This is a genomic window from Corynebacterium sanguinis, from assembly GCF_007641235.1.
In the GTDB taxonomy this organism is placed as follows: Bacteria; Actinomycetota; Actinomycetes; order Mycobacteriales; family Mycobacteriaceae; genus Corynebacterium; species Corynebacterium sanguinis.
In genome coordinates this window covers 457274-569461 of the sequence record NZ_CP038157.1, presented here as the reverse complement: position 1 = coordinate 569461, position 112188 = coordinate 457274, and the positions used below count along the sequence as shown (strand labels likewise).

Genomic DNA, 112188 nt, shown 5'->3' with positions numbered 1-112188 from the left:
GAGCTTCTCTCGCGAGCCCAGAAAGAAAACCCGGGCGCCGAACAGCCGCGCCGGCGCCGCCGCCGCAGCCTCGACGAAGGCGGCGTGTCGGTTGCTGAGCTCACTGGCTCCCTGCGCAAGGTCGAGGCGCGCCCTGTGGAGTCGAAGCACTCCAGCGTGCCCATCGACCCGGTTGAGCCGGAACCGGTCAAGCCCATCGAAGCAGTTGAGCCGGAACCCGTGGACGCGTCCGAGACCACCGTTATCAAGAAGGTGGAGGTGGAGCCGAAACCCGCGGCCGCTGCGACTACTACCACCACATGGTCGAAGTTCGAGCGCTCGGCGCAGGAGCCCGCCGAGGTCACCGGCGAGATCACGGTCGTCGCGGATGCCCCCGCCCCCGCACCTGCGCCCGTTTACGACGAGTCCGTCTACGCTGAGCAGCCCGAGTTCCTCCCGGAGGCGGAGGCTGAGGCCGAGGCCGCGGTCAACCCGATCATGCTCGTTCTGTTCGTCTTTTTGGGCCTGATCGCGGGCGTGCTCGGTTTCATCGCCTTCCAGTGGGTGTGGGCGAACCTGCCGCTGGCGGTCGCCCTCATCCTGGCGCTGGTGGTCACCGCGGCCGTGGTGTTTGGTGTGCGCGCGATGCGCACCGGCAAGGACGGGCTGACGATGACGCTGGCTGGCCTGGCTGCGCTCGTCGTCACGCTCGGCCCTGGGTTGATCAGCGGCCTGTAACCGCGGCTGCGGGCGCCCACGGGGTTGTGGCATCGTGGGTGCCGTGGATACAGCAAAGAACGCACACGACACTTCCGCCCACGCCCAGGTAGAGCAGCTGGGCAAGATCGCCGTCATCGGCGGCGGCAACATCGGGGAGGCGCTCATCGCCGGGCTTGTCGTCGCCGGGGTGGAGCCCACGTCAATCTTCGCGACCAACCGCTCGCCGGAGCGCTCTGCGCAGCTCGCTGAGCGCTACGGAATCATCACGGGCAGTGACAACTCCGAGGCCGTGACGGACGCCAGCATCTGCTTTTTGTGCGTCAAGCCGGGCCAGATCCTCGAGGTGCTCGAGGAGATTAGCGACACGATCGCCCGCCACGACGAATCCACCGCGGTGGTGTCGATGGCCGCGGGCATCACGCTCGCCTCGATGGAAAGCGCCGTCTCCGCCGCCGGCACCCCCTTGGTGCGCGTCATGCCGAACACCCCCATGCTGGTGGGTAAAGGCGTTCACGTCGCGGCGAGCGGGCGCTACGTCGACGAGGATAAGCGCGCCCAAGTACTCGAGGCGCTGGCTGTGACCGGGCACGTCGTCGAGGTGCCGGAGAAGCTTATCGACGCCGCTACGGCCGTCTCGGGCTCCGGGCCGGCCTACTTCTACTACTTCACCGAGGCATTGATCGACGCCGGGGTGTCGCTGGGGTTGCCGCGCGATGTCGCCCGGGAGCTCGCCGTGGCCACCGCCTCGGGCGCCGGCGAGATGCTGCTGGGCGGAAAGACCCCGGCGCAGTTGCGTTACGACGTCTCCTCACCGGCGGGCACGACGGCTATGGCGATCCGCGAGTTGGAGGAATCGGGGGTGCGTGGTGCGCTGTACCGCGCCACGGAAGCAGCGGCGAAGCGCTCGGCTGAACTGGGCCAATAGCCTTCTAGCCCCAGGAATCACAACCGTGTCTTTGGATTAACTACGAAAACTTGGGAACATTCTGTGCGCTTAAGTCGCACCTTGCCCTCGGTTCACGCTAGTCTAGTTAGAGCACGTGCGTGATCGTCCTGTGGGAGGGGAAGCCTACAGCGCGACCGTGCTGAAGGGTAAATAAATTATGGCTAACGAAGAAAAGGGTAAGTTCCTCACTGTTGCTGAGGTTGCCGACATCATGCGTGTCTCCAAGATGACGGTGTACCGCCTGGTACACGCTGGCGACCTGCCCGCTGTGCGGGTGGGACGCTCATTCCGCGTCAACGAGAACGCTGTTACCGAGTATCTCGACTCCTCGGTCTATAACGTCGGTTAACGGCCCTACCACCCCCCGCTTCGGCACCCTCCTCGCACCTGTGCGGGTGGGTGCCGAAGCCTTTTTGGTGGCATAAGCGCCCGGCTGTATGCTGGTAGGCATTCGTGCCAGCGTGCGCGTGGGTTCATGTTGGCCCTTTACGAGAGTGCACCTCGTGAAAAGGGCCCCGCGTGTGATCAACACCCCATTCGCTGCGACCTACGCCCGCCGGCAGGTATGTACATACAACTAGGAAACGAGGAAACCACATGGGTTCAGTTATCAAGAAGCGCCGCAAGCGCATGTCGAAGAAGAAGCACCGCAAGATGCTGCGCCGCACGCGCGTTCAGCGTCGTAAGCTCGGCAAGTAAACATGCCGCTTTAGGCCCACAGCCCTTACCCAAGGGCCGTGGGCCTTATTTCGTGCGCCACAGCGCCCACGCCCCCGCGGCAGCAAAGACCACGGCCACCGTCGCCGGAACCGCCGCCTTGCGCACGGAGCGGTAGTCGCGGATCTCCCACCCCTTGTCCTGGGCGTGTTTGCGCAGCGCGCGATCGGGGTTGACCGCCACGGGCGTGCCCACCATCGACAACATGGGGATGTCGTTGATGCTGTCCGAGTACGCGGTGCACTGCTTTAAGTCGAGCTGCTGCAGCGCCGCGAGCGCGGCCACTGCGTGGCGCTTTCCGGGCCCGTGCAGGATGTCGCCGACCAGCCGCCCGGTAAACACGCCGTCTTCCGCCTCCGCGACGGTGCCCAGCGCGCCCGTGAACCCGAGGCGCGCGGCGAGCGCCTGGCCGATCTGCACCGGGGTGGCCGAGACGAGCCACACCTGCTGGCCAGCGGCGAGGTGCATGTGGGCCAACTGCAACGTCGGGTCGAACGCCCGGCCAAGGATTTGGTGGTCGACTATGTCGTCGGCTAGCTCGAGCAAATCGCTGACCTTCTTGCCGCGGGCCAGGCCCAGTGCGTGGGCGCGGCCGCTGGCGATGTCGGAGGTTTTCTCCGAGCCGAAGACGCGGTAGCGCAACTGCTTGGTCAGTCCGGGCAGCAGCTCGCGCAACGTGATCATGCGTTTCTTCGCCAGCCCCCGGCCGAGCAGCACGAGCGACGAGCCCTGGATCAGGGTGTTGTCGATATCGAAAAACGCTGCCGCCTCGGCGTCCTGCGGCACGTCGGGGTCCGGCTGGGTGACCCTCGCCGCGCCGGCGGTGGCGAATGCGCCGCCAACGGTGTCGACCCCAAGGGTGAACTCGTCGATGCTGAGCCCAAACGTTTCTTCAATGGCGGCGGCAGCTGCGGCTTCGCCGGCGGCGCGCTGTGAGGCGTCGTCAAGCGGCGGCACAGCGAGCTCTTCCAAGAAGCGGCGGACGTTGCCATGCGACGCCGACCACTGCGCGAGGAATTCCCTGCCTGGGCGGTGTGCGGAGTCCGCGCTCATAGTCGTCTACAGCCTTTCGTCGGGGACGGAGTAGCGTAAACAACCGTACCGTGACCAAGGCCCGTTAAGGAGCACTGTGAAAAACGTCGAGCTGATGGTTCGCGCCACATGCGGTTCCTGCGACCGCGTCGCGCGCCAGATCGCCCCGATCGTCGAGGCGGCGGGCGCGACGCTGACGCTTGTCTACGTCGACACGGACGCCGAGATCGCTGCCGAATACGGCGACCGCGTGCCCGTGGTCGTGATCGACGGCGAGGAGTTCGCCTGCTGGGAAGTAGACAACGCCGACCTCGCCGCCGAGCTCGCAAGCTAGCTGGGCTATCCTTTAGTTTGATCTCGAGAAAGTATTTTCCGGAGGAGTTTGTGTGAGTGTTCTCGTCGTAGGGATGTCGCATCGCTCGGCACCCGTCGCGTTACTTGAGCGCCTCAGCATGGACGACACCGTGCAGACGGAGACGACAACCGCGTTGGTCAGCCAGCCCTCGCTGTCCGAGGCGATGATTATCTCGACCTGCAACCGCCTCGAAGTGTATGCGGTAACCAACTCCTTCCACTCCGGCGTCGAGGACGTGCTCAGCGTGCTCGCGGACAAGTCTGGGGTGGAGGAAGGGGAGCTGCGCTCCTACCTGTATGTCCGCTACGCCGACGCGGCGGCCGAGCACATGATGACGGTCGCCTCCGGCCTGGACTCGATGGTGGTGGGAGAGCAGCAGATCATCGGCCAGGTCCGCTCCAGCTACCAAGATGCCACCGTGCGCGGCACAGTCGGCCCCGGCCTGCACTCGCTGGCGCAATCCGCGCTCTATACCGGCAAGCGCGTGCACACGGAAACGGAGATCGACGACGCCGGCGCCTCCATGGTCACCCTCGCACTGGAGGAGGCGATGAAGATTATGGGCGTGGAGGATTTCACGGGCAAGACCGCCTTAGTCCTCGGCGCCGGGGCCATGGCCTCGCTGGCGGCGACGCACCTGGGCAAACGCGGGATTAACAACCTGATCATCGCTAACCGCACCCGCTCGCGCGCCGAACGCCTCGCCGAGCACTCCCGCGAGGCGGGCGTGCCGGCGGAGGTCGTGGACTTCAACTCCCGCGCCGGGGCGCTGGCCCGGGTCGACATCGCCGTCTCCGCGACCGCGAGCGATGAGTTCACCATCACGGCGGAAGACATCTCCGGGCCCGTTATGCTCGCTGACTTGTCGCTGCCGCGCGACATCGAGGACGCCGTCACCGAGCGCGACGGCGTGCACCTGGTCAACATCGAATACCTGCACCAGCGCATGCGCGAGAGCGACGCCAAGGATTCCCGCTCGCGCGCCGCCGCCGAGGCGATCGTCGCCGAGGAGGTCAGCAACTTCAGCTCCCGCCAGCGCGTGCGCGAGGTCGGGCCCGCCGTGGCGCAGCTGCGCAAGGCGGCCAGCGAGGTTACCGACGGGGAGCTCGCCCGGCTGCGCGCGCGGGTGCCGGACCTAAGCGAGGAGGACTTCGACCAGGTCTCCCGCACGGTTCGGCGGGTCGTCGACAAGATCTTGCACACGCCGACGGTGAAGATCAAGGAGCTCGCGGCGACCTCGGATACGGTGAGCGTGGAAACGGCCATCGAGGAGCTTTTCGGCTTAGGCCGCAGCTCCGTGGCGATCGACGCGCAGCGCCTGCCCAAGCTCAGTGAGATCACGGAATAAGCTTTTAACAGGGGAGAAAAGGACACCTTATGCTGCACATTGGAACCCGAGGCTCGCACCTGGCCACGACGCAGGCCGGCCACGTCCGCGACGAGATCATCGCCGCCGGCCACGACGCCGAGCTGACCATCGTGACCACGCCCGGTGACCTGTCGCAGGCCCCGGTCGAGCGTATCGGCGTAGGCGTGTTCACCTCCGCCCTGCGCGACGCGCTGTTCCGCGGCGAGGTCGAGATCGCGGTCCACTCGTTCAAGGACCTGCCCACGGCCGACGAGCCCCGCGCCCACATTGTGGTCCCGACCCGCGAGGACAACCGCGAGGCGCTGATTGCCCGCGACAACATGCAGCTTGCCGACCTCCCGCAGGGTGCGCGCGTGGGCACCTCCGCACCGCGGCGCATCTCCCAGCTCAAGGCGATGCGCCCCGACTTGGACATCCGCCCGCTGCGCGGCAACATCGAATCCCGCATGGGGCGAGTCACCAGCGGCGAGCTCGACGCCATCGTGCTCGCCTACGCGGGCCTGTCGCGCGCCGGCTACGGTGATCGCGCCACGCAGCTTTTCGACGCCACCACGTTCCTGCCCGCCCCTGCCCAGGGAGCTCTCGCCGTGGAGTGCCGCAGTGACGACGCCGCAACGCGCGCGGTGCTCGACCCGCTGATGGACACCACCGCCGCGCTGCAGATCTCCGCGGAGCGCCACGTGTTGGCCACCCTCGAGGCCGGGTGCACGGCGCCGGTCGCCGCGCACGCCGCGTACGACGACGGTGTGCTGACGCTGCGCGCCGGGGTGTTCGCCCTCGACGGCTCGCGCCAGCTGGTGGAAACGGGCTCGGTCCGCCTCCCGGATGTGCTTGACCGCGAGGCGGCGCGGGGGCTCGGGCGAGAGCTCGCCTCGACGCTCCTTGAGTCGGGCGCGGCCGAGCTCATGACGTAGCGCCACGGGGAGGGTAAACGGCCGGGTTTTTGATTCCCGGCGGATTCACTTTAAGGTGTAACTACCATACGTCGAGAAATCCCGGAGCATGCGGGGTCCGTTTAGTCGGCCCCGGCTGCCGGGGTTACGCTTACGCCTTTTTTAAAGAAAAGAACCTTTTTATGACTCTGCCCTCCACCACGCCCCAGCCGGGGAAGATCATCTTCGTTGGCGCAGGCCCGGGCAACCCAGATCTGCTGACGATCCGCGCCCGCGAGGTGATGGAGTCTAACTCTATCGCCGTCGTTGACCCCGATGTCCTTCAGGGGGTGCGTGACGTTATCGCCTCCAAGCTGCCGGTGCCGCAGGCGAAGCTCAAGGAAGCCAATGAGCGTTATGAGCAGATGTGCGCCGAGGCCCGCGAAGCCGGCGCGCGCCGCAAGCCGCCGCGCCCGGCCGACCCGACCGCCGCGGAGATCCAGGAGGTGGGCAACCCGGGCGCGGGCATCGTCGAGATCTTAAAGGACGGGCTGGAGCGCGCGGGCGCCGCGATTGAGCGCGGTGAGGCCGGCGACGGCGACGTGATCCGCCTGGTCAGCGGCAACCCGCTGACCCGCGACGCTGTGAAAGAGGAGATCTCGGCCGTGGCGTCGGCCGGGTTAGAGTTCCAGGTCGTGCCCGGCATGTCTCTGCCGTCGACGGTGCCCTCGTTTGCTGGCATCGCTCTCGGTTCGACGTACACCGAGGCGGACCTGTCGAATGAGCCCGTCGACTGGGAGGGCCTGGCCCACGCCCCGCAGCCCCTGGTGCTGCAGGCGGTGGCGGAGCAGTTGCCGCTCATCTCCGCAGAGCTCATCGAGCGCGGTTTCTCCCCCTCGACGTCGCTGACGGTGACCACGAACGGCACGACGCGCCTGCAGCGCACCTTCGACGCGACGCTGGAGACGATCGGCAAGATCGACGCCGACTTGGAGGGCAACCTGGTTGTCACCATCGGCACGGCGGTCGATGACCGCTCCAAGTACTCGTGGTGGGAAAACCGCCCCCTGTACGGCTGGCGGGTGCTGGTCCCGCGCGCGAAGGAGCAGGCAGGGCCGATGAACGCGCGGCTGTCCACCTACGGCGCGATCCCGCAGTCGGTGCCGACGATTTCCATGGAGCCGCCGCGCAACCCGGCGCAGATGGACCGCGCGATCAAGGGCATTGTTGAGGGCCGCTACCAGTGGATCGTGTTCACCTCGACGAATGCGGTGGACGCGGTGTGGGACAAGTTCGAGGAGCTCGGCCTCGACGCCCGCTCGTTCGCCGGCGTTCACCTCGCCGCCGTGGGGCAGAAGACCGGCGACGCGCTGCGCGCCCGTGGCATGCTGCCGGAGCTCATCCCGCACCGCACGAAGCAGAACGCCCACGGCCTGGTGGAGATTTTCCCCGAGTACGTCGAGGACATCGACCCCGTTTCGCGGGTGCTCTTGCCGCGCGCTGACCTCGGCACGGACGTGCTCGTCGACGGCCTGGTCGACCTCGGCTGGGAAGTCGACGATGTGGTCGCCTACCGGACCGTGCGCGCGGCGCCGCCGCCGCTCGAGGTGCGTGACATGATCAAGTCGGGAGGCTTCGACGCGGTGTGCTTCACCTCGGCCTCCACGGTGAAGAACCTCGTCGGCATCGCCGGCAAGCCCCACCAGCGCACGATCATCGCCGCGATCGGCCCGATGGCGGCCGCCGAGGCGCGCGAGCAGGGCCTGCGTGTCGACGTCGTGCCCGAGGTCGCCGACGTGCCTTCGCTTGTCAACGCCCTCGCTGAGCACGTCGCCGGCCTGCGCGCCACCGGCCAGCTGCCGCCTCCCCGCAAAAAGCGCCGCGTGCGTCGGAAGGCGGCCGGCGAGTAGTGTCCGCCCAAGGGCCTAGACTGGGTTCCGTGTCTTTTGCTAACGAGATCCGCCGCCGCCCACGCCGCCTGCGCACTACCCCCGCCATGCGGGAGCTTGTCGCCGAGACGCGGGTGGGCGCCAGCGATCTGATTTACCCGATGTTCTACGCCGACGGCCTGGACTCCGAGCGCGAGATTTCGTCCATGCCGGGCCAATACCAGCACACGCTGGACTCCCTCAAGGCCACCGCGTACGAGGCTCTCGAAGCGGGGGTGCGCTGTATCGACCTGTTTGGCGTGCCGCTCGATTCCGACAAGGACGCCACCGGCTCGGTCGGCTGGGCCGAGGACGGGGTGCTCAACCGCGGCATCCGAGCCCTGCGCGAGGAGTTCGGCGACGACCTCGTGATCATGGCCGATACCTGCCTTGACGAGTTCACTGACCACGGCCACTGCGGGATTGTCGACGAAAAGCGCCAGGTCGTGCTTAACGACGCCACCCTCGACTGCTATGCGCGCATGGCCGTGGCCCAGGCGCGCGCCGGTGCGCACGTGGTCAGCCCCTCAGGCATGATGGACGGCCAGGTGAGCATGATCCGCAGCGCGCTCGACGCCGAGGGCTTCACCGACGTTGCGATCATGGCCTACTCCGCGAAGTACGCTTCTGCCTTCTTTGGGCCGTTTCGTGAGGCCGTGGGGTCGTCGTTACACGGCGATCGCCGCACCTACCAGCAAGATCCCGCGAACGCGCGCGAGTCCTTGCTGGAGGCGCAGCTCGATATCGATGAGGGCGCGGACTTCGTCATGGTCAAACCGGCGATGGCGTACCTCGACGTTCTGGCCCGCATCGCCGAGTTCTCCCCCGTGCCGGTGGCGGCGTACCAGGTCTCCGGCGAGTACGCGATGATTCAGGCCGCGGGCCGTAACGGCTGGGTCGATCTGGAGGCGACGATGCTGGAGTCGCTGACCTCGATCAAGCGCGCCGGCGCGGACCAGATCCTGACCTACTTCGCCGTCGACGCCGCGAGGATCCTGCGATGACCTCGATCCCGCCGCTGAAGCCGCAGAACCCGGACAGCCCGAGCCATATCAGTGGCGTCGGGAAGAAGCCGCGCGGCGCGGACACGATGCGCTACCTGCTGGGGAGCTGGTCGGTGATGGTGTTCGGCGAGCTCGTGCACCAGCTGACCAACTCCGTCGGCCTGATCCTCGACCCCTCGGCGCTGCGCCAGGCGGCCGCCGACGCCGCCCGCAACCGCGGCCAGGAGGTCTCGGACATGATGCTGACGATGAGCACGTATACCTCGATCGCCATCATGACGCTGTTTCAGCTGCTCATCATGGTCCTGCTGGCGTTCGCCCTGCGCGCGGTGGCGCGTGGCCAGAAATGGGCCGATGCGGCGCGCCGCCTCTTGACGGTGTTTTCCATCTTCTTTGTCATCCGCACCCTGCTGGTGGTCATCGCCCCGGCGGCGGTGGCGGGGGCGACGCAGCTTCCCGTGGGCTTTACGGCGGTTCTCGGCGTTGTCCAAATCATCATCGGTGTGGCGGCGGCGTGCGGGCTGATCTACGCTTCCCGGAAGGAAATCCACGAGGCGTTGTCCCACGACACCAAGAAGGACGGGTAGGGCAGTGGCAGGCATGTTCCCCACAATGGTGGGAGGTACCAACGACCCCAACCGCCGTCCCGCGCGCCCGTACACGGGCGAGGAGTGGCCGCCCGCCCTACGCACCTCCTACTGGCTCATCATCGCGGCAGCGGTGTTGATGCTGGTCACGGGAATGGTCCTGTTGACCGCGGGCTTCCCGGAGGCCGGTGATGAGCAGTTCCGCGAGGCGTTTATGCGCAACACGCGCGTCACCGCGCTGGGCAACATCGTGCTGGCGTTGTGCATGGTCGTTGCCGCGGCACAGTTTCCCAAGGGGCTCAAGGGGGCCCGCGGGTGGGCGTGCGGGTTTATCGCGCTGGCGATCTTCATCAACCTCGCCGCGTTTGTCATCCAGGTCACCTCGTGGGCGTCGTTTGCCATCGTGGTCGCGCTGACCTTCGCGGTGTTTTTCATGTTCCGCCCCGCCGCTAACCAGTTCGTGGAGCGGCCGTGAGGGAGGCACTCGAACGCTCGATCGCGGAGGCTCGCCAGGCCGCGATTGTGGCAGGGTTCGACCCGGACACCCCGCACGAGGTGGGCGATGAGGCGGGGACTTTCCCACGCACTTCCTACGCTTTCGAGCTCACCGGCCTCGAGGACGCCCCGCAGCTGTGCGATATCGAAGAAGCGCTAGAGCGTATCGACGGCGTCTCGGCACGTCTCGTCTACCCCTCAGCGACGGCGTGGATCACCGCCCCCGAGGGCATGGACCCGGCACGTATCACCGCGGTCATCGCGGAGTTCGGCGTGCAGGCGCGGATGACGGACTCGACGCTGCGCCGCCGCGCCGTGGGCAGGCGCGCAACCGACCACCCGATGCCACGCCGCGGCACCCGCGGCATGACGGGCAAGATGCGCCGACTGCGCCGCTTCGAAGAGTTGTCCTTGAGCGAGAAGCGGGCGGCGGGATTCATGCGCGGCGACTTCGAACGCTCGCCGCGCTCCCAAACCGACCTGCTGTTTACCGCCCGCGACCTGGTCACCCCGCTGCGCATGTGGGTCGCGGTCCTGCTCACCATCCCCGTGCTGGTGATGAGCTACGTGCCCCAGGCGCAGTTTGCCGGCTGGCAGTGGGTGTGCCTGGCGCTTGCCACCCCGGTGGCGCTGTGGTGCGCTTGGCCGTTCCACCGCGCGATGGCCGGAGGCGTGCGCCGCGGCATTTCCGCGCTCGACGGGGCGAGCTCGATCGCGGTGATCGCCTCGTTCCTGTGGGCCCTGTGCGCGCTGCTGTTTACACGCGCGGGAGACATCGGCTGGCAATCCAGCGGCGAATGGCTGCCCACCCGCCGCGGCGACGGCATCGAGCTCTTCCTCGACGTCGCTTGCGGTGTCACAGCCCTGTTGCTGGTGGGCCGCTACAACTCAATCCGCGTGCGCTCTTACCTGCTTGAGGACATGGAGCGGCGCCGGCCCGACCCGAACCGCGAGTTCACGGTCATCCGGCGCGGCCGCACCTCCGGCAAGGTGGTCAAGGAGCAGCTTCCTGCCTCCGAGCTCAACCGCGGCGACGACGTGGTCCTGGGCCCCGGCGACATCATTCCCGTCGACGGCGACATCGTCGGCGGCTCGTGCATGCTGCGCTCGCCGCTGATCAACACGCGCGAATTGCTTGAAGCCAAAGTCGGTTCGCGCATCTACTCCGGTGAGCTGATCAAGTCCGGCACGGTGAAGGTGCGCGTCGCGCGTACTGGCCACGCCACACGGTGGGCCGTCGTGCACAAGTGGGTCGAGGATGCCTCGAAGCGCGAGAACGTTGCCACCATGCTCTCGACGCGCTCGGCCAGCCTGCTCATCCCCGCGGCCTACTTCATTGCCGGGGCGGATTTCCTGATCTGGTTGCTGATCACGGGCGACTTCAACAAGGCCTTTTCCACCGCGCTGGCCATCCTCGCGGTGGTCGCCCCGGTCGCGCTGGCGATCTCGCCGGCGCTGGCGCTGCGCCTCGGCATTGAATCGGCCGCCCGGAACGGCATTTTGCTTCGCGACGGCCACACGTTCCGCGTGCTGGAGACGACGGACACGGCGGTGTTCAACCGGGTGGGCACCCTGGCCACGCCGGAGATGCAGGTGGAAACGGTGACCGCGGAGCGCGGTGAGGACCCCGACATTGTGCTGCGCGTCGCGTCCGTGCTGGCGGTAGAGTCGGACAACCCGATGGCGAAGGCGCTGGTCAAATCCGCCCGCGAATCCCGGGACACGCGCTCGAAGGACGCGTCGCTGCCGACGTGGATCGAGCTGAGCAACGAGGTCGACAGCGCCGACGGGGAGTTCGCTGGCCGGCTCACGCTCACGTTTGAGGAAGACGACGGCGAGGAGCGCACGGAGGTCATCGAGGCCTCGCTGTGGCGCCCGACGGACCTGTCGCGTCTGCGCGGCCGCTTGGCCGTCGCCGCGACCAGCGGCGGCACCCCCATCGTGGTGCGCTACAGGGGCAAGGACCGCGGCGTGATCACCTTCTACGACCCGGTGAAGCCCGACGCCATCGACGCCGTTGAGCGCCTCGAGGACATGGGCGTGGAAACGGTGATGCTCACCCGCGACACCTACCCGGTGGCGCGGCGCTTCGCCGACTTCCTCGGGGTGTCCAACGTGCTTGCGGGCGTGCGCGCCGCCGACAAGCCGGGCGCGGTGCGCGCTCTGCACACCCAGGGTGCGACGGTGGCGATGGTGGGCGACCACACGGTCATGGGCGTGCTACGCGTTGCCGACGTGGGCATCCTCTACGCCAGCGACAAGGCCATCGACAGCCGCCTGAGCAAGGTCGCCGAAAACGCCGAGGTCGTGCTCTTGCGTGACGACGTCATGGCGGTGCCTCAGCTCATCGCCTTGGCGCGCCGGGTGTGCGGCATCATCGACTCGAACATGCTGTTCGCGTGGATTTACAACATCGCCGCCATCGCGCTGGCGGTCGCCGGCGTGCTGCCCCCGATGGGCGCGACGCTGGTGATGCTGGGCTGCACGCTCATCATTGAGGCACGCTCGGCTCGGGCGCGTCGCTTCCCGCTGTAGACTCCACCTATATGACTAGTCGTGAGTTGACACACGCCCCGATCATCGACGCAGCCTACGGGCGTACCCCGACGCGGACCCCGGTGTGGTTCATGCGCCAGGCGGGCCGCTCGCTGCCCGAGTACCGGCAGGTGCGCGAAGGAATCGCTATGCTGGACTCCTGCTTCATACCGGAGCTGCTCGCAGAGATCACCCTCCAGCCGGTGCGCCGCCACGACGTTGACGCCGCGATTTTGTTCTCCGACATCGTGGTGCCGCTCAAGGCCGCCGGCGTGGATGTGGAGATTGTCCCCGGCCGCGGTCCCGTGATGGGGCAGGCGGTGCGCAGTCGGGAGGACGTCGATAAGCTGCCCGTGCTCGAGGGCGACGTCGAGGAGGTCGCGCGCGGCATCCGCATCATCCTCGACGAGCTCACCGACGCCCAGGCGCTGATCGGGTTCGTCGGCGCGCCGTTTACACTGGCCAGCTACCTCGTTGAGGGCGGGCCGTCGAAGAACCACGAGAAGACCAAGGCGATGATGCACGGCGAGCCTGAGACGTGGCACGCGCTGATGGAGAAGCTGGTGCCCACGATCGTGGCGTTCTTGCGTACGCAGGTCACCGCGGGCATCGACGCGATGCAGCTGTTCGATTCCTGGGCCGGGTTCCTCACCGAGCGCGACTACCGCGAGCACGTCCTGCCCTACTCCGTGGAGATTCTGCGCTCCGTCGAGGGCGAGATCCCGCGCATTCACTTCGGCGTGGCCACCGGCGAGCTGCTCGGCGCGATGAGCGAGGCGGGCAGCGAGGTCATGGGTGTCGATTGGCGCGTGCCGCTGGACGTGGCCGCGCGGCGTTTCGCCACACCACGGGTGCTGCAGGGCAACCTGGATCCCGCGATCCTCTTCGCCGGGCCCGAGGTGGTGCGCGGCGAGGTGCGCCGCATCAAGGAGGAGGCGGCGCGCGCGATCGAGCGTGGCGACGCCACCGGCCACATCTTCAACCTCGGCCACGGGGTGCTGCCGACGACGGACGCGGATGCGATTACCGAGGCCGTCGCGATGATCCACGAGGAGGCATAGGGTGCGTATCGCGATCGTCGGGGCGGGGCTGGCCGGGCTGACCGCGGCCTACGAGCTGCGCGAGCACGACGTCGACGTCTACGAGGCCACCGACCGCATCGGCGGCAAGCTGCACACCGTCGCCTTCGAGGCGGGCCCGACCGACATGGGCGCGGAGGCGTTTCTGGCGCGCCGAGCCGACATGGTCGACTTCGTCGCTGAGCTCGGTCTGACCGGCTCGCTGGTGGAGCCCTCGGGGCTCGGCTCGCTCGTCTACACCGGCGGCAGCGCCAAACCGCTGCCGCGCGGCGGCGTGATGGGCATCCCGTCGTCTGGGCAGGCGGTCGCGCACCTAGTTTCCGCCGAGACCGCCTCGCGTATCGACGCCGAATCCACCGCCCCGGGCTTCACCTGGGACACAGAGGGCGACCGCAGCGTCGGCGAGCTCGTGCGGGCCCGTTACGGCGACGAAGTCGCGGACCGGGTTGTCTCCGCGCTGCTGGGCGGCGTGTACTCCTGCAGCGCCGACGACCTCGGCGTGCGCGCGACCGTGCCGCAGCTCGCCGCCGAGCTCGACCGGCTGGCCACCGGCGGCGCCCCGGTGCACCTGTCGACGGCGGTGAAGAACCTGGAGGAGTCCCGCGCCCAGCTCGCTGGTACCCAGGGGGCGGTGTTCAACTCCTTCCGCGACGGCTACCAGGAGCTTTACGAGGCACTCGCGGAGCAATCCGGTGCGGACATCTACGTCGACTCGTTCATCTCCGGCATCACCCGCGAGGGCGAGGGCTACCGGCTCACCGGCGGTGAGGACGCGGTCTACGACACCGTCATCCTCGCCGTGCCGGCCCCCACCGCCGGGATGCTGCTGCGCGCCGCGGCGCCGGAGGCCGCGTCCGAGCTGGCCGGGATCAAGCTGGCGAACTCCGTGGTCGTGGGCATGCGCTTCGCCACCGAGGAGGGCCTGCCGCACAACTCGGGCGTGCTGATCGCCGCCGACGAGGAGGGCCTTACGGCCAAGGCGTTCACGCTGTCCTCGAGGAAGTGGCCGCACCTGGCTGCGCGCGGCGGCGCGCTCGTGCGCGCGAGCTTCGGCCGCTTCGGCGACGACATCGCGCTGCGCGCCGACGAGGACACGCTTGTCGACGCCGCCCTGGACGACCTGCACAAAGTCACCGGCTTCGACGGCCGCGCCGCGGGCCTGGAGGAGATCTACGTGCAGCGCTGGCTCGGGGGCCTGCCGCGTTTCGACGCCACCCACCTCTCCACCGTCGCCCGCGTGCGCGCGCGCCTCGCAGCGGTCCCCGGTATCGACGTCGTTGGCGCATGGGTGAGCGGAGTGGGCGTGCCGGACGTCGTCGCGCACGCGCGCCGGGTGGCGGCAGACATTGCCGGAGCCTAAACCCGTGTAAGTTCATAGCGCGTGAGCACACAAGATCCAGCCGACGCCCCAGAAGCCGCACCCGAAAAGGAGTGGTGGGAGGACGAATCCCTGCCGTGGAACGGCAAGCCCACCCGCGAGGACTACTGGTGCCTGGGCTGGTTTGCCTTCGTCGGGGTGTTCGGCATGGCGATGATCCCGCTGCGCGCGTGGCTGCTCGGCCTAGATCCGCCGGTGATGTTGGCGCTGACGGGGTCACGTATCGGGGCGGCGTCGACAGGCGCGCTGGCCTCGGTGGGCGAGGCGGGCAACTGGCTGTTTTTCCTGCTCATTGGCTCTGTTATGGCGATTAAGTTCGACTGGATCTACTGGTGGGCCGGCAAGCTGTGGGGCCGGGGCATCCTCGATGTCCAGGCCAGCCAGTCGAAGCGCGCCGCGCGCAACATCGCCCGGGTGGAGCGCTGGGCGCTCAAGCTCGGCTGGTTGGGGATTTTCCTCGCGTATCTGCCGATTCCTCTGCCGATCGCGTTTGTCGTGTTCGTCCTGGCGGGGATGACGGGCATGCCGCTGTGGAAGTTCATGGTGATGAACTTCATCGCGAAGACGCTGTGGTCGTTTATCTACTTCGGGCTCGGCTGGGAGATCGGCGAGCCGGTGGTGTTTGTCCTCAACCAGTACGCGCGGGTGGCCAACTGGATCGCCATCGCTTTGTTGGTTGTCATCATGTTCACTGCCTTCCGCAATCAGGGCAAGAAACGGGTGGCCTAGACTGGTCATCATGACTGTGCATAATCCCGCTACCGCCCGCTCGTCCGAACTGTTCGCCCGCGCACTCAAAGTCACGCCGGGTGGCGTGAACTCGCCGGTGCGCGCGTTCGGCTCGGTGGGCGGCCAGGCTCGCTTCATCGAGCGAGCTAGCGGGGCGAAGCTTATCGACGTCGACGGCAACGAGTACGTCGATCTGGTCAACTCCTGGGGCCCGATGCTGTGCGGCAACGCGCGCCCCGAAATTCTCGAGGCGGTTGAAAAGGCTCTGGTGGGCGGGCTGTCCTTCGGTGCGCCGACCGAGGCCGAGGTGGAGATCGCCGAGATGATCGTCGAGCGCACCTCCGTGGAGAAGGTGCGCATGGTCAACTCGGGCACCGAGGCGACGATGTCCGCCGTGCGCCTAGCGCGCGGGTTCACGGGCCGGCCGAAGATCATCAAGTTCGACGGCTGCTACCACGGCCACGTCGACGCGCTGCTGGCCTCGGCGGGCTCGGGCTTGGCGACGTTCTCCCTGCCGGATTCGCCCGGCGTCACCGGCGCCCAGGCCGCCGACACGATCGTCGTCGCCTACAACGACCTCGAGGCGGTGAAGAACGCGTTCGCGGAGAACCCGGGCGAGATCGCCGCGGTGATCACGGAGGCCGCGGCGGGCAACATGGGCACTGTCGCCCCGTCGGAGGGCTTCAACGCGGCGCTCAAAGAGATCGCCCACGACAACGGCGCGCTGCTCATCATCGACGAGGTGATGACGGGGTTCCGCACATCGTATTCGGGCTGGTACGGCGTCGATGGCGTGGCGGGCGACCTGACCACCTTCGGCAAGGTGGTTTCCGGCGGGCTGCCGGCCGCCGCGTTCGGCGGGCGCGCGGACATTATGGACAAGCTCGCCCCGCTCGGGCCCGTCTACCAGGCAGGAACGCTCAGTGGTAACCCGGTGGCGATGGCGGCCGGGATGGCGTCGTTACGCCTCGCGAGCGAGGACATCTACCCGGTGCTGCTGCGCAACGCGGACACCCTGGAGGAGTTGATCCACACCGCGCTGGACCGCGAGGGCGTGGCGCACCACGTGCAGCGGGCGTCGGCAATGCTCTCGATCCGCTTCGCCGAGGGGCCGGGATCGAACTTCGAGGAGATGAAGGCCGCGGACACTTTCCGCTACCCGGTGTTCTTCCACGCGCTGCTGGAAGGCGGCGTTTACGCCCCGCCGAGCGCGTTCGAGACGTGGTTCGTCTCCACGGCGCTGACCGCAGACGACATGGCGCGCATCGAGCGCGCCCTGGCGACGGCAGCCAAGGCCGCTGCTGAGGCTCGCGCATGACCCGCACGATCGTCCACCTCGTGCGCCACGGCGAGGTCTATAACCCAATGAAGCTGCTCTACGGGCGCATGCCCGGGTTCCACCTGAGCGCACGCGGTCGCTCCATGGCGGCGGTGACGGCCCAGTTCTTCGCCGACCGGGACGTGACCTACCTCGCGTCGAGCCCGCTGCAGCGCGCCCAAGAGACGGCGGCGCCGATCGCGGAGGTCACCGGCTGCGAGGTGGACACGCTTGACGACGTCATCGAGTCCCTCAACACCTTCGAGGGCCTGCGCACCAAGGGGTGGCGCTCCCAGCTGTGGTACCCGCCGCGCTGGCGGCACATGGTTAACCCGCTTGAGCCCAGCTGGGGGGAGCCCTACGAGGAGATCCTGGAGCGCATGCTGCGCGGCGTTGAGCACGCGCGCGCCGAAGCAGAAGGCCACGAGGCCGTTGTGGTCAGCCACCAGCTGCCCATCGTCACGGTGCAGCGCCACGTGCAGGGCAAACGATTGCCGCACCTGAGCCGCGAATGCGACTTGGCGAGCGTGACCTCGCTTGTGTTTGAGGGCGCAGATGTTGTTGACTGGTCGTACAACCGACCAGCGAAGGACGTCTAGATGCTGAAGCGACTCGCCGCGCCGTGTGCTGCGGTACTGCTCGTGGCTGGCTGCGCGGCCCCCGATAACGGCGCGACCTTTTCCTTCCACTCGCCAGGTGGGCAGGTGGAGATCTTCTACGACGAGGCCGAACGTGCCCCGTTGAGCAACGTCGGCGGTGAATCGCTCATGGAGCCCGGCGAGCAGATCAACTTGAGCGATTACGAGGGTAAGATCGTCGTGCTCAACGCCTGGGGCCAGTGGTGCGCGCCGTGTCGTGCGGAGGTAGACGACCTCCAAGCGGTTCACGAGGCGCTAGGGGATCAGGGCACGGTGCTGGGCATCAACGTGCGCGACTACAACCCGGACATCGCCCGCGACTTCGTCATCGACAACGGCGTGACCTACCCGTCGATCTACGACCCGCCGTTCAAAACGGCCGCCAGCCTGGGCGGAGTGCCCAGCTCCGTGATCCCGACGACGGTGGTGCTGGACAAACAGCACCGCCCCGCCGCGGTGTTTTTGCGCGAGGTGACCGCCGACGACGTGCTGGCCGTGACGGACAAGCTCGAGGGGGAGTAGGTGGGCGAGTTCTTCTCTGAGCTCGTGCTCACGGGCCCGCTGCTGCTCGGGCTGCTCGCAGCCACCCTCGCCGGGCTGGTCTCGTTCGCCTCCCCGTGCGTGATCCCGCTGGTGCCGGGCTACCTGAGCTACCTCACCGGAGTTGTCGGCGGCGAGATGGAGTACGGGGACAAAGGCCCGCGCGTCGCATCACGCAAGTGGGCCGTGACGGGTGCCGCCGGGCTGTTTGTCGCCGGGTTCACCGTCGTGTTCCTGCTGGCCACCGTCTCGGTGTTCGGCGCGATTAGTCTGATCACGCTCAACGCGGATGTGCTCATGCGCGCCGGGGGAGTGGTCACTATCCTGATGGGCCTGGTCTTTATCGGCGCGGTTCCGCTGCTGCAGCGCGACACGCGCGTTGCGCCGCGCAAGTGGACCACCATCTTCGGCGCGCCCCTGCTCGGCGGGGTGTTCGCGCTCGGGTGGACGCCGTGCCTCGGGCCCACGCTGGCGGCGATCATTTCGGTGTCGGTAGGCACCGAGGGGGTCGGCGCTGCGCGCGGCGTCGCGCTCGTGGTCGCCTACTGCCTGGGCCTCGGCCTGCCCTTTCTGCTGCTGGCGCTCGGCTCGGCGAGGGCCGTGGCGGGCGTGGACTTCCTGCGCCGCCACTCGCGCACGATCCAGCTCATCGGTGGGATCCTCATGATCATCGTCGGGCTGCTGCTTGTCACCGGAGCGTGGAATCACTTCATCTCCTGGTCGCGCCAGCTCGTCGTCGGATACGGAGCGACCTTTATCTAATGAAGACTGTTAATCGTTGGGCGCGCGCGACCTGGCACTGGCTGACCAGCATGCGCACCGCGCTCGTGCTGCTGTTCATGCTCGCGCTCGCCGCCATCCCGGGCGCGCTGTTGCCCCAGCGCTCGGTCAGCGCCACGCTTGTCGACGACTTCCTCGCCGCCAACCCCACCATGGGCCCCATCTACGACCGGCTGCAGCTCTTCAACGTATTCGGCTCGACGTGGTTCATCGCGATTGTCACGCTGCTGATGGTGTCGTTGGTCGGCTGCATCATCCCGCGCACGATCGAGCACTGGCGCGCGTTCCGCGCGACCCCGGCGCGTGCCCCGAAGTTTTTGCGGCGCATGCCGATGCACGCTCAGGGGGTCGTCGATAAGCCAATGGCGGACGTCGAGCGCGACGTCAAGGCCGTGCTCAAGCGCTGGAACATGGCCACGTACACGCCCGAGGAGGACCGCGCCGGGGTGTACTCCATCTCTGCCGAGCGCGGGTACACGCGCGAGCTGATGAACCTGCTGTTCCACATCGGGCTCGTCGGCATGATCCTCGCCTTCACCGCTGGCCGCATGGTGTTTTACGAGGGCCAGGTCATCGTGGTCACCAACTCGGCGTCCGAGTACGCGGTGCCGGTGGAGCAGTCGCGCGAGTTCTGCAACACCTCGCCGGCCAACTTCGACGTCTTCCGCGCCGGCCCGCTTTTCGACGGCACCGGGCTGACGCCGTTCTGCTTCGAGTCGCACAACTTCACCGCCGACTACCTCAATAATGGCCAGGCAAACGGGTTCGCCTCCGACATCTCGTACACGGATGACGTAACCGCGGACAAGGCGCAGTGGGAGGACTACACGCTGCGGGTCAACCACCCGCTGCGTTTTAACGGCGACCGCGTCTACCTCCAGGGCCACGGCTTCGCCCCGCAGGTCACGGTGACGTGGCCGGACGGGGAATCGCGCACGCAGATGATCCAGTTCCGCCCGACCGACGTGCAGAACTTCCTGTCCTCAGGCGTGATGCGCTTCGACCCGCCCGCCGGGATGTACCCGGACCTGACGGAGCGGCGCGAGAACCAGCTCGCCGTCGAGGGCGTGTTCGCCCCGACCGCGCAGTGGACCGGCCCGAACGGCGACCAGCTGCAATCCGCCTTCCCTGCGATGACGGACCCCGCGATGGCGGTGGACATCTACGTCGGTGATGCGGGCCTGGACACGGGCCGGCCGCAGAACATCTTCGTCCTGGATCAGACGCTCATCGCCGACGGCCGGCTGCAAAAGGTCGACCGCGTCAACCTCACCCCGGGCGAGGAGGTCACCATCGACGGCGGGATCACCGTGCGTTTCGACGGCGCCGCTGAGTACGCCAACTACCAGATCTCGCGCGACCCCACTCAAATCTGGGCCCTGGCCACCACGATTGTCATGCTCGGCTCGCTGATCGGCTCGGTGACCATCAAGCGCCGCCGCGTCTGGGTGCGCCTTGCTCCCGAGGGCGGCTCGACCCGCGTTGAACTCGCTGGTCTGGCGCGCACCGACCGCGCCGGCTGGGGCACGGAGTTCGACGAGATCGCCGATCGCGTCCTAGGCCGCGGCTCGGCCGAGGACGACGACGAGGAAAGTGACCTAGAAGACCTTGGTTAATGTCGCAGCACTGGGGTAAGTTTGCCCTATGCTCGTCGACTCCACCATGGCGGACCTGTCGGACCTGACGTTCCGCACCGCATTCGTCATTTACCTGGTCGCCCTCATCATGTCCTGCGTCTACTACGGGCGCATGTTCGGCGTGATCGACATGCGCCGCGAGCGCGCGCGAACCGCCCAGAAAGTCGCCGTCGGCGCGGGCGGCCCCGACGTGGTGGTGGACAGCGCGGTTGACTTCGACAAGGCCGAGTTCGACCAGGCCGAGTTCGACCGCCGCGTTTCGGGTGCCCGCAAGTGGGCGAACATGACGCAGGCGCTCGTCTGGTTCGGCATCCTGCTGCACTTGGCGTCGTTTGTTACCCGCGGTTTCGCCGCGCGTCGGTTCCCGCTGGGCAACCTGTACGAGTACATCTTGTTCATGTCCGCGGTGGTGATGGTCGCCGCCGCGGTGGTGATTCAGCGCAGGGGCTGGCACACGCTGTGGCCGTGGGTGCTCTCGCCGATGATCATCGCGATGTTCCTCAACTCCACGGTGTTCCACATGGCGGCGGCGCCCGTGGTGCCGGCGCTGCAGTCGTACTGGCTGCCGGTGCACGTGTCCTCGGTGTCTATCGGCGCGTCGATCGGCATCGTCTCCGGCCTGTTCGCCCTGCTGTACCTGTTGCGTATGTGGCAGCCGCGCGGCGAGGAGCGTGGCTTCTTCGGCGCGATTGCCAAGCCCCTGCCGAGCGCGAAGACGCTGGACCAGATCACGTACAAGACAGCGATTATCACCCTGCCGCTGTTCGGCATCGGCATCGTGTTCGGCGCGATCTGGGCCGAGGTGGCGTGGGGTCGCTTCTGGGGCTGGGACGCGAAGGAAACGGTCTCGATGATCACCTGGATCCTCTACGCCGCTTACCTTCACGCGCGCGCCACCGCCGGGTGGAAGAACGTCCGCGCGGCGTGGATCAACGTGTTCGCACTGGCTATGACGATCTTCAACATGACCTACGTCAACACCGTCATCGCCGGCCTGCACTCGTACGCGGGGCTAAACTAAATGAAGGTCCTCGTCACCGGAGGTGCCGGCTACATCGGGTCAACGGTCGCGTCCTGCTGCGCCGATAGTGGCATCACGCCCGTCATCCTCGACGACTACTCCACCGGCCTGCGCACGTTCGCGCAGCGCTTCGCCCACTACGAGGGCGACATCGCCGATGTTGCGCTGCTCAACCGCGTCGTCGACGAGCACCCGGACATTGAGGCTGTGATTCACTGCGCGGCCAAGATCGTGGTTCCGGAGAGCGTCGAAAAGCCGCTGTACTACTACGACAACAACGTCGCCAGGGCGATTTCGCTTATCGACGCCCTCTCCGCCCGCGGCATCGAAAAGGTCCTGCTCAGCTCAACCGCCGCCATGTACGAGCCCGGCGAGGACTTCATGGTCAGCGAAACCAGCACCGTCAACCCGACGAGCCCGTACGCGGCGTCGAAGTGGATGCTCGAGCACGTGCTTGCCGACGCCGCCGCGGCCGGCAACATCCGCGCCACCGCCCTGCGCTACTTCAACCCCATCGGCGCCGACCCGCAGATGCGCACCGGCCTGCAAAACCCCGCGCCCTCCCACGCGCTGGGCAAGATGATCACCGCCCAGCAAGCGGGGCAGCCCTTCCACGTCACGGGCGTGGATTGGCCGACCCGTGACGGTTCGGGCCTGCGCGACTACGTCCACGTCTGGGACCTCGCGCGCGCCCACCTCGCTGCGCTGCAGGCAACGCTGGCCGACTACGAGGTGATCAACCTGGGCACGGGCACCGGCACCACGGTGTTTGAGCTGGCTGAGGCCGTGGGCGAGGTCACCGGCAGCCCGCTGGATGTCCGTCCCGCGCCGCGTCGTGACGGCGACGTCGTCGGCAGCGCCGCGCGCACCGACAAGGCCGCCGAGGTGCTGGGCTGGGAGCCGCAGTTCTCGCTAGCCGACGGCGTGCGGCACTCCCTCGAATGGGCCGAAAGGCTGCCGGGTGTGCTGCGCAGCGAGGCAGAAAGGTAGGAAGTCATGGCAGGTCCGCGAAATAAGGCAGGTAAGCCGGCGAGCGAAGATCCCGTGCTGATCTCGCTCGGGGAGCAGATCGCGTGCGCCCGACGCGCTGCGGGGCGTCTCCAGCAGGAGGTTGCCGAGGTCGCGGGCGTGTCCCGCTCGACGCTGCACACCATTGAGCACGGCGGTGCCGGGGTGCGCTGGGAGAAGGTCGCGGCCGTCGCAGCCGCGCTCGGCCTGGCGATGACCTTCCAGCCCGTTTAGTCCTCGTCCTCGAGGCGTTTGCGGCGCTGTTCCTCTTCGCGCTTGCGGCGCTCCGCTTCTTCGCGTGCGCGGCGCTCCTTGAACCGCTCCTTTTCGATGTTCCAGAGGAACTCTTCGTCGTCGTCCGGACCCTTGATGGCTGGCGGGGCCTCGGTGTTGTTGCGGGCGGAGCTGCCCGGGCCAAAGGCGCGCCACAGCATCCACACCGCGAGGATGACGAGCAGCACGAGCAAGATTCTTCCCATGCCTACAACATACTGGGTGGGGGCATTGGGTAGGGTAACGCAGTGTGACTGAAGTAGATGCCCCCGAGGTTGACCCGAGTGCCCGCGCCCGCGCGAACAAGGCCATCGCGGTGTACGGCGGGTTGCGCCTGCTGCTGTTCATCGGCCTCACCATCGGGATCCAGCTCCTCGCTGTCGCCATTGGCGCTCCCGTGCCGCTGATCATGTCTGCGCTGCTCGCGCTTATCGTCGCGTTCCCGCTGTCGATGTTCCTGTTCTCCCGCCAGCGCGTCGCGGCCGTCGAGACGTTGGCCACGTGGCGCGCCCAGCGCGACGCCCGCAAGCGCTGGATCCGTGATGAGCTGGCGGAGCGCTAAAGCACCGCGGCGATGACCAGCATCGCCGGCATGGACAAGAACGTGGTCAGGAAGACTGTGTCGCGGGCAACGATCTCGCCGACGCGGTAGTTGGCGGTGTAGTTGTACACGTTTTGTGCCGTCGGCAGCGCCGCGAGGATGACCGCCGCGTAGAGGTGGTTGCCTTCGAGGCCCGCTGCGGTGGCGATTGCCCAGGCGACTATCGGCATGACCGCGAGTTTCAGGGCGGTTGCGGTGAGCGTCGGCAAGCGATCTGGCCCATGGGTCAGGACTCGGGTTCCCTTGAGCGAGGCGCCGAAGCTCATCAGGATCAGCGGGATGGACGCGCCGCCGAGGATCTTGATCGGCGCCATGATCGGCTCGGGGATGGTCAGATCCGTCGCGGAGACGACGAAACCGGCGATCGCGGCGAGCACCATCGGGGCTGTCAGGCCCGCGACGATCGAATCGCGTACGTGCCGCCCGCCCCCCGCGTTGAGCCCGGCGATGACAAACGGCGACAGCACCGCCATCTGCATCACCAGCGCCGGCACGACGTAGGTCGCATCCCCGATGACGTAAATCGCGATGGGCAGGCCCATGTTCACCGAGTTGAAATAGCTTGACGACGCCGCCCCCGCCATCGTCGTCGGCACATCCTGCTTAAACGCGGCCGTGGAAATTACCCAGAAGATGGCCATCGTGGCCAGCGTTGCGCCGAACACCACAAAGTTGACCGGCGAGAGGAATGCCGACGTGTCCGACGTGGCGACGGAAGAAAAAATCAGCGAAGGGGTCGTCGCCCAGAACGCGACCCGGTTGAACTGCAGCCGCGCCTCGCCCTGGCCAATGACCCCGCGCTGAGCCAGCACGAAACCAACACCGATGACGGTGAAGATGATGGAAAAGCCGGTAAGAACGTCGAGCACTCTTACCAGCTTATCCCTAGGCGGTCAGGTCCTTGACCTCTGCATCCGCCGCCGCCTGCTGCACTGCCGCAGTTCCCTTGATCGCGGTCGCCTTGGAGTTGTAAGCCTCGCCCGTCGCGACGACCTCACCGTCGCCCGCCTTGAGGCGGAAGCGGAACTTCCCGGAGCGGTCCTCGTAAACCTCGAATTTTCCTGCCATGACATGCACCTTTTTAGTTGCGTAGTGAAGTAGTTTTCATGGGACGCTACTCCAGCTGGGCCGCTCTGCGGGCGCTTGATGGCTGGGTGTTTTGTGGAGTTGTTTCCGGATCGGTGGGGTGGGGTGCTGCAGTGGTGGCGTGGGATGCCGCACCACTCGTGGACCGAATGACTCTGCGATGGAGGAATTGGGGGGTTTAGGTTCGTGATCGGTTCACTCTGCCACGGAAAAGTGGTGGAGCTCGTGGGGTGGTGGCCGGAAGACTCTGCAGCTGCAGAGTGAGGTGGGAGTCTGCCCCGGCGGAGTTGGGTTCCGTACGGCTTGAGGGTTGGTCCACTTTGCCACGGCGGAGTAGGTGCCTAGTTGGGTGGTGGCCGGAAGACTCCGCAGCTGCAGAGTGGACTCGGACTCTGCCACGGCAGAGTCGCGTGCCGCACGGATCGCATGTCAAAATAACTCTGCAGCTGCAGAAAACGAGAGAACACATGTTCGATAATCGTCTATCCCGTGTTGCATACCGCTGCTACTCTAACCGCATAGATCGAACGCAATTACGGGGGTAAGAAAATGTCGGTTACGTACCAGGGCGGTCCACACACCACTCAGCGGCGAGCTGAGATCGTCAAGCGAATCAAGAGCAACCAGTCGTGGGCGATCACGTCGCGCGCGGAAATGCTAATCGCGCTGGGCGAGTTCGACGAGCTCGGCTTGTGCGAATCATTCGGCGAAACCAGCACGGCTGGATGGCTCACGCGCGAGACTCGCATCGCAGTCTCCACGGCGTTCGAATACGTCAGCGTGGCGCGCAAGCTCGCGTATTTCCCTCTGCTCACCGCCTCTTTCCGCACCGGCCGCTTGAGCTATTCGACGGTCAGGTATCTCCTGCGATACCTCACCCCCGAAACGGAGGCGGAGCTGGTGATGTTGGCCGAGAAGCTCTGCTTTGCGGAGCTGAAACGCGCGCTTGCGGGCGTCGATAAGCAGGAAGATCAACTGGAAGCGCCCAGATATCACCACGACGTGCGTATCGACGACAACGGCGACGTGGTCATCTCTGCCAGGCTCAACGCGGCGGATGGGGCGGCGTACATGGCTGCATTGAAGATTGCGCAGCTCGCGTACTACGGCCTCGACGACCTCGGCGACGAAGACGATGAGGAAGCGATCGAGACCGAACTCGAGCGCCGCCGAGGACAGTCGGAGGCGCACCCGGCTTCCGAGTGCACGTCGGATCACCCGCGAAGCATCTCGGCGCACTTCACGGGCAATTACTCACGCGTTGGCCCTCCGACGAAGGACGACATGTACGCCTCACTGCTCGCGATGATTCATATGGTGAGGACGAATCCCGTGAGCGAGCTCCGCGCGCCGGGTGCGCACGTGAACATCATGATGACCACCAACGGCCGCGCGTGGCTTCCCGGCAACGTCGAGGCGCCATCAAAAGTGCTGGAAGCCTACGTCAACAACGCATTCGTGCGCCTGCAGATGCTGGATAAGAATGGTTTAACGCTTCATCTTGGCCGGAAATCGCGCTTCGTCAACAACGCCCAGTTCCGCGCACTCCTCGCGGTGTGGGGGTTCGAGTGCGCGATGCCGGGGTGCAACCATGCGAGGTTCCTCCAAGTGCACCACATCGAAGAATGGGCCGAAGGGGGCGAGACGAACCTGGAAAATTTGATCCCACTTTGTTCCGCCTGCCACTCGCGGGTCACCAACGGATACGTACACATCACCACAAACGGGCGAACAATCGAGTTCCGCTTCCGTGGCGGGCGCAGATTCGTCTCCCACGGCGGAGGACTTCCGGAGAAAGCCACGCCCTTTACCGGGCCCCTCGTGCCGGCAGCCGCGGAAAACAGGGAGAACCACCCGCGGGGACGGGACTTCGCCGACTAAACCAAGGGGTAATACATGGGCGCGTACCACATGCCGCCGCCCACGACGAGCGCGACGGCGGTGGCCACGGTCCACACAAGCATCGCCTTGCCGTTGAGCCCGAGCACCGGAATCAGGGCCGGCCCCTGCGCGCCGCGCAACACCTTCAACACCGATGCCAGCGCGAGGGGCAACGCGAGCAGGGCCGCGAGAGTGGGCAGGGAGAAAATCGCGAGGACGAACGTCATGACAAAGGGCGCCATGGTCAACGCGGCGAAGAGTCGGCGCGCTTTGGCGTCGCCAAGCCGCACCGCGAGCGTGTTCTTCCCGGCTACGGTGTCCGTAGGGATGTCGCGGATGTTGTTCGCCAGATTCACGGCCGCGGAGATGGAACCCACCGCCACCGCGCAGAGGAAACCGACCACGCTGACACGGCCGGATTGGGTGAACTCGGTACCCATAACGGCGACGAGACCGAAGAAGATGAACACCGCGAGCTCGCCAAGGCCCTGGTAGCCGTAGGGATTTTTGCCGCCGGTGTAAAACCACGCGGCGGCGATACAGACTGCGCCTACCAGAATTAGCCACCACGCCGACATCACTGCGAGGATGATCCCCGCCACCGCAGCGACAAAAAACGCAATGAAGGCCGCGGCCTTCACCTGCTCGGGCGCGGCCAGGCCGGACGCGGTCAGGCGGGTCGGCCCGGTGCGATCGTCGTCGGTGCCGCGGATGCCGTCGGAGTAATCGTTGGCGTAGTTAACACCTACGATCAGGGCCCACGACACGATCAGCGCCAACACGGCGCGGCCCAGGTGCGCGCCACCGAAAAAGGCGGCGGCGCCGGTCCCGGCGATCACGGGAGCGAACGCATTTGCCCAGGTATGGGGCCGTGCGGCGTCGTAAAAGTCCCGCGCGGTAGCGGAATAGGAGTCAGAGGTCATGGCTTCTATCATGCCCGCCGACAGCGTCGCGGGCACCGAATGCGACTAAGGTTGGCCGTCATGTGGATCGACTACGCAGCTCGCCAAGCGATAATTTCGCTTGGCGCTTTTGTGCGTGCGCCGCGTCTAAAGCTCGCGGCTGAAGCTTCGCCGCTGTCGTTCCCTCAAGAAGGCTCCACCGTCATATCCTTGACTACTCACGGCGATCGCATGGCGACTTCTGTGGCTTCGATTGCGTCGCTCCTGATGGGCACGCAGCTTCTTCCAGTGTTCCTCTGGCTGGATCGCGCCGACTTTGAGTCGGACTGGCCCGAGGGACTGCGGGGTTTGGTTGATCGGGGACTTCAGGTACGTTGCTCGGACGGTGCTTTTGGTCCACACACGAAGTATTTTGGCACTTTTGCCCAGTTCGCTGGGACCGACACGCGCGTGATCACGGTCGACGACGACATGATGTATCCGCGCTGGTTTGCCCAAAAACTCCTCAACGCCTCCGACGCTGACCCGCACCTTGTTGTGGCGTACCGAGCGCACGAGATTGCCTTCGACGGTGATGAGCTGGATATATACCGGCGCTGGAAGCGGGTCGTTACAACAGCGCCCTCGCACCGCCACTTCGCTACCGGGGTGTCCGGGGTGGTGTACCCGCCGTCGATGGTCGACTACGTCGCCGACCAGGGCACCGATTTTCTCGAGTGCGCCCCGAACGCCGACGACGTGTGGCTCAACGCCTGCGCACTGCGCTCTGACCACAGAGTGCGCCAGGTTTTTCCTCACCCACGCGAGTTTTCCATCGTGCCGGGTTCGCAGCGCACCGCGCTGGTGCACAAGAACCTCCGCGGCGGGGGCAACGACAAGCAGATCGAGGCAACGTACACGCGTGACGACGTCGAAAAGCTCCTGCATGAGTCCTAAAGCCGTCGTCGTCGGCGCCGGCATCAACGGGCTGACCGCCGCGCTGAACCTCGCGCGCGCCGGCTGGAGCGTCGAGGTGCTCGAACGCGAGGACACAATCGGCGGCAAATGCCGCTCCGCACAGCTCTTCCCGGGCGCGGTCAGCGATCTCGGGGCCGCCGCGTTCCCGTTCGGCGCGCAAACACTCGACGCCGACTGGGTGCGCGCGCCGCGCCCGGTCGCGCATCCGCTGGCCAGGAGCACTGCGCTTATCGACGCCCTCGGGCGCGACCAGAAAGCCTGGGACGCGCTGCACCTTCCGGTGGCGCGGGACGTCGACAAGCATCTCGCGAACATCCTCGGGCCCACCATGCTGCGCGTCCCGCCGCACCCGGTGGCGATGGCGCGCTTCGGCGTGCGCGGCGCGCTGCCCGCGACCGCGCTGGGCAACCTGCTGTTTCGCACCGAGGAGGCGAAAGCGCTGCTCGTGGGCAACGCCGTGCACTCCATGAGCTCGCCAACGCGCCCGCTGACCGCCGCGTTCGGGGTGCTCTTCGGCGCACTCGCGCACGCCAACGGGTGGCCCGTGGCGCGCGGCGGGGCCCAGACCGTGGCCGAGACCCTGGCGGTGCAGGCGCGCGACGCTGGGGTGACAATCCGCACCGGGGTGGAGGTGGAAACGCTGCCGCAAGCCGATGCGGTGGTGCTCAACATGACAGCACGCGAGGCGCAGCGCTTCGGGGCGCGCCCGCTGCACCCGGGGCCGGGGGTATTCAAGGTCGATTGGCTGCTGAATAACCCCGTGCCGTGGCGCGACCCGCGCGTCGGGCAGGCCGCAACGGTGCACGTCGGCGGCACCGCCGCGGAGATCGCCCACGCGGAGAAGCAGATCGCGCGCGGGTTGATGCCGAACCGGCCGTTCGTCATGGTGTGCCAGCAGTACGTCGCCGACCCCTCGCGCGGAACCACACTGTGGACCTACGCCCACGTCCCGCACGGTTACACTGGCGACGCCACGGGCCACATCGCGCGCCAGATCAAGCGCTTCGCCCCCGGGTTCCGCGACTGCGTTGAAGACACCCACGTCACGGGCTACATCGAGGACATCGCCGGAGGGGAAATGAACGTGCGGCAGATGGTGTTTCGCCACCCCCACCACGTCGCAGGCGGGGTGTTTCTGGCCAGCGGGTCGACGGCGCCGGGTGCCGGGGTCCACGGCATGGCCGGGCTGTGGGCGGCCCAGGCGGTGCTTAAAAGAGCTCAGTGACGGCCGCGCGGTCGACCTTACCCGGGCCGAGCAGCGGCAAAGCGGGCACCACCTTGACCTCCTTGGGCACCTGCCAGCGGGGTAGCTCCTCGAACGCGTCCATGAGCGAGGCCAGCTCGGCAGAGCCGGTGTAGGCGGCGCAGATGCGCTGGCCAAGGCGCTCGTCAGCGACCCCGACCACGCACGCGGCGGTCACGCCGGGGATGCGAAGCATGAAGTTCTCCAGCACCTCGGGGTGCAGTTTCAACCCGCCGGAGTCGATGACGTTGTCCAGGCGACCGGAGACGGTGAGGAGGCCGTCGACAAGCAAGCCCGCGTCCGAGGTGGCGAACCAGCCGGGCTCGGCGAACGCCTCGTGGCCGGGCAGGTTGCGATACCCGCGCGCAATCGTCGGGCCACCCAGCAGGATGCGGCCGCCAGCGATGCGGACCTTCGCGCCGGGCAGCGGCCGGCCGTCGTAGACGCAGCCGCCCGCGGTTTCGGAGGAGCCGTAGGTGGTCACGACGTTAACCCGCAGGTCGCGGGCGGAACGCAGCAACGTGGGGTTGGTCGCGGCGCCGCCGACCAGCACTGCGCGGAAAAGGCGCAGGGCCTCGATGCCCTCGAGGGTGGACAGTGCCTTAGCCAGCTGCATCGGTGTCAGTGAGGTGTAGCAACGCTCGCCGGTTGCCGCCAGGGCGCGGGCGCGCGCGGCGAACTCTGCGACGCGGAAGCCCTGGGAAAGATCCACGAACTCCGGCTCGACGCCCGCGACGAGACTGCGCACCAGGACCTGCAGGCCCGCGATGTAGCTCGCCGGCATGGCCAGCAACCACTGGCCCTCGCCGCCGAGGAACTGGTGCGTCGCATCCGCGCTGGACACCAGGTTCGCGCTGGTCAGCTGCGCGCCCTTCGGGCGGCCCGTGGAGCCGGAGGTGGACACGACCAGCGCGACGTCGGCGTCAATCGGCTCGCCGACGCCCTGGGTGTTACGCAGCAGGTTCGCGCGCGCCGGGTCGTCGGTAGGCACGGGCAGCAGGCTGCGGTGGCCGGCGAGGGCCTCCTCGAGGTCGTTGAGAATGGCCAGCGGGTCGCGCTGGTCGACGGGGAGGACTTCGAGGCGGTGCACGCAGGTGATTCTAGCGGGGGAGGGGAAACCGCGAGCACGCAGCGCGGATCGCCAAAGGTATTACCCCCGGGGAACCATGCGGGGCGCGACTGCGACAACTTTCCCGTCCCTTCGAACCGAAAGTTGAGGTCGTGTCGACCATTGTTCAGTCCAGCTCGACGGCGAGTGGGTTGCCAGCGCTGACGCGCCGCATCCACTTCTACGCCGGGTTCTTCATCGCGTCCTTCGTCTTCGTCGCCGCGCTCGGCGGCGGCCTGTATGCGCTTGCCCCGACCTTGGAAAACGTCTTCTACAAGAACGTTCTCACGGTCCCGGCGGACGACGGTGAGGTGGCGCTCGCAAGCCAGATCCGCGCGGCGCAGGGAACGCACCCCGAGATGGAGGTGGCGCAAGTGTGGCCGTCGTCAAGCCCAAGCGAACCCACGCGAGTGCTGCTTATCGACGAGTCCATCGCGGAAAACGAAGAACTGCGCAGCGTCTTGGTCAACCCGCACGGCGGGCAGGTGATCGGCGACGCACCCAGCTACTCGGGCCTCGGCGAGCTGCCCCTGCGGCACTGGATCCTGGGGGCTGCACAAAAACCTCCACATCGGTGAACCCGGCAGGCTCTACGCGGAGCTCGCCGCAAGCTGGCTGTGGGTCGTTGCCCTGGGCGGGCTATTCCTGTGGTGGCGCGTCACCCGCACGCGGGTGCTGACCGGGTTGGAAAAGCGCACGTCGCGGCGCGGGCGGGTGGTTAACCTCCACGGTGTCGTGGGCACCTGGCTGCTCGTCGGCACGCTCGGGCTGTCTGTAACCGGCGTGACGTGGTCCGTGCTTGCCGGGGAAAACGTGGGCAAAACCGTCGAGTGGATAGGTGCGAAGGCCGAGCCGATTGAGACCGAGATTGACCGGCCGGGCGAAAAGTTGAGCCCGGCGGAGGTGGCGGACCAAGCCGCGGTCGTGCTCGATACCGCGACAGCACAGGGGCTGACCGGGCAACTGCGGCTTTTCGTGCCCAAGGACGGCTCCCACGCGTGGCAGGCGAGCGAGCGGTGGGTGCCGTGGCGAGTCACCTCGGATGCTGTGAGCGTCGACGCTCTGCCGTTAAGCGAGCTCCCCCTGTTTTCCAAGCTCATGTCCTGGGGCATCTACCTGCACATGGGCATCATGTTCGGGCTGCCGCTCCAAATCGCCCTGGCGCTGCTGGCGCTCGGGATCTGCGCAATGACCGTGATGGGCTACGTGATGTGGTGGCGCCGGCGCCCGAGCCACACCGGTGTCGCCGGGGTGCCGGGGCGGACGAGACTGACGCGCACCGACTGGGTGATTGTGGCGATCTTCGGGGTGGCCGTTGGGCTGTTCCTGCCCCTGTTCGGACTGAGTTTTGCCGCGATGCGCGTCGCGGATCGGCTCCTGGCGGCGCGGGCGGCGCAGCGGTCGGCGTGGTCCGCCTAAACCCGGACACAGAAACCCACACGGTACGAAAATGCAGCGAGTTTAGGCTGAGCACCCGCGCTCTGAGGCGTCCGGGTTTAGGGTGAGCGCCCGCGCCCTAGTAGAAGTACGGGAACTCGTCCCAGTTCGGGTCGCGCTTGTGCAAGAACGCGTCGCGGCCCTCGACGGCCTCGTCCGTCATGTAGGCCAGGCGCGTTGCCTCGCCGGCGAACACCTGCTGGCCCATCAGGCCGTCGTCGGTGAGGTTGAACGCGAACTTCAGCATGCGCTGGGCGGTGGGGGACTTGGTGTTGATCTCCCGCGCGGCCGCGATCGCCTCCTCCTCGAGTTGGCCGTGGTCGGCAACGATGTTGACCGCGCCCATGCGCTGCATATCCTCTGCGGTGTAGGTCCGGCCAAGGAAGAAGATCTCGCGCGCGAACTTCTGCCCCACCATCTTGGCCAGGTACGCCGAGCCGTAGCCGGCGTCGAAGGATCCGACGTCGGCGTCCGTCTGCTTGAAACGCGCCTCCTGGCGTGAGGCGATGGTCAGGTCGCAGACGACGTGGAGGGAGTGCCCGCCCCCGGCGGCCCAGCCGTTCACCACGGCGATGACCACCTTGGGCATGGTGCGGATCAGGCGCTGTACCTCGAGGATGTGAAGGCGCCCGCCCTCGGCCTTCACCCGAGCGGAATCCACCTCACCGGAGTCGGAGGCGTACTGGTAACCGGAGCGGCCGCGGATGCGCTGGTCGCCTCCCGAGCAAAACGCCCAGCCGCCGTCCTTGTCTGAGGGCCCGTTGCCAGTGAGCAGCACCGTCCCCACCGACGGGTCGCGCCGGGCGTGGTCGAGCGCGCGGTACAGCTCGTCGACGGTGTGCGGACGGAACGCGTTGCGCACCTCGGGGCGATCGAAGGCGATGCGCACGGTGCCGTTGGCGCGCCCGCCGCCGTTGTGGCGGTGGTAAGTGATGTCGGTGAAATCGAAACCGTCGACGACATCCCACTGCGAGGGGTCGAAGGGCTGGTCGGTGGAGTAGCTCATGCTTACACTTTGCCCCATGACACCGAGTATCGACGACATTCTCGACCGCGCCCACGTTGTTTCTCTGCCGATGGCGGTGCGTTTCCGGGGCGTCGATACGCGTGAGGCCCTGCTTATCGACGGCCCCGCCGGCTGGGGCGAGTTCTCGCCCTTCCTCGAGTACGGCCCGGAGGAAGCCGCGCACTGGCTCGCGGCGGGCATAGAGGCCGCGTTCGAGGGGCTACCCGCGGCGAGCGGCTGGGTGGAGGTCAACGGCACCGTCCCCGCAGTGGGCCCCGCCGAGGTGGAGAAGGTCCTCGAAAGGTTTCCTGGTGTGGGCACCTTCAAAATCAAGGTTGCGGAAAAGGGGCAGTCGCTTGACGACGACCTCGCCCGCGTGAACGCTGTCCGCTCCCTGCGGCCCGGGGCGGTGCTCCGGGTGGATGCCAACCGGGGCTGGAGCGTGGATGAGGCCGTCGAGGCGGCGCACCGGTTGGGCGAGCTCGAGTACATCGAGCAGCCGTGTTGCACCGTGGAGGAGCTCGCCGAGGTGCGAGCGCGGGTGGCGACACCGATTGCCGCCGACGAGTCGATCCGGCGCGCCTCCGATCCACACCGGGTGGCGAAGCTCCGGGCGGCGGATGTGGCCGTTGTCAAGGCCGCGCCGCTCGGCGGCGTGCACCGGCTCCTGCGCGTCGGGGAGGAGCTGGGGCTCGACCTCACGGTCGCCAGCGCCCTAGACACCGCCGTCGGTGTGGGCGCGGGCCTCGTGGCTGCCAAGCTGGCCGGTTCTCGGGCGGCGGGGTTAGCCACCCAGAGGCTGTTCGTCGAAGACGTCTGCGAACCGCGGGAGATCGTCCACGGCCAGCTTGAAGTGCGATTGGCTACCCCCGATCCGGAGCGACTGCAGGGGTTGCGTGCCCGTCCGGAAAGGAGAGAGTGGTGGTTCCGCAGGGTACGCGAGTCCTACGCCCACCTATAGGGGGGAGGGGATTCGGAGTATTTATGTGAAGGAACCTAAACTGTGATCGCCATTACCTGAAAACTTAAGGAACGCCCGTGTCTACCACCGTCTCCGAGCGCTAGACGATCCTGTCCGACGGTGATCTCGCTAAATCCCCGGACCCGAAGGACTGGCGGCGCCAGCTGATCGGACTCATTGCCGGTCTACTGCTCGCCGCGATCGTCTACTTCATCTTCCCGGAGGGTGCGCCGGAAACCGTCGCCCAGTCCACCGGTGCGAAGGAGGGAGCCGAATATACCGCCGAGGCCATGCGCGTTGTCGCGGCCACCACCGTTCTCATGGGCGTGTGGTGGATGACGGAGGCTATCCCGCTCGCCGCGACCGCACTGCTGCCGATCGCGATCTTCCCGCTCGCCGCCGTCGCCCCGTTCTCCGCCGTCGCCTCGCCCTACGCGTCGTCCACGATCTTCCTCTTCCTCGGCGGGTTCCTCATGGCGCTGGGTCTGCAGCGCTGGAACCTGCACCGCCGGTTGGCGCTTGCGGTGGTCTCCGTGGTGGGCACGAGCCCGAAGCGCATCATCCTCGGGTTCATGATCGCCACCGGGTTCATGTCCATGTGGGTGTCCAACACCGCGACTGCCGCGGTCATGCTGCCGATTGGCGTCTCCGTGCTCACCCTGACCGCCGAGTCCGTCGGGGGAATGTCCAAGCAGAAGAACTTCGCCACCGCGCTGATGCTGGCTATCGCGTACGCGGCGTCGATCGGTTCGCTTGGCACCCTGATCGGCACCCCGCCGAACGCGCTTCTTGCCGGGTACATGAAGGAGGCGCACGACATCACGATCGGTTTCGGCCAGTGGATGCTCGTGGGCATGCCGGTCGCGATCGTCTTCACCGTGGTCGCCTGGCTGGTTCTCATCACCGTGTTCAAGCCCGAGGTCGACGAAATCCCCGGCGGCAAAGCGCTCATCCAGGAGGAGATCCAGAAACTGGGCAAGTGGAACTTCGCCCAGGTCGCAGTGGGAATAATCTTCCTCGCAGCGGCACTGGCGTGGATTGTTATCCCGCTCGCACGCGACTACTTCGGCTGGGAATTCCCGTACGACGACGCCGTCGTGGGCATCATCGCAGGCTTGCTTATGTTCGCCCTCCCCGTGGAGAAGAGCGGAAAGCGCGTCATCGACTGGGACACCGCAACCGATGTGCCGTGGGACGTCCTCATCTTGTTCGGCGGCGGCCTCTCCTTGTCCGCCATGTTCACCTCCACCGGTTTGTCCCTGTGGATCGGCGAGTCCGCGAAGAACCTCGCCGCGCTGCCGATCTTCCTGCTGATCCTCGCGGTTTCGGCCCTGGTGCTCGGTTTGACGGAGCTGACCTCCAACACCGCGACCGCAGCGACCTTCCTGCCCATCATGGGCGGCGTCGCGGTGGGCATCGGTTTGACCGGTGGCGGCGAGATCAACGTGCTGTTGCTCGCTATCCCGGTTGCCCTGTCGGCAACCTGCGCGTTCATGCTGCCCGTGGCGACCCCGCCGAACGCCATCGCCTACTCCTCCGGTTACGTCACCATGGGTGAGATGCTCAAGGGCGGTATCTGGCTCAACCTGATCGCCCTGGTTCTGATCACGCTGGCCACCTACTTCATTGCCGTGCCGGTGTTCGGGCTGACGTTCTAGCTGCTGGGTTTGTCGCGCGGCGCGCTAATCTAGGTGCATGAATTCCAGGGACCCGTTCGAGGACGAAACGCGCCAGTTTGGCCGGCAGCCGCGCCGCCCCCAGCAGCACTTCCCGGCGCAGCCCCAGTACTCGCCCGAGCCGCAGTGGGAGGAGCCCGTCTACTACGAGCCGGAGCCAGAGGGCACGAGCTCCAACACAGCCGCGATCGCGCTTGGCATCATTGCAGCTCTAGCCACCGCGGCCGCCGTGCTGTTCATGGTGCTGTGGCGCAGCGCCGCCGAGGAGACGAACCAGCCGACGGTAACTGTCACCGAGACCACGACGGCGACCACCACCTCGACGACCACGACGACGCGCCTTCCCGACATCCCGACGCAGCTCCCCACCGAGCTGCCGACCGAGCTCCCCACGGAGCTGGCGCCGGAGATTCGCGACGAGGTCGGCGGGCTGCTCGACAGCCTGCTCAACGGATAAGTGGGTCGCGCAATGGATTCCATGGAACTCGCCACCTACGTCGTCGATACGCTGGCGCGCCACGTTACTGATGTCGTCCTCAGCCCCGGGTCGCGCAACTCGCCACTGGCCTACGCGCTGCTTGCACGGGGTGATATTCGCGTGCACGTGCGTATCGACGAGCGCGCCGCCGCCTTTACCGCACTCGGGATGGCGCGGTTGCAGCGCCGCCACGTGGGCGTGGTCATGACCTCCGGCACCGCGGTGGCCAACGCGTACCCGGCGGTCGTCGAGGCGCACATGTCGCACACCCCGCTGGCCGTGATCAGCGCTGACCGCCCCGCGCGGCTTTTGGGCACGGGCGCGTCGCAAACGATCTGGCAGGAGGGGATCTTCGGGCGCTACGCCGCCACCCAACAGGTGTCCTCGCTGGAGTCTGACATCTCGTTTGAGCCGGACCAGGTGCACATCAACGTCGCCCTGGACACCCCGCTCGTGCCCGCCGCTCTGCCCGCCGCGCACGGCGAGCCGCGGCGCGTCGGCCCGGGCCGCTTCGACGGGGCCCGGTGGTGCGACCACGGCGAGGTCGAGGTGGACCTAAGCCGCGACACGCTTGTCATCGCGGGCGACGAGGCGTGGGAGGTGCCGGGGCTCGAGCACGTGCCGACGATCGCCGAGCCGACGGCGCCGACGCCCTTTCACCAGGTCCACCCGCTGGCGGCGCGGTTCTTCGCGCAGTCGGCGGTGTCGATCAGCCACGACGGCGGGGACTTCGCCGCCTCCACGAAGCCGGAGCAGGTGATCGTGGTGGGCCACCCCACGCTGCACCGCGAGGTGATGGCGCTGCTCGACGACCCGGAGATCACCGTCATCGGGCTCTCGCGCACGGACACCTTCACGGCGCAGCCGCAGGTCCGCGCGTCCCGGGTCAAGGCCGTAGGCCAGCTCAGTGACACGTGGCTGAAAATCTGCGAGGCCGCCGGCGAGGTCGGGGCGCAGACCGTGCGCGACGCGCTGGCCGACGAGCAGTTTGGGTTTACGGGCCTCCACGTCGCCGCGGCGGTCGGCGACACGCTCGCCGTGGGCGACACGCTGGTCCTCGGCGCGTCGAACCCGGTGCGTGACGCCTCCCTGGTGGGCCTGCCCTTCGATGGCGTGAGCACCTTCTCCGCCCGCGGCGCAGCGGGCATTGACGGCACCGTCTCCCAGGCGGTCGGCGTCGCCCTAGCGACCCAGGCGCTGCACCCTGACGAGGTCCGCGCGCCGCGCACGGTGGCGCTGATGGGGGACGTGACCTTCCTCCACGACGTCGGCGGCCTGCTCATGGGGCCGGGCCAGCGCCGCCCGAGCAACCTGACCATCGTCGTGTCCAACGACAACGGCGGCGGTATCTTCGAAACCCTCGAGGTCGGCGCGCCCGAGGTCCGCGGCAGCTTCGAGGAGGCCTTCGGCACCCCGCACGACGTGGACCTCGAGGCGATCGCGCAGGCCTACGACGTGAGTTACGTGCGCGCGGACAGCCTCGCGCAGCTTATCGACGCCCTCACCGACGATGCCCTCGCCCCCATCACCCTGATCGAGGCGCGGACAACCCGGACCACGCGCCGGGCGCTCGCGGAGCGGTTGCGCGCTTGAGCGACATCAACTGGCGCCGCCGCCTGCTGCAGCTCGTGATCGCCCTCTACGCCTGCGCCATGCTGGGCGTCGTGGCGATGATCGCGGGGCCCGCGCTCAACGACGCCCGCATCATGGACAGCCCCGGCCGCGGCATGGCCACGGTCACCGAGGTGGGGGCACTGCGCACCTCCGTGGAATACCAGGACGAGCAGGGGCGCTACCACTCGCCGCGCTACGGCCTGCTCTACCCCTCGGGCCTGGGGGAGGGCCAGCGCGTGTGGGTGACCTACTCCACCGCGGACCCGGAGCTGGTCAAGGTGGAGGGGCGCGGCTGGACCTTGGCCATCATCCCGGCGCTGTCGGTGGCGGTGGTGTCGACGCTGGTGGCGGTTGCGGCCTTCTATGGGGTAAACGCTGCGTTTGGGCGTCGAGAAGCGAAAATGCGACTGTAACCGAGAATTCACTTCTTCTTTATTCACTAGACAAAATCTTGTGGGATGCTGTCAGCATGCGTGTTGGAATCGTCGCGGAATCCTTTTTGCCGAACATCAACGGAGTCACCAACTCGGTGCTCCGCGTCCTCGAGTACCTCAAGGAAGAAGGCCACGAGGCCATCGTCATCGCCCCTGGCGCGCGCGATTTCCAGGAGGAGGTGCCGGACTACCTCGGGTTTGAGATCGTCCGCGTGCCCACGGTGATGATCCCGCTGGTGGACTCGCTACCCATCGGTGTGCCGACGACCACGATCACCTCCGCGCTGGCCGATTTTGAACCGGACGTGATCCACCTCGCCAGTCCCTTCGTCCTCGGCGGGGCCGGCATGCTCGCCGCCCTGCAGCTCGGGGTGCCCACGGTGGGGCTGTACCAGACGGACGTGGCCGGATTCGCCACCCAGTACCACGCCGCGGTGCTGGCCAACGTCGCCTGGGACTGGACCCGCAACATCCACAGCAACTGCGAGCTCACCCTCGCCCCGTCATCGGAGGCAATCCGCGAGCTCGAGGATCACGGCATCGGCAACGTTTACCACTGGGGCCGCGGCGTGGACACCACGCTGTTTCACCCGCTGAAGCGCTCCGACACGCTGCGCCGCCAGTGGGACCCGACCGGGCGCAAGAAGATCGTCGGCTTCGTCGGCCGCCTCGCCTCCGAAAAGGGAGTGCACCGCCTCGCCCCGCTGGTCAGCGAGCCGGGCGTGCAGCTCGTCATCGTCGGCGACGGCCCCGAGCGCAAGGCCCTGCAAAACACGCTGACCAACGCCGTATTCACCGGCGCTCTCTCCGGCGAGGACCTCGCCCGCGCCTACGCCAGCCTGGACCTGTTCGTGCACACAGGCGAGTTCGAGACGTTCTGCCAGGCTATCCAGGAGGCGCAGGCCTCCGGAGTGCCCACCATCGGCCCCCGCGCCGGCGGCCCGATCGACCTGATCAAGGAGGGCTACAACGGCCTGCTTCTTGACGTCGAGAGCTTCGAAGCCACCCTCGTCGACGCCACGCGCTACCTGCTTGACGACGCCCGCCACGCCGAACTGCAATCCAACGCTCGCGAGTCCGTCGCAGACAAGACCTGGCACGCGCTGTGCGAGCAGCTCATGGGCTACTACACGCAGGCCATCACCGGCTACAACCGCACGTCGGTGACCCTGTTCGGCCGCTCGATCACGCTGCCGCGCTGGGTACAGCGGGCCCGCAACAAGCGCCGCAGCGCATCTGCGTAAAGTGGGGCCCTATGGCCAAGGCAGATCTGGATAAGAAGCCCTACGACGTTGCGGGCATGTTCGATGACGTGGGCGAAAACTACGACATCACCAACACGATCCTGTCGTTCGGCCTCGACAGGAACTGGCGCCGCCGCACCCGCGAGCGCCTCGGGCTGCAACCCGGCGAGCGGGTGCTCGACCTCGCCGCCGGCACCGCCGTCTCCACCGTTGAGTTGGGCAAGTCGGGCGCGTGGGTCGTCGCGTGCGACTTTTCCCAGGGCATGCTCGCGGCAGGGCGCCACCGCGCGGTTCCCAAGGTCGTCGGCGACGCCATGCACCTGCCCTTCAAGGACAACACCTTCGACGCGGTGACCATCTCCTACGGGCTGCGCAACGTCCACGATTTCGAGGCCGGTCTGCGCGAGATGGCCCGGGTGACCAAGCCCGGCGGGCGCCTGGCCGTCAACGAGTTCTCCACGCCGATCGTGCCGGGCTTCCGCGCCCTGTACAAGAACTACCTGCCGCTCGCGCTACCGGCCCTGGCCAGGGTGTTTTCCTCCAACCCGGACGCCTACCAGTACTTAGCCGAGTCCATCCGCGCCTGGCCGGACCAGGCGGACCTGGCGCGCGCGATCAACCGCAACGGCTGGGAGGACGCCGGCTGGCAGGACCTCACCGGCGGGATCGTCGCCCTGCACAGCGCCGTCAAACCCGGCTAGGCCACGCTCCACAGCGGCTCGCGGGCCGGGGTCAGCTCGCCGGCCTTGCGCCACGCCCACGAAACCAAGTCCCGGTCCTGCTCGGTGACCAAGTTGCCCATCAGCCTCGCGGCCGCGGGCATGAGCCGCTTGCCGACGACCCCACGCAGCGCAACCGGGCCCACCACGGGCAAAAACTGCGGGTAGGTCAAAAGGCGCGCAGCCGTGCGCGCCAGCATGAAGGCGTCGCCGTAGGCGCGGCGCAGCTCGAGCGGCCACGTCAGCGTGAGGTCGGCGCCGGTGGTGATCAGCTCGACGGCCATGCGCGCGGTTTCCAGGCCGTAGTCGATGCCCTCGCCGTTGAGCGGGTTGACACAAGCCGCGGCGTCGCCGATGAGCGCCCAGTTGCGTCCCGCCACGTTGGACACCGCCCCGCCCATGGGCAGCAGCGCGCTGGCGACCGACTCCTCCGGGCCTAGGCCCCAGTCGCGGCGCTGCTGGGAGGCGTAGACCGACAGAAGCTTCTTCGTGTTCACTTTCGCGGGGCGCTTATCGGTGGACAGGGCGCCGCAGCCGAGGTTGACGGTGCCGTCGCCGAGCGGGAAGATCCAGCCGTAACCGGGCTGGATGGCGCCATCGGTGTCGCGCAGCTCCACGTGTGAGTGCATCCACGGCTCCTCCGAGCGCGGCGAGGTGCAGTACGAGCGCGCGGCGATGCCGTACACCTCGCCGCGGTGCCAGACGCGGCCGAGCGTTTTGCCGAAGGTCGAGCGCACCCCGTCGGCGACAATCACCCACTTCGGTCGCAGCGTGCCCAGCGGGGTGGTGATCGCTGAGATCGCGCCGCCGCTAAACTCCGCCGAGGTCGCGGGGCAGTTGTGGAAGACCTCGGCGCCGCTGGCGCGGGCGGCGTCGAGCAGGGTGGCGTCGAAAAGCGAGCGCGGGCTCGCCGAGCCCTCAATGCCGAACGGGCCGGCCGGCCAGGCAGCCGTGACGTCGCCGCCGAAACCGTGCAGCTTCAGGCCGCGGTTGCGGTAGGCGGGCACCTCGAGGCCGAGCTCGCGCAGGGAGTGCACCGCGCGCGGGGTGAGCCCGTCGCCGCACGTTTTGTCGCGGCCGCGCTCGGCGGCGTCGATAAGCGCCGTACGAAACCCCGCCCGCTGTGCGGCGACCGCGGCGGCCGACCCGGCTGGGCCGGCGCCGACAACGACGCACTCGAACTCATTGGCTGTGATAGTCACGATCATCCATTGTGGCAGACGCGCGACCCGTTACTGCGCATTCACCCTGCCGTGGGCTACCGTAGGTAACGCACAACTCACGGCCCTCTTAGCACCAAGGACGACACCGATGACCCACGGGATCCAACCGGCGCCCCGCCACGACTTTTCCATGGACCTCGGGGATGTAGAGCTCACGGCGCGATTGGCCGAAGGGCTGGACAAGGCCGAAAGGCTGTTGATGGAGCGCCTCACCACCGGCGAAGACTTCATCGTGGACAAAGTCACCCACCTCGCGACTGCCGGGGGCAAGCGATTCCGCCCCCTCATCGCCCTGCTATGCAGCGAGTTCGGGCCCAACCCGGGCAGCGACAACACCATCAAGGGCGCGGTGATCGCCGAGATCGTCCACCTGGCCACGCTCTACCACGACGACGTGATGGATGAAGCCGACATGCGCCGCGGTGTGGAATCCGCCAACGCGCGCTGGAACAACACGGTGGCCATCCTCGCCGGCGACATCCTCTTCGCGCACGCCTCGGAGATCATGAGTGAGATCGACACCGAGACCGTCAAGCACTTCGCCGACACCTTCGGCAAGCTCGTCACCGGACAGATGCGCGAGTCGGTCGGCGCCCGCGGCGGGGACCCTGTGCAGCACTACCTGACGGTGATTCGCGAAAAGACCGCGGTGCTCATCGCCTCGGCTGCCCGCCTTGGCTCACTTCACGCGGGAGCGAGCGAGGAGGTGGTCAAGCGCTGCGAAACCATCGGTGAAGCTGTCGGCATGATCTTCCAAATCGTCGACGACATCATCGACATCTTCTCTGACTCGGAGCAGTCGGGGAAGACCCCGGGCACCGATCTGCGCGAGGGCGTGCTCACCCTGCCGGTGCTCTACGCGCTCGAGGATGGCTCGCCCGCCGGAGAGCAGCTCCGCGGGATGCTCACCGGCCCGCTTGAGCGCGACGAGGACGTCGCCTTCGCCATCGAGCTCATCGGGCAGACCCAGGCGCGTCAGAAGACGCTCGACACCGTGCGTTCCTACCTGAGCACCGTTGACGAGCAACTTGCCGAGCTGCCCGACATCGCCGCCAACCGGGCGCTTCGCGACCTGTCCAAGAGCACCGTCGAGCGCGTCGGTTAAAAACCGCGCCTAAGCTGTTGGTTTGTTGATTCGCGCCAGCGTTGCTGTATTGTTGTTCACGCACTCGTTGAGTGCGCGCCAGGTTGCCCGAGCGGCCAAAGGGAGCGGACTGTAAATCCGTCGGCATTGCCTACAGAAGTTCGAATCTTCTACCTGGCACAGGGAAAACACAACCCGCCCACCTCCGTTTACGAGGTAGGGCGGGTTGCGTCGTTGTGGGCGTCGATAAGCATGCTCCAACTGAGGGCGGAAATGCGCGCTGGCCTGCCGATTTGTGCAGTCGCGCTATGTCGGGTTAATCTTTTCAAGGCTTCAAGGGCAGCGGGATGAAAAACGCCCACAACTTGAGAGGCTGCGCCCCCTTAGCTCAGTCGGCAGAGCGTCTCCATGGTAAGGAGAAGGTCAGCAGTTCGATTCTGCTAGGGGGCTCTGTTGTTTGTCAGGCCTAAAAGCTCGGCGAACACAAGGCGGTGTAGCTCAGTGGTAGAGCAAGCGACTCATAATCGCTGTGTCGAGAGTTCAATTCTCTCCATCGCTACTTACCTTCACTTCGGGGGTGTAAACGCCCGTGGTAGGGTAGGCGTACTGCTAAGTCAGTGCCCGAGGGGCGTGGCGCAATTGGTAGCGCAACGGTCTCCAAAACCGTAGGTTGCAGGTTCGAGTCCTGTCGCCCCTGCCACAGTGTGAAGTAAGAGGAGCTGTAGTGACGAACCCGCAAGGTCAGAACCCGGCCCAGCCGACCAGTAAGCGTCAGCTGGGCGGAGCCGCACCTGCAGCCCCCAGCACGGAAACCGCGCCGGCGAAAACCGAGCCCGCGGACAGCCCCGGCGGCGGAGTCACCGCTTTCCCGGGTGAAGTCGTCTCCGAGATGCGGAAGGTGATCTGGCCGACCGGGCGCCAGATGGTCAACTACACGCTCATCGTGTTCGCCTTCCTGATCATCCTCACCGCCATCGTGTGGAGCGTCGACTGGGTCGCACGCTGGGGGATTGAACAAGTCCTGGTGCGTTAGTTATACTTTCTCCTCGTACACGTCCCGCCGCCTCGAAAATCATCGAGGAGGGCGGGATAACTTATTGGCCCACAAGCCTGCCAACCGGCCCGTCGCGTGGGTAGGCTGGGGCCATCAAGCGATTACTAGAGGAGAACTAGCCATGGCTGAAGACACCACCGGCAAGATTGAGAACAACGAGCAGGAGATGATCGACGAGGGTGCTCCCGTTACCCCCGAGACCGATCCTGAGGCGAAGGAAAACCAGGAGACTGGCGAGGCAGGTGAGACCGCGTCCGACTCCGACGAGGAGTCCGACAGACCTGACGACGAGGCTGTGGACCGCGAGCTGATCGCGGAGAAGAAGATGATCTCCGAGGGCGGCCCGGTGTCACCCGAGACCGAACCTGCTCTACTCAAAGCGGAAGAGGAGGAGTCCGGCGACTCCGAGTACCGCCGCCGCCTGCGCGAGTACACCAAGGAGCTGAAAAAGCTTCCCGGACAGTGGTACATCATTCAGTCCTACTCGGGTTACGAGAACAAGGTGAAAACCAACCTTGACATGCGTATTCAGACCCTCGAGGTGGAGGAGTCGATCTACGACGTCGTCGTGCCCATCGAGCAGGCGATCGAACTTAAAGACGGCAAGCGCAAGATCGTGAACCGCAAGCTTTTGCCCGGTTACGTGCTCGTGCGCATGGACATGAACGACGCCGCGTGGTCCGTGGTGCGCGAAACCCCCGGCGTGACGTCGTTCGTGGGCAACGAGGGCAACGCCACCCCGGTCAAGCACCGTGACGTGGCGAAGTTCCTCATGCCGAAGGAGCCGACCGTCGTCGGCGACCCGAACCAGAAGTCGACGGTCAACGCCGAGGGCGAGACCGTCATCGCGATGCCGGAGCAGGAGGTTGCCCCGAAGCTGGCGCACGACTACGAAGTTGGCGAGGCCGTGACCATCCTTACCGGTGCGCTGGCGACCGTGTCCGCGACGATTTCGGAGATCGACCCGGAGACCGGCAAGATCCAGGCACTGGTGTCGATCTTTGGCCGCGAAACGCCGGTCGAGCTCACGGCAGATCAGATCGAGCGGATCATGTAGGGCGCGTTTTGCGCCTTCGCTGCCCAACAGCGTAAAGTCAAACGTTGCGTGTGCTTCGCATACGCGACGTTTTTATTCGTTATCCCCGGTGGCTCCCGAGACTCAAGGGGGCATCCGGCAGGGCGCGTTATTCATCGTGGCGCGGCCCGGTACCAAGGAATTGAGGTAATCCGATGGCAAAGAAGAAGGTCACAGGCCTGATCAAGCTGCAGATCCAGGCTGGCATGGCTAACCCGGCACCGCCGGTCGGCCCGGCGCTCGGTGCGCACGGCGTCAACATCGTCGAGTTCACCAAGGCGTACAACGCGGCCACCGAGTCCATGCGCGGCGACATCATCCCGGTCGAGATCACCGTCTACGAAGACCGCTCGTTCACTTTCATCCTGAAGTCCCCGCCGGCAGCAAAGCTGCTGCTCAAGGCCGCTGGCCTGCAGAAGGGCTCGGGCGTTCCGCACACCCAGAAGGTCGGTTCCGTGACCTGGGATCAGTGCAAGGAGATCGCCGAGACCAAGAAGGCCGACCTCAACGCCCGCGACATCGAGGCAGGCGCCGCGATCATCGCAGGCACCGCCCGCTCCATGGGCATCACTGTCGAGAAGTAAGGCTTCCCGGCACCCGCACGTGGCAGGGCCGGCCAGGCCCGCACCACAACTCCATCCCGAGAAGGAAAGGAATCCAACATGGCTAAGAAGTCCAAGCGCTACAACGAGCAGTTCGCCAAGGTGGACCGCGATAACCTCTACCACCCGCTCGAGGCCGTCACCCTTGCGAAGGAGACGTCCTCCGACAAGTACGACGCCACCATCGATGTGGCGATGCGCCTGTCCGTCGACCCGCGCAAGGCTGACCAGCTCGTGCGCGGCACGGTTTCCCTGCCGAACGGCACCGGCAAGACCGTCCGCGTCGCAGTCTTCGCCGAGGGCGAGAACGCAACCAAGGCTGAGGAGGCCGGGGCGGACATCGTCGGCACCGACGCTCTCATCGAGCAGATCAACGCCGGCCAGATCGACTTCGACGTCGCCATTGCGACGCCGGACCAGATGGCCAAGGTCGGCCGCGTTGCGCGCGTGCTCGGCCCGCGCGGTCTCATGCCGAACCCGAAGACCGGTACCGTCACCCCGGATGTTGCCAAGGCAATCGCCGAGGTCAAGGGCGGAAAGATCGCTTTCCGCGTGGACAAGGCCGCGAACCTCCATGCGTTGATCGGCAAGGCATCGTTTACCCCGGAGCAGCTCGCGGAGAACTACGGCGCGCTTCTCGACGAGGTGCTGCGCCTGAAGCCGGCGTCTTCCAAGGGCATCTACCTGAAGAAGATCACCGTCTCCGCGACCCAGGGCCCGGGCGTCCCGGTCGATCCTTCTGTGCAGAAGAACTACGCCACCAAGGCCTAACGGCCCCGAAGCGCGAGAAGAAAAGCCCCGCTCTGAGCGGGGCTTTTCTCATGTGGTCATCCCTTTTGGGGGTAATTGGCGCTCCGGTTCGCCAAACGGTATCCATTGCCGATAAGATTCCTATCGTTTTCTACGAGAAGGGATATGAAAGGCCATGGCTCTACACATGGGTAGGCGCGCTCCTGCGCTTTTGCTCGCCACCGTCGCTGCTGCAGGAACTCTTAATGTTGGAACTGCGGCGTTGCCGACAGCGAATGCAGATACAGTGGCGCATGTCGCGCAGGGCGCGTGCGCCCAAGGCCTGCAACCGCTGGTCAAGGACGATCGCACGGTCCCGGCGCAGTGGAAGGATCCCGCCTCGCTGGTCTTCGGCCTCGGCGATGCGGCGAAGGCCAACCTGCCTCAGGCGATCGGACCCGTCCCGGCCGGGCCTGTGTGGATGATCGGCTCGACCCAGCAGGCCGGCGTGCCCTGGCTGGGCGGGAACACGCAGCACTTGTCGCTGTTAGAGAACACCAAGGGAGACGTCACCTGGGACATTGCGGGCTTTGAAGGCCCGGGCTCCATGGTGGTGTTCACCCAGGGCGGTCTCGGCCAGGTCGTCGGCGAGCAGTGGTTCACCGCCGCCGATGGCAAGGCGCAGGGCAGCCACACGATCCCGGCGAACTCCCACGTGCACCCCTCGTGGGTCTTTAGCAAGCCGGGGGCCTATAAGGTCACCGTCCGCCAGACCACGACCGCGAAGGGCGGGGAAAGCTCACCGGGCAGGCCACCTTGACGTTTAACGTCGGCGGGTCGGGCAACGCCAACGAGAGCCACTTCGACTTCGGCACCGTCTTCGACCCCAAGGGCAGCTGTTCCAGCGGCGGCGCGGGGGCGGCCGGCGGCGGTGAGGCGGCCGAGGGCGGGGCGGAAGCCGTGCGCGAGGGCAGCCTCGCGGAGACCGGAACCACGGTGATGACCCTGCCGTTTGCCGTGCTCGGACTGGGCATCCTGGTCTTCGGCGCGGGGCTGGTCTTCCTCGACGCTCGCCTGCGCAGCAAGCTGCTGACGGCGGTAGGCGCGCGGCGGTGAGCAAGTACGCAGCAATCCTGGCAGCGGGGGCGGTTGCGCTCTTGACCGCCTGTGCCCCCGGGAACGCCGCGACGCCCGGGGGCGGGAGCGAGGATGGTCGCCTCCGCGTCGTCGCCTCCACGTCGATTCTTAGCGACGTCGTGAAGAACGTCGCCGGGGACGCCGCGACGGTGACCGGGCTCATGCCCCCCGGCGTGGATCCGCACACTTACGAGCCGAGGCTGCACGCCACCCGGGATATCGCCTATGCGGACGTCGTGTTTACCAACGGGCTCCTCCTCGAGCCGCAGTCGCTCACGCGCACGGTGGAGACCACGGCGCGCCCGGGCGCGGCCGTGGTGGAGCTGGCCGAGCAGGCGCAGCGCTACGGGTTTAGCCCGATTCCGCTGGTCGAAGACGCCAGCCTGGATACGGTGTGGCTCGGGTTGAAGGTGGCCACCAAGGGCGACCTCCCGCCCACGGCGGTGGCGGACTTCCGGCTCACCGGCACGCGCGGGCCGGGTGAGGCGGCGGCGTTCGTGCTGGGGACCTTCGGCACGCCCGAGGTGTTGTTCAACACCCGGGACCGAGTGGACCACAAGGACGTCACGACGCTGCCTACCGACGCCCACACGCACGTGAGCTGGGCGTTTTCGAAACCCGGTGTCTACGAGCTGGATTTCCGGGCCGATGTGCGCCCCTCCGTCGATGCCACGGAGGTGCGCGAGAGCGTCGAGCGCACCGTGACCGTGGTGGTGGGAAACGACCCTGCGCAGGCCGCGCCCGGCAAGCAGGTGATTGACCACGGGCACGTCGACATCGCCACCGTCGTCGATGGGGAGAGCAGCGATATCGTCCTGCGCGGGGACGCCCCGCCGGACCTGGGGACCGACGAGGCGGTCATCGCGGTGCCGAACACCACGCTGCAGCCGATCCCGCCGCAGCGCGAGTTCCGCTTCCTCGGCGAGCCTGGGCAGGAGACCTATCTCTTGCCGCAGGCGGTGCTGGGCAGGCACGTCCACGGCGAGCTCGATCCCCACCTGTGGCACGACGTCTCCGCGATGAAGGCAGTGGTACAAGTCGTGCGCGACGAGCTCAGTGCCGCTGACCCGGCGAACGCGGACGCCTACGCCGGCAACGCGAGGGGATACCTCGCGCAGCTCGACGAGGTCGACGAGTTCATGCGCGCAGCGATCCAGTCTATCCCGGAGGAAAACCGCAACCTGGTCACCACCCACCACGGGTATTCGTACCTCGGGAGGGCCTACGGGATGAAAATCGCGGGGTTTGTCACCCCCAACCCCAGCGTGCAGGCGAGCCCGCGAGACCTCATGGCGCTGACGAGGACGCTGGAGAACCTCGACGTCCCCGCCGTGTTCTTGGAACCGGAGCTGGCGGGCAAGTCGAACGAGTTGACGGAGACGGCGAAGACCCTCGGGGTGCGTGTGTGCCCCATCCGGGCGACTCGCTCGATCCCGAGGGCTCGGGTGAGGCGAGGTCGTACGTGGAATTTATGAGGGCCAATGGGGCGTCGCTTAGCGAATGCCTGAAAGGAAAGGAATAGAAGATGAAACGCACTCTTGCGGCATTCGCCGTGGTTGCCGCGATGGGGCTCCACGCGCCCGCGGCTGTGGCCCAGGTTGCCGATAAGGACCCTGCGCTGCAGCAGCAGGTCAGCGCGGATGAGAACATCGCTCCGGCCGGGGAGCGCACCGTGATCTCCCAGGGCCACGCCGATTTGGGGGCGATGTTTGTGGGCGAGAAGCTCGAGTTCCTCGCCGATGTGGCGAACCCGCAGCTTGCGTTCTTACCGCGGGCCCTGGCCGTCGCGTTGATCTCCTCCGTGGTCTGCGCGGTGGTGGGGTGCTACGTGGTGCTGCGCGGGATGTCGTTCATTGGCGACGCCGTCGCCCACGCCGTCTTCCCAGGCATTGCCCTGGCCTTCGCGCTCGAGGTCTCTGTCTTGCTCGGCGGCGCGGTCGCCGGGGTCGTGGTGGCCGTGGCCATATCCACGCTCACCCAGCGGCGCCGGATCAAGGAGGACTCCGTCATCGGCATCGTCTTCGCCGCCGCCTTCGCGCTCGGCCTGGTGGTGATCTCCCGGGTGGAGGGCTACACGGCGTCGCTAAGCTCGTTCCTTTTCGGCTCCTTGACTGGCGTGGACACCGGGGCGATCTGGGTGTGCGCCGTCGCCGGGACGGTCATCATCGCGCTCATGGTGGTGCTGGGCCCGTGGCTCAGCGCCGTCGCCTTCGACCGTGAGACCGCGCGCGCGATGAACCTGCCGGTCTACGCGCTCGACCTTGCCCTCTACCTCAGCGTGACTGCCGCGGTGGTGATCTCGGTGCAGACCATTGGCAACATCTTGGTCCTCGCGCTGTTGGTCACGCCCGCGGCGGCCGCGCGCCTCTATACCGACAACCTCGGCACGATGATGTGGCTGGCCGCCGGAATCGGGGCCTTCGCCAGCGTCATCGGGGTGTGGTTGTCCTGGTCCTACGATTCTCCGACTGGCGCGACGATCGTGCTGGCCGTCACCGCCATCTTTGTCCTCAGCTGGCTCTTCGCCCCGCGTCAAGGCGTGGTGGCGGAGAAGATCCGCCTCAGCCGGGTCGAACCCGTATAAGGAGATGATTTTAGTGAGAAAGTCATATCTCGCAGTACCCCTCGCCGCGGCCCTCGCGGCGGGGCAGGCGCCCGTCGTCGCTCTGGCGGCCGACTCGTCGGCGCCGATCGCCACAGACCACAAGGCCGGCACCCCCGGTTTTGGCGTGGACCTGCCTGGTGATGTGAAGATGAAAACCGCCGACGGCAAGACCGTGACCCACCCTTGCGCGGGGCGCAAGCTGGCTTACCAGTCGCGTGAGGTTCCCCTCTACGCCGCGAACGATACAGCGGGAAAGCTTGCCGTGATGGCACTCGACGGCACCGAGGTGACGAACCAGGATGATTTTTGTTTCCGCCTCGCGCCGGACGCCGATGATAAAGGACAGGACCTTACACGGATGGTCATTCCTGAGGATTTGTCCTTCCTGGGCACGCCCGGTGACACCGTGTGGGTGGCACCTGCCACCGCCGATAAGACGATCCCGCCACGGCCCATGTCTACTGGGATTGGTGCTTTTGACTCGAAGCGGATGACAGGCGACGATGCGGTGCCCACCAACTTCCGAGACAACCAGGTGAGATTTGAGATGACCGACTTCCAGGGCCCGGAAGGCGGTGATGTGCACATCTACTTCAAAAACAAGGTCTCCCCGGTCGTACGGGTCCTCTCGACCACTGATGAGAAGCCTCTGAGCTTCGCCTACAACGTGGGTAAGACGAACCAGTTCAGCTGGGCCTTTACCAAGCCAGGCATCTACGCCATCCAGTGGCAAGCTCGGGCGACGCTTGACGACGGCTCAGAGACCGCATCCGACAAGGTCACGCAATACTGGCTCGTCGGCGACGACTCGAGCGTCGGCCTACCGAAGGGAACCACCAAGAACCTCAACGAGGTGAAGGCCGCGCCGCAGTCTCCGACTACCCGGCAGAGACGACGGCAAAGCCCACGACGACGGCGACGCAGGTGTCGACTAGCGCGAAGCCCAGCGAGACCGCCGTTCCGGCTGAACCCAGCGAGCCCGAGGGCGAGACGAAGCTCACCGCATCCGGGCATAAGCACGGCAACACAGGCTTCGGCGTCAACCTACCTGCGGACCAGAAGGCCGAGGGCGGGTCTAAACCGCATGTGTGCGCGGGCCGCAAGTTGGTCTACCAGTCCCACAACGACGCGCTCTATGGCACCCGAATGAACGGCGACAAGCTCACCGTCATGGCGGTGGATGGTCAGCAGGTTGTGCCAATGGATTCCCTTTGCTTCCGCCTCCCCCGTGATGCGGATAGCAAAGGCCGGGAAATCTCACGGACAGTTATCACTGAGGACACTGCCTTTTTGGGCAAGCCAGGCCAGGCAGTATGGCTTGCGCCTCAGGCCACAAGCTTTATGGATAAGTGGCGTCCATTGTGGTCGGGCCTCGGTGCGTTTGACAGGGCACACGAGCCAAATGAGGAGGCCATCCCGTCGAATTTCAAGGATAACTTGATGTTTTTCGACCTTGTTGATTACAAGGGGCCAGGCGAGATGCAGATCTTTTTCCACCACTCACGGAATAATTCGAACGATCGTTTCTTTAGTAGTGCGGATGAGAATTTGCACAGCGTTCCGTACAAGGTGGGCGCCCATGGCCACTTCAACTGGACGTTTACCGAACCGGGAATCTACGAGATCACATGGCAAGGGCGCGCAGAACACAAAGACGGCACGACGGAGAAGACCGAGCCGGTCACCCAATACTGGCTCGTGGGTGAGGACTCGGATGTAGGCTTACCTAAAGGAACGACCATTAACCTCAACGAGGTAAAGACCTACGTTGATGGCAAGGCGCCTGAGACGACGGCGCCGGAATCTGAGGCACCCGTGCCGGCGCCGGACGGCGGGAACGCCCAGCTCTGCTACGCGGCACAGGCGCTATCGACGAAGCCCGATGCATTTATCACCTCGGGGCACATGGATCTCACGCTCGCTGAGGATGACGGCGAGGTCCAGGCACGGCTTCACGACGACAGTGATGTGCACCACCCCGCTGTCCGTGAGAGCGGAACATTCCTCTTCGAGGTCCCTGATTCGGCTAAGCAGGAAATACCTAAGAACCTCAAGGACTCGTTCCTCGGTGATTTCAAGCAGGTGTGGATGCTACCGCAGGCGCAGGTCTCTGACCTTCCCTGGCTTGGTTTCTCCACCACGGCTCTGAAATCCGACACGCTTGCGGAAGGAACTAGCATAAAGGTCTCGCTGAGTGACGTCACCGGACCGGGCAGGATTGTCACCTGGCACGAGAACGTGGGACGGTTGGACAAAGAACTTGACTCCGCTGATCCGGCATCGCACCTGACCTACGGTTTTAATCATCACGATCACCAGGCGTTCGGGTTTAGCGAACCGGGCCTCTACGCGGCGACCTTCCTCTACACTGGCACCGCGCGTGATGGAGGAGAGTTTAAAAAGGAACTGCGGGCCACGTTTGCCGTCGGTGACGAGGCAATTGGGCAGGCGCGTAAGTACAAGAATGAGGGCTATAGTTCACTACCGGCCGCGGGTGAGGACTGCGCCTCCGCGCCGGGCGATGAGACGGGCGACGGCCCCGACGATGAGCCTGCAACGCCGGGCGCTGGCGTATGGGACAAACTGGCCAAGGCGATTGAAAATCTCGCCGGAGCCGTCCTCGCACTCGGAGGCATCCTCGGTGGCGGTAAGGAACCAACACAGCCGCAGCCGCCTGTCAGTCCGAGCGCGCCCATCGACACGGTCACCACAACGTCTGACGAGGGTTCTGTGCAGCAGGCGATCATCGATGGCCTGCGCGAGCTCGAGAACTCGTTTATTGCCTTGGACAATGACGCAGGCCCGCTGTTCCAGCAGCTTGTCGCGCGCGACGGAGCGGAGGCGGATCAAGGGGAAGACAGTCCTGAGGGTGCAGTGGTCATGGTCGAGGATCAGAGCGGTGCCGCGCAGCCAGCTGAGCAGCCGGCCGCGCCGTCCGGTGGGCAGGCCCCGGCACAGCAACCCGCTACGCAGCAGCCCGCCCAGACCGTCTCCGGCGGCAGCAGCGGGTCTGCTCCGGCGATCTCCCAGCCCGCAGCTGTGGCCACCGGCGGAACCGAGACGAGCGTCGGCGGCGGTGAATCAGTCGAGGGTGGCGAGGTTGTCGAGGGCGGCGAGGTTGCCGACGACCCCGGCACGGTCGACCAGGCTGCTCCGGAAGACTCCCTTGCCCTCGGCGGGGGCGGCGGTATCGTCTCCTCCATCGACGGCAACTCGCCCGAGAAGTCGAAGGCCTACGACGCGGCGTCCGCAGTGACCGCCGGCGGGTTCTGGGCAGGGCTCGCCTTCGGCCTTGGGGCGATGGCGCTCATCGGCGGTATCGTGCTGTTCGTCGCAGCCTGGCGTGCGCTCAAGCAGGTGCGCAGCGGCGAGGACGATTTGGCTCCGCAGCAGGCAATCGGATAACATCAGGCCCGAAGTTTGAACGGGGAGTCACCTCCCCGCCCTCAAGTTTCACCGAAGACCGTCGGTCGCTCCGCAGCTGCGGAGTCGAAGGTTTCCCCTCCAGGGAACGGCCCACGCAGGAGAGACGAGGCCTGATTCATGGTGCCCCGTGCTTCTGCACGGGGCACTTGTCGTTCTCAAGCGATCGTGCCCCGGGCGGATTGTAGGACGTTAATTATTGGAAGGAGGCGTGTGTCATGGCAAACCCGAAAAACACTGCCGAGCTGGCTGTCCTGAAGGGCAAGTTCCAGGAGGCGAGCTCCATTGTTCTCACCGAGTACCGTGGTCTGACCGTTGGTCAGCTGCAGGAACTGCGCGGTGAGCTCGGTTTCGATGTCGAGTACCACGTCGCCAAGAACACCCTCGTCAGGATCGCTGCACGCGAGAATGGCATGGAGGGTCTCGATGATCTCCTGACCGGCCCGACCGCCGTCGCCTTCATCAAGGGCGAGGCAGTTGACGCTGCGAAGGTGATGAAGAAGTTCAACAAGGCTCACGACGCGTTCGTGATCAAGGGCGGCTACATGGACGGCAACGTCCTGTCCGCTGCCCAGGTTGACGCCATCGCTGAGATGGATAACCGCGAGACCACCCTTGCCAAGATCGCAGGCGCTTTCCAGGGCTCCTTGGCCAAGGCTGCCGGCCTGTTCCAGGCTCCGGCATCCAAGACTGCCCGCCTCGTCGCTGCGCTGCAGGACAAGCAGGGCGAAGCCGCGTAAGCGGCGCCACGCACCACCACATACATGCGGCCGCGTAGGCGGCCACCCGAAAGAAAGGAAGCCACAATGGCTAAGCTGTCTAAGGACGAGCTCATTGAGCAGTTCAAGGAAATGACCCTCATCGAGCTTTCCGAGTTCCTGAAGGAATTCGAGGAGGTCTTCGACGTGACCGCTGCTGCTCCGGTTGCAGTTGCTGCTGCAGGCGCACCGGCTGGCGGCGAGGCTGCCGCTGAGGAAGAAAAGGACGAGTTCGACGTCATTCTCGAGAACGCTGGTGACAAGAAGATCGGCGTGATTAAGGCTGTCCGCGAGATCGTTTCCGGCCTGGGTCTGAAGGACGCTAAGGAAATGGTCGAGGGTGCTCCGAAGGCGATCCTCGAGGGCGCAAACAAGGATGACGCTGAGGCTGCTAAGGCCAAGCTCGAGGAGGCAGGCGCAACGGTTACCCTCAAGTAATCACCGCCTCACCCAAGCGAAAAACTCCCCACTTCCAGCAATCATCGCTGGGGTGGGGAGCTTTTTTGCGTGCCGACGCCCCTCCCACGAGGCGCGCCGGCTTAAGAAACGCAATTAGCCAACCAGGAGCTTAGTCGAGAAGCGCTTCATCAGGTCAGGGGAGAAGTCGGCCAGGGTCTTGAGCACCTTGTCCGGGACGCTGACGCCGTGGTGGACGCGCAGCTTGTCGTAAAAGCTGGGCTCCGCGAACAGCTTGGCTGCCACATCTGCAACGTCGCCCGGCTCAAGGCGCACGCCGAGGGTGCGGGTGGAGCGCGCGTTGACCTCGGCCACCTTCGTCTTCGCCCAGAGCGGGGCGAGGGAGTGAACACGGATCTTGTTCTTTGCCCATTCCAGGCTCAGTGCCTCGGTGAGGCCCTTGACGTAGAACTTCGAGGCGGAGTAGGTGCTGATCTCGGGCTGGCCGTAGATTGCGGATGCGGAGCCCATCGAGATCATGACGGAGTCTTTGGTGCGTTCCAAATAGGGGTGAGCGGCTTTTGCGCCGTATGTGACGCCAACGCAGTTGATGTCGTTGATCCACTGGATGCGGTCGGGGTCCTGGTCCTTGATCAAGCCATCGATGATGACCCCCGCGTTGTTGAAGAAAGCGTTGAGACGGCCACCGGTGTGCGAGGTGAAGTCCTTCATCGCATTCTCCCAATCGTCCCAGGAGCGAACGTCGAGGTGGCCGGTGATCAACTGGCCCTCGTCTATGTCCTCGCCCTGGTGCCATTCAACCGGCACGATGTCGTAGCAACCGACAGTCCAGCCGTGGTCGAGCATGCGCTTGGCAGTCTCCATCCCAATGCCGGATGCCCCGCCACTGATGAAGATACTTTTACTGCGTTCTTGTGATGTTGGCATGGGATAATCATAGATGTAAAGGTGGTCACATGTGTAGGATTGCAGCAAGATTGCTGTTAAGGCTTAGCAGTATTAATCCGCACGAGGGGACATTATGACTCACGCAATCGCGCCCGAGCGCGCCACTCAAGACATCATCAATCCGGCCACCGGTGAGGTTATCGCCACAGTAACGGCCCACACCAAGGAAGACACCCGCGAGGCATTCGCCGTCGCTCGCCGCGCGCAGAAGCGCTGGGCGAAAACCAGCTTCCGTCAGCGCCGCAAGATCTTCCTGAAATTCCACAACCTTGTCATCGACAACCGCGACAAGATCATGGACACGATTCAGGCCGAGAATGGCAAGAACCGTCTCAGCGCACTCGAGGAAGTTCTCGATGTCGCCATGACCGCGCGGCACTACGCGTACCGGGCGGAGAAGCTGCTCAAGCCCCAGGGGCGCCGTGCTGTCGTGCCGGTGTTGACGTCGACACGCGAAGAGTACGCCCCGAAGGGCGTCGTCGGGGCTATCGCGCCGTTCAACTACCCGCTGACGCTGACCATCTCCGATGCGATCCCCGCCATCCTCGCGGGCAACGCCGTCGTGCTCAAGCCCGATTCCCAGACGCCGCTGTCCGCGATGCTCGGCGCGGAACTGCTCGCCGAGGCCGGGCTTCCCGACGGCATCTTCAACGTGGTCACCGGCCGCGGTTCCGAGGTGGGCCAGGCCATCACCGACGAGTGCGATTACCTGATGTTCACCGGTTCCACCGAGACCGGCCGCTCGCTGGCCGAGCAGGTCGCGCCGCGCCTGATCGACTACTCGATGGAACTCGGTGGCAAGAACCCGCTAATCGTCGCCGACGATGCCGATATCGACAGGGCCGTCAACGGGATCTGGCCCGCTTGCTTCGGCAATTCCGGCCAGCTCTGCATCTCGATCGAGCGAATCTACGTCCACCGCAAGGTCGCTGACAAGTTCATCCCGGCGTTCGTCAACCGCGTCAAGCAGCTCAAGGTCGGCGGCGGTACCGACTGGAACATCGACATGGGCTCGCTGATCTCCGCCGAGCACGCTGACCTGGTCGAGCGCTTCGTTGACGACGCCGTGAGCAAGGGCGCCACCGTCCTGACAGGCGGCAAGCGCTTGCGCGAGCTTGGCGACGCCTTCTACGCCCCGACCGTCCTCGCGGACGTGCCGGAAAGTGCCGACCTGCACCGCGATGAGGTGTTCGGCCCCGTGGTCTACATCGAGGTCGTCGACTCCAACGACGAAGCTGTGCGCCGCGCAAATGACACCGAGTACGGTCTGAACTCCTCGGTGTGGGCGGCGCCCGCCACCGGCAAGAAGCTGGCTTCCCGCCTCGAGTCGGGAACGGTCAACATCAACGAGGGATACGCGCCGGCGTGGTCCGCGATCGACGCGCCGATGGGTGGCTGGAAGGCCTCCGGCGTGGGGCGTCGTCACGGCGATCACGGCATTACGAAGTACACCGAGTCGCGCAACGTCACCCAGACGCGGTTCATGAACGTGGTCAACAACGGCATCGACAGCCAGACCTGGGCGACGACCCTGGCGACGACGCTGAAGCTTGGCCGCGACATCCTGCGCTAGGGTTCCGCGCCCGGCGCCGTATGCGTAGGCGCTTCTGCGTTACAATCGGCCACCATGCTTTCCACTTCACGAATTCTGGCCGCCCTGCTCACCGGTCTCGGCATCGCCCTGATCGTGGGAGGACTGCTCGCCCCGCGTTTTCTGATCGGGGACGGGCGGCTGCCGCTGGATTTGGAGCACACGACGTGGACCATGGCGGACCCCGCCGGCGAATACGAGGGTGAGACGCAACCGATCACTCGCCAGCTCCACATGGAGGTCCAGAACCCGTCGAATAGCGAGGTAGCGAGCATCCGCGTCGGCGAAACCCTGCTCGCTGGCGCATCCGGGAACGATTTCGACAACCTGGTCAGCGCTGGGACGTGGACGTTCAGCATGGATCGCCGCACGGGCCTGCCCACCGGCCCGCTGAAGCTGTCTAACGTGATGATCCTGCCCGAGACAGAGGTTGCGGAGACGGGCAACTGGCTGAAGCTGCCTGCGAATGCCGAGAAGACCACCTACGAGGTGTTCGACTCCACCCTGCGCGGCACCGCCCCCGCCACCTTCACCGGTGAGGACGAGATTGAGGGCCGCACGGTGTACCGCTACGCCCAGGACGTCCCGCCGACCAACCTCGCGTTGCGCTACGCAGATATGCGCAACACGAAGACGCAGGTGGATCCCGAGGGTAACCAGACCCGCTCGTTCCTTTACTACACGGCGCAGCGAGAGCTAACCGTGGACCAGGTCTCCGGCCTTGTCGTCGGGGTGAACGAGAAGGTGGACACCTACTACGGGGACGCGCAGGGCGGCCGCGTCGAGGACGTCTTGCGTTACGACGGCCGCATGCCCGAAGAGCAAACGGCAGCCATGGCCGGCCAGCTGGGTGGGGTGTTTTCGCAGGCCCAGTCGCAAGCGATTACCACCGCGGTGATCGTGGCCGGGGCGATCATGACTCTGATCGGCCTTGTCGGAGCGCTGCGGCCGGGCTACACCAAGGGACGCCGGAGGGCGCGCGCGTCCGGAAAATGACCACCCGGCCTGCGTCAGTGGTAGAGTTCCCTCCCGACGGCCACATTGTGGGATGCGAGCGGGCCGACCTCCTGGTCGCCTTTACAAGACGGCAAAGTTCGTATAATGTTAATCGTTGCGCTGGAAGCCGTCTCCGTGCGCGCTGATAAGCCTTGTCTTTCGTTCTGTGAAAAAGGGACTTGACAAGGCGGCTTTGTGCATTTCGGGGGCGGGGATTCCACAGCTGACCGATTACTAACTTATCCAGCGGAAAACCCCGTGATCTGCTGCTGTCAAGCAGATCTCGCAGGAGCCGCGTGAGGTGCTGGAAGGACCCAACTTGGCAGTCTCCCACCAGACCATGTCTATGGCCAATATCCCCGGAGCTCCGGAGCGTTACTCGTTTGCGAAGATTTCCGAGCCCGTGAGCGTGCCCGGATTGCTCGACGTGCAGAGTGAATCTTTCGCTTGGCTCGTAGGGACCCAGGAGTGGCGCGAGCGTCAGCGCGCCGAGCGCGGCGACGACGCTCATATTACTAGCGGCCTCGAGGACATCCTCGAGGAGATCTCCCCTATCCAGGACTACTCGGGCAACATGAGCCTGTCTCTGTCCGAGCCGCGCTTTGAGGAGATCAAGTACTCGATCGACGAATGCAAAGAGAAGGACATCAACTACTCCGCACCGCTGTACGTCACCGCGGAGTTCATCAACAACGACACCCAGGAGATTAAGTCTCAGACGGTGTTCATCGGCGACTTCCCGCTGATGACCGACAAGGGCACGTTTATTGTCAACGGCACCGAGCGCGTCGTTGTCTCCCAGCTCGTGCGCTCCCCGGGCGTCTACTTCGATGAGACGATCGACAAGTCGACCGAGCGCCCGCTGCACGCCGTGAAGGTCATCCCCTCGCGTGGCGCGTGGCTGGAGTTCGACGTCGACAAGCGTGACACCGTCGGCGTGCGCATCGACCGTAAGCGCCGCCAGCCGGTGACCGTGCTACTCAAGGCGCTGGGCTGGACCACCCAGCAGATCACCGAGCGTTTCGACTTCTCGGAAATCATGATGTCCACCCTCGAGTCCGACGGCGTGGCCAACACCGACGAGGCACTGCTTGAGATCTACCGCAAGCAGCGCCCGGGCGAGCAGCCCACCCGCGACCTCGCCCAGTCCCTGCTGGAGAACTCCTTCTTCAAGGCGAAGCGCTATGACCTGGCTCGTGTCGGCCGCTACAAGGTCAACCGCAAGCTCGGTCTCGGCGGCGACCACGACGGTTTGATGACCCTGACCGAGGAAGACATCGCCACCACGCTCGAGTACCTCGTGCGCCTGCACGCGGGCGAGACGGAGATGAAGTCCCCGACCGGCGAGATCATCCCGATCAACACCGACGACATCGACCACTTCGGCAACCGTCGCCTGCGCACCGTCGGCGAGCTCATCCAGAACCAGGTCCGCGTTGGCCTGTCCCGTATGGAGCGCGTCGTGCGCGAGCGTATGACCACCCAGGACGCGGAGTCGATCACCCCGACGTCGCTGATCAACGTCCGCCCGGTCTCCGCCGCCATCCGTGAGTTCTTCGGCACGTCTCAGCTGTCGCAGTTCATGGACCAGAACAACTCGCTGTCCGGCCTGACGCACAAGCGCCGCCTGTCGGCGCTCGGCCCGGGTGGCCTCTCGCGCGAGCGTGCCGGCATCGAGGTCCGCGACGTGCACCCGTCGCACTATGGTCGCATGTGCCCGATTGAGACCCCGGAAGGCCCGAACATTGGCCTGATCGGCGCTTTGGCCTCCTACGCGCGCGTCAACGCGTTCGGGTTCATCGAAACGCCCTACCAGAAGGTCGAAAACGGCAAGCTGACAGACCAGATCGACTACCTCACCGCCGACGAGGAGGACCGCTACGCCATCGCGCAGGCGGCCACCCCGATGGACGCGGAGGGCAACCTCACTGGCGAGCGCATCGAGGTCCGCCTCAAGGACGGAGACATCGGTGTCGTTGGCGCCAACGGCGTCGACTACGTTGACATCTCCCCACGCCAGATGGTGTCCGTGGCAACGGCAATGATTCCGTTCCTTGAGCACGACGACGCGAACCGCGCGCTGATGGGCGCCAACATGCAGAAGCAGGCTGTGCCGCTGCTGCGCTCCGAGGCCGCCTACGTGGCAACCGGCATGGAGCAGCGCGCCGCTTACGACGCGGGCGACACCGTGATCAGCCGCAAGGCTGGCGTGATTGAGGACGTCACCGGCGACTTCATCACCGTCATGGACGACGAGGGCATCCGCGACACCTACCTGCTGCGCACCTTTGAGCGCACCAACCAGGGCACCTGCTACAACCAGAGCCCGATCGTCTCCGCTGGCGATCGCGTTGAGGCTGGCCAGGTCATCGCTGACGGCCCCGGCACGAAGAACGGCGAGATGGCGCTTGGCCGCAACCTGCTGGTCGCCTTCATGCCGTGGGAGGGTCATAACTACGAGGACGCCATCATTCTCAACCAGCGCGTTGTGGAAGATGACATCCTGACCTCGGTGCACATCGAGGAGCACGAGATCGATGCTCGCGACACCAAGCTCGGAGCCGAGGAAATCACTCGTGAGATCCCGAACGTCTCCGAGGACGTGCTCAAGGACCTCGACGAGCGCGGCATCATCCGCATCGGCGCGGACGTGCGCGACGGCGACATCCTGGTGGGCAAGGTCACCCCGAAGGGTGAGACCGAGCTGACCCCGGAGGAGCGCCTGCTGCGCGCCATCTTCGGTGAGAAGGCCCGCGAGGTTCGCGACACCTCCCTGAAGGTGCCGCACGGTGAGACCGGCAAGGTCATCGCTGTGCGCCGCTTCTCGCGCGAGGACGACGACGATCTTTCCCCGGGCGTCAACGAGATGATCCGCGTCTACGTCGCCCAGAAGCGCAAGATCCAGGACGGCGACAAGATGGCTGGCCGACACGGCAACAAGGGTGTCGTCGGCAAGATCCTGCCGCAGGAAGACATGCCGTTCATGGCCGATGGCACCCCGGTGGACATCATCTTGAACACCCACGGTGTGCCGCGTCGTATGAACATCGGCCAGGTCCTTGAGGTTCACCTCGGCTGGCTGGCTCACGCCGGCTGGACCGTTAACCCGGACGACCCGGCCAACGCCAAACTGCTTGAGACGCTGCCGGAGCACCTCTACGACGTGCCGCCGGAGTCCCTGACGGCCACCCCGGTGTTCGACGGTGCAAGCAACGAGGAGATCGCGGGCCTGCTCGCGAACTCCAAGCCCAATCGCGACGGCGACGTCATGGTCGACGGCGACGGAAAGACCGTGCTTTTCGACGGCCGCTCCGGCGAACCGTTCAAGTACCCCGTCTCCGTGGGCTACATGTACATGCTCAAGCTGCACCACCTGGTGGATGAGAAGATCCACGCCCGTTCCACGGGCCCGTACTCCATGATTACGCAGCAGCCGCTGGGTGGTAAGGCCCAGTTCGGTGGACAGCGTTTCGGCGAGATGGAGGTGTGGGCCATGCAGGCATACGGCGCGGCTTACACGCTGCAGGAGCTTCTAACCATCAAGTCGGACGACGTCGTGGGCCGCGTGAAGGTCTACGAGGCCATTGTCAAGGGCGACAACATCCCGGATCCGGGCATCCCCGAATCCTTCAAGGTGCTGCTCAAGGAGCTGCAGTCTTTGTGCCTGAACGTTGAGGTCCTCACCGCCGACGGTACTCCGATGGAGCTCTCCGGCGACGACGACGATTTCGACCAGGCCGGTTCATCGCTGGGCATTAACCTCTCGCGCGACGAGGGTGCAGCGGCTGACACGGCGTAGGCGCCAACCAACGCAACGCAAGAAACTATCCACACCGATCCTCCCCATGAGGGGGAGGTGAAAGGGAATTTACGTGTTTGACGTAAACCTCTTCGACGAGCTTCGCATTGGCCTGGCCACCGCCGACGATATCCGCCGTTGGTCCCACGGCGAGGTCAAGAAGCCGGAAACCATTAACTACCGCACCCTCAAGCCGGAGAAGGACGGTCTCTTCTGCGAGCGCATCTTCGGCCCCACCCGCGACTGGGAGTGCGCCTGCGGCAAGTACAAGCGCGTGCGCTACAAGGGCATCATCTGTGAGCGCTGTGGCGTCGAGGTGACCAAGTCCAAGGTGCGCCGCGAGCGCATGGGCCACATCGAGCTCGCCGCTCCCGTGACCCACATCTGGTACTTCAAGGGCGTCCCCTCGCGCTTGGGTTACCTCCTTGATCTTGCCCCGAAAGACCTTGAGCGAATCATCTACTTCGCCGCCAACATCATCACCTCCGTCGACGACGAGGCACGTCACAACGACCTCTCGACGCTCGAGGCTGAGATGATCCTGGAGAAGAAGGAAGTTGAGGCGGACGCGAACTCCGAGATCGCGGAGCGCGCTCAGAAGCTCGAGGAAGACCTCGCGGAGCTGGAGGCGGCCGGCGCGAACGCGTCGTCACGCAAGAAGGTGCAGCAGGCGGCCGACAAGGAGATGACCCACATCCGCCAGGCGGCGGAGCGTGAGGTCGAGCGTCTCGACGAGGTGTGGCAGACCTTTGTCAAGCTCGCGCCGAAGCAGATGGTCATCGACGAGAACCTCTACGAGGAACTCATGGACCGCTACGAGGACTACTTCACGGGCGGAATGGGCGCCGAGGCGATCCAGACCCTGATCCGCAACTTCGACCTCGAGGCCGAGGCCGAAGAGCTGCGCAGCGTCATCGCCGAGGGCAAGGGCCAGAAGAAGGTCCGTGCGCTCAAGCGCCTCAAGGTTGTTGCCGCGTTCCTGCGCTCCGGCAACGACCCGGCCGGCATGATCCTGGACGCGATCCCGGTCATCCCGCCGGAGCTTCGCCCGATGGTTCAGCTCGATGGCGGCCGCTTTGCGACGTCCGACCTCAACGACCTGTACCGTCGCGTGATCAACCGCAACAACCGCCTCAAGCGCATGATCGACCTCGGCGCGCCCGAGATCATCGTGAACAACGAGAAGCGCATGCTGCAGGAATCCGTCGACGCGCTGTTCGACAACGGCCGCCGCGGCCGCCCTGTGACCGGCCCGGGCAACCGCCCGCTGAAGTCCCTGTCGGACCTGCTCAAGGGCAAGCAAGGCCGCTTCCGCCAGAACCTGCTGGGCAAGCGTGTGGACTACTCCGGCCGTTCGGTGATTATCGTCGGCCCGCAGCTCAAGCTGCACGAGTGCGGTCTGCCGAAGCTGATGGCTCTCGAGCTGTTCAAGCCGTTCGTGATGAAGCGCCTGGTGGACAACGACTACGCGCAGAACATCAAGTCGGCCAAGCGCATGGTGGAGCGCCAGCGCCCCGAGGTGTGGGACGTGCTCGAAGAGGCCATCTCCGAGCACCCCGTGCTGCTCAACCGCGCCCCGACGCTGCACCGCCTGGGCATCCAGGCGTTCGAGCCGAAGCTCGTCGAGGGTAAGGCTATCCAGCTGCACCCGCTCGCGTGTGAGGCGTTCAACGCTGACTTCGACGGCGACCAGATGGCTGTTCACCTACCGCTGTCCGCTGAGGCGCAGGCTGAGGCCCGCGTGCTCATGCTGTCGTCGAACAACATCCTGTCCCCGGCGTCCGGCAAGCCGCTGGCGATGCCGCGCCTGGACATGGTGACCGGTCTGTACTTCCTGACCATGCTCAAGGGCGGGACCGAGATCGGCGGCGAGGGCGCTTACGCCCCGGCCGACGAGAACGGCCCGGAGCGCGGTGTCTACACCTCCTACCGCGAGGCCATCATGGCCTACGACCGCGGCGTGCTGGGCATGCAGGCCCCGATCAAGGTGCGCATCGATCACCTCCGCCCGACGGAGGAGATCGAGGCTGAGTTCTTCCCCGACGGCTGGGAGAAGGGCCAGTCCTGGATGGCTGACACCACGCTGGGACGAATCCTGTTCAACGAGATGCTGCCGTTCAACTTCCCGTACCAGGAAGGCGCGATGGTGCGCAAGGGTGGCGGTTCCGGCAAGGTGCTGCTTGGCGACGTCATCCAGTCCATGGTGGAGAAGTACCCGATGATCACCGTGGCGCAGACGCTGGACAAGATGAAGGATGCCGGTTTCTACTGGGCAACTCGCTCCGGCGTGACCATCTCCATGTCCGACGTTCTGGTTCTGCCGAACAAGGTTGAGGTCCTGGAGCAGTACGAGCGCGAGGCCGAGGAGATCGAGCGCAAGTTCTGGGAGAAGGGTGCCCTGACCGAGGAGAACCGCTACGACCGTCTGGTCGAGCTGTGGCAGGACGCCACTAACAAGGTCGGCCAGGCCGTCGAGGACCTGTACCCGGATGACAACCCGATCCCGATGATCGTGAAGTCCGGTGCGGCCGGCAACATGCGCCAGATCTGGACGCTTGCGGGCATGAAGGGCATGGTCGTGAACTCGCGCGGTGAGTACATCACGCGCCCGATCAAGACCTCCTTCCGCGAGGGTCTGAGCGTGATGGAGTACTTCAACAACTCCCACGGTTCGCGCAAGGGCCTGGCCGATACCGCTCTGCGTACGGCCGACTCCGGTTACTTGACCCGCCGCCTTGTCGACGTCGCTCAGGACGTCATCGTCCGTGAGGACGACTGCGGCACCCACCAGGGTGTCAAGGTGCCAGTCGCGCAGCTCGCTGGAGACAAGTGGGCACGCAACGACCTCGTCGAGACCAGCGTGTCTGGCCGCGTCTCTGCATCCGATGCCAAGGACGCCGACGGCAACGTTGTGCTTGAGGCCGGCTCAGACCTGACTGAAGAAAACATCGATCGCCTCGTAGCGGCTGGTGTGGCCGAGGTCAAGGTGCGCTCCGTGCTGACGTGCCAGACCCCGACGGGTGTGTGCGCGAAGTGCTACGGCAAGTCCATGGCCACTGGCAAGCTCGTCGATATCGGCGAGGCCGTCGGTATCGTCGCGGCACAGTCGATTGGTGAGCCTGGTACGCAGCTGACCATGCGTACCTTCCACCAGGGTGGTGTCGGCGGTGACATCACCGGTGGTCTGCCGCGTGTGCAGGAGCTGTTCGAGGCTCGCGTTCCGAAGAACCGCGCCCCGATCGCTTCCGTGGCCGGAACGGTCACCCTCGAGGACGAGGGCAACTTCTGGACGCTGACCATCCACCCGGATGACGGCTCCGACGTTGTCGTCTACGAGAAGCTGTCGAAGCGCCAGGGCCTGGCCCAGGTGCGTCGCCCGATGGAGTCCAACCCGAATGCGATGATCGAGCGCTCCCTGCGCGAGGGCGATCACGTCGAGGTTGGCGATCGCCTGCTGCGCGGTGCGGCTGACCCGCACGACGTGCTTGAGGTGCTGGGCCGACGCGGCGTCGAAAAGCACCTCATCGACGAGGTGCAGGCCGTGTACCGCACCCAGGGCGTGTCGATCCACGACAAGCACATCGAGATCATCATCCGCCAGATGCTTCGCCGCGGAAACGTCATCGACTCTGGTGACACCGAGTTCCTGCCGGGTACCCTGGTCGACCTCGCCGAGGCGCGCCAGGTCAACGCCGCGACGGTGGCTGACGGTGGCCAGCCGGCGGAGATGCGTTCCGAGATCATGGGTATCACCAAGGCGTCGCTCGCGACCGAGTCGTGGCTGTCAGCGGCCTCCTTCCAGGAGACCACGCGTGTGCTTACCGACGCCGCGATCAACAAGCGCTCCGACAAGCTCATCGGCCTGAAGGAGAACGTGATCATCGGTAAGCTCATCCCGGCTGGTACGGGTATTGCGCGCTACCGCAACATCCAGGTCAAGCCGACCGAGGCTGCGCGCTCCGCCGCGTACGCGATCCCGTCCTTCGGGGACTCGATCTACGGCGACGACGGCTACGGCGAGTTCACAGGCGCGTCCGTGCCGCTCGACGAGTACGGGTTCGACCAGGTGTAGTTGCTCGCTTGGTTCAAAGACCCCAGCGTGGGGCTCGAGGAGTTTGCTCCTGGGTGTCTGCGCTGGGGTCTTTGCATTGAGATCTTCCGGGTGAAGATGTCAGCGTTGTTTTAGTGCGTTTCTGGCGTTGTTTTTGTGCTGAGATCTTCATCTGAAGATGTCAGCGTCTCTAGCTCGTGTTCCAGGCGTAATTTCGTCGCTGAGATCTTCGCCGGGAAGATGTCAGCGTTGTCTGTGCGCGGTTCTGGTCCTGTTTCTACGTTGTGATCTTCGCTTTGAAGATGTCAGCGAGATTCGCACTCGTTTTAGGCGCTGTTTCTACGTTGAGCTCTTCGTTGGGAAGATGCCAGCGTCTCCAGCACGTGCTCCAGGCGTGAATTTCGCGTTGAGATCTTCAATGGGAAGATGTCAACGCAGAATGCACTAAGCTAAAGCGCGATCTTCGCGCTGAGCTCTTCACCCCGAATACCTCACCCCAAACAACACCAGCGAAAACCCCCGCCACGACGCGACTGCGAACAGCGGCCCACCAACACCGCGATTTGGTTGCCCGCCCACCGGTGCGGTAGCGTACCCAACAGGATTCCCCGCGCACGGCGTGGTAGGTGATCTGCGAATCTCGGAAGGGCCCCGGAAAAGAGCCCCCATTTTTGCGTGTTTACCCGCCTTCGCCTGCGCCCATCTCCAAAGCCCAACTCCAAAGTCCATAACCGAAGTAAGGATTGTGAATGCCAACTATCCAGCAGCTGGTCCGCAAAGGCCGCCACGATAAGCGCACCAAGGTCGCTACCGCGGCCCTGAAGGGCTCCCCGCAGCGCCGCGGTGTGTGCACCCGTGTATACACCACCACCCCGAAGAAGCCGAACTCCGCTCTGCGTAAGGTTGCCCGCGTGCGCCTGACCTCGGGCATCGAGGTCTCCGCATACATCCCCGGCGAGGGCCACAACCTGCAGGAGCACTCCATGGTGCTCGTACGCGGCGGCCGTGTGAAGGACCTTCCGGGCGTTCGCTACAAGATCATCCGCGGCGCGCTTGACACCCAGGGTGTTAAGGACCGCAAGCAGGCTCGCTCCCGCTACGGCGCGAAGAAGGGACAGTAATCACCAATGCGTAAGCAGCAAGCACCGAAGCGTCCCGTCGTTAAGGACCCGGTCTACAACTCTGAGATCGTTACCCAGCTCGTGAACAAGATCCTGCTGGACGGCAAGAAGTCGACCGCAGAGCGCATCGTCTACGGCGCGCTCGAGATCTGCCGCGAGAAGACCGGCACCGACCCCGTCGGCACGCTCGAGAAGGCTCTCGGCAACATCCGCCCGGACCTTGAGGTCCGCTCCCGCCGCGTCGGTGGCGCCACCTACCAGGTGCCGGTTGAGGTCAAGCCCGGCCGTTCCAACACCCTCGCCCTGCGCTGGATGGTGACGTTCACCCGTCAGCGCCGCGAGAACACCATGATCGAGCGCCTCGCGAACGAGATTCTGGATGCCTCCAACGGTCTTGGCGCATCCGTCAAGCGTCGCGAGGACACGCACAAGATGGCAGAAGCCAACCGCGCTTTCGCTCACTACCGCTGGTAGTTGCCGCACACGTGAACAGTGCAGTCAGCCAACCGACCCGGGCGCGTGGCCTACGCATGATGCCCCCAAGAACTCCATAGCGGGGAACTTGGCGGTACGCGGCCAGCGCCCGGGTTGCGCGTATTTGCGCCGTTGGGCTGACGAACAGCACTTTTAATGGCAGAATTGACAAAGGTAAATATCCACACAGGCGTTACCGGCAGGCGCGGCCAGGTATCCGGAAACGCCGACAACACTTAAGTTGGAGTAATAAACGTGGCACAAGAAGTGCTTAAGGACCTCAACAAGGTCCGCAACATCGGCATCATGGCTCACATCGATGCTGGTAAGACCACCACCACCGAGCGCATCCTCTTCTACACCGGTATCAACCGCAAGGTCGGAGAGACGCACGACGGTGGCGCGACCACGGACTGGATGGAGCAGGAGAAGGAGCGCGGCATCACCATTACGTCCGCCGCTGTGACCTGTTTCTGGAACAACAACCAGATCAACATCATCGACACCCCGGGTCACGTGGACTTCACCGTCGAGGTGGAGCGCTCCCTGCGCGTGCTCGACGGCGCAGTCGCAGTGTTCGACGGCAAGGAGGGCGTTGAGCCCCAGTCGGAGCAGGTGTGGCGTCAGGCCGCGAAGTACGACGTTCCGCGTATCTGCTTCGTCAACAAGATGGACAAGCTCGGCGCCAACTTCGAGTTCACCGTCCAGACTATTGTTGACCGCCTCGGCGCAAAGCCGCTGGTCATGCAGCTTCCGATCGGGGCCGAAGACGACTTCGACGGTGTTGTCGACCTGCTGGAAATGAGGGCGCTGGTGTGGCCGGGCAAGGTTGAGACCGGCACCCCGCCGCAAATCCAGGAGATCCCGGCTGAGCTCCAGGAAAAGGCTGAAGAGTACCGCGAGAAGCTGCTCGAGGCAGTAGCCGAGTCCGACGAAGAGCTCATGGAGAAGTACTTCGGTGGCGAGGAGCTCACGCTCGAGGAGATCAAGGGCGCCATTCGCAAGATGACGGTCAATTCCGAGATCTACCCGGTGTACTGCGGTTCCGCTTACCGCAACAAGGGCGTGGAACCGCTGCTCGACGCCGTCATCGACTTCCTGCCGAACCCGCTTGACGTGGGTGAGGTGCACGGCACTGGCATGGACGGCGAGACCCCGGACACCCGCAAGCCGTCCCTGGACGAGCCTTTCTCCGCGCTGGCGTTCAAGATCGCCGTTCACCCGTTCTTCGGCAAGCTGACTTACGTGCGCGTCTACTCCGGCCAGGCCATCCCGGGCGAGCAGATGCTCAACTCCACGAAGAACTCCAAGGAGCGCGTGGGCAAGCTCTTCCAGATGCACGCCAACAAGGAGAACCCGGTCGAGCACGCCGATGCGGGTAACATCTACGCGTTCATCGGCCTGAAGAACACCACCACCGGTGACACCCTCTGCAACCCGGATCACCCGATCATCCTCGAGTCGATGGACTTCCCGGACCCGGTTATCCAGGTCGCTATCGAGCCGAAGACGAAGGCTGACCAGGAGAAGCTGGGCACCGCGATCCAGAAGCTCGCCGAGGAGGACCCGACCTTCACCGTCAAGCTTGACGAAGAGACCGGCCAGACCGTGATCGGCGGCATGGGTGAGCTCCACCTCGACGTTCTCGTCGACCGCATGAAGCGTGAGTTCAAGGTCGAGGCGAATATCGGCTCCCCGCAGGTGGCCTACCGCGAGACCATCCGCAAGAAGGTCGAGTCGCTCGACTACACCCACAAGAAGCAGACCGGTGGTTCCGGCCAGTTCGCAAAGGTTATCGTCACCGTCGAGCCGTATAACCCGGAGCCGAGCGAGCTGGAGGAGGGCGAGTCCGCAACCTACAAGTTTGAGAACGCCGTTACCGGTGGCCGCGTACCCAAGGAGTACATCCCGTCCGTGGATGCCGGTATCCAGGATGCGATGCAGTACGGCTTCCTCGCCGGCTTCCCGCTGGTGAACATCAAGGCCACGCTGGAAGACGGTGCCTACCACGAGGTCGACTCCTCCGAAATGGCGTTCAAGATGGCGGGTTCCCAGGTGCTCAAGGAGGCAGTGGCGAAGGCGAAGCCGGTGCTGCTCGAGCCGCTGATGGCCGTCGAGGTTGTCACACCGGAGGAGTACATGGGCACGGTCAACGGTGACATCAGCTCCCGCCGAGGCCAGGTCTATGCCATGGACGACCGCTCCGGCGCCAAGGTGGTCAAGGCGAAGGTTCCGCTGTCTGAGATGTTCGGCTACATCGGCGACCTGCGCTCCAGCACCGCGGGCCGCGCGAACTTCACCATGGTGTTCGACTCCTACGCCGAGGTTCCCTCGAGCGTTGCGCAGGCAATCATCGACGAGCGTAACGGCAACTAAACACCCCTCGCGCTGGCCCCTGAGCCTGACGCGCCCGCGCCATCGGGCACGTCGCGTAAAGGCGAAGACGGGGCCTAAGCGCCACACCGTGGGAGTAGCGGTTGTGCTGAGGCCCGACCCCAAGATAAGTCGGGTTTGAGCCGGCCGTTACTCTCTAGGTGGATCCGTTTTGTTTGGATCGCCTCAGCCAAAGTTCCACCGCTTCGACGGGGGCGCGACGGTTTGAAAAACGGTCTTAATAAATCTAGGATCATGTAACTGGCACATTGTGAAATGGCCATTGTTGGCGCGCCTCTATTGCGGGGGCGCGTGACAAGGCAAAAAGTAAACCACGTGGCTGCGAAGGTCGTAGCCACCATGAAGTCCAGGAGGACATACAGTGGCAAAGGCTAAGTTTGAGCGTTCCAAGCCGCACGTAAACATCGGCACCATCGGTCACGTCGACCACGGCAAGACCACCACCACGGCTGCCATCACTAAGGTGCTCGCTGATGCTTACCCGGAGGAGAACACCGCATTCGCCTTCGACGCGATCGACAAGGCTCCCGAGGAGCGCGAGCGCGGCATCACCATCAACATCTCCCACGTGGAGTACAACACCCCGAAGCGCCACTACGCTCACGTTGACGCCCCGGGCCACGCCGACTACATCAAGAACATGATCACCGGTGCTGCTCAGATGGACGGCGCGATCCTCGTTGTCGCCGCCACCGACGGCCCGATGCCGCAGACCCGCGAGCACGTGCTGCTTGCTCGCCAGGTCGGCGTCCCCTACATCCTCGTTGCGCTGAACAAGTGCGACATGGTCGACGATGAGGAGATCATCGAGCTCGTCGAGATGGAGGTCCGCGAGCTTCTGGGTGAGCAGGACTACGACGAAGAGGCTCCGATCATCCACATCTCCGCTCTGAAGGCTCTTGAGGGCGACGAGAAGTGGGTTCAGTCCGTGCTCGACCTCATGCAGGCGTGCGACGACTCCATCCCGGACCCGGTCCGCGAGACCGACCGCGACTTCCTGATGCCGATCGAGGACATCTTCACCATTTCCGGCCGCGGTACCGTGGTTACCGGTCGTGTGGAGCGTGGCGTTCTCAACCTCAACGACGAGGTCGAGATCATCGGTATCCGCGAGAAGTCCCAGAAGACCACCGTTACCTCCATCGAGATGTTCAACAAGCTTCTCGACACCGCTGAGGCCGGCGACAACGCCGCTCTGCTTCTGCGTGGTCTCAAGCGCGAGGACGTCGAGCGCGGCCAGGTCGTCATCAAGCCGGGCGCTTACACCCCGCACACCAAGTTCGAGGGTTCCGTCTACGTCCTGTCCAAGGACGAGGGCGGCCGCCACACCCCGTTCTTCGACAACTACCGTCCGCAGTTCTACTTCCGCACCACCGACGTGACCGGTGTTGTGAAGCTGCCGGAGGGCACCGAGATGGTCATGCCGGGCGACAACGTCGACATGACTGTCGAGCTCATCCAGCCGGTCGCCATGGACGAGGGCCTGCGCTTCGCTATCCGCGAGGGCTCCCGCACCGTCGGCGCTGGCCGCGTCACCAAGATCCTGGGCTAATTCCCCACACGTTCTAGACGCTTCATACCCCTGCCCACTCGGGCGGGGGTTTTGTCGTGCCCGGGTAAGGTTATGCAGCGTGAAAGACCCAACCCGCATCCCGCACGTGATCGACGCCCTGCGGCGCGCGTGGGAGGGCCAACCCGACCTGTCCCTGCCGGCACTGATGGGGGTTATAGCCAACCGCGGCATAGGCTGGGCGTCGACGGATGAGGAGCTCATCACAGCCCTCGCGCAGCTGGAAAAACAGCACCCTTCGCTTATCGACGCCCCCACCAACGCCCACCTGAGCATCACCACGACAGACCCCGCCCACCTGGTCACGCTCGCCGGCGACACGGTGATCGTGCGCAGCGCACAGCAGGCGCAGCGGATGCCGGGGGTGTGGGGCTTCGGGGGAATGCGGCGCACCGGACCGGGACTGCCCTTGGTCATCGCGGACACCGCCGGGGTGGAGCACCGCTTCGGCGTCGTCGGGATCGCCAGCACCTTCGATCCTGCGCAAGCCCCGGATCTCAACGGGCTTCAGCGCGTGCAGGTAGGCAACTGCCGCTGGCTCGTAGTGCTGGCGGGTAACCGACGTTGCATCGTCGGCCAGCGCATCCGCCTGTGGGATCAGGCCCTGCGGACGGTGGAGAGCTCTACGGTGGCGTTCGACGCCATAGTCTCTTGCACGCCTGGCGGGCGGCTCGTCGTCAAGCGAGCGAGCGGGGCTGGGGACGTGGACCTCGGCGAGGTCGCCGCGACCTACGTCCTCGAGGTCTAGCCCGTCTCGCTGATGCGGTCGAAGTGAAGCTTGTACACGGTGTCGATGTCCATCGCGCCGCAGGCCTCGGCGAAGTCGCGGTCCGCGGACTCGAGGTATTCGATCGACTCGCGCAGGCTGTAGGCAGGGTCGGCCGTGACGGTAAACGTCACGGTGGGCCGGCGGCCCACCATGGCGACGCTCGACTGGGCGCCGGCGACAATGCCGGTGCTGGCCATGTAGTCACACGCCGCCTGGGCAATGCGCTGCACGTTGAGCACGGTATCGCCGTGATCCGGCTGGGCCGGGACGACGCTTTTCGTGCTGAAGGAACGAGACGCCAGGTTGGCGGCGACGATCCAGACGCCCAGGATAAGCGAGACGATAAACCCGCCGACCAGGGCGAAGGGGAACCACGGCTGCGCTGGAAGCGTTCCAAGCTGGTTGCGGTCGTAGGACTCGACGACGTCGCTGACGTGGGGGATGTCGAAGTACAACGCGGTCGGGATCAACCCGGCGGCGATCAGGAGTACTCCGAAGACGAAAACGAGCACGCGGTCGAACGCGGCGGTGCTGGATTTCACTGCTGATCCTCCTGTCCCGCGTCCTGCTGCGGCCGCAGCGCGACGGCGATGCGCGGACGCACGTGCAGCGGTGCGAACTCGTTCTCCAGGGCTGTCGTAACCCGCTGTTGCAGCGCTTGCGCCGAGCCGTCGTCTTCGACAGACACGGTGAGCTTCTTCCGGGTCGAGCGCGAGCTGATCGCCGAGCCCGGCGCCTGCTGGCGCGCGACGTGGGTGGACTTTCGCGCGACGTCGACGGGGCGCACCCAGATCGAAGCGGGCGAGGCGACGCGGGTGTGCGTGCGCACGCGCGGCGACAGCGCCTTGACCAGCAGCCACACACCGAGCAGGGCGACGATCACGCCAGCGGCGACAGCGAGCGGGTCCGCAGGCTGCGTCGCCACCCAGCGAAACGCCTCGGCGACCCACGAATTAGACGGGTCGTTGAGCGCCCACCGGTACCAGATGTCCCTGCCGGTGACGCCCGCGACGGCGAGCAGGGCGACGCCGATCAGCAGAGCGAGCCAGCGGGCGGCAGGATTGGCGCGCGGCTGGGCGCCGGGGAGCGGTCTAGGAGAGTCGGGCATGGGCATTCACCACGGGTTGTAGAGTGATCGGGCGCAGCGGCGTCGGGGTTGGCAGCTGGGGGACAATGACCGTCGGCTTGGGCACCGAAAAGGTCTCGATGACCTCGGCGGGGATGTAGCCGATGGGCGCGAGGTCGGGGCCGGGTTCCGGGGCCTGAACCGACCTCACTGGGCGCTGCGGTGGCGCGGAGACGCGCGCAACGTTGGTCGATGAGGAGCGCACGCGCACGGGCGTCGGCGCGATGTCGATGGGGTGGCTGTCGAGCCGGGTGGCGTCGACACGCTCGCGTCCCCCGGCAGGCTTCGCGTTGGCGACCTTGATATTGACCCGCGTGACCTCGAGGCCGGTCAGCGTGCTGACCTGGCGCCGGATGGCCTCGCGGACGACGTCGGTCACCGCGGCGATGGGGGCGGGGTAGGACGCGGCGATGTCGGCGTCGATAGTGACCGTGCCCGCGCGCCGGTTCAGGTACGCCGTCGAGCGAGGCAGGCTGCGGCCCGCGAGCCCGGCGAGCTTCGCGTCAAGCGCGATCGAGCCCGGGACTTTGCGCGCGGCGGCCTCGGCGATGTGCTCCACCGTGCGCTCGCTTAGCTGATAGGTGAGCTCCGCCATCAGCTTCGCCCTCTGCCGGACCCCGTCGCGATGAGGTCGGCGACGTCGATGCGGCCATCAAGCTGGGCGCCAATGACGCCGCCGACGGCGACGAAGAGCAAAAGCCACAGCAGGCCGGGCCACCCGCCGAACGTGACAAAGAACGCCACGATCACGCCGATGAGGATGCCAAGCGCTGTTTTTGAGCCGAGAATGTTCATGAGTGCATCTCTTTCCTAAAGTTTCTGCGCGTCCGCGACCACGACGTCGATGAAGTCCAAGGGGTCGTTAAGCGAGTCAAGCGCCGCGGCGCGCACTTCGGTGGCCACCTCGGCGATCGGGCGCGCCGATCCCACATCGAACACGATGTGGATCTCTGCGCCGAAAAGCTCGTCGCGCTCCGCAGCCCTGATGCCGCGGATGCGCTCACCCGGGAGCAGCAGTGCGACCTCGCCGAAGCGCCCGGAGCTCAAGTCGGCGACTCCGGGGACACCGAGCGCAGCGTCGCGCAGCGCCTCACCGGTTTCGCGTGTGATCGGGCCCGCCACGACTACTGAACCAGCGTGGTAGCGGCGGGATCGACGGGCTCGATCCGGTCGATCGGCTCCGCGTCGGGCAGGTTGACGTCGTGGACAGTGATGTCCACGCGGTCCACGATCAGGCCGGTCATCCGGGTCACTGCCTGGGTGACGTTCTCGCGGATCGCCTTCGCCAGCTCGTGGATGGCGACGCCGTACTCGGCGATGATCGCCACCGCGATCGACGCGTGCCCGTCCTGGACTGCAACGTTCACGCCCTGCTGCACGTTGGTAGACGCGGTCAGCGACTCGCGCACCGCGCCCCACATGCGCGCCGCGCCGCCGCCGAGGTTGGCCACCCCGGACACCTCGCGCGTGGCGATGCCGGCGATCTTGCCCACGACGGTGTCATCAATCACGGTCGTGCCGTGGTCGGTGACCAAGTTCTCGTTCCGGGGAGTCGAAGCAGCGGGCGTGACGACGCTCGAAGCAGTGTTAGTCGGTTCAGTGGCGTTGTCAGCCATGGCTTTCCTTTCATATGTTGGTTGCGCCAACTCTACTCCGGTGCCGTTGGAAGTGGCGTCGGCAAGCGTCTTGCTTTTGTTTTCCCCCTTGTGCTTTAATAGTCGGGTTGCTTTGACACGGCGCTAACGCGCGGTGGTGAGGCGAACATGACACCTTCTACACCAAGAAGGCCCCCTTAACCGGGGACCGGAGAAGGGCCATGGCAAATAAACAGCGGCAGTACGCAAGGGTCACGCACCCTTCCGAGTCTGACACCCGCGCCCCTTTAAAAGAGGTGCGGGCGGAAGCACTAAAGCAGATGCACGCAATTATTTTCCGTGCTGCTTCACCTTCCGGTTCGTGTCATGGCAGTCAGAAACGACACTGGCGTTGCGCCCAGGGCCCAGCCCGGACAACGTTATAGAGAAACTACAAGCTTAAAACCCCACCGCTTCGGTGAATGTCGAATGTGGGGGAAGCGAGGAAGAGGTAAGCGTGGCGGGACAGAAAATCCGCATCAGGCTCAAGGCCTACGACCACGAGGCGATCGACGCATCCGCGAAGAAGATTGTCGAGACGGTCACCCGCACGGGTGCCCGCGTCGTCGGGCCGGTGCCGTTGCCCACTGAGAAGAACGTGTACGCCGTTATTCGTTCTCCCCACAAGTACAAGGATTCTCGCGAGCACTTCGAGATGCGCACTCACAAGCGCCTCATCGACATTCTCGATCCGACGCCCAAGACGGTTGACGCGCTCATGCGCATTGACCTGCCGGCAAGCGTCGACGTGAACATTCAGTAAGCAAGATCCCGACTTTTGGTAGTGGAGAACTAACACATGTCTGACAACCAGATCAAGGGCATTCTGGGCAAGAAGCTCGGCATGACCCAGATCTTCGACGAGGACAACCGGGTTATCCCGGTCACCGTCGTCGAAGCTGGGCCGGTCGTGGTCACCCAGATTCGCACCCCCGAAACCGATGGCTACAGCGCCATCCAGATTGCTTACGGCGACATCGATCCCCGTAAGACGAAGAAGCCGCAGGCCGGCCACTTCAAGAAGGCCGGCGTCAACCCGCGCCGCCACGTCGTGGAAATCCGCATGGACGACACCTCCGCATACGAGGTCGGCCAGGAATTCAACGCGGCCATTTTCGACGGCGACACCTACGTCGACGTCGTGGGCACCACCAAGGGCAAGGGCTACGCCGGTGCCATGAAGCGCCACGGCTTCGCAGGCCAGGGCGCCTCCCACGGTAACCAGGCTGCGCACCGCCGCGTCGGCTCCATCGGCGCCTGCGCCACCCCGGGCCGCGTGTTCAAGGGCACGCGCATGGCTGGCCGCATGGGCAGCAACCGCGTTACCACCCAGAACTTGAAGATCCAACGCATCGACGGCGACAACAACCTGATCCTGATTAAGGGAGCAATCCCGGGCGTCAAGGGCAGCATTGTTACCGTCAAGACCGCAGTGAAGGGCGGTGCTCACGCATGACGAACCTGACACTCGACGTCCATACCGCCGACGGCAAGACCAACGGTTCCGTCGACCTCCCGGCCGAACTCTTCGACCGCGAGGCGTCTATCCCCCTGATGCACCAGGTGGTTGTCGCCCAGCAGGCGGCAGCTCGCCAGGGCACCCACGCCACCAAGACCCGCGGCATGGTCCGCGGCGGTGGTAAGAAGCCGTTCCGCCAGAAGGGCACCGGTCGCGCCCGCCAGGGCTCGATCCGCGCGCCGCACTTCACCGGCGGTGGCGTCGTTCACGGTCCGCAGCCGCGTTCCTACGCGCAGCGCACCCCCAAGAAAATGATCAAGGCAGCTCTCGCTGGCGCCCTGACCGACCGCGCACGCGGTGCGCGCATCCACGTTGTGGAGGAGCTCGTCCCGGGCCAGACCCCGTCGACGAAGTCCGCACGCGCCTTCATCGAGCGTCTCACCGACCGTAAGTCCGTTCTCCTGGTCATCGGCCGTGAGGATGTCAACTCCCGCCTTTCCGCACGGAACCTGCCGGGTGTCCACATCCTTGAGCCGAGCCAGCTGAACACCTACGACGTGCTCAATGCTGATGATGTCGTGTTCTCCGTCGAGGCGCTTCACACCTTCGTGAACGCAGCCGCCGGCGCACCCGCTGCCGCAGCTGAGGAGGAGAAGTAAATGGCTAAGATCGCCGACCCGCGTGACGTCATCATCGCCCCGGTCCTCTCCGAGAAGACCTACGCGCTGATGGAGCAGAACACGTACACGTTTTTCGTGAACCCGTCTGCTAACAAGACCCAGATCAAGATTGCCGTGGAGAAGATCTTCGGCGTCGACGTCGCTTCGGTGAACACCGCCAACCGCGAGGGTAAGCGCAAGCGCTCCCGCACCGGTTTTGGCAAGCGTAAGGACACCAAGCGCGCCTACGTCACCCTCCGCGAGGGCAGCGACTCCATCGATATCTTCGGCGGCGCAGCCGTCTAAGTGACTCGATAGAAAAGGACACATTATGGCTATTCGTAAGTACAAGCCGACAACCCCGGGTCGCCGCAACAGCTCCGTCTCCGAGTTCTCGGAGATCACCCGCTCCACTCCGGAGAAGACCCTGCTGCGCCCGCTCCCGAAGAAGGGTGGCCGTAACAACCACGGCCACATCACCACCCGCCACCGCGGCGGCGGACACAAGCGTCGCTACCGCGTTATCGACTTCCGCCGCAACGACAAGGACGGCGTGCTGGCCAAGGTCGCTCACATTGAGTACGACCCGAACCGCACCGCCAACATCGCGTTGCTGCACTACACCGACGGCGAGAAGCGCTACATCATCGCGCCCAAGGGCCTGACCCAGGGCACCGTGCTCGAGTCCGGCGCAACCGCAGACATCAAGGTTGGCAACAACCTGCCGCTGCGCAACATCCCGACCGGTACCACCATCCACGCAGTGGAGCTCAAGCCGGGCGCGGGCGCGAAGCTCGCCCGTTCCGCAGGTGCTTCCATCCAGCTGCTGGGTAAGGAAGGCAACTACGCAGTTCTGCGTATGCCGTCTTCCGAGATCCGCCGCGTGGACATCCGCTGCCGCGCCACCGTGGGTGAGGTCGGCAACGCCGACCAGATCAACATCCGCTGGGGCAAGGCCGGCCGTATGCGCTGGAAGGGCTGGCGCCCGACCGTCCGCGGTGTTGTCATGAACCCGGTCGATCACCCGCACGGTGGTGGCGAGGGCAAGACCTCCGGTGGACGCCACCCGGTCAGCCCGTGGGGCCAGAAGGAAGGCCGCACCCGCAACCCGAACCGTTACTCCAACAACATGATCGTGCGCCGTCGTCGCGCGAACAAGAAGCGCTAAGAGGAGGTAAGCAAACATGCCACGCAGCCTGAAGAAGGGCCCGTTCGTCGATGAGCACCTCCTCAACAAGGTGGACGCTCAGAACGAGGCCGGCACCAAGCAGGTCATCAAGACCTGGTCTCGCCGCTCGACCATTCTCCCCGATTTCATCGGCCACACCTTCGCCGTCCACGACGGTCGCAAGCACGTGCCGGTGTTCGTCGATGAGTCCATGGTCGGTCACAAGCTCGGCGAGTTCGCACCAACCAAGACCTTCAAGGGTCACATCAAGGAATCGAAGGGACGTCGATAAGCGATGAGTGACACCATCACCTCCGCATCCGCGACGGCCAGGTTCGTCCGCGTCTCCCCGATGAAGGCGCGCCGCGTGCTCGCTTTGGTCCGCGGAAAGTCCGTTTCCGAGGCTCTCGCCATCCTGAAGTACGCCCCGCAGGGTGCGTCCAAGGATATTGCCAAGGTCGTTGCGTCTGCCGCGGCCAACGCTGAGAACAACTTCGGTCTGGACCCGCGCACCCTGGTCATCGCCGAGTGCTACGCCAACGAGGGCCCGACCATGCGCCGCTACCAGCCGCGCGCACAGGGCCGCGCCTTCCAGATCCGGAAGCGCACCTCTCACATCACCGTGGTCGTCGAGTCCGCTGAATCTAAGGAAGGGGCTAAGTAATGGGCCAGAAAATCCACCCACACGGCCTTCGCCTGGGAATCACCGCTGACTGGAAGACCCACTGGTACGCCGATAAGAACTACGCCGACTACGTCGCAGAGGACATCAAGATCCGCGAGTTCCTCTCCAAGGGCCTTGAGCGCGCCGGCATTGCCGACGTCGTCATCGAGCGCACCCGCGACCGCGTCCGCGTCGACATTCACACCGCCCGCCCGGGCATCGTGATTGGTCGCCGTGGCGCCGAGGCTGACCGCATCCGCCGCGAGCTGGAGAAGCTCACCGGCAAGATGGTTGCGCTCAACATCCTCGAGGTCAAGAACGTCGACGCCAACGCAGCTCTGGTGGCGCAGTCCGTCGCTGAGCAGCTGGTCAACCGCGTGGCGTTCCGTCGCGCGATGCGTAAGGCAATCCAGTCCGCAATGCGCAACCCGCAGGTCAAGGGCATCAAGATCATGACCTCCGGCCGTCTTGGCGGCGCCGAGATGTCGCGCGTTGAGCGCTACCACGAGGGCCGTGTGCCGCTGCACACCCTTCGCGCGGAGATTGACTACGGCATTGCCGAGGCACACACCACCTTTGGCGTCATTGGCGTCAAGGTGTGGATCTACAAGGGCGACGTCGTCGGCGGCGTGCGTGAGTCTGACCTCAACGCACCGTCGGGCGATCGTCGCGGACGCGGCGACCGTGACCGCCGCCCGCGCCGAGGTGGCCAGCGCCGCCAGCGCGCAGAGCAGAAGCAGGAGGGCTAAACACATGCTTATTCCTAAGCGCGTGAAGTACCGCCGCCAGCACCGCCCGCACCGTCGCGGCGTGTCCAAGGGTGGCAACACCATCAACTTTGGTGACTACGGCCTCCAGGCTCTCGAGCCGGCCTACATCACCAACCGCCAGATCGAGTCCGCTCGTATTGCGATTAACCGCCACGTCAAGCGTGGTGGCAAGGTCTGGATCAACATCTTCCCGGATCGTCCGCTAACCCAGAAGCCGCTCGGCGTGCGTATGGGTTCCGGTAAGGGCCCGGTTGAGAAGTGGGTGGCTAACGTGAAGCCGGGCCGCATTCTCTTCGAGATGTCCTACCCGAACGAGGAGACCGCCATGGAAGCTCTGCGCCGCGCTGGCGCGAAGCTGCCGTGCAAGGTCCGCGTGATTAAGAAGGAGGACCTGTTCTAATGGCTGCTGGTACCCCCGCATCCGAGTTCCGTGAGCTCAACGATGATGAGCTCCGCACCCGCTTGGCCGACGCGAAGGAAGAGCTGTTCAACCTGCGCTTCCAGCTCGCAACTGGCCAACTGACCAACAACCGCCGCATCTCCACCGTCAAGCGCGACATTGCACGCATCTACACCGTGCTGCGCGAGCGCGAGCTCGGTCTGTCTGTCGTCCCGGGAGCTGAGGCATAACCATGACTGAGGCAAACGTGACTGTATCTGACAACGCTGCACACGAGGCAGCAAACGGCAAGAAGGAAAAGGGCCTGCAGAAGCGCCGCCGCGGCTACGTCGTGTCCGACAAGATGGACAAGACGATCGTGGTCGAGGTTGAGGACCGCAAGTCCCACGCCCTGTACGGCAAGATCGTGCGCTCCACCAAGCGCGTGAAGGCCCACGACGAGGACAACACCGCTGGTGTTGGCGACCTCGTCCGCATCGAGGAGACCCGCCCGCTGTCCAAGGACAAGCATTTCCGTCTCATCGAGATCATCGAGAAGGCCCGCTAAACCTGGCCATCCATCGAGGAAGAAGCCCCGCCCCGTGCGGGGCTTTTTGCTTTTCGACGCCTACCTGTGCGCAGATTGCACTGCACAACCGTTCCCGGCATCTGAATACCCCGTTAACTTTCCAGCGCAGTTTTGGTTCACTAACTGTTCACCTCAGATTCTCCGGTGCGCAAGTGTTGAACCTTAAGGTTCGATGAGTCAGTTTCTACATTACGCTCACTTTGTGCGAAGACGGGGAGTCTCACCATGACCATCAAGGGCCTTAACCTTCTGTTCCAGTCCAAGCGGTCCAAGCTGACCTGTACCTACAAGTGCGGTAACGCATGTTGGGGCGAGTGCACTAACACCTCCGACAACGCCTACTTCGGCGACCTCGTCTCGCGCCGCGGAGTGCTGAAGTCCTTCGGCCTCGGTGTGGTCACCGTCGGCGGCGGTGCCGCCCTCGCGGCCTGCAGCTCCGAGCCGGGCAGTGGCGCGGCTGGTACGACCACCGCGTCCGCGGCGACGGGCAGCTCCTCGGCCGCAGCTACCGAGGTCAAGGCGCTCAAGGGCATGCAGTTCGAGCCGGTCGCACCGAATACCGAGGACAAGGTTGTTGTCCCGACCGGCTACGCCACCAGCGTTCTTATCGCCTGGGGCGACCCGATTTTCAAGGACGCTCCGGAGTTCGACCCAGAGAACCAGACCGCGGCTGACGCGGAGAAGCAGTTCGGTTTCAACAACGACTTCGCTGGTCTGATGGACCACCCGGACGATGACAGCCGCTTGGTGTACGTGTGTTCGCACGAGTACACCACCGAGCCGCAGATGTTCCCGGGCTACGATGCGGACAACCCCACCGATGAGCAGATCAACATCGGCCTGGCTAACCACGGCCACACCATCCTCGAGGTGTCCAAGGTGGGCGACACCGGCGAGCTCAAGCGCGAGTTCGGCCCGCTGAACCGCCGCATCACCGCGAACACCCCGTTTGAGCTCCGCGGTATCCTCGCTGGTGCTGACCTGGTCAAGACCAGCGCAGACCCGGAGGGCAAGACGGTTCTGGGCACGCTGAACAACTGCGCGGGCGGCATGACCCCGTGGGGCACCTTCCTGTCGGGCGAGGAGAACATCGACCAGTACTTCGCTAACGGTGCCGCCGTTACGGGCGAGCGCCCGGCCGCAGACGTGAAGCGTTTCGGCGTCGATGATGAGGCCTCCGAGCGCAAGTGGGAGCGCCTGCACGATCGCTTCGACCTGGCGAAGGAGCCCAACGAGTTCAACCGTTTCGGCTACATCGTCGAGATCAACCCGCTGGACCCGAACTCCACCCCGATCAAGCACACCTCGATGGGCCGCTTCAAGCACGAGGCCGGAAACGTCCACGTTGACAAGGATGGCACCGTGGTGTGCTACTCGGGCGACGATTCCCGCTTCGAGTACATCTACAAGTTTGTCTCCTCCAAGAAGATGGTCGAGGGCGACGTCGAGCACAACATGGGCATCCTCGACGAGGGCACCCTCTACGTGGCCAAGCTCGAGGGCGACTCCCCGCAGAGCGAGATCACTGGCGACGGCGACCTGCCGTCCGACGGCGAGTTCGACGGTAAGGGCACGTGGGTCAAGCTGCTGACGGTGACCGAGAATGGTGCCGAGTCGCATGTCGACGGCTTCACCCCCGAGGAGGTTGCGGTCTACACCCGCCTCGCGGCCGATGAGGTCGGTGCGACGAAGATGGATCGCCCGGAGGACTTTGAGGTCAACCCGGTCAACGAAAAGGTCTACGTTGCCCTGACCAACAACTCCTACCGCGGTGCGACCGGTGAGAACGCGTCGAAGAGCAAGGAAGACGTGATGGAGTACGCGCCGATCCGCGAGAACAAGAACGGTCTTGTCATGGAGATCGAGGATGACTTCGCGGGCGAGAACTTCACCTGGAACCTGCTTCTGGTGTGTGGTGACCCGGCTGCGGCGTCGACCTACTTTGGCGGCTTCGACAAGGACAAGGTTTCCCCGATCTCCTGCCCGGACAACCTTGCGTTCGACACCTACGGAAACCTCTGGATCTCCACCGACGGCAACGCGCTGGGCAGCAACGACGGTCTCTACGCTGTTGGCCTCGAAGGCGAGAACCGCGGCCAGGTCAAGTGCTTCCTCACGGTGCCGAAGGACGCTGAGACCTGTGGCCCGATCGTGACCGAGGAGCGCGTGATGGTCAACGTCCAGCACCCGGGCGAGTCGGACGACGCGACCTACGAGAACCCGACCTCCAACTGGCCGGAGGGTGGCAACTCCGTGCCTCGCCCAGCCGTGGCTGTTGCGTGGCGCGAGGACGGCAAGGAGATCGGCGTCGAGGCGTAGCCGATTGACCCCCCTGGTGGCCGGGGGAAAGGAACAAATGTTGACGTGTCTACGTTGAACGGGGCATGAAGAAGTTTGGATTCCTTTCCTTCGGCCACTACGCGTTTTCCGGGCAGCAGGGCCCAGGCGCGAAGCAAACCCTGCAGGACACCGTAGAGATTGCGCGGCAAGCGGACGCGATCGGTGTCAACGGCGCCTACGTCCGGGTGCATCACTTCGCCCCGCAGTTCTCATCACCGATCGCGCTGCTCTCTGCAATGGCCGCGGTAACGAAGCACATCGAGGTGGGAACGGGTGTGTTGGATATGCGCTACGCCAACCCGCTGCAGCTCGCCGAGGACATCGCCACGCTCGACCTGCTCTCCAACGAGCGCGTCGCCCTCGGTGTGTCCCGCGGTTCACCCGAGCCCGCCGACAAGGGCTGGGAGTCATTCGGCTTCACCGCCCAAGCGGACAACGGCGCGGACTTAGCAAGGGATCACTTCGAGCGCTTCATGGCCGCGCTGCGTGGCGAGGGGATGGCGGTCTCGGCGCCGCTGGACAGGCAGTACCCGCGGATGTATCGCCCGGGCATCGATCTGCCGGTGCTGCCGCACTCGCCGGGCGCGGACCGCCGCATCTGGTGGGGCGCGGGGTCCTTCGAGTCCGCTGAGCAGGCCGCCCGTGACGGGGTGAACCTGATGAGCTCGACGCTGATCAGCGAGGCCAACGGGTCGTCGTTAGGCGAGCTCCAGGCCCGTCAGATTCAGCGCTACCGCGAGTCGTGGGCCGAGGCCGGCCACGAGTGGACGCCGCGCGTGTCGGTGTCGCGCAGCGTTTTTCCGATCGTTGACGACACCTCGCGCCGCCTGTTCGGGATGCAGGGCAGCTCGGAGCAAATCGGCTCGCTCGGCGAGAGCCGGGCGGTGACCTTCGGCAAGACGTACGCCGCCGAGCCGGACCAGATCATTGCGGAGCTCAAGGCGGATCCCTCGATCCAGGCCGCGGACACGCTGATGCTGACCATCCCGAACCAGCTTGGGGTGGACCTCAACGTCAAGATCCTCGCCGACTTCGCCGAGCACATCGCCCCGGCGCTGGGCTGGGTGCCGGCCAACGAGAGCTAGCGCCGGCCCGCCTGGTCGAAGAAGTCGCGTTCGTAGTAGCAGGCGTGCATGAAGGCATCCGCCGCTTGTCGACGCTGCGCCTCCGTCGCCGCAGCCAGAGCCTTTTCGGCGCGCGCGATCGCCCCGCGGGCCTCGCCCACGAATTCTTCGCCGCTATAGGTGTCCAGCCAGGCGCGGTAGGCGTGAGTGGGGGAGTTGCTGTCCGCCAAGTACAAGCCCACCTCGGCGTAGAGCCAGAAACACGGCAGAACCGCGGCCACGCCGACGGGGTAGTCCTCCAGCGCGACCTGCGCCTTGAGGAAGCTGACGTAGCCCAGGGTCACCGGAGAGATCGGGGTGGTGTCGACGTCGATGCCGTGGTCGCTAAACCACGAGCGGTGCAGTTCCTGCTCCGCGACGATCGCCTGCTGGGCGGTGTGCGCCCACCACACTTGCTCGTCGGCCGCGGGGGCTTTGGCGCTCAAACCCGCGAGCGCGCGGGAGTAGTCGCCGAGGTAGTGTGCGTCCTGGGCGAGGTAGAAGTCGAACTCGTCGCGCGCCAGCGTGCCGTCGCGAAGGTCCCGGATAAAGCCCGAGCCGAGGATCTGCGGCCAAACGACGCGCGCCGCCATCTCCCAGAGCCGACGCGTGTGCTCGCCGGCGGGCGCGATCCGCGGGGAGGGCAGCGGCGTATCGACGCCCCCCTCATGCCACCGGTCCGTCTCACCCCAGGGGCGCGTGGAACCGCTCGCGGCGCGGCGCCGCAGGGCGTGGAAGTGGTCGACGGGGCCGTGGCCGCCCCCGACGTGCAGCGCGTCGGCGTGAGAAATCGCCTCGTGCAGCCAGTGCGAGGCCCACTCGGCGGCGGCGTTTCCGGAGGCGTCGATAGTTAGGCGCGTGGCTAGGGCGGATGAGAGCGAGCAGCCCGTGCCGTGCGTGTTGGGGGTGTCCACGCGCGGCACCGCGATGACGCGGACCTCGCCGGCAGGGGTGACCAGCGCGTTTGAGGCGTACGCGCCGGTGAGGTGGCCGCCTTTGACCAGCACGCTCACGCCGGTGTCGGCGGCAAACGAGGCGCCCTGGGCAACCGCAGCGTCGAAGTCGGTGGCCGCAGCGGCGCCGGTGAACACCGCGAGCTCCGGGATGTTGGGGGTGACCACCGTGGCGTGGTCGCGGATCAGCTGACGCAGCGCCTCCTCGGCATCCGTGCTCAGCAGGCGATCGCCCGAGGTGGCCACCATGACGGGGTCGACCACCACAATCGGGACCGGGTGCGCCCCGAGGAAGGTAGAGACGGTGGCGGTGGTGGGGGCGTCGCCAAGCATGCCGATCTTGATGGCGTCGATGGTCACGTCGTCGACAACCGCGTCCAGCTGCGCGCGGAGGAACCCCTGTGGCGGGGTGTGGACCTCGCGTACACCGCAGGTGTTCTGCGCCACGAGCGCGGTGACCACGGCCATACCGTAACCCCCGGCGGCGGCGATCGATTTAAGGTCGGCGTGGATGCCCGCCCCGCCGGTGGGGTCGGTGCCGGCGATGGACAGAACGCGGGGCTGCTGATTGGACATGCACACCGGTTTACACCAAAAAAGCGAAGCGGCGTCCGGGGTTTTGCTTTCTGCGAGGTCGGCGTGGTTGAATATACAGGTTGTCTTGAGCTGGTCGGGGTTTCCCGCGCGTTTCCGAGTGGGCGCCCCGAGACCCTTCGACCACGTCCGCGTGGTTCGTCGATAAGCGAAGAGGCACAAGTAAGCATTGACCACGTGCGCGCAGGACGGAAATCTGGCGCACTTTGAAACCAGGTCAGGAGAGACCCTAGTGATTCAGCAAGAATCGCGTCTGAAGGTCGCCGATAACACTGGTGCACGAGAAATTCTGTGCATCCGCGTCCTCGGCGGCTCTGTCCGACGCTTCGCCGGCATCGGCGACACGATCGTCGCCACCGTGAAGGAAGCCACCCCCGGTGGCAACGTCAAGGAGGGTGAGGTCGTTCGCGCCGTCATCGTCCGCGCCAAGAAGGAGACCCGTCGCCCGGACGGCTCCTACATCTCATTCGACGAAAACGCTGCCGTTCTGATCAAGAACGACACTGAACCCCGCGGTACCCGTATCTTCGGCCCGGTCGCGCGCGAGCTGCGCGACAAGAAGTTCATGAAGATCGTTTCTCTCGCACCGGAGGTGATCTAACCCATGAAGATCAAGAAGGGCGATATGGTCCAGGTCATCTCTGGCAAGGACAAGGGCGCTCAGGGCAAGGTCATTGAGGCCTACCCGCAGCGCGACAAGGTCCTCGTCGAGGGCGTCAACCGCATCAAGAAGCACGTCGCTAACTCCTACAACGAGCGCGGCGCCGAGTCCGGTGGCATCGTCACCCAGGAAGCACCCATCCACGTCTCCAACGTGATGGTCCTGGATTCCGACGGCACCCCGACTCGCGTGGGCTACCGTTTCGACGAGAACGGCAAGAAGGTCCGCGTGGCAAAGTCGAACGGGAAGGACATCTAAGCATGGCTGAGAACTACACCCCGCGCCTGAAGAGCCGCTACAAGGACGACATCCGCGCCAAGCTCAGCGAAGAGTTCGGCTACGACAACGTCATGCAGATTCCGGGTCTGACCAAGATCGTGGTCAACATGGGCGTTGGTGACGCTGCCCGCGACTCCAAGGTCATCAACGGCGCACTCGAAGACCTCACCGCGATCACCGGCCAGAAGCCGCAGCTGCGTCGCGCGAAGAAGTCGATTGCTAACTTCAAACTCCGTGAAGGCATGCCGATCGGCGCGAAGGTTACTCTGCGCGGCGATCGCATGTGGGAGTTCCTCGACCGTCTGCTCTCCATCGCTCTGCCGCGTATCCGTGACTTCCGCGGCCTGAACGACAAGCAGTTCGACGGTGCGGGCAACTACACCTTCGGCCTGAATGAGCAGACCATGTTCTACGAGATCGACATCGACAAGGTCGATCGCGTGCGCGGCATGGACATCACGCTCGTGACCACCGCAACGAACGATGACGAGGGCCGTGCCCTGTTGCGCCACCTCGGCTTCCCGTTCGCTGACAAGGACGGCAAGATGCAGCGCGCTTAACTAGCCGCCGCTTGACTACGCACCCCCGCACGCGCCCTTTCCAAGAAGGGTCGCGAGCGGGGGTGCCTTTTGGCTTAGGGCCGGGCCTTGCCGTGGAACCAAAACGGCACCCACACGACGTCTTCTCGGGCCACACCCCACGAGTTGACGGCGAGCGAGCGCACAGCCTTGGTTAGTGCTCCCTCGCCAGAGACCCACACGGAGTGCGGCGCGTGTGCGGGGTAGAGGGTGCGCAGGGCGCCTAGCGTCGCCGCCGTTTCCGCCTGCTTGGGTGCGTCGACGACGGTGAGACTGCGAAGTGCGTCGCCCCACTGGGTGACGAGCCCGTCTTCGATCTCCTCGTCGGCGGTGATAACGGCGACAACGTCGGTGAGCTCTAACGCCGCCGGGGCGTTGGCGCGCTGATAGGCGAGGATGTGGCGCAGCGCGGGCAGGGCGGAGGCGTCGGCGACGAGCAGTTGCGAACCGGTGGGTGGGGTCCACAGCGCTGGGCAGGTGAACATCCCCGCGGTTGTGCCGGGCCGGGCGCGGCGGATCCACCGCGAGCCGGGGCCGGAGTCGCCGTGGGTGACCACGTCGACGTCGATAAGCTTTTTGTCCTTGTCAAGCTTGCGGATGGTGTACCAGCGCAGGTCGGGGCGGGTGTCCTCGGGCAGTGCCGCGACCGCCGCGCGGATGTTGACGCCGTCGATGTCAAACGGCTCGAAGTCTCGGCCAGGTTTGGGTATGACGAGGCCGAAGTACTCGTCCGGGCCGGTGAGGGCGAAGTCGGCGAATGCATCGGCGGTGAATGTCAGCCTATGCAAGCGGGGCTTGAGCTGCTGATTGTCGAGCAGTGTGACGGTGTGGAGGGCGTGGGTATGCATGGCACCAATCAGTCTCTAGTAAGGTAAGGCTTGCTTTAGTACATCGTTGGCGCTTAGTATACATTCCGCCCTCATTTTAGGCACGTTGATGTGTCGTAAATCAAAGAAGTTAGGAAACCTAATGGGAATTTTCTCGCGCAAGCCCACCACTGCAGTCGCGCTTGTGGCCGCCGCAGCACTCGCACTCACAGGCTGCACACGAGGAGAAGGCGAGCCTGCCACAACCGATGGCGCAGGTGAGGCGAGGATAGTGAGCCTCGGGCTAGGCGACGTCGACACGCTGCTCGCGCTCGATGTCACCCCCGTCGCCATTGCCCCCTGGGGCGCCGAGGGCGACGGGGGCGAAAGCGGCGTCGGGCCGTGGTCGAAGGAGCTGCTCGGCAGCGCGCGACCGGCGACAATCTACAACACGGCCAGCGGCTTTACCGCCGATGTCCTCGAACAGGTCACCGCCACCGAGCCCACCCAGATCATTGCGGTCAACCAGGCCGTCGACGTCCAAGCCCAGGAATCGCTCGAGCAGATCGCGCCGACGACACTCAAGCCCGAGGGCTACGACAACTGGCAGATCCCCTGGGACAAGCAGGTTGAAACAATCGCCGCGGCCGTCGATAAAAAAGCCGAAGGTGAGGAGTTGATCGCGAAAACCGAAAAGGCTTTCGCCGACTTCCGCGATAGCCACCCGGAGCTCGTTGGAGAGAGCGCCGCGATCGTGATGCCCTACGAGGGAAAGATTGGCCTCTACACCGCCGGCGACGGGCGCGGGCAGTTCATCGAGAACCTGGGCTTTAGCATTCCGCCCGAGCTTCAGGGAGACGGCTCCAGCTTCTTCGTCGACTACGCCCCCGAAAACTACGCGGCTTTAAACGGCGTGGATTACCTATTCGTCCTGGACTACAACGGCGCGCTCACCGCGCTGGAGAACGACCCAACGTTCCAAAACCTGGACATCGTCAAAGACGGCCGAGTGCGCTACCTCGCCACCGACGTCGGCAACGCGATGAGCATGCCCAACCCAGTGACCATTCCGTGGGCCATCGATAAGTTCGCCGAGCAGCTGTCCTAGCCCGGATTGATAAGAGGAAAGCCCCGCCCACGATGAGCGTCGCACGACGAAGCACACGTCATACCGGCATTGTGTGCGCCGCGCTGCTCGTCGCCGTCGCTGCGGCGGTCGTGGCGTCGTTGTTTGTCGGCTCTCGCGCCGTGCCGGCGAACGAGGTGCTTCTTGTCCTGCGCGGTGCCGGCACGGCAGAGATCCGGGGAATCGTGTGGGACCTGCGCGTCCCGCGCACGCTCATTGCGTTCGCAGTCGGCGCCTCGCTTGCGCTGGCAGGCGCGCTGGCCCAGGCGTGGACGCGCAACCCGCTCGCCGATCCCGGCTTTATCGGCATCACTGCGGGTGCTTCCTGCGCCATGGCGATTGGAGCGGTCCTGGGCGTGAGCGCCACTGTCACCGGTTCGCTCACCTTCGCCTTCGGGGGCGCCGCCGCGGCCACCGGCGTCGTCATGCTCATTGCGCGCCGCTCGTTGTCGCCACTTACCTTGATCCTTGCCGGGGTCGGGGTCGACGCGGCGCTGCGCTCCGTTGCGACCCTGCTCGGATTATTCGACACAGAAGTCTTCGACTCCATGCGCCACTGGGTGGTGGGCTCCACCTTCGGCCGCGGCTACGCGGAAGCGGCCGTCGCCTGGGCCGGGTGCGCCGTCGGCGGGGTGTGCGCCCTGTTCGCTGCGCGTCCGCTCGACCTGCTAGCGATGGGCAGGGACACCTCCCTCGCCCTGGGCGGTTCCGAGCGGCGAGCGCATGTTGGCGCCGCGGCTGGGATCGTGCTCTTGGCCGGCAGCGCTACCGCGGCAGCCGGGCCGGTCGCCTTCGTCGGGTTCGCCGCCCCGCACATTATGCGCAGGCTTGTCGGCCCGCAGCTTACGGTCTTGCTGGTTCCCGCCGCGCTTTTCGGGGGCACCATCGTGCTGCTTGCCGACGTCCTCGGCAGGCTCGTGCTTAGCCCGGGGGAGCTGGAAATGTCCATCGTGATCGCGTTCATTGGCGCGCCGCTGCTCATCGCCGCGGTGCATCGGGGCGAGGGCGCGAACAAGACGGTGATCTAGATGCGAAAAACCTCACGACTCATCGGCGCCACTGTGCTGTTCGCCGCGATCGCGGCTGCGGCCTACATCGCGCTTCTGGGCCAAGGCGCCGTGGAGCTGAGCCCCACCCAGGTACTCCACGTCCTGCGTGGCGGCGGAACAAGCCGGGAGATTGCCGTGGTGTGGGATCTGCGCCTGCCGGTCGCCGTGGCCACGCTCCTTGTCGGGGCTGCGCTCGGAATGGCGGGGGAGTGGACCCAAACGATGGCGCGCAACCCGCTGGCATCGCCCGATATTCTGGGCGTGACCTCGGGGGCCGCGCTGCTCGTGGTGCTGGGAACGGTGACGTACCGCCCGGAGTTTTCGCAAGCGCTGCCCGACTTCTGGTGGCGCGCCGTCCTCGCGCTCTGTGGTGCAGCGGGCGTGGTCGTGCTTCTGGTCGCGCTCGGCGGGGTGGGTACCAGCGACAGAATCGTGCTCACGGGGTTCGCGCTCTCACTCATGCTCCACGCCGCGGTGAGCTACCTGCTGCTCAAAGCTGAGGTGTTGCGCGCCGTGGAGGCGCAGACCTGGCTGGCGGGCTCGACTGGTTTCGTTCGCATAGATGGCGTTATCGCGCTGAGCGTTGGTGTGCTCCCGTTCGTTGCCCTCGGGTTGTGGTGTGGGCGCGATCTGCCGTTGCTTGCCCACGACGACATTTCTGCCACCGCGCTGGGTGTCAACCTTAAGGCGCGGCGCGCGGCTCTGCTAGTAGCGGCGACGGGGATCTCGGCGGTGGTGGTTTCTGTGGTCGGGCCCATCGGTTTCGTCGCGCTGCTCGCCCCGCACCTGGGGCGCATCGTTGCGCGCACGCCGAACCCGGCACCGGTGGTATCCGCCGCCGCGGGTGCCGCGCTGCTGGCGGTATGCGCGGTGGTGGCGGGGCTAATCCCCGCCGCTGCACCCGTAGGCGCAGTGTCATCAGCAATCGGCGGCGTCGCCCTCGTATTGCTGGTGTGGCGGCAGTCTCGGAGCACACGATGAGGACAAGGCGAGGTAGGAAATAATGAACGCAGGGCAATCAGTCGTCGCGCGCGATATCGTCGCAGGTTACGGCAGCAGCAGCGACGTGCTGCACGGTGTGAGCTTGGTCGCTCGCCCTGGCGAGGTGACCACCCTGATCGGCCCGAACGGGTGCGGCAAGTCGACGCTGTTAAAGACGATGTCGAAGGTTCTCACTCCTCGCGCCGGCACGGTGACGGTTGGCGGTGAAGATGTCCATTCGCTGTCGTTTCGGCAGGCAGCGACGCGCATCGCGATGCTTGCGCAGAACCCCGTCGCCCCTGATGGGCTGCGCGTCGGAGAGCTTGTCGCCCGTGGCCGCCACCCGCACCGGGACCGCCTGCGGGGCCTTGGCGCCGAGGACCGGGAGGCGATTGAACGGGCCTGCGCGGAAACCTCAGTTACCGAGCTCGTCGATCGCGACATTGCGGAGCTCTCCGGCGGGCAGCGCCAGCGCGTGTGGCTAGCGATGGCGCTCGCGCAGGACACGCCTGTCCTGCTTCTCGACGAACCAACCACGTTCCTTGACCCCGCCCACGCCATCGCCATGCTCGAGCTCGCCCGCGGCCAAGCGCGCCGAGGCAAGGCCGTGGTGATGGTGTTGCACGATCTGATGCTGGCGGGGATGTACTCCGACACCCTGGTTGTGATGAAGCAGGGGCGCATCCTGGCCGAGGGCGCCCCCTCGCAGGCGTTGACTCCGCAGGTGTTGGAGCAGGCCTACGGGCTGCGCGCCGAAGTGTGGGAGGACCCGGCGGGAGGCTCGCCGGTCATTGTCCCGCGCGGCGTTGTATACAGCGATTGGCCCAGCTAAAGGGGTATCGCTTGAGCGGGTGCCCTGCGGTCTAGGGGGTTAGGTGTGCGTGTCCCTTCGCTGAGTATGCATTCGCAAGCGCCGAGCCCTAGAGCGTCGCGTCGTAGTCGTGGTCGAATTCGATGGTGGATTTAATCGCGTCCGCGTTGGTTCGCGTGGTGATGCTCAGCCGGTTAAACGTGTTGATCGCTAGGATGCTCACCAGCACGTCGTGCGCGCCCTGTGTGCCAAAGTGTTTCTCGACGCTGTCCCACAGCTCGTCGGGTACGGATTCGTAGCCGTCAATGTGCGTCACCGCGTCGGTCAGGGCGAGCACCGCGGTTTCCTTCTCGTCGAAGCGGTCGCGATGGTTGGTCCAGTCCTCCGCCCGCAAAATTCGCGTTTCGTCCCAGCCGTCAGAGCGGGCATCGCGACGATGCGTGGTGATGCAGGCTTTGCAGTCGTTGATCACCGACGCGCGCAGCGACACCAGGTGCCGGTAGGCCTGGTCGACGTTGCTACCCGAGTATTTGACCATGGGAAGTAGGGAGCGCAGCGCCTCGCCGCGCATCTGTTTTCTCGCCTCCACCATGCCCGCGAGCCTAGTGGCGGGTTGGGAACTTATCCACAATCGGCGGTTATCCACAGGCGTTCACCCTCGGCGGGTATGGACGCGGGTTGCTCGGGTAGCAGTTGGGGAGGAACAACTCACTGACAGGGGGAATGGGCAACATCATGGCAACGACCGAGAAAATCAAGGACAAGGTGCAAAAGCTGCTGAATCAGGCGGCGGATCGGCAGGGCACGGCCGAGGGGGAGTCCTACTACGCCAAGGCTTTTGCGCTGATGGCCAGCCACGGCTTCGATGAACGAGACCTAAACTCACCCGATGAGGGAGATGACGTGGGGCATAAAAGCGTTGGGCTCAGTGGGGCTTACACGGATATGCAAGCCGCCCTGTTGCTCGGCATCGCCGCGGCCTTGCACTGCACGGGTTTCAGTCAGAGGGTGCGCCGTTCCACGCGGATCAGTTCGGTGACTATTTTCGGGCTGCGGCGCCACCTCGATCGCGTCAATCTGCTCTTCACGCTGCTCAACCCGGCGATGATCGCGGCTGCGGGGGCGATCGTCGCCGGCCCGTTCGACGCGACCTCCACGGTCGTGCAGCGCCGCTCGTTCATGACTGGTTTCACGCACAGCATCGCGTATCGGTTGAGGGCGGCGGAGCAAAGTGTTGCGGGAACCGCGGGCGAGTATGCGCTAGCGCTTGTCGACGACGCCGAGAAAGCGCGCCAGGCTCAAGAGGATTTCGGTCGCCACCACGGTCTGTTCTTCGAGAACTTTCGCTCGCAGCGAACCTTCGACGGCGAGTCTTACGGGCAGGGAGTGGAAGCGGGGGAGAGGTCGGATTTGGGGCAAGCCCGCGTTGGATCCCGACCTGCGCTTACGTTCCGAAAAATTGTTTAGCAAAACAATAACATCTGCGCATGCGGACCACTAATATGACCTAAAATACATGAGGATTTCAAACGTGAGGGAGGTCACATGGGTTCGGTGGTTACGGCGAGGGTGAGGCGGTCTGCGGCCGCAGTAGTCACGGCGAGCGCGGTAGCGGTGTCGGCGGTTCTCGCTGGCGGGGGCCACGCAGCGGCCGCAGAAGGATCATTGGAAGGCTCCACGGTCGGCTCGTCGATTGTGACGCAGGGCCCCGTCCAGCCCGGTGCAGTGGACCCCTTCTATGACACTTCCGGCGTCGCCCCGAGTCGAGTCGGCGAGATCTTGCGTACGCAACCGGCGCCTTATTCCGGAATCCTCGGAAACGGTTCGCCGGGTCTTCCCACCAGTGTGGACAAGATTATGTACACCACCGAAGACGCCGACGGGAAACTGACGCCCGTGACCGGATACGTGCTCGAGCCGACGGTGCCGTGGCACGGCGAGGGACCGCGCCCCACCGTGGTGATCGTGCGCGGGACGGTCGGGCAGGGCGATCACTGCGCGCCCTCTCGCAACTGGCCGCTCGACGGGCAGCCTGATCCGGTTTACACGGGCCGGACGGTCAATCTCGAGGGCAACTACGACATGATGTATGCCAGCCAGGGTGTGCGCGTCGTTGTCACAGACCTGATCGGGATGGGCACCCCGGGCTTGCACACCTACATGAACCGAAAGGACCAGGCGCATGCGATGCTCGACGCCGCGCGCGCCGCGCGTGAGCTCGTTGAAAGCCGCGGCGGGCAGTTCGGTAAGGTGGCCGTCTACGGGCACTCCCAGGGCGGTGGCGCATCGGCTGCTGCGGCGGAGGCCCAGCCCGAGTACGCACCTGATGTCAACCTGGTGGCCAGCTACGCCTCTGCACCGCCGGCGGACCTCATCAAGGTCCAGGACAACATCGACGGCTCCGACCTCTCCGGCGTGATCGGCTTCGCCGTCAACGGGCTAATGGCCCGTTACCCAGAGCTCGCGGAGATCTTCGACGCGAACGTGTCCCCGGCGGGGCGCGATGCGCTGGAGAAGGTGACCAACATGTGCACCGATGACATCATGAGGGAATACGACGGGGTGTACACCCGCGAGTGGATTACCGGCAACCGGACGCTCGGCGAGCTCGCCCAGGAGTACCCTGCCGCGCAGAGGGCAATCGACGACCAGTTCATCGGCAACGGCGCACCCCAGGTGCCGGTGATGATCGTCTCCGGCCGCTACGACCAGAACGTCGCCTACGACCAGGCCAAGGTACTTGCCCGCGCCTGGTGCGCGAAGGGGGTTCCCGTGGTTTACCGCGACGACATCCTCCCTGCGATTGCCACCTACAACCACGTGGCCCAGGCGGTTTCAGGTGGCGCGTTCGGTATCCCGTTCGTCATCGACGCCTTCCATGGCCGCATGCCGGCGCAGCCGACGGTGTGCACGAACTTCGACGGCAACCTCGGTTCCTCCGCCGCCGATCTCAGCTCTGCGGTGAGCTCGCTGCCGCTATCGAGCGGGTTCGTCCCGGGAGGGGTTGAGACGGGCTTGAGTTCGGGAATGCAGGGCTCAGGGCGTTTGTAGGCCCGCGTAGACACTGACGCGGCGCCCGCTCGCGTGCGCCACCAGCGTCATGCCTGCGTGGCGGGCCAGTTCCACCGCGAGCGACGACGCGTCCGCGGTGGTCACGATGGCGGCAATCCCCGCCATCAACGCCTTGCGCGCAATCTCAAACGTCACCTGCGTGTCGAGCACCAGAACGCGCTCGGCCGCAGGAACCGCGGAGTCAAGGTCCAGAGAGCCAACGAGCTTATCGACGGCGTGGGAGGTGTTCAGGTCCTCTCGCCGCAGCACGTGGTCAGCCTCTGCGGTAGCGAGAACAGCGACGCGAGTCGGCGCCTTGGCGTTGCGTTCGACGACAAGATCGGCGAAGCGAAACCACGTCTCAGCCGCGACATCGACCGGGGTGACCGGGCCGGGGGCGCTGTGCACGATCTCGGAGATGGTCTGCTCCCGCGACACGCCACAGGAATCCGCTAGCGGAGAGACAGGGGTAAGCGGGGCAGCGATGTCGACGTCCATCAGGTTGTAGGTGTTGCGCCCGCCGGTATCCACGGCGCCCGCGCAGTACCGCGCCGTTGCAACATCGGAGGCGTCGCGGATCAGCCCCTTGGTAAACAACCACCCGTGGACAAGCTCGACGTCGTTTCCCGGGGTGCGGGTCGTGGTTAACAGCGTGACGCCGCGAGAGCGCAGTTGCAGCGGCTCCTCCGCGGCCGCGGTTCCGGCACGCGTGTCGGAGAAGACCTGTGCCGCCGCGGAGGCGTCGCCAAGCGACAGCGTCGTCACGGCAAAGCTGCGGTTGATCCGTCCCACTTGCCACCTTCCTTGCGTCGACTTTGGGCTGTGAGAGTTACGAGCCTACCCGTGCCGCGGCACCCTCCAACACGCGCTCCATGCCAGAAACCCCCGGCGAACTCGTCTGCAGCCGCAGCGCGAAGGTGGAAGGGAGCGCAACTGGGTCGACACCGCGCCGTGTTCCGTATCCACGTGCGCTGCCGCGCACTGGGAGGCGAACGCCCCTGGTAGCAATTTGCTTCTTAGCTGCTGCGGCCGGTAGGGTTCTCGTTTGGACTTCTGGGCCCGACACATGGCGTCCACGGAGATTCAACAAGTTCATTTAACTGCACATCCAACTTTGTTGCAGGCCCCCCGCCGACATGCGGACCGGGTGTAAGGGAGGCGGCGAGCGCCCCGCGTTACTGAGCGCGGGGAGCGTTGAGTAGCCCCCAACAGACCACACGGATAACGCGACCATTCCACGAAGCAGTTTGTGGGGGTCAGGTGGGTTTTTAAAGGGAACCGCAACGAGAAAGGTAAAACGGTCACTTCACATGACGATGACTGATCCAATCGCAGACATGCTGTCTCGCGTGCGTAACGCAAATAATGCGCAGCACGAGACCGTGTCTATGCCCTCCTCCAAATTGAAGGTCAACATTGCGGAGATCCTCAAGCAGGAGGGCTACATCGCTGACTACAAGGTTGAGGAAGTCAAGGTTGGCAAGACGCTGACCCTGGACCTCAAGTACGGCCCCACCCGCGAGTCCTCCATTGCAGGGCTGCGCCGCGTGTCCAAGCCGGGTCTGCGTGTGTACGCAAAGTCGAACGACCTGCCGCAGGTTCTTGGCGGCCTTGGCGTGGCAATCATTTCCACGTCGCAGGGCCTCCTGACCGATCGTCAGGCCCAGGAGAAAGGCGTAGGCGGAGAAGTTCTCGCCTACGTCTGGTAAGGGAGGTTGGAAAGACTATGTCACGCGTAGGTAAAGCACCCATCGCAATCCCCAACGGCGTCGAGACCACTATTGACGGCCGTAACGTTCAGGTCAAGGGCCCGAAGGGCACCCTGTCGCTCGAACTCCCGGAGCCGATCACCGCTTCCGTTGCTGAAAACGAAATCGTGGTGTCCCGCCCGGACGACAACCGCACCAGCCGCGCCCTGCACGGCCTGTCCCGCTCCCTGGTGAACAACCTGGTCGTGGGCGTGACCGAGGGCTACAAGGTCAACATGGAGATCTTCGGCGTCGGTTACCGCGTGCAGGCCAAGGGCAAGGACCTCGAGTTCTCCCTGGGCTACTCGCACCCGATCCTGATCCAGGCACCCGAGGGCATCACCTTCGCCGTCGACGGAAATACCAAGTTCTCCATCGAGGGCATCGACAAGCAGCAGGTAGGCCAGATCGCTGCGAACATCCGCCGACTGCGCAAGGACGACCCCTACAAGGGTAAGGGCATCCGCTACGCAGGCGAGCAGGTTCGCCGCAAGGTCGGAAAGACGGGTAAGTAATCATGAGCAATACTGCAGAGAACACCAAGCGCACCCCGGTGGGCAAGGACATTTCTTCCCGCCGCCGCGAGGCCCGCGCACGTCGCCACTTCCGTATCCGCAAGACGCTGCGTGGCACCCCGGAGACCCCGCGTCTCGTCGTGCACCGCTCTTCTCGCCACATGCACGTGCAGGTCATCGACGACCTCGCCGGCCACACGCTCGTGTCCGCCTCCACGATGGAAGCCGACATCCGCGGTGCCGAGGGCGATAAGAAGGACAAGGCAGCAAAGGTTGGCGCCCTGATCGCTCAGCGCGCGAAGGAAGCCGGCATCGACGCGGTTGTCTTCGACCGCGCTGGCTACAAGTACCACGGCCGAGTGGCAGCCCTTGCTGACGCAGCTCGCGAAGGTGGTCTGAAGTTCTAATGACTACCGCAATCATCACCATCAACGGAAGGAACGCGTAATGGCCGAACGTGAACGGCGTGACGGCGGACGCTCCGCCGACAACCAGAACAACAACGACCGCAACCAGCGCAATAACGACCGTGGCGAGCGCGGTGGCCGCGGAGGCCGCCGCGACCGCGACGACCGCCGCAACCAGAACGACGATCGCGACAAGTACATCGAGCGCGTTGTCACCATCAACCGTGTTGCCAAGACCGTCAAGGGCGGCCGCAACATGTCCTTCACCGCGCTCGTCGTCGTCGGCGACGGCCAGGGCATGGTCGGCGTCGGCTACGGCAAGGCGAAGGAAGTTCCCGCTGCCATCCAGAAGGGCGCTGAAGAGGCCCGCAAGAACTTCTTCCGCGTCCCGATGATCGGCGGCACCATCCCGCACCCGGTCCAGGGTGAGGCAGCCGCCGGCATCGTCATGCTGCGCCCGGCCGCACCGGGTACCGGTGTCATCGCCGGTGGCGCCGTGCGCCCCGTTTTGGAGTGCGCCGGCGTGCAGGACATCCTGTCGAAGTCTCTCGGCTCCGACAACGCCCTGAACGTGGTTCACGCGACCGTTGCCGGCCTCAAGGAGCTCGTGCGCCCCGAGGAGATTGCCGCCAAGCGCGGCAAGTCCGTCGAGGACATTGCACCGGCCCGCATGCTGCGCGCACGCGCAGGACAGGAGGCTTAAGAAACAATGGCTCTGAAGATTACGTTGCACCACGGCAAGGTCGGCGAGAAGCCGACGACCCGCGCAAACCTGGAGGCACTGGGCTTGCGCAAGATTGGCCAGTCGGTGATCAAGCAGGACAACGCCGCAACCCGCGGCCAGATCCTCAAGGTGCGCCACCTGGTCACCGTTGAAGAAGTTGCAGGGGAGTAGATTACACATGGCTGACATCATCAAGCTCCATGATCTGCGCCCGGCGCAGGGCGCGAAGAAGTCCAAGACCCGCGTTGGCCGCGGTGAAGCATCCAAGGGTAAGACCGCAGGTCGCGGTACCAAGGGCACCGGCGCTCGCAAGCAGGTTTCGGCCGCTTTCGAGGGTGGCCAGATGCCGCTGCACATGCGGTTGCCGAAGCTGAAGGGCTTCAAGAACCCGAACAAGGTCATTTTCCAGGTTGTCAACGTGGCAGACCTCGAGAAGGCGTTCCCGAACGGTGGCACTGTGGCCATCTCCGACATCGTCGCAGCGGGCCTTGTTCGCAAGAACGAGCCGGTGAAGGTTCTGGGCAACGGTGACCTGGGCGTCAAGCTCGACGTCACCGCCACGAAGTTCTCCAAGTCTGCCGTCGAGAAGATCGAGGCAGCCGGAGGCACCGTCACCGAGGCGTAGGTTTTTTAGAAAACCGCACTGAGAGGCGGGCTGTTCCCACCTACGGGATCAGCCCGCCTCTTCCTTACTTTTTGTTATTCTTTCCACATGGGTAACGCAGGAGCGCACAACGGCCTCATCTACGGAATCATCCTTGGACTCTTAGCGGGTGTCTGGATGGGAATGCTTTTCTTCGACAACGTTGGTGTGGGCATCGGGGTCGGCGTCGGGGTCGGTGTTGTCGCCGGTTTGGCCTACGACAGCAGGCAACGCCGCCGCGGCGGCGACGAGAAACCGATCGATCGGGAGCGCGCGTAGCGCGGCGGTCACTGGCCGAGCTCTTTGCGACGCTCCATGGCCACGCGCAGCCTTTCGGCGCGCTTTTTGGTTTCCGACGCGTTGAGTTCCTCGAAGATTTCTTCTTCCTCGTCGCCGAGCCCGAAGAATTCGCGGGCGCCCCACGAAGCCAGGCCGGCGATCGGGAACACCACCCAGAAGTACATCCAGTTAAATACGAAAAGACCCAGGAAGAAAAGCACCATCGTGGCAGACCAGATGATGGTGTCAGCGGCCTGCACTTTCTTCCCTCGGCTCAGCACCTTGTCAAGCTCGGCGTCTGCGTCGAACTCTCGCGGTAGGGTGCGCCGCTCTGGCCTGTCATCTCCCGGCTGGGCGATGGCGGGGGAGTTGCGCTCGATAGATTCAGGCATGTCCGCGAACAGTTTGTCGAGGTCGCTCCTGTAAGTCGCTTGCGTCAGCTCAGCGGTGCGCGCATCAAACTCGGCGACGCCCAGATAGCCGTTAGTAAACAGGTGCGTCAACCGGTCAAAGGCTTCCGAGCGCTCGGGGTCTCCGACGCGGACGTCGGGAAATTCCGCCACTTAAGCCTCCTCTGGGTAAACGACCTGACACCCTAACGTGGTGTGGGCGTCGATAAGTAACTCAAGTATTGTGCGCGCCAACGCGCACCGCAACTTCGACGATTGTCCGGTGGCTGGTAGGCTGTTGGGGTCAAACGTGCCTGGGGTGGGAAGCATCGAGTTTCCTAGCCCTCGGCTATACCTGTCCGCTATCTTCCGAGGTCTCACCCACCGCGGAAGCCAGGAGGCTTTGTGTCCGCTATTGTTCAAGCGTTTAGGGACGCTGATCTGCGCAAAAAGATCCTTATCACCCTCGCGTTGTTGGTTCTCTACCGCGTCGGCGCGCAGATTCCGACACCGGGAGTCGACTACGCGCTGATCAGCGCGCGCCTCAACGAGGTTTCGCAAGGCGATCAGGCCACGATGTTCTCAATCATCGGCCTGTTCTCGGGTGGTGCTCTCCTGCAGCTGTCTATCTTCGCGATCGGCATCATGCCGTACATCACGGCGTCGATCATCGTGCAGCTGCTCACCGTCGTCATCCCTCGCTTCGAGGAGCTCAAGAAAGAGGGCCAGGCTGGCCAGACGAAGATGACGCAGTACACGCGCTACCTCACCGTCGGCCTTGCGCTGTTGCAGTCCGCGGGCATCGTGGCGCTGGCGGATCGCGAACAGCTGCTGGGCCAAGGCATGCCCATCCTGGTGGAAGACCGCACCATCTGGACGCTGATCATGATGATTATCGTGATGACATCGGGTGCGGTGCTGATCATGTGGCTCGGTGAGATCATCACAGAAAAGGGCGTCGGCAACGGCATGTCGCTGCTGATCTTCGCTGGTATCGCGACCCAGATCCCCGCCCAGGGTGCCATTATTCTCGAGCAGTCCGGTGGTGTGACCTTCGGGCTGGTGCTCGCGGCGCTGATTGTGCTGGTGGTCGGCATCATCTTCGTGGAGCAGGGCCAACGCAGGATTCCGGTGCAGTACGCCAAGCGCATGGTGGGCCGCCGCCAGTACGGCGGGTCATCCACCTACCTGCCGCTGAAGGTCAACCAGGCGGGTGTGATCCCCGTCATCTTCGCGTCCTCGCTGCTGTACGTTCCGATCCTGATCACGCAGATCGTGACCATGAACAACCCGACGCCGCCGGACAACTGGTGGATGAACAACGTCATGGCCTGGCTACAGAACCCGGGTTCGTGGCAGTACATCCTGATCTACTTCGCGATGATCATCTTCTTCTCCTACTTCTACGTCTCCATCCAGTACGACCCGGTGGAGCAGGCGGACAACATGAAGAAGTACGGTGGCTTCATCCCGGGCATCCGCCCAGGCCGGCCCACCGCGCAGTACCTCGCGTTTGTGATGAACCGGTTGCTGTTCGTCGGTGCGCTCTACCTCGGCCTGATCGCGATCCTTCCCAACCTCGCACTCGATGCCGGTGTGACCGGCACCGGAAGCATGGGGATGAGCGCTTTCGGCGGCACCGCTATCCTGATTATGGTGTCCGTGGCACTGACCACGGTGAAGCAAATTGAATCCCAACTTCTCCAATCCAACTACGAAGGACTTCTCCGATAATGCGTCTCGTTCTCCTCGGCCCTCCCGGCGCCGGCAAAGGTACCCAAGCTTCCATCCTCTCGGACAAGCTCGGCGTGCCGCACATTTCCACTGGTGATTTGTTCCGCGCCAACATCGGCGAGGGCACCTCGCTCGGCGTCGAAGCCAAGGAATACATTGACGCGGGCCGTCTCGTGCCCACGGAGGTGACCGCGCGCATGGTCGAGGCCCGCCTCGAAGAGTCGGACGCGGCCAACGGCTTTCTTCTCGACGGCTTCCCGCGCACCGTGGAGCAGGCTGAGATCCTCGAGGAACTGCTGCGCAAGAAGGGTGTCGCCCTCGACGGCGTTCTCAACTTCCAGGTCGACGAGGACGTCGTTGTCGAGCGCATGCTCGCCCGAGGCCGCGAGGACGACAACGAGGAAACGATCCGCACCCGCCTCGGTGTCTACCGCAACGAGACCGCCCCACTCATCGACCACTACGGCGACGAGATCATCAACATCGACGCCGTCGGTGAGGTCGACGAGGTCAACGGCCGCGCAATGAGCGAACTGGAAAAGCTGAGCAAGTAGGCGCAGCGCGGCAGACGTGATGATTTTTAACCCGCGCCGACGACGCATCCCCGCCAAGTCGCCCTCGGACCTCGAGGCGATGGAGGCGGCGGGCCGCGTCGTCGGCGTTGCGCTGCAGGAGGTGCGCAAGGCCGCCGAGCCGGGACGCACCACCGCCGATCTTGACCGCGTTGCCGAGGACGTCATCCGCTCATACGGCGCGGTTCCGACGTTCCTCGGCTACCAAGGTTTCCCGGCGTCGATTTGCGCCTCCGTCAACGACGTCGTAGTGCACGGCATCCCGAGCGAGAAAGTCATCCTGAAAGAGGGCGACCTGGTTTCAGTGGACTGCGGCGCAACCCTTGCCGGCTGGGTGGGCGACTCCGCGTGGTCGTTCGGTGTCGGCGAGCTCGCCGAGGACATCGACAAGCTCAACCGAGCTACGGCGTGGGTGCTTGACCAGGGGATCAAAGCGATGGTGCCCGGAAACCGGCTCACGGATATCTCCCATGCTCTCGAGGCGGCAACCCGCGCCGCGGAGCAACGATTTGGCGTCGCGCTCGGCATTCTCGACGGCTACGGCGGGCACGGCATTGGCCGCTCCATGCACGAAGAGCCGTTTTTGGCCAACGAGGGCAAGCCTGGCCGAGGCCCCCAGATCCAGGAAGGGTCAGTGCTTGCGATCGAGCCGATGCTGATCCTCGGGGGAGAGGTTTCCAGCGAGGTGCTTGACGACGACTGGACGGTTGTCACCCTCGACGGTTCACCCGCGGCGCACTGGGAACACACCGTTGCCGCTACCGCGCAGGGACCGCGGGTTCTCACCCCGCGCACCCAGTTGTGAGCAGACTAGTGCGTCAAAACTGCTAACGGGGGTTATACTTCCACCATGTCGAATTCTCAACGTCGTGTCAGCAGCTTCACAGCTGTTGTCGCCGCCGTCGGCGCCTGCGCCGCCCTCATCTTCTCCCCGGCCGCGGCCGACGCCCAGCAACTGCCGGTCACGGCGCAGCTCAGCGCGGATCCGGCCGTCGCGCTCGACGCGTTTGCGCAGCAGACGTCGAGCACGCTGGCGTCGTCAAGCCGCGACAGCGCGTGGAACATCCGCGTCGGGCTGATCGCCCAGGCGGGTTCGCTTGCGGCGATTAACCCCGCGCTGCCGGAGCAGGCGCGCGCCCAGATTGACCAGACCTTCGAGGCGCTGTTTCCCGGGCTCATCGCCGAGCACCTGCCGCCGGCTCCTGCTCCCGCCCCAGTGACGCAGCAAGCTGCCGCACCGGCTCAACCTGCGGCCTTCGATTACGGCGCGTGCCCCAAGGACGCCAAGGTGTGCGTCGACATCGCCGGGCAGCGCTCCTGGCTGCAGAAAAACGGGCAGGTATACTACGGCGACGTCCGCGTGGCGACGGGCAAGCCGGGCTACGAGACACCGCGCGGAACGTTCTACGTCAACCGGAAGGTGAAGGACGAAATCTCCTACGAGTTCAACAACGCCCCGATGCCTTTCGCAACGTACTTCACCTACAACGGAATCGCGTTCCATGAGGGAGACCCCGCGTATCTGTCGCACGGGTGCGTGCGCATGCACCGCGAGGACGCCCAGCGTTACTTCAACGAGTTGAACATCGACGACAAGGTCGTCGTCTACTAGCCGGCGCCCCGCATCCTCAAGGATGCGGGGTTTGTCTTTGTGCAGGTGGGGCGATATAGTTACAACTTGGTGTGAACTCCCCCCAAAAAATGCGGGTTGTGCGCGCCAGTCAGCGAACAAATGATACGTCTAGCACCAATGCAAACACGGTGCTGTAGGAAGTGGAGTGTATGGCAAAAGAAGGCGCAATTGAGGTTGAGGGCCGCATCGTCGAGCCCTTGAAGAACGCGATGTTCCGTGTCGAACTCGACAACGGCCACGAGGTTCTCGCCCACATCAGTGGCAAGATGCGCCAACACTACATCCGCATCCTCCCGGAGGACCGGGTGATTGTGGAGCTGTCGCCCTACGACCTCGACCGCGGACGTATCACGTACCGCTACAAGTAAAACTTTTCCGCCTTCTCACCCAAACTCACCGCCGCACTCGGCGGTGAGCGATCTACCTTCGGCCGCGGTGGCCGAAGCCGCGCGTAATCACGGCCCATCATCCGGTTAGGACCGGGTAAAGCGTCGCGTGGCGTGGACGGGTGGGGAGAAAACCACCGTACCAACCTGAAAGGCACGTCCCACATGGCACGTCTCGCTGGTGTCGATCTGCCGCGCAACAAGCGCATGGAGATCGCACTCACCTACATTTACGGAATCGGGGCAACCCGATCCAAGGAACTGCTCGAGAAGACGGGCATTTCTCCTGACCTGCGCACCGACAACTTGACCGACGATCAGCTCGCCGCGCTTCGCGACGCCATCGAGTCCTCCTACACCGTCGAGGGCGACCTGCGCCGTGAGGTTCAGGCTGACATTCGCCGCAAGATCGAGATCGGTTCCTACCAGGGTCTGCGCCACCGCCGCGGGCTGCCCGTTCGCGGCCAGCGCACGAAGACCAACGCGCGTACTCGCAAGGGACCGAAGAAGACCATCGCAGGAAAGAAGAAGTAACACATGCCACCGAAGACTCGTTCCGGCGCGCGCCGTACCGGCCGTCGCGTCGTCAAGAAGAACGTGGCCGCTGGCCACGCGTACATCAAGTCCACCTTCAACAACACCATCGTGTCCATCACGGACCCGAACGGTGCTGTGATCTCCTGGGCGTCCTCCGGCCACGTCGGCTTCAAGGGCTCGCGTAAGTCCACCCCGTTCGCCGCGCAGATGGCCGCTGAAAGTGCAGCCCGCAAGGCAATGGAGCACGGCATGAAGAAGGTTGACGTCTTTGTCAAGGGTCCCGGCTCCGGCCGCGAGACCGCTATCCGTTCTCTCCAGGCCGCCGGCCTGGAGGTGTCCTCGATCTCCGACGTGACGCCCCAGCCGTTCAACGGCTGCCGTCCGCCGAAGCGTCGTCGCGTTTAAGGCAGAAAGGAAAAGAGGTAAGAAAACATGGCTCGTTACACTGGCCCTGCTACCCGTAAGTCCCGTCGCCTCCGCGTCGACCTCGTCGGCGGTGACATGTCGTTCGAGCGCCGCCCCTACCCTCCGGGGCAGGCTGGCCGCGCCCGCATCAAGGAATCTGAGTACCTGCTCCAGCTGCAGGAGAAGCAGAAGGCTCGCTTCACCTACGGCGTGATGGAGAAGCAGTTCCGCCGCTACTACGAGGAGGCCAACCGTCTCCCCGGCAAGACCGGTGACAACCTGCTCGTCCTGCTCGAGTCCCGCCTAGACAACGTCGTCTACCGCGCTGGTCTGGCACGCACCCGACGCCAGGCACGCCAGCTTGTCTCCCACGGCCACTTCACGGTCAACGGCAAGCGCACGAACGTCCCGTCCTACCGCGTCTCGCAGTACGACATCATTGATGTCCGCGAGAAGTCCCGCGCCATGATCTGGTTCGAGGAGGCCCAGGACAACCTGGTTGACTCCGTCGTTCCGGCCTGGCTGCAGGTCGTTCCGGAGACCCTGCGCATTCTCGTGCACCAGCTGCCCGAGCGCGCTCAGATCGACGTGCCGCTGCAGGAGCAGCTCATCGTCGAGCTCTACTCGAAGTAATCTCTTACTTCGTAAAAACCTTCCGCACCATCCGTTCCTACCGGCATCAAATAGTGGTTGCCGACAAAGGAGAAGTCCATGCTTATCTCTCAGCGCCCTCAACTGACTGAGGAGTACATCGACACCAACCGCTCGAAGTTCGTCATCGAGCCGCTCGAGCCTGGTTTCGGTTACACCCTCGGAAACTCCCTGCGCCGCACGCTGCTGTCGTCCATCCCGGGCGCGGCCGTGACCTCGATCAAGATCGACGGTGTGCTCCACGAGTTCACCACGATCAACGGGATCAAGGAGAACGTTTCCGAGATCATCCTCAACGTCAAGAATATCGTGCTGTCTTCCGACTCCGACGAGCCGGTTGTCATGTACCTGTCCAAGGAGGGCCCGGGCAACGTCACCGCTGGCGATATTGAGCTGCCTGCCGATATTGCGATCCACAACCCGGATCTGCACATCGCATCGCTCAACGACAGCGCGCGCCTCGAGATGGAGCTCGTCGTCGAGCGCGGCCGCGGCTACGTCCCGGCCATGCCGTACGCAGGTGGAGAGGTCGGCCGCATCCCGGTCGACCAGATCTACTCCCCGGTCACCCGCGTTGCCTACAAGGTTGAGGCAACTCGTGTTGAGCAGCGCACCGACTTTGACAAGCTCATCATCGACGTGGAGACCAAGAACTCCATGACGGCCCGTGACGCCCTGGCGTCTGCAGGTTCGACCCTGGTGGAGCTGTTCGGCCTCGCCCGCGAGCTGAACACGGCTGCCGAGGGCCTGGAGATTGGCCCGTCCCCGCAGGAGACGGAGTACATCGCTGCGTACAACCTGCCGATTGAGGACCTGAACTTCTCCGTCCGCTCCTACAACTGCCTGAAGCGCCAGGAGATCCACTCCGTCGGTGAGCTCGCCGAGTGCACCGAAAGTGACCTGCTGGACATCCGTAACTTCGGGCAGAAGTCCATCAACGAGGTCAAGATCAAGCTTGCCTCGTTGGGGCTGACCCTGAAGGACGCGCCGGAAGACTTCGACCCGACCCAGATCGAGGGGTACGACGCCGAGACTGGCGACTACGTCGACGTCACCGCGGAAGACACCGAGTAACAACACAGAGCACGCGCTCAACTAACCGCACACGAGGAGTACGAAAATGCCGACCCCTAAGAAGGGCGCCCGTCTCGGAGGTTCCGCCAGCCACCAGAAACACATCGTTTCCAACCTGGCTATGTCCCTCTTCGAGCACGGGGCAATTAAGACCACCGAGGCCAAGGCCAAGGTTCTGCGCCCCTACGCAGAGAAGCTGATCACCAAGGCGAAGAAGGGCACGCTGGCTGACCGCCGCGCCGTGGCCGCCGAGCTGCCGAACAAGGACATCGTTGCGTACCTGTTCAACGAGCTCGCGCCGAAGTTCGCGAACCGCGATGGCGGTTACACCCGCTCCATCAAGCTCGAGAACCGCGCTGGCGACAACGCGCCGATGACCCACATCTCCCTCGTTCTCGAGGAGACCGTGTCGTCCGAGGCGTCCCGCGCCGCCCGCGCCGCTGCCTCCAAGCAGGCTGAGGCTGAGGTCGTCGCCACCGAGACCGTCGAGGCCGAGCCGGCAACCGAGGTTGTCGAGGTCGTCGAGACTGAAACCACCGAGGACGAGAAGTAAGAGCACTTTTCGCCTCCAGCTTCACGCACGCCCCGCGCTGATTTCCGGTAACGGAAAAGCGCGGGGCTTTTGCTACCCTCGAAACACCATGACCGACGAAACGCTGCGCCTGCGCCTGGACATCGCCTACGACGGCACGGATTTCCACGGCTGGGCACGCCAGGGCACGTCCACGCGCACGGTTCAACACACCATTGAGTCGGCGCTGTCGATGGTGCTGCGCACCCCGGTTGAGCTGACGGTAGCGGGGCGTACCGACGCCGGGGTGCACGCCTCCGGCCAGGTCGCGCACGCGGACATCCCCCGGGCCGCGCTCGACCAGCGCTCCATCGACGGCGACCCGGCCCGCCTCGTTCGGCGGTGCGCGAAGCTCCTGCCCGCCGACGTGCGGATCTTCGACATCTCCGAGGTGAGCCCGCTTTTCGACGCCCGCTTCTCCGCGTTGAACCGCTCCTACGTTTACCGGGTGACCACGCACCCCTCCGGCGCGTTGCCGACCCGCGCGCGCGATACCGCCGTGTGGCGCCGCCCGGTCGACATCGACGCCATGCAGGCGGCGGCTGACGCGTTCGTGGGGCTCCACGACTTCGCCGCGTTCTGTAAGGCGAAGCCGCACGCCACGACGGTGCGCGAGGTGTTGAGGATGCGCTGGGTGGAGGCGTCGACAAGCAAAGAGCCCAACCTGTACGAAGCGCACGTCGCTGCCGACGCCTTCTGCTGGAACATGGTCCGTTCGCTCGTTGCGTCGTGCCTGCAGGTCGGGGAGGGGTCGAAGGACCCCGGCTGGGTTGAGCCGCTGCTCGGCGAAACGTCGCGCAGCCCGCAGGTGCTGCTCGCCCCCGCCAAGGGGCTGACGCTTGTCGACGTCTCCTACCCCGCGCCCGAGCACTACGCCGAGCGTGCCCGCCTGACCAGGGCAAAACGGGATTGAGCGCGCCGATCAAAGCAGTGTCCGATGCAGGCAATACAATAGCCAAGCAGTCGAACAAATCGGTGAGGACGGTACTGCTATGTCGCTAACGGGCGCCTTTGTGGTCGCCGTCATGCTGTTCACGCTGCCAGGATTCATCATCTCCTGGGTCGCGGGGGTGAAGGCGCCAGCGGCGGCCGCGAGCGCGATGCCGGTGACCTTCGGCATCATGGGGATGAGCGCATGGATGTGGGGCGAGACGACCGCGCCGTTTAACATGCTCACATTCACCATCAGCTTCCTGTTCACGCTCGGCTGCGCGGTGCTGTGGCGCTGGGCGATGGACCGACGGTTGCGCACGGCGTCGACGTGGCGGGAGCGGTTCTTGCCCGAGGGGTGGCGGGCCGGCAGCGTGGCGGACCCAGCGTGGGTGGTCCCCGCGATAGGCGTTATCGGTGGTGCGTGGATGATCGTCGGCGATCGCTTGAACTGGTTGGCGCGCGTGCCGCACGGCACGGACAACATCGTGCAGGGCTGGGACGTGCAGTGGCACGCCAACGTGGTGCGGTTCATCCGGGAGGAAGGCATCGCCTCGCCCACGCGGATGGGTGAGTTGCAAAACATTGAAACGCAGGCGCAGCTTCTGTACCCCACCGGCTACCACTCGGGCATCGCACTGTTTGCGCAGGTTGCCGGGCTTGAGCCGATCCCAGCGCTCAACATTGCCGCTGCCATTCTCCCCGGCCTGACGCTGCCGCTGACGATGGCGTGTCTCGCGCTGGCGGTGACGCAGTCGCGCGGGCTGACCGCGCAGGTCGCTGCCGCGCTGGCGGCGCTGGCCTGCTACGTGGCACCGACGCTGATGTGGATTCCCGACTACGTCGGAATGTGGCCCTACCTCTTCGCGGTCACGCTGACCGGCATCGTGATCTGGCAGTTCTGCTCCACCCCGGCCCGGCCCGCGCTGGCCTTTCCCGCGATGCTCGGCTTCCTCGGCGTCCTGGTCGTCCACCCGTCGGCGGTCACCATCGTCGCCGTTGCAGTCACCCTGTTTTGGCTCACCCGGCTGCTGTTCGTCCCGGTTACAACCCGGCTCAAGGACTTCCTCTGGATCGCGGGGCCCGCCGTGGTCGGCGCACTGCTTTACCTGCCACAAATGCTGCAGGGCTCTGGCCAAGCCGAAGAGGTTGCCGAGTGGGGGGCTACCGAAGGAGACCTGACTCCGACACCGTGGAAGACCATCCTGATGATGCGCACCCGCCACTCGGTGCAGTTCTTCCCCGACTTCGACGCGACGGTTCTGCTGTGGCTGGCCGTTTTCGGCGCGGTGGTTGTCGTCGCGTGGCGCCGCCAGGTGTGGCCCGTGCTCTTCTTCGGGATCAGCGCCATGGCGGCCGTCCACTCGCTCGAGCCGTTCGACGGTGTGGTGGGCACCGTGTTGTCAGCCATCGCCAACCTGCACTACAACACCGCGCACCGCTTGGTCATGCCGGTGAGCATGCTCACCATCGTCGGCGCCGCGATCGGTGTGGCGGCTGCGATCCGCCTGTTGACGCTCGCGCCGCTAGCTGCGCGGAAGGGTTCGCCGCGTTGGCGGTGGGCGTCGATAAGCGCCTCGCTCGTTGTCGCTCTCATCGCGGGCGCGGGGACCGTGGCGTGGGCGCGCGACACGTCCGAGCTCGGTGCGCAAGGGGCATACACCGGGGCCAGGATGGACATGAGGATGGTCTCGGACAACGACCGCATCGCCTTCGACTGGCTGGCCACCCAGCCCGCCGCATGGGAAGGGCTGACCTACGGCGAACCCGACGACGGGCACTCCTGGATCTACGCCTACAACGGTGTGCCCACGCTGTCGCGGCACTACCTGTGGCCCACCTCGGGGCGCGGCTCCATGATGGACCGGATCCACTATCACACCGACGCGCTCGGCGAGGGGCTGCGTGGCGACCCGGGATCGGAAAACCCCGTCGACGAAGCGGCCATCGAACTCGGCGTGAAATTCATTATTTCCAGCCCCGACAACTTCTGGTGGCACGTCGTTCCGCGTTATGAGCAGCTCAAGGGCCTGTGGGTGGCCGAGGGGGCGACACCCGTGTACGCGCGGGGCAATACCGTGATCTTCGCGGTCAACGATGCGTTCACCCCCGCCGAGCTGCGGGCTATGAAGCGTGACGCGCGGGAGCACGGTTCCGAGGAGATCCCGCAGCTTGAACCCATCGGGGCGGCTGGGGCCGGGTAGGTGTTGGGGCTGTTGCGATGTCACGGTCAGATGTCACGGTTAACGTGCAACGCCCCGTAAAACCCCAGGTCGCCGATGCCGAGTCTACCTTGACTGTGACATTGCACTCGGTCAGATGTCACGGTCAACGCACAACGCCCCACAAAACCCCAGGTCGCCGATGCCGGGTTCACCGTGACCGTGACATTGCACCCGGGCAGATGTCACAGTCAACAAACATCTCCCGGCAAAACCCCCGCCCAGCGCGCGCATCCCCACCACTTGCGGTACCGTCGGTGCCAACTCGGCTGGTGTGGGGTGCACTGGCCGTATTACTACGACGTTCGGGGGAAACATGTCGTCTCATTCGCCGCGGCGGTTGCTGCCCACCACGCGCGCCCAGGTGTCGGGGCACCGCTTCATGCGCCGCAGGGTTGAGCACGGGCTGATCTTCGGGGATATCCGGATGATCCACGACCCGTTGGCGTCGCGGCAGCGCGCCACGATATTCAGCGTTGTTGCGGTGCTGCTCATCGCCGCGATCACAGCGCTGTTTGCGTGGCTGCGGCCCAACGCCGATCCGGGCGATGCACCCATCCTGCGCTCCTCCAGCGGCGAGCTGTATGTCCGCATCAACGACATCGTTCACCCGGTCACGAACCTGACCTCGGCGCGGCTGATCGTCGGTGCGCCCGAGCAGCCGCAGCGCATTGGCGACAACAACCTGCTCGCGCAGCCGCGCGGGGTGCCGGTGGGCCTCGCGGTGGCGCCGTCGTTGTTCGCCCCGCGCGATAGCGCGGACCTGTCGTGGTCGGCGTGCACGTCAGGCGGCGAGGTCGGCGTCATAGCCGGGCCGGCTGCGAGTCCGCTCGCCGGGGCGTCGGCCGTGCTCGCCGAGGTGGGCGGGCAGCAGTGGTTGGTCACGGGCGAAGGCCGCCGCGAGTTGCCGCCCGCCGACACCCCCACAGGTCGCGTTATCCGCCGCGCGCTCGGCGTCGATGCCAGCACCCCGCGCTGGTCGCCGCCGTCGCAGCTTCTCGACGCCATCAAGGAAGACGCCCCGCTTGACCTGCCTGACCCGCTGCCCGAGGTCGCTGTCAATGGCGCCGACGCGTGGGCAATCGCAGCCGATGGCGGCGTCCAGCCGCTGAGCCGGCTGCAGAGCGAGATCCTCACTCAAGCCGGCGCGTCGCAGCGCTCGGTGGACAGCGCCGAACTCGCGCAGCTTCCCGACGCCGACCCGCCAAGCGACATCCGCCTGCCCGCCGAGGTGCCGGCCTGGGTCGACCCGGCCACGGAAACGGTGTGCGCCACCGAAGCGCAGGTCGGCGCGACGTACACCGCGCCCGTGCCCTCCTCGATCGCGCTGTCCGGCGACGCGGTCGCGGTCGCTTTCTCGGGGCTTGACGACGGCTCCGTTGCCGTCGATTCAGGCCACGGCTACCACGTCGTCTCTATCATCGGCATGCGTCACGACGTCCCGAACCGCAACGTGCTCGACATGATCGGCGCCGAGCACGTCGAGCAGGTGCCGTGGGAGATCATCGCGCTGCTGCCGCAGGGAGACACGCTGACCCAGGATGGGGCGCTGGTGACGGCGTATTAGTGGGGGCGTCGAATAGCAGCGCCGACGACGGCGATGACCAGCACTGCCGCGAGGCCGATGACGACGCTGCGCCAGCGCTCGGCCGCCGCGGACGTCGACTGCTGCGCGGCGGAGACCAGCACGGTGTGATCCTGCGTCGGGGACTCTGGCCGCAGCTGGGTCACCACTGATAGCGGGTCGATGGCGCCGCCGTGCGGCTGCGCCGAGGCGGCAACCAGGGTGCGGACCTCGGCGGGCGTGAGCTCTGGGTGCCTCTGGCGCAGCAACGCCACTGAGCCCGTCACGACGGGTGCGGCGAAGCTTGTGCCCTCAAA

General features: G+C 65.3%; 120 protein-coding genes, 4 tRNA genes and 1 pseudogene (2 of these 125 only partly in view). 104 read left to right on the top strand and 21 right to left on the bottom strand.

Features of this window, described 5'->3' with window-relative positions:
* The 4 genes from E3227_RS02820 to E3227_RS02805 all read left to right on the top strand — a co-directional run.
* Positions 1-717: the 3' portion of a hypothetical protein gene (locus E3227_RS02820; protein ID WP_144317471.1), read on the top strand. The gene continues 30 nt to the left of window position 1, outside the view; only the last 717 of its 747 coding nucleotides appear in the window; its start codon lies off the left edge, out of view; it ends in the stop codon at positions 715-717.
* Between the two features lie 97 nt (positions 718-814).
* On the top strand, positions 815-1624 hold the full coding sequence (gene proC / locus E3227_RS02815) for a pyrroline-5-carboxylate reductase (protein ID WP_170228686.1): 810 nt from the start codon (positions 815-817) through the stop codon (positions 1622-1624).
* Positions 1625-1802: 178 nt separating this feature from the next.
* Positions 1803-1994, top strand: coding sequence for a helix-turn-helix domain-containing protein (locus E3227_RS02810; RefSeq protein ID WP_136648862.1), 192 nt, complete (start codon positions 1803-1805; stop codon positions 1992-1994).
* 248 nt (positions 1995-2242) lie between these two features.
* Complete coding sequence (locus E3227_RS02805) at positions 2243-2344, top strand: 30S ribosomal protein bS22 (protein ID WP_003855542.1); 102 nt, start codon at positions 2243-2245, stop codon at positions 2342-2344.
* 45 nt (positions 2345-2389) lie between these two features.
* Here the strand turns inward: E3227_RS02805 and E3227_RS02800 are convergent, their stop codons facing one another.
* On the bottom strand, positions 2390-3415 hold the full coding sequence (locus E3227_RS02800; RefSeq protein ID WP_144317469.1) for an HAD family hydrolase: 1026 nt from the start codon (positions 3413-3415) through the stop codon (positions 2390-2392).
* A 94-nt stretch (positions 3416-3509) separates the two neighbouring features.
* On the opposite strand from E3227_RS02800, the gene E3227_RS02795 reads away from it, so the two are divergent.
* From E3227_RS02795 to E3227_RS02705, 19 genes are all read left to right on the top strand, one after another.
* Positions 3510-3728 (top strand): glutaredoxin family protein, encoded by a 219-nt coding sequence (locus E3227_RS02795; RefSeq protein WP_144318573.1) that lies wholly within the window; start codon positions 3510-3512, stop codon positions 3726-3728.
* Between the two features lie 52 nt (positions 3729-3780).
* Positions 3781-5097, top strand: a complete 1317-nt coding sequence (locus E3227_RS02790) for a glutamyl-tRNA reductase (RefSeq protein ID WP_144317468.1) — start codon at positions 3781-3783, stop codon at positions 5095-5097.
* Between the two features lie 29 nt (positions 5098-5126).
* The gene (gene hemC, locus E3227_RS02785; RefSeq protein WP_136653454.1) at positions 5127-6032 is read left to right on the top strand and encodes a hydroxymethylbilane synthase; all 906 of its coding nucleotides are present in this window, start codon (positions 5127-5129) and stop codon (positions 6030-6032) included.
* Positions 6033-6193: 161 nt separating this feature from the next.
* Positions 6194-7900: a bifunctional uroporphyrinogen-III C-methyltransferase/uroporphyrinogen-III synthase gene (locus E3227_RS02780; RefSeq protein ID WP_144317467.1), complete on the top strand. Its 1707-nt coding sequence runs from the start codon at positions 6194-6196 to the stop codon at positions 7898-7900.
* Positions 7901-7986: 86 nt separating this feature from the next.
* On the top strand, positions 7987-8922 hold the full coding sequence (gene hemB / locus E3227_RS02775) for a porphobilinogen synthase (protein ID WP_246062864.1): 936 nt from the start codon (positions 7987-7989) through the stop codon (positions 8920-8922).
* Positions 8919-9509: a hypothetical protein gene (locus E3227_RS02770; protein ID WP_136653451.1), complete on the top strand. Its 591-nt coding sequence runs from the start codon at positions 8919-8921 to the stop codon at positions 9507-9509. Before hemB ends, E3227_RS02770 begins: the two co-directional genes overlap by 4 nt.
* Positions 9510-9522: 13 nt before the next feature.
* Positions 9523-9984 carry a hypothetical protein gene (locus E3227_RS02765; RefSeq protein WP_144318571.1) on the top strand — a complete coding sequence of 154 codons (462 nt, stop codon included), beginning with the start codon at positions 9523-9525 and terminating at the stop codon, positions 9982-9984.
* Positions 9981-12539 carry a heavy metal translocating P-type ATPase gene (locus tag E3227_RS02760; protein ID WP_144317466.1) on the top strand — a complete coding sequence of 853 codons (2559 nt, stop codon included), beginning with the start codon at positions 9981-9983 and terminating at the stop codon, positions 12537-12539. The genes E3227_RS02765 and E3227_RS02760 overlap by 4 nt, the downstream gene beginning before the upstream one ends.
* An 11-nt stretch (positions 12540-12550) precedes the next feature.
* Positions 12551-13600 (top strand): uroporphyrinogen decarboxylase, encoded by a 1050-nt coding sequence (hemE, locus tag E3227_RS02755; protein ID WP_144317465.1) that lies wholly within the window; start codon positions 12551-12553, stop codon positions 13598-13600.
* A 1-nt stretch (position 13601) separates the two neighbouring features.
* Positions 13602-14978 carry a protoporphyrinogen oxidase gene (locus tag E3227_RS02750; protein ID WP_144317464.1) on the top strand — a complete coding sequence of 459 codons (1377 nt, stop codon included), beginning with the start codon at positions 13602-13604 and terminating at the stop codon, positions 14976-14978.
* Between the two features lie 21 nt (positions 14979-14999).
* Positions 15000-15725: a DedA family protein gene (locus E3227_RS02745; RefSeq protein ID WP_144317463.1), complete on the top strand. Its 726-nt coding sequence runs from the start codon at positions 15000-15002 to the stop codon at positions 15723-15725.
* A 10-nt stretch (positions 15726-15735) separates the two neighbouring features.
* A complete protein-coding gene (hemL, locus tag E3227_RS02740) occupies positions 15736-17043 on the top strand; it encodes a glutamate-1-semialdehyde 2,1-aminomutase (protein WP_144317462.1) in 1308 nt (435 codons plus the stop codon).
* The gene (locus tag E3227_RS02735) at positions 17040-17642 is read left to right on the top strand and encodes a histidine phosphatase family protein (RefSeq protein ID WP_136653439.1); all 603 of its coding nucleotides are present in this window, start codon (positions 17040-17042) and stop codon (positions 17640-17642) included. Before hemL ends, E3227_RS02735 begins: the two co-directional genes overlap by 4 nt.
* A 3-nt stretch (positions 17643-17645) precedes the next feature.
* A complete protein-coding gene (locus E3227_RS02730; protein WP_246062856.1) occupies positions 17646-18203 on the top strand; it encodes a TlpA disulfide reductase family protein in 558 nt (185 codons plus the stop codon).
* Positions 18204-18983, top strand: coding sequence for a cytochrome c biogenesis CcdA family protein (locus E3227_RS02725; protein ID WP_144317461.1), 780 nt, complete (start codon positions 18204-18206; stop codon positions 18981-18983).
* Positions 18983-20617, top strand: coding sequence for a cytochrome c biogenesis protein ResB (locus E3227_RS02720; RefSeq protein ID WP_144317460.1), 1635 nt, complete (start codon positions 18983-18985; stop codon positions 20615-20617). The genes E3227_RS02725 and E3227_RS02720 overlap by 1 nt, the downstream gene beginning before the upstream one ends.
* Positions 20618-20645: 28 nt before the next feature.
* Positions 20646-21659 carry a c-type cytochrome biogenesis protein CcsB gene (gene ccsB, locus E3227_RS02715; protein ID WP_136653431.1) on the top strand — a complete coding sequence of 338 codons (1014 nt, stop codon included), beginning with the start codon at positions 20646-20648 and terminating at the stop codon, positions 21657-21659.
* Positions 21660-22649 (top strand): UDP-glucose 4-epimerase GalE, encoded by a 990-nt coding sequence (gene galE, locus E3227_RS02710; RefSeq protein ID WP_144317459.1) that lies wholly within the window; start codon positions 21660-21662, stop codon positions 22647-22649. It abuts the gene before it with no gap.
* Between the two features lie 6 nt (positions 22650-22655).
* Positions 22656-22901, top strand: a complete 246-nt coding sequence (locus tag E3227_RS02705) for a helix-turn-helix transcriptional regulator (RefSeq protein WP_144317458.1) — start codon at positions 22656-22658, stop codon at positions 22899-22901.
* On the opposite strand, the gene E3227_RS02700 is transcribed toward E3227_RS02705, so the two are convergent.
* A complete protein-coding gene (locus E3227_RS02700) occupies positions 22898-23146 on the bottom strand; it encodes a hypothetical protein (protein ID WP_136653425.1) in 249 nt (82 codons plus the stop codon). The two genes, E3227_RS02705 and E3227_RS02700, sit on opposite strands and share 4 nt — an antisense overlap.
* 44 nt (positions 23147-23190) lie before the next feature.
* On the opposite strand from E3227_RS02700, the gene E3227_RS02695 reads away from it, so the two are divergent.
* Complete coding sequence (locus E3227_RS02695; protein ID WP_144317457.1) at positions 23191-23502, top strand: DUF4229 domain-containing protein; 312 nt, start codon at positions 23191-23193, stop codon at positions 23500-23502.
* Here E3227_RS02695 and E3227_RS02690 read toward each other — a convergent pair.
* Both E3227_RS02690 and E3227_RS02685 read right to left on the bottom strand, forming a co-directional pair.
* Positions 23499-24410, bottom strand: a complete 912-nt coding sequence (locus E3227_RS02690) for an AEC family transporter (RefSeq protein WP_144317456.1) — start codon at positions 24408-24410, stop codon at positions 23499-23501. The two genes, E3227_RS02695 and E3227_RS02690, sit on opposite strands and share 4 nt — an antisense overlap.
* A 16-nt stretch (positions 24411-24426) precedes the next feature.
* Positions 24427-24609: a YegP family protein gene (locus E3227_RS02685; RefSeq protein ID WP_144317455.1), complete on the bottom strand. Its 183-nt coding sequence runs from the start codon at positions 24607-24609 to the stop codon at positions 24427-24429.
* Between the two features lie 567 nt (positions 24610-25176).
* On the opposite strand from E3227_RS02685, the gene E3227_RS02680 reads away from it, so the two are divergent.
* Positions 25177-26508, top strand: a complete 1332-nt coding sequence (locus E3227_RS02680) for an HNH endonuclease signature motif containing protein (RefSeq protein ID WP_144317454.1) — start codon at positions 25177-25179, stop codon at positions 26506-26508.
* Here E3227_RS02680 and E3227_RS02675 read toward each other — a convergent pair.
* A complete protein-coding gene (locus E3227_RS02675; protein WP_144317453.1) occupies positions 26505-27431 on the bottom strand; it encodes a 1,4-dihydroxy-2-naphthoate polyprenyltransferase in 927 nt (308 codons plus the stop codon). The two genes, E3227_RS02680 and E3227_RS02675, sit on opposite strands and share 4 nt — an antisense overlap.
* Before the next feature lie 210 nt (positions 27432-27641).
* On the opposite strand from E3227_RS02675, the gene E3227_RS02670 reads away from it, so the two are divergent.
* Together E3227_RS02670 and E3227_RS02665 are read left to right on the top strand one after the other, a co-directional pair.
* Positions 27642-28346, top strand: coding sequence for a glycosyltransferase (locus E3227_RS02670; RefSeq protein ID WP_246062728.1), 705 nt, complete (start codon positions 27642-27644; stop codon positions 28344-28346).
* Positions 28336-29592, top strand: coding sequence for a phytoene desaturase family protein (locus E3227_RS02665; protein WP_144317451.1), 1257 nt, complete (start codon positions 28336-28338; stop codon positions 29590-29592). The genes E3227_RS02670 and E3227_RS02665 overlap by 11 nt, the downstream gene beginning before the upstream one ends.
* Here the strand turns inward: E3227_RS02665 and menE are convergent.
* Positions 29576-30700: an o-succinylbenzoate--CoA ligase gene (gene menE, locus E3227_RS02660; protein WP_136653409.1), complete on the bottom strand. Its 1125-nt coding sequence runs from the start codon at positions 30698-30700 to the stop codon at positions 29576-29578. The two genes, E3227_RS02665 and menE, sit on opposite strands and share 17 nt — an antisense overlap.
* A 131-nt stretch (positions 30701-30831) precedes the next feature.
* Here menE and E3227_RS11800 point away from each other — a divergent pair, with 131 nt between their 5' ends.
* The gene (locus E3227_RS11800; protein ID WP_259793855.1) at positions 30832-31296 is read left to right on the top strand and encodes a PepSY domain-containing protein; all 465 of its coding nucleotides are present in this window, start codon (positions 30832-30834) and stop codon (positions 31294-31296) included.
* Entirely contained in the window at positions 31271-32137 is an 867-nt protein-coding gene (locus tag E3227_RS02655; protein ID WP_311199900.1) for a PepSY-associated TM helix domain-containing protein, read from the top strand. The genes E3227_RS11800 and E3227_RS02655 overlap by 26 nt, the downstream gene beginning before the upstream one ends.
* A gap of 97 nt (positions 32138-32234) precedes the next feature.
* Here E3227_RS02655 and E3227_RS02650 read toward each other — a convergent pair whose 3' ends face one another.
* Positions 32235-33161: a 1,4-dihydroxy-2-naphthoyl-CoA synthase gene (locus E3227_RS02650; protein WP_136653407.1), complete on the bottom strand. Its 927-nt coding sequence runs from the start codon at positions 33159-33161 to the stop codon at positions 32235-32237.
* Positions 33162-33177: 16 nt separating this feature from the next.
* On the opposite strand from E3227_RS02650, the gene E3227_RS02645 reads away from it, so the two are divergent.
* From E3227_RS02645 to E3227_RS02615, 7 genes are all read left to right on the top strand, one after another.
* Positions 33178-34122, top strand: a complete 945-nt coding sequence (locus E3227_RS02645; protein ID WP_144317450.1) for an o-succinylbenzoate synthase — start codon at positions 33178-33180, stop codon at positions 34120-34122.
* A 107-nt stretch (positions 34123-34229) separates the two neighbouring features.
* A complete protein-coding gene (locus E3227_RS02640) occupies positions 34230-35780 on the top strand; it encodes an SLC13 family permease (RefSeq protein WP_136653405.1) in 1551 nt (516 codons plus the stop codon).
* Positions 35781-35817: 37 nt separating this feature from the next.
* Complete coding sequence (locus E3227_RS02635) at positions 35818-36255, top strand: hypothetical protein (RefSeq protein WP_144317449.1); 438 nt, start codon at positions 35818-35820, stop codon at positions 36253-36255.
* 12 nt (positions 36256-36267) lie between these two features.
* Positions 36268-37869, top strand: coding sequence for a 2-succinyl-5-enolpyruvyl-6-hydroxy-3-cyclohexene-1-carboxylic-acid synthase (menD, locus tag E3227_RS02630; RefSeq protein ID WP_136653401.1), 1602 nt, complete (start codon positions 36268-36270; stop codon positions 37867-37869).
* Complete coding sequence (locus E3227_RS02625; protein WP_136653399.1) at positions 37866-38303, top strand: DUF3592 domain-containing protein; 438 nt, start codon at positions 37866-37868, stop codon at positions 38301-38303. The genes menD and E3227_RS02625 overlap by 4 nt, the downstream gene beginning before the upstream one ends.
* Positions 38304-38359: 56 nt before the next feature.
* Complete coding sequence (locus E3227_RS02620) at positions 38360-39568, top strand: glycosyltransferase family 4 protein (protein ID WP_144317448.1); 1209 nt, start codon at positions 38360-38362, stop codon at positions 39566-39568.
* A gap of 11 nt (positions 39569-39579) precedes the next feature.
* Positions 39580-40269, top strand: a complete 690-nt coding sequence (locus E3227_RS02615; RefSeq protein ID WP_144317447.1) for a demethylmenaquinone methyltransferase — start codon at positions 39580-39582, stop codon at positions 40267-40269.
* Here the strand turns inward: E3227_RS02615 and E3227_RS02610 are convergent.
* Positions 40266-41489, bottom strand: coding sequence for a geranylgeranyl reductase family protein (locus E3227_RS02610; RefSeq protein WP_311196841.1), 1224 nt, complete (start codon positions 41487-41489; stop codon positions 40266-40268). The two genes, E3227_RS02615 and E3227_RS02610, sit on opposite strands and share 4 nt — an antisense overlap.
* A 109-nt stretch (positions 41490-41598) precedes the next feature.
* Between E3227_RS02610 and E3227_RS02605 the strand changes: the two genes are divergently transcribed.
* The 17 genes and pseudogenes from E3227_RS02605 to rplL all read left to right on the top strand — a co-directional run bounded on the left by E3227_RS02605 (position 41599) and on the right by rplL (position 54415).
* Entirely contained in the window at positions 41599-42615 is a 1017-nt protein-coding gene (locus E3227_RS02605) for a polyprenyl synthetase family protein (protein WP_144317445.1), read from the top strand.
* Between the two features lie 77 nt (positions 42616-42692).
* Positions 42693-42774 (top strand) — tRNA-Tyr (locus E3227_RS02600).
* 197 nt (positions 42775-42971) lie between these two features.
* Positions 42972-43044, top strand: a tRNA-Thr gene (locus E3227_RS02595).
* 37 nt (positions 43045-43081) lie between these two features.
* Positions 43082-43153 (top strand) — tRNA-Met (locus E3227_RS02590).
* A 65-nt stretch (positions 43154-43218) separates the two neighbouring features.
* Positions 43219-43294, top strand: a tRNA-Trp gene (locus E3227_RS02585).
* A 24-nt stretch (positions 43295-43318) separates the two neighbouring features.
* A complete protein-coding gene (gene secE / locus E3227_RS02580) occupies positions 43319-43627 on the top strand; it encodes a preprotein translocase subunit SecE (protein ID WP_136653390.1) in 309 nt (102 codons plus the stop codon).
* Positions 43628-43769: 142 nt separating this feature from the next.
* Positions 43770-44705: a transcription termination/antitermination protein NusG gene (gene nusG, locus E3227_RS02575; RefSeq protein WP_144317444.1), complete on the top strand. Its 936-nt coding sequence runs from the start codon at positions 43770-43772 to the stop codon at positions 44703-44705.
* Positions 44706-44878: 173 nt separating this feature from the next.
* Entirely contained in the window at positions 44879-45307 is a 429-nt protein-coding gene (rplK, locus tag E3227_RS02570) for a 50S ribosomal protein L11 (protein WP_136653385.1), read from the top strand.
* 78 nt (positions 45308-45385) lie between these two features.
* A complete protein-coding gene (gene rplA, locus E3227_RS02565; protein ID WP_144317443.1) occupies positions 45386-46096 on the top strand; it encodes a 50S ribosomal protein L1 in 711 nt (236 codons plus the stop codon).
* A gap of 265 nt (positions 46097-46361) precedes the next feature.
* Positions 46362-46874: a choice-of-anchor M domain-containing protein gene (locus tag E3227_RS02560; RefSeq protein WP_170228613.1), complete on the top strand. Its 513-nt coding sequence runs from the start codon at positions 46362-46364 to the stop codon at positions 46872-46874.
* Complete coding sequence (locus E3227_RS02555; protein ID WP_144317441.1) at positions 46871-47170, top strand: hypothetical protein; 300 nt, start codon at positions 46871-46873, stop codon at positions 47168-47170. Before E3227_RS02560 ends, E3227_RS02555 begins: the two co-directional genes overlap by 4 nt.
* Positions 47167-48713: pseudogene (locus E3227_RS02550) on the top strand (anchored repeat ABC transporter, substrate-binding protein). Before E3227_RS02555 ends, E3227_RS02550 begins: the two are co-directional and overlap by 4 nt.
* Before the next feature lie 183 nt (positions 48714-48896).
* Positions 48897-49775 carry an anchored repeat-type ABC transporter permease subunit gene (locus E3227_RS02545; RefSeq protein WP_375544068.1) on the top strand — a complete coding sequence of 293 codons (879 nt, stop codon included), beginning with the start codon at positions 48897-48899 and terminating at the stop codon, positions 49773-49775.
* 13 nt (positions 49776-49788) lie between these two features.
* Positions 49789-50946, top strand: coding sequence for a choice-of-anchor M domain-containing protein (locus E3227_RS11675; RefSeq protein WP_170228612.1), 1158 nt, complete (start codon positions 49789-49791; stop codon positions 50944-50946).
* Positions 50943-53201 carry a choice-of-anchor M domain-containing protein gene (locus E3227_RS02535; RefSeq protein WP_144317439.1) on the top strand — a complete coding sequence of 753 codons (2259 nt, stop codon included), beginning with the start codon at positions 50943-50945 and terminating at the stop codon, positions 53199-53201. Before E3227_RS11675 ends, E3227_RS02535 begins: the two co-directional genes overlap by 4 nt.
* Positions 53202-53437: 236 nt before the next feature.
* On the top strand, positions 53438-53959 hold the full coding sequence (rplJ, locus tag E3227_RS02530; RefSeq protein ID WP_136653368.1) for a 50S ribosomal protein L10: 522 nt from the start codon (positions 53438-53440) through the stop codon (positions 53957-53959).
* A gap of 66 nt (positions 53960-54025) precedes the next feature.
* The gene (gene rplL, locus E3227_RS02525; RefSeq protein ID WP_136653366.1) at positions 54026-54415 is read left to right on the top strand and encodes a 50S ribosomal protein L7/L12; all 390 of its coding nucleotides are present in this window, start codon (positions 54026-54028) and stop codon (positions 54413-54415) included.
* Positions 54416-54529: 114 nt separating this feature from the next.
* Here rplL and E3227_RS02520 read toward each other — a convergent pair whose 3' ends face one another.
* On the bottom strand, positions 54530-55258 hold the full coding sequence (locus E3227_RS02520; RefSeq protein WP_342778827.1) for an SDR family NAD(P)-dependent oxidoreductase: 729 nt from the start codon (positions 55256-55258) through the stop codon (positions 54530-54532).
* Between the two features lie 157 nt (positions 55259-55415).
* Between E3227_RS02520 and E3227_RS02515 the strand changes: the two genes are divergently transcribed.
* The 9 genes from E3227_RS02515 to E3227_RS02475 all read left to right on the top strand — a co-directional run bounded on the left by E3227_RS02515 (position 55416) and on the right by E3227_RS02475 (position 72086).
* Positions 55416-56915 (top strand): succinic semialdehyde dehydrogenase, encoded by a 1500-nt coding sequence (locus E3227_RS02515; RefSeq protein ID WP_144317437.1) that lies wholly within the window; start codon positions 55416-55418, stop codon positions 56913-56915.
* Between the two features lie 54 nt (positions 56916-56969).
* Complete coding sequence (pgfA, locus tag E3227_RS02510; RefSeq protein ID WP_144317436.1) at positions 56970-57929, top strand: cell envelope lipid trafficking protein PgfA; 960 nt, start codon at positions 56970-56972, stop codon at positions 57927-57929.
* A 301-nt stretch (positions 57930-58230) separates the two neighbouring features.
* A complete protein-coding gene (gene rpoB, locus E3227_RS02505) occupies positions 58231-61728 on the top strand; it encodes a DNA-directed RNA polymerase subunit beta (protein ID WP_144317435.1) in 3498 nt (1165 codons plus the stop codon).
* Positions 61729-61801: 73 nt separating this feature from the next.
* Complete coding sequence (locus tag E3227_RS02500) at positions 61802-65800, top strand: DNA-directed RNA polymerase subunit beta' (RefSeq protein WP_144317434.1); 3999 nt, start codon at positions 61802-61804, stop codon at positions 65798-65800.
* 728 nt (positions 65801-66528) lie between these two features.
* Positions 66529-66900: a 30S ribosomal protein S12 gene (rpsL, locus tag E3227_RS02495; RefSeq protein WP_018017465.1), complete on the top strand. Its 372-nt coding sequence runs from the start codon at positions 66529-66531 to the stop codon at positions 66898-66900.
* A gap of 6 nt (positions 66901-66906) precedes the next feature.
* Positions 66907-67374 carry a 30S ribosomal protein S7 gene (gene rpsG, locus E3227_RS02490; protein ID WP_144317433.1) on the top strand — a complete coding sequence of 156 codons (468 nt, stop codon included), beginning with the start codon at positions 66907-66909 and terminating at the stop codon, positions 67372-67374.
* Positions 67375-67629: 255 nt separating this feature from the next.
* Positions 67630-69750, top strand: a complete 2121-nt coding sequence (gene fusA / locus E3227_RS02485; RefSeq protein ID WP_144317432.1) for an elongation factor G — start codon at positions 67630-67632, stop codon at positions 69748-69750.
* A 379-nt stretch (positions 69751-70129) separates the two neighbouring features.
* Entirely contained in the window at positions 70130-71320 is a 1191-nt protein-coding gene (gene tuf, locus E3227_RS02480) for an elongation factor Tu (protein ID WP_136653350.1), read from the top strand.
* A gap of 79 nt (positions 71321-71399) precedes the next feature.
* Positions 71400-72086, top strand: a complete 687-nt coding sequence (locus tag E3227_RS02475) for a hypothetical protein (RefSeq protein WP_144317431.1) — start codon at positions 71400-71402, stop codon at positions 72084-72086.
* On the opposite strand, the gene E3227_RS02470 is transcribed toward E3227_RS02475, so the two are convergent.
* Genes E3227_RS02470 through E3227_RS02445 form a run of 6 tightly spaced genes read right to left on the bottom strand, consistent with a single transcriptional unit; the run spans position 72083 to position 74849 of the window.
* Positions 72083-72649, bottom strand: a complete 567-nt coding sequence (locus E3227_RS02470) for an Asp23/Gls24 family envelope stress response protein (protein WP_144317430.1) — start codon at positions 72647-72649, stop codon at positions 72083-72085. The two genes, E3227_RS02475 and E3227_RS02470, sit on opposite strands and share 4 nt — an antisense overlap.
* Positions 72646-73215 (bottom strand): Asp23/Gls24 family envelope stress response protein, encoded by a 570-nt coding sequence (locus E3227_RS02465; RefSeq protein WP_144317429.1) that lies wholly within the window; start codon positions 73213-73215, stop codon positions 72646-72648. The genes E3227_RS02470 and E3227_RS02465 overlap by 4 nt, the downstream gene beginning before the upstream one ends.
* Positions 73199-73828: an Asp23/Gls24 family envelope stress response protein gene (locus E3227_RS02460; protein WP_144317428.1), complete on the bottom strand. Its 630-nt coding sequence runs from the start codon at positions 73826-73828 to the stop codon at positions 73199-73201. Before E3227_RS02460 ends, E3227_RS02465 begins: the two co-directional genes overlap by 17 nt.
* Entirely contained in the window at positions 73828-74028 is a 201-nt protein-coding gene (locus tag E3227_RS02455) for a hypothetical protein (RefSeq protein ID WP_144317427.1), read from the bottom strand. The genes E3227_RS02460 and E3227_RS02455 overlap by 1 nt, the downstream gene beginning before the upstream one ends.
* A gap of 15 nt (positions 74029-74043) precedes the next feature.
* On the bottom strand, positions 74044-74355 hold the full coding sequence (locus E3227_RS02450) for an Asp23/Gls24 family envelope stress response protein (protein ID WP_144317426.1): 312 nt from the start codon (positions 74353-74355) through the stop codon (positions 74044-74046).
* A gap of 2 nt (positions 74356-74357) precedes the next feature.
* Complete coding sequence (locus tag E3227_RS02445; protein ID WP_144317425.1) at positions 74358-74849, bottom strand: Asp23/Gls24 family envelope stress response protein; 492 nt, start codon at positions 74847-74849, stop codon at positions 74358-74360.
* A gap of 475 nt (positions 74850-75324) precedes the next feature.
* Here E3227_RS02445 and rpsJ point away from each other — a divergent pair, with 475 nt between their 5' ends.
* The 13 genes from rpsJ (at position 75325) to E3227_RS02380 (ending at position 83980) form a co-directional block, all read left to right on the top strand.
* Entirely contained in the window at positions 75325-75630 is a 306-nt protein-coding gene (gene rpsJ, locus E3227_RS02440; protein ID WP_003848085.1) for a 30S ribosomal protein S10, read from the top strand.
* 36 nt (positions 75631-75666) lie between these two features.
* A complete protein-coding gene (gene rplC, locus E3227_RS02435) occupies positions 75667-76323 on the top strand; it encodes a 50S ribosomal protein L3 (protein ID WP_144317424.1) in 657 nt (218 codons plus the stop codon).
* A complete protein-coding gene (gene rplD / locus E3227_RS02430) occupies positions 76320-76985 on the top strand; it encodes a 50S ribosomal protein L4 (RefSeq protein ID WP_136653333.1) in 666 nt (221 codons plus the stop codon). Before rplC ends, rplD begins: the two co-directional genes overlap by 4 nt.
* Entirely contained in the window at positions 76986-77291 is a 306-nt protein-coding gene (rplW, locus tag E3227_RS02425; protein ID WP_136653331.1) for a 50S ribosomal protein L23, read from the top strand. It abuts the gene before it with no gap.
* A gap of 25 nt (positions 77292-77316) precedes the next feature.
* On the top strand, positions 77317-78153 hold the full coding sequence (gene rplB / locus E3227_RS02420) for a 50S ribosomal protein L2 (RefSeq protein ID WP_136653329.1): 837 nt from the start codon (positions 77317-77319) through the stop codon (positions 78151-78153).
* Between the two features lie 16 nt (positions 78154-78169).
* Positions 78170-78445, top strand: a complete 276-nt coding sequence (gene rpsS, locus E3227_RS02415; RefSeq protein WP_006839436.1) for a 30S ribosomal protein S19 — start codon at positions 78170-78172, stop codon at positions 78443-78445.
* A gap of 3 nt (positions 78446-78448) precedes the next feature.
* A complete protein-coding gene (gene rplV, locus E3227_RS02410; protein ID WP_006839437.1) occupies positions 78449-78817 on the top strand; it encodes a 50S ribosomal protein L22 in 369 nt (122 codons plus the stop codon).
* A complete protein-coding gene (gene rpsC / locus E3227_RS02405; protein WP_136653327.1) occupies positions 78817-79566 on the top strand; it encodes a 30S ribosomal protein S3 in 750 nt (249 codons plus the stop codon). The genes rplV and rpsC overlap by 1 nt, the downstream gene beginning before the upstream one ends.
* 4 nt (positions 79567-79570) lie before the next feature.
* On the top strand, positions 79571-79987 hold the full coding sequence (gene rplP, locus E3227_RS02400) for a 50S ribosomal protein L16 (RefSeq protein ID WP_006839439.1): 417 nt from the start codon (positions 79571-79573) through the stop codon (positions 79985-79987).
* A complete protein-coding gene (rpmC, locus tag E3227_RS02395) occupies positions 79987-80217 on the top strand; it encodes a 50S ribosomal protein L29 (RefSeq protein WP_136653325.1) in 231 nt (76 codons plus the stop codon). Before rplP ends, rpmC begins: the two co-directional genes overlap by 1 nt.
* A gap of 2 nt (positions 80218-80219) precedes the next feature.
* Positions 80220-80534, top strand: coding sequence for a 30S ribosomal protein S17 (gene rpsQ / locus E3227_RS02390; protein WP_136653323.1), 315 nt, complete (start codon positions 80220-80222; stop codon positions 80532-80534).
* 246 nt (positions 80535-80780) lie between these two features.
* On the top strand, positions 80781-82874 hold the full coding sequence (locus E3227_RS02385; protein ID WP_136653321.1) for a PhoX family protein: 2094 nt from the start codon (positions 80781-80783) through the stop codon (positions 82872-82874).
* Between the two features lie 65 nt (positions 82875-82939).
* Positions 82940-83980: an LLM class flavin-dependent oxidoreductase gene (locus E3227_RS02380; protein ID WP_136653319.1), complete on the top strand. Its 1041-nt coding sequence runs from the start codon at positions 82940-82942 to the stop codon at positions 83978-83980.
* Here the strand turns inward: E3227_RS02380 and E3227_RS02375 are convergent.
* Positions 83977-85527 carry a bifunctional hydroxymethylpyrimidine kinase/phosphomethylpyrimidine kinase gene (locus E3227_RS02375; protein ID WP_246062726.1) on the bottom strand — a complete coding sequence of 517 codons (1551 nt, stop codon included), beginning with the start codon at positions 85525-85527 and terminating at the stop codon, positions 83977-83979. The genes E3227_RS02380 and E3227_RS02375 overlap by 4 nt on opposite strands.
* A gap of 250 nt (positions 85528-85777) precedes the next feature.
* On the opposite strand from E3227_RS02375, the gene rplN reads away from it, so the two are divergent.
* Genes rplN through rplE form a run of 3 tightly spaced genes read left to right on the top strand, consistent with a single transcriptional unit; the run spans position 85778 to position 87045 of the window.
* Positions 85778-86146, top strand: a complete 369-nt coding sequence (gene rplN, locus E3227_RS02370; RefSeq protein WP_040422171.1) for a 50S ribosomal protein L14 — start codon at positions 85778-85780, stop codon at positions 86144-86146.
* 3 nt (positions 86147-86149) lie between these two features.
* Entirely contained in the window at positions 86150-86464 is a 315-nt protein-coding gene (gene rplX / locus E3227_RS02365) for a 50S ribosomal protein L24 (protein WP_006839446.1), read from the top strand.
* 2 nt (positions 86465-86466) lie between these two features.
* The gene (gene rplE, locus E3227_RS02360) at positions 86467-87045 is read left to right on the top strand and encodes a 50S ribosomal protein L5 (protein ID WP_136653315.1); all 579 of its coding nucleotides are present in this window, start codon (positions 86467-86469) and stop codon (positions 87043-87045) included.
* Between the two features lie 74 nt (positions 87046-87119).
* Here the strand turns inward: rplE and E3227_RS02355 are convergent, their stop codons facing one another.
* Positions 87120-87911, bottom strand: a complete 792-nt coding sequence (locus E3227_RS02355) for a siderophore-interacting protein (RefSeq protein WP_144317422.1) — start codon at positions 87909-87911, stop codon at positions 87120-87122.
* Positions 87912-88032: 121 nt separating this feature from the next.
* Between E3227_RS02355 and E3227_RS02350 the strand changes: the two genes are divergently transcribed.
* Genes E3227_RS02350 through E3227_RS02335 form a run of 4 tightly spaced genes read left to right on the top strand, consistent with a single transcriptional unit; the run spans position 88033 to position 91857 of the window.
* Positions 88033-88977 carry an ABC transporter substrate-binding protein gene (locus E3227_RS02350; RefSeq protein WP_144317421.1) on the top strand — a complete coding sequence of 315 codons (945 nt, stop codon included), beginning with the start codon at positions 88033-88035 and terminating at the stop codon, positions 88975-88977.
* A 32-nt stretch (positions 88978-89009) separates the two neighbouring features.
* Positions 89010-90023 (top strand): FecCD family ABC transporter permease, encoded by a 1014-nt coding sequence (locus E3227_RS02345; protein ID WP_220184713.1) that lies wholly within the window; start codon positions 89010-89012, stop codon positions 90021-90023.
* Positions 90024-91025 carry a FecCD family ABC transporter permease gene (locus E3227_RS02340; RefSeq protein WP_144317420.1) on the top strand — a complete coding sequence of 334 codons (1002 nt, stop codon included), beginning with the start codon at positions 90024-90026 and terminating at the stop codon, positions 91023-91025.
* 22 nt (positions 91026-91047) lie between these two features.
* Complete coding sequence (locus E3227_RS02335; RefSeq protein WP_144317419.1) at positions 91048-91857, top strand: ABC transporter ATP-binding protein; 810 nt, start codon at positions 91048-91050, stop codon at positions 91855-91857.
* Between the two features lie 88 nt (positions 91858-91945).
* Here E3227_RS02335 and E3227_RS02330 read toward each other — a convergent pair whose 3' ends face one another.
* The gene (locus E3227_RS02330; RefSeq protein WP_144317418.1) at positions 91946-92428 is read right to left on the bottom strand and encodes a carboxymuconolactone decarboxylase family protein; all 483 of its coding nucleotides are present in this window, start codon (positions 92426-92428) and stop codon (positions 91946-91948) included.
* A gap of 143 nt (positions 92429-92571) precedes the next feature.
* On the opposite strand from E3227_RS02330, the gene E3227_RS02325 reads away from it, so the two are divergent.
* Both E3227_RS02325 and E3227_RS02320 read left to right on the top strand, forming a co-directional pair.
* Positions 92572-93303 (top strand): DUF2786 domain-containing protein, encoded by a 732-nt coding sequence (locus tag E3227_RS02325; protein WP_246062725.1) that lies wholly within the window; start codon positions 92572-92574, stop codon positions 93301-93303.
* A gap of 78 nt (positions 93304-93381) precedes the next feature.
* Positions 93382-94887 carry an alpha/beta fold hydrolase gene (locus E3227_RS02320; RefSeq protein WP_144317416.1) on the top strand — a complete coding sequence of 502 codons (1506 nt, stop codon included), beginning with the start codon at positions 93382-93384 and terminating at the stop codon, positions 94885-94887.
* On the opposite strand, the gene E3227_RS02315 is transcribed toward E3227_RS02320, so the two are convergent.
* The gene (locus E3227_RS02315) at positions 94873-95679 is read right to left on the bottom strand and encodes a formate dehydrogenase accessory sulfurtransferase FdhD (RefSeq protein WP_144317415.1); all 807 of its coding nucleotides are present in this window, start codon (positions 95677-95679) and stop codon (positions 94873-94875) included. The two genes, E3227_RS02320 and E3227_RS02315, sit on opposite strands and share 15 nt — an antisense overlap.
* A 518-nt stretch (positions 95680-96197) precedes the next feature.
* Here E3227_RS02315 and rpsH point away from each other — a divergent pair.
* The 7 genes from rpsH to E3227_RS02280 all read left to right on the top strand — a co-directional run bounded on the left by rpsH (position 96198) and on the right by E3227_RS02280 (position 99203).
* Positions 96198-96596, top strand: a complete 399-nt coding sequence (gene rpsH, locus E3227_RS02310; RefSeq protein WP_136650795.1) for a 30S ribosomal protein S8 — start codon at positions 96198-96200, stop codon at positions 96594-96596.
* A gap of 17 nt (positions 96597-96613) precedes the next feature.
* Positions 96614-97150 (top strand): 50S ribosomal protein L6, encoded by a 537-nt coding sequence (gene rplF, locus E3227_RS02305; RefSeq protein WP_136650796.1) that lies wholly within the window; start codon positions 96614-96616, stop codon positions 97148-97150.
* Between the two features lie 2 nt (positions 97151-97152).
* Positions 97153-97557: a 50S ribosomal protein L18 gene (rplR, locus tag E3227_RS02300; RefSeq protein WP_136650797.1), complete on the top strand. Its 405-nt coding sequence runs from the start codon at positions 97153-97155 to the stop codon at positions 97555-97557.
* Positions 97558-97597: 40 nt separating this feature from the next.
* Positions 97598-98260, top strand: coding sequence for a 30S ribosomal protein S5 (rpsE, locus tag E3227_RS02295; RefSeq protein WP_136650798.1), 663 nt, complete (start codon positions 97598-97600; stop codon positions 98258-98260).
* A 6-nt stretch (positions 98261-98266) separates the two neighbouring features.
* Positions 98267-98452, top strand: coding sequence for a 50S ribosomal protein L30 (gene rpmD / locus E3227_RS02290; RefSeq protein ID WP_006839462.1), 186 nt, complete (start codon positions 98267-98269; stop codon positions 98450-98452).
* A 7-nt stretch (positions 98453-98459) separates the two neighbouring features.
* Entirely contained in the window at positions 98460-98906 is a 447-nt protein-coding gene (rplO, locus tag E3227_RS02285; RefSeq protein ID WP_006839463.1) for a 50S ribosomal protein L15, read from the top strand.
* Positions 98907-98993: 87 nt separating this feature from the next.
* Entirely contained in the window at positions 98994-99203 is a 210-nt protein-coding gene (locus E3227_RS02280; protein WP_136650800.1) for a hypothetical protein, read from the top strand.
* A gap of 8 nt (positions 99204-99211) precedes the next feature.
* On the opposite strand, the gene E3227_RS02275 is transcribed toward E3227_RS02280, so the two are convergent.
* Complete coding sequence (locus E3227_RS02275) at positions 99212-99766, bottom strand: DUF1707 SHOCT-like domain-containing protein (protein ID WP_040422184.1); 555 nt, start codon at positions 99764-99766, stop codon at positions 99212-99214.
* 231 nt (positions 99767-99997) lie between these two features.
* Between E3227_RS02275 and secY the strand changes: the two genes are divergently transcribed.
* From secY to eccB, 13 genes are all read left to right on the top strand, one after another.
* Positions 99998-101326, top strand: coding sequence for a preprotein translocase subunit SecY (gene secY / locus E3227_RS02270; RefSeq protein WP_006839466.1), 1329 nt, complete (start codon positions 99998-100000; stop codon positions 101324-101326).
* Complete coding sequence (locus tag E3227_RS02265) at positions 101326-101880, top strand: adenylate kinase (protein ID WP_006839467.1); 555 nt, start codon at positions 101326-101328, stop codon at positions 101878-101880. Before secY ends, E3227_RS02265 begins: the two co-directional genes overlap by 1 nt.
* A 19-nt stretch (positions 101881-101899) precedes the next feature.
* Entirely contained in the window at positions 101900-102703 is an 804-nt protein-coding gene (gene map, locus E3227_RS02260; RefSeq protein ID WP_136650801.1) for a type I methionyl aminopeptidase, read from the top strand.
* A 45-nt stretch (positions 102704-102748) separates the two neighbouring features.
* Positions 102749-103510: a L,D-transpeptidase gene (locus E3227_RS02255; RefSeq protein WP_144317414.1), complete on the top strand. Its 762-nt coding sequence runs from the start codon at positions 102749-102751 to the stop codon at positions 103508-103510.
* A 170-nt stretch (positions 103511-103680) separates the two neighbouring features.
* Positions 103681-103899 carry a translation initiation factor IF-1 gene (infA, locus tag E3227_RS02250; protein WP_018017508.1) on the top strand — a complete coding sequence of 73 codons (219 nt, stop codon included), beginning with the start codon at positions 103681-103683 and terminating at the stop codon, positions 103897-103899.
* A gap of 183 nt (positions 103900-104082) precedes the next feature.
* Complete coding sequence (gene rpsM, locus E3227_RS02245) at positions 104083-104451, top strand: 30S ribosomal protein S13 (protein WP_006839471.1); 369 nt, start codon at positions 104083-104085, stop codon at positions 104449-104451.
* A gap of 3 nt (positions 104452-104454) precedes the next feature.
* A complete protein-coding gene (gene rpsK / locus E3227_RS02240) occupies positions 104455-104859 on the top strand; it encodes a 30S ribosomal protein S11 (protein ID WP_136650803.1) in 405 nt (134 codons plus the stop codon).
* A 27-nt stretch (positions 104860-104886) separates the two neighbouring features.
* Entirely contained in the window at positions 104887-105492 is a 606-nt protein-coding gene (rpsD, locus tag E3227_RS02235) for a 30S ribosomal protein S4 (RefSeq protein WP_136650804.1), read from the top strand.
* A gap of 78 nt (positions 105493-105570) precedes the next feature.
* Positions 105571-106584 (top strand): DNA-directed RNA polymerase subunit alpha, encoded by a 1014-nt coding sequence (locus E3227_RS02230; protein WP_136650805.1) that lies wholly within the window; start codon positions 105571-105573, stop codon positions 106582-106584.
* Positions 106585-106630: 46 nt separating this feature from the next.
* Positions 106631-107137, top strand: a complete 507-nt coding sequence (rplQ, locus tag E3227_RS02225) for a 50S ribosomal protein L17 (protein WP_136650806.1) — start codon at positions 106631-106633, stop codon at positions 107135-107137.
* 88 nt (positions 107138-107225) lie between these two features.
* On the top strand, positions 107226-108068 hold the full coding sequence (gene truA, locus E3227_RS02220; RefSeq protein ID WP_144317413.1) for a tRNA pseudouridine(38-40) synthase TruA: 843 nt from the start codon (positions 107226-107228) through the stop codon (positions 108066-108068).
* Between the two features lie 79 nt (positions 108069-108147).
* Complete coding sequence (locus E3227_RS02215) at positions 108148-110289, top strand: DUF6541 family protein (protein WP_144317412.1); 2142 nt, start codon at positions 108148-108150, stop codon at positions 110287-110289.
* 334 nt (positions 110290-110623) lie between these two features.
* Positions 110624-111874 carry a type VII secretion protein EccB gene (eccB, locus tag E3227_RS02210; protein ID WP_136650809.1) on the top strand — a complete coding sequence of 417 codons (1251 nt, stop codon included), beginning with the start codon at positions 110624-110626 and terminating at the stop codon, positions 111872-111874.
* On the opposite strand, the gene E3227_RS02205 is transcribed toward eccB, so the two are convergent.
* On the bottom strand, positions 111871-112188 hold the 3' portion of the coding sequence (locus tag E3227_RS02205) for a S8 family serine peptidase (protein WP_136650810.1). It continues 816 nt past the right edge of the window; 318 of the gene's 1134 nt are visible here — the last part of the coding sequence; the start codon falls outside the window, past its right edge — the gene reads right to left on this strand; its stop codon occupies positions 111871-111873. The genes eccB and E3227_RS02205 overlap by 4 nt on opposite strands.

Excerpts from the sequence above, each read along its gene's own strand:
- rplF (WP_136650796.1), top strand. The coding sequence starts at position 96,614 with ATGTCACGCGTAGGTAAAGCACCCATCGCAATCCCCAACGGCGTCGAG.
- E3227_RS02800 (WP_144317469.1), bottom strand. The coding sequence starts at position 3,415 with ATGAGCGCGGACTCCGCACACCGCCCAGGCAGGGAATTCCTCGCGCAG.
- ccsB (WP_136653431.1), top strand. The coding sequence starts at position 20,646 with ATGCTCGTCGACTCCACCATGGCGGACCTGTCGGACCTGACGTTCCGC.
- E3227_RS02385 (WP_136653321.1), top strand. The coding sequence starts at position 80,781 with ATGACCATCAAGGGCCTTAACCTTCTGTTCCAGTCCAAGCGGTCCAAG.
- E3227_RS02685 (WP_144317455.1), bottom strand. The coding sequence starts at position 24,609 with ATGGCAGGAAAATTCGAGGTTTACGAGGACCGCTCCGGGAAGTTCCGC.
- rpsS (WP_006839436.1), top strand. The coding sequence starts at position 78,170 with ATGCCACGCAGCCTGAAGAAGGGCCCGTTCGTCGATGAGCACCTCCTC.
- E3227_RS02455 (WP_144317427.1), bottom strand. The coding sequence starts at position 74,028 with ATGAACATTCTCGGCTCAAAAACAGCGCTTGGCATCCTCATCGGCGTG.
- E3227_RS02545 (WP_375544068.1), top strand. The coding sequence starts at position 48,897 with ATGTTTGTGGGCGAGAAGCTCGAGTTCCTCGCCGATGTGGCGAACCCG.
- E3227_RS02380 (WP_136653319.1), top strand. The coding sequence starts at position 82,940 with ATGAAGAAGTTTGGATTCCTTTCCTTCGGCCACTACGCGTTTTCCGGG.
- rplD (WP_136653333.1), top strand. The coding sequence starts at position 76,320 with ATGACGAACCTGACACTCGACGTCCATACCGCCGACGGCAAGACCAAC.
- E3227_RS02335 (WP_144317419.1), top strand. The coding sequence starts at position 91,048 with ATGAACGCAGGGCAATCAGTCGTCGCGCGCGATATCGTCGCAGGTTAC.
- E3227_RS02680 (WP_144317454.1), top strand. The coding sequence starts at position 25,177 with ATGTCGGTTACGTACCAGGGCGGTCCACACACCACTCAGCGGCGAGCT.
- E3227_RS02445 (WP_144317425.1), bottom strand. The coding sequence starts at position 74,849 with ATGGCTGACAACGCCACTGAACCGACTAACACTGCTTCGAGCGTCGTC.
- hemC (WP_136653454.1), top strand. The coding sequence starts at position 5,127 with ATGCTGCACATTGGAACCCGAGGCTCGCACCTGGCCACGACGCAGGCC.
- hemB (WP_246062864.1), top strand. The coding sequence starts at position 7,987 with ATGCGGGAGCTTGTCGCCGAGACGCGGGTGGGCGCCAGCGATCTGATT.
- rpsM (WP_006839471.1), top strand. The coding sequence starts at position 104,083 with ATGGCACGTCTCGCTGGTGTCGATCTGCCGCGCAACAAGCGCATGGAG.
- rplQ (WP_136650806.1), top strand. The coding sequence starts at position 106,631 with ATGCCGACCCCTAAGAAGGGCGCCCGTCTCGGAGGTTCCGCCAGCCAC.
- E3227_RS02635 (WP_144317449.1), top strand. The coding sequence starts at position 35,818 with ATGAATTCCAGGGACCCGTTCGAGGACGAAACGCGCCAGTTTGGCCGG.
- rplL (WP_136653366.1), top strand. The coding sequence starts at position 54,026 with ATGGCTAAGCTGTCTAAGGACGAGCTCATTGAGCAGTTCAAGGAAATG.
- E3227_RS02320 (WP_144317416.1), top strand. The coding sequence starts at position 93,382 with ATGGGTTCGGTGGTTACGGCGAGGGTGAGGCGGTCTGCGGCCGCAGTA.
- E3227_RS02770 (WP_136653451.1), top strand. The coding sequence starts at position 8,919 with ATGACCTCGATCCCGCCGCTGAAGCCGCAGAACCCGGACAGCCCGAGC.
- rplB (WP_136653329.1), top strand. The coding sequence starts at position 77,317 with ATGGCTATTCGTAAGTACAAGCCGACAACCCCGGGTCGCCGCAACAGC.
- E3227_RS02675 (WP_144317453.1), bottom strand. The coding sequence starts at position 27,431 with ATGACCTCTGACTCCTATTCCGCTACCGCGCGGGACTTTTACGACGCC.
- pgfA (WP_144317436.1), top strand. The coding sequence starts at position 56,970 with ATGCTTTCCACTTCACGAATTCTGGCCGCCCTGCTCACCGGTCTCGGC.
- E3227_RS02705 (WP_144317458.1), top strand. The coding sequence starts at position 22,656 with ATGGCAGGTCCGCGAAATAAGGCAGGTAAGCCGGCGAGCGAAGATCCC.
- E3227_RS02350 (WP_144317421.1), top strand. The coding sequence starts at position 88,033 with ATGGGAATTTTCTCGCGCAAGCCCACCACTGCAGTCGCGCTTGTGGCC.
- E3227_RS02670 (WP_246062728.1), top strand. The coding sequence starts at position 27,642 with ATGGCGACTTCTGTGGCTTCGATTGCGTCGCTCCTGATGGGCACGCAG.
- rplV (WP_006839437.1), top strand. The coding sequence starts at position 78,449 with ATGAGTGACACCATCACCTCCGCATCCGCGACGGCCAGGTTCGTCCGC.
- E3227_RS02280 (WP_136650800.1), top strand. The coding sequence starts at position 98,994 with ATGGGTAACGCAGGAGCGCACAACGGCCTCATCTACGGAATCATCCTT.
- E3227_RS02805 (WP_003855542.1), top strand. The coding sequence starts at position 2,243 with ATGGGTTCAGTTATCAAGAAGCGCCGCAAGCGCATGTCGAAGAAGAAG.
- rpsC (WP_136653327.1), top strand. The coding sequence starts at position 78,817 with ATGGGCCAGAAAATCCACCCACACGGCCTTCGCCTGGGAATCACCGCT.
- E3227_RS02780 (WP_144317467.1), top strand. The coding sequence starts at position 6,194 with ATGACTCTGCCCTCCACCACGCCCCAGCCGGGGAAGATCATCTTCGTT.
- rplR (WP_136650797.1), top strand. The coding sequence starts at position 97,153 with ATGAGCAATACTGCAGAGAACACCAAGCGCACCCCGGTGGGCAAGGAC.
- rpmD (WP_006839462.1), top strand. The coding sequence starts at position 98,267 with ATGGCTCTGAAGATTACGTTGCACCACGGCAAGGTCGGCGAGAAGCCG.
- menD (WP_136653401.1), top strand. The coding sequence starts at position 36,268 with ATGGATTCCATGGAACTCGCCACCTACGTCGTCGATACGCTGGCGCGC.
- rpsG (WP_144317433.1), top strand. The coding sequence starts at position 66,907 with ATGCGTAAGCAGCAAGCACCGAAGCGTCCCGTCGTTAAGGACCCGGTC.
- E3227_RS02330 (WP_144317418.1), bottom strand. The coding sequence starts at position 92,428 with ATGGTGGAGGCGAGAAAACAGATGCGCGGCGAGGCGCTGCGCTCCCTA.
- E3227_RS02765 (WP_144318571.1), top strand. The coding sequence starts at position 9,523 with ATGTTCCCCACAATGGTGGGAGGTACCAACGACCCCAACCGCCGTCCC.
- rpmC (WP_136653325.1), top strand. The coding sequence starts at position 79,987 with ATGGCTGCTGGTACCCCCGCATCCGAGTTCCGTGAGCTCAACGATGAT.
- E3227_RS02620 (WP_144317448.1), top strand. The coding sequence starts at position 38,360 with ATGCGTGTTGGAATCGTCGCGGAATCCTTTTTGCCGAACATCAACGGA.
- E3227_RS02720 (WP_144317460.1), top strand. The coding sequence starts at position 18,983 with ATGAAGACTGTTAATCGTTGGGCGCGCGCGACCTGGCACTGGCTGACC.
- E3227_RS02465 (WP_144317429.1), bottom strand. The coding sequence starts at position 73,215 with ATGCCCGACTCTCCTAGACCGCTCCCCGGCGCCCAGCCGCGCGCCAAT.
- hemL (WP_144317462.1), top strand. The coding sequence starts at position 15,736 with ATGACTGTGCATAATCCCGCTACCGCCCGCTCGTCCGAACTGTTCGCC.
- rplE (WP_136653315.1), top strand. The coding sequence starts at position 86,467 with ATGGCTGAGAACTACACCCCGCGCCTGAAGAGCCGCTACAAGGACGAC.
- map (WP_136650801.1), top strand. The coding sequence starts at position 101,900 with ATGATTTTTAACCCGCGCCGACGACGCATCCCCGCCAAGTCGCCCTCG.
- rplO (WP_006839463.1), top strand. The coding sequence starts at position 98,460 with ATGGCTGACATCATCAAGCTCCATGATCTGCGCCCGGCGCAGGGCGCG.
- galE (WP_144317459.1), top strand. The coding sequence starts at position 21,660 with ATGAAGGTCCTCGTCACCGGAGGTGCCGGCTACATCGGGTCAACGGTC.
- rpsK (WP_136650803.1), top strand. The coding sequence starts at position 104,455 with ATGCCACCGAAGACTCGTTCCGGCGCGCGCCGTACCGGCCGTCGCGTC.
- E3227_RS02535 (WP_144317439.1), top strand. The coding sequence starts at position 50,943 with ATGAACGGCGACAAGCTCACCGTCATGGCGGTGGATGGTCAGCAGGTT.
- E3227_RS02515 (WP_144317437.1), top strand. The coding sequence starts at position 55,416 with ATGACTCACGCAATCGCGCCCGAGCGCGCCACTCAAGACATCATCAAT.
- rpsD (WP_136650804.1), top strand. The coding sequence starts at position 104,887 with ATGGCTCGTTACACTGGCCCTGCTACCCGTAAGTCCCGTCGCCTCCGC.
- rplX (WP_006839446.1), top strand. The coding sequence starts at position 86,150 with ATGAAGATCAAGAAGGGCGATATGGTCCAGGTCATCTCTGGCAAGGAC.
- E3227_RS02810 (WP_136648862.1), top strand. The coding sequence starts at position 1,803 with ATGGCTAACGAAGAAAAGGGTAAGTTCCTCACTGTTGCTGAGGTTGCC.
- nusG (WP_144317444.1), top strand. The coding sequence starts at position 43,770 with ATGGCTGAAGACACCACCGGCAAGATTGAGAACAACGAGCAGGAGATG.
- E3227_RS02345 (WP_220184713.1), top strand. The coding sequence starts at position 89,010 with ATGAGCGTCGCACGACGAAGCACACGTCATACCGGCATTGTGTGCGCC.
- E3227_RS02325 (WP_246062725.1), top strand. The coding sequence starts at position 92,572 with ATGGCAACGACCGAGAAAATCAAGGACAAGGTGCAAAAGCTGCTGAAT.
- infA (WP_018017508.1), top strand. The coding sequence starts at position 103,681 with ATGGCAAAAGAAGGCGCAATTGAGGTTGAGGGCCGCATCGTCGAGCCC.
- E3227_RS02255 (WP_144317414.1), top strand. The coding sequence starts at position 102,749 with ATGTCGAATTCTCAACGTCGTGTCAGCAGCTTCACAGCTGTTGTCGCC.
- E3227_RS02615 (WP_144317447.1), top strand. The coding sequence starts at position 39,580 with ATGGCCAAGGCAGATCTGGATAAGAAGCCCTACGACGTTGCGGGCATG.
- E3227_RS02340 (WP_144317420.1), top strand. The coding sequence starts at position 90,024 with ATGCGAAAAACCTCACGACTCATCGGCGCCACTGTGCTGTTCGCCGCG.
- rpsH (WP_136650795.1), top strand. The coding sequence starts at position 96,198 with ATGACGATGACTGATCCAATCGCAGACATGCTGTCTCGCGTGCGTAAC.
- E3227_RS02795 (WP_144318573.1), top strand. The coding sequence starts at position 3,510 with ATGGTTCGCGCCACATGCGGTTCCTGCGACCGCGTCGCGCGCCAGATC.
- E3227_RS02650 (WP_136653407.1), bottom strand. The coding sequence starts at position 33,161 with ATGAGCTACTCCACCGACCAGCCCTTCGACCCCTCGCAGTGGGATGTC.
- truA (WP_144317413.1), top strand. The coding sequence starts at position 107,226 with ATGACCGACGAAACGCTGCGCCTGCGCCTGGACATCGCCTACGACGGC.
- rplP (WP_006839439.1), top strand. The coding sequence starts at position 79,571 with ATGCTTATTCCTAAGCGCGTGAAGTACCGCCGCCAGCACCGCCCGCAC.
- E3227_RS02605 (WP_144317445.1), top strand. The coding sequence starts at position 41,599 with ATGACCCACGGGATCCAACCGGCGCCCCGCCACGACTTTTCCATGGAC.
- rplJ (WP_136653368.1), top strand. The coding sequence starts at position 53,438 with ATGGCAAACCCGAAAAACACTGCCGAGCTGGCTGTCCTGAAGGGCAAG.
- E3227_RS02700 (WP_136653425.1), bottom strand. The coding sequence starts at position 23,146 with ATGGGAAGAATCTTGCTCGTGCTGCTCGTCATCCTCGCGGTGTGGATG.
- rpsE (WP_136650798.1), top strand. The coding sequence starts at position 97,598 with ATGGCCGAACGTGAACGGCGTGACGGCGGACGCTCCGCCGACAACCAG.
- rplC (WP_144317424.1), top strand. The coding sequence starts at position 75,667 with ATGTCTGACAACCAGATCAAGGGCATTCTGGGCAAGAAGCTCGGCATG.
- E3227_RS02735 (WP_136653439.1), top strand. The coding sequence starts at position 17,040 with ATGACCCGCACGATCGTCCACCTCGTGCGCCACGGCGAGGTCTATAAC.
- rplA (WP_144317443.1), top strand. The coding sequence starts at position 45,386 with ATGGCTAAGAAGTCCAAGCGCTACAACGAGCAGTTCGCCAAGGTGGAC.
- E3227_RS02460 (WP_144317428.1), bottom strand. The coding sequence starts at position 73,828 with ATGGCGGAGCTCACCTATCAGCTAAGCGAGCGCACGGTGGAGCACATC.
- rplK (WP_136653385.1), top strand. The coding sequence starts at position 44,879 with ATGGCAAAGAAGAAGGTCACAGGCCTGATCAAGCTGCAGATCCAGGCT.
- E3227_RS02215 (WP_144317412.1), top strand. The coding sequence starts at position 108,148 with ATGTCGCTAACGGGCGCCTTTGTGGTCGCCGTCATGCTGTTCACGCTG.
- E3227_RS02520 (WP_342778827.1), bottom strand. The coding sequence starts at position 55,258 with ATGGAGACTGCCAAGCGCATGCTCGACCACGGCTGGACTGTCGGTTGC.
- E3227_RS02375 (WP_246062726.1), bottom strand. The coding sequence starts at position 85,527 with ATGTCCAATCAGCAGCCCCGCGTTCTGTCCATCGCCGGCACCGACCCC.
- eccB (WP_136650809.1), top strand. The coding sequence starts at position 110,624 with ATGTCGTCTCATTCGCCGCGGCGGTTGCTGCCCACCACGCGCGCCCAG.
- E3227_RS02355 (WP_144317422.1), bottom strand. The coding sequence starts at position 87,911 with ATGCATACCCACGCCCTCCACACCGTCACACTGCTCGACAATCAGCAG.
- E3227_RS02645 (WP_144317450.1), top strand. The coding sequence starts at position 33,178 with ATGACACCGAGTATCGACGACATTCTCGACCGCGCCCACGTTGTTTCT.
- E3227_RS02230 (WP_136650805.1), top strand. The coding sequence starts at position 105,571 with ATGCTTATCTCTCAGCGCCCTCAACTGACTGAGGAGTACATCGACACC.
- rplW (WP_136653331.1), top strand. The coding sequence starts at position 76,986 with ATGGCTAAGATCGCCGACCCGCGTGACGTCATCATCGCCCCGGTCCTC.
- rpsQ (WP_136653323.1), top strand. The coding sequence starts at position 80,220 with ATGACTGAGGCAAACGTGACTGTATCTGACAACGCTGCACACGAGGCA.
- E3227_RS02665 (WP_144317451.1), top strand. The coding sequence starts at position 28,336 with ATGAGTCCTAAAGCCGTCGTCGTCGGCGCCGGCATCAACGGGCTGACC.
- E3227_RS02265 (WP_006839467.1), top strand. The coding sequence starts at position 101,326 with ATGCGTCTCGTTCTCCTCGGCCCTCCCGGCGCCGGCAAAGGTACCCAA.
- rpsL (WP_018017465.1), top strand. The coding sequence starts at position 66,529 with ATGCCAACTATCCAGCAGCTGGTCCGCAAAGGCCGCCACGATAAGCGC.
- hemE (WP_144317465.1), top strand. The coding sequence starts at position 12,551 with ATGACTAGTCGTGAGTTGACACACGCCCCGATCATCGACGCAGCCTAC.